This window comes from Asaia sp. As-1742 (genome assembly GCF_011753235.1).
GTDB classification, from domain to species: Bacteria; Pseudomonadota; Alphaproteobacteria; order Acetobacterales; family Acetobacteraceae; genus Asaia; species Asaia bogorensis_B.
The window spans coordinates 519045-621607 of the sequence record NZ_VWWA01000001.1 but is presented as its reverse complement, the minus strand read 5'-3'; the positions used below and the strand labels follow the sequence as shown (position 1 = coordinate 621607).

General features: G+C 60.2%; 93 protein-coding genes, 3 tRNA genes and 2 pseudogenes (1 of these 98 only partly in view). 55 read left to right on the top strand and 43 right to left on the bottom strand.

The window, feature by feature from the left end:
- Positions 1-280: 280 nt before the first annotated feature.
- Positions 281-2698: a TonB-dependent receptor domain-containing protein gene (locus F3J08_RS02665; RefSeq protein WP_166928335.1), complete on the bottom strand. Its 2418-nt coding sequence runs from the start codon at positions 2696-2698 to the stop codon at positions 281-283.
- 1230 nt (positions 2699-3928) lie between these two features.
- Positions 3929-4002, bottom strand: a tRNA-Gln gene (locus F3J08_RS02660).
- A gap of 202 nt (positions 4003-4204) precedes the next feature.
- Between F3J08_RS02660 and F3J08_RS02655 the strand changes: the two genes are divergently transcribed.
- Both F3J08_RS02655 and F3J08_RS02650 read left to right on the top strand, forming a co-directional pair.
- Positions 4205-5344 carry a Ppx/GppA phosphatase family protein gene (locus tag F3J08_RS02655; protein WP_122040040.1) on the top strand — a complete coding sequence of 380 codons (1140 nt, stop codon included), beginning with the start codon at positions 4205-4207 and terminating at the stop codon, positions 5342-5344.
- The gene (locus tag F3J08_RS02650) at positions 5341-6138 is read left to right on the top strand and encodes an RlmE family RNA methyltransferase (RefSeq protein ID WP_122040039.1); all 798 of its coding nucleotides are present in this window, start codon (positions 5341-5343) and stop codon (positions 6136-6138) included. The genes F3J08_RS02655 and F3J08_RS02650 overlap by 4 nt, the downstream gene beginning before the upstream one ends.
- A 10-nt stretch (positions 6139-6148) precedes the next feature.
- Here F3J08_RS02650 and F3J08_RS02645 read toward each other — a convergent pair whose 3' ends face one another.
- On the bottom strand, positions 6149-7084 hold the full coding sequence (locus F3J08_RS02645) for an ROK family protein (protein WP_023978692.1): 936 nt from the start codon (positions 7082-7084) through the stop codon (positions 6149-6151).
- A gap of 145 nt (positions 7085-7229) precedes the next feature.
- Here F3J08_RS02645 and F3J08_RS02640 point away from each other — a divergent pair, with 145 nt between their 5' ends.
- The 9 genes from F3J08_RS02640 to F3J08_RS02600 all read left to right on the top strand — a co-directional run bounded on the left by F3J08_RS02640 (position 7230) and on the right by F3J08_RS02600 (position 15144).
- Positions 7230-7499, top strand: coding sequence for a sulfurtransferase TusA family protein (locus tag F3J08_RS02640; protein ID WP_062164745.1), 270 nt, complete (start codon positions 7230-7232; stop codon positions 7497-7499).
- A 121-nt stretch (positions 7500-7620) separates the two neighbouring features.
- A complete protein-coding gene (locus F3J08_RS02635; RefSeq protein WP_023978694.1) occupies positions 7621-7881 on the top strand; it encodes an exodeoxyribonuclease VII small subunit in 261 nt (86 codons plus the stop codon).
- A complete protein-coding gene (locus tag F3J08_RS02630; RefSeq protein ID WP_166928294.1) occupies positions 7878-8798 on the top strand; it encodes a polyprenyl synthetase family protein in 921 nt (306 codons plus the stop codon). The genes F3J08_RS02635 and F3J08_RS02630 overlap by 4 nt, the downstream gene beginning before the upstream one ends.
- A gap of 4 nt (positions 8799-8802) precedes the next feature.
- Complete coding sequence (dxs, locus tag F3J08_RS02625; protein ID WP_166928293.1) at positions 8803-10797, top strand: 1-deoxy-D-xylulose-5-phosphate synthase; 1995 nt, start codon at positions 8803-8805, stop codon at positions 10795-10797.
- Positions 10797-11534, top strand: a complete 738-nt coding sequence (locus F3J08_RS02620) for a TlyA family RNA methyltransferase (protein ID WP_166928292.1) — start codon at positions 10797-10799, stop codon at positions 11532-11534. Before dxs ends, F3J08_RS02620 begins: the two co-directional genes overlap by 1 nt.
- Before the next feature lie 112 nt (positions 11535-11646).
- Positions 11647-12840 carry a 23S rRNA (adenine(2503)-C(2))-methyltransferase RlmN gene (gene rlmN, locus F3J08_RS02615; protein WP_122040034.1) on the top strand — a complete coding sequence of 398 codons (1194 nt, stop codon included), beginning with the start codon at positions 11647-11649 and terminating at the stop codon, positions 12838-12840.
- A gap of 96 nt (positions 12841-12936) precedes the next feature.
- Positions 12937-14166, top strand: a complete 1230-nt coding sequence (locus F3J08_RS02610) for an argininosuccinate synthase (protein WP_023978699.1) — start codon at positions 12937-12939, stop codon at positions 14164-14166.
- Between the two features lie 23 nt (positions 14167-14189).
- Positions 14190-14678 carry an FKBP-type peptidyl-prolyl cis-trans isomerase gene (locus F3J08_RS02605; protein WP_062164749.1) on the top strand — a complete coding sequence of 163 codons (489 nt, stop codon included), beginning with the start codon at positions 14190-14192 and terminating at the stop codon, positions 14676-14678.
- A gap of 10 nt (positions 14679-14688) precedes the next feature.
- On the top strand, positions 14689-15144 hold the full coding sequence (locus tag F3J08_RS02600) for a cytochrome c (protein WP_166928291.1): 456 nt from the start codon (positions 14689-14691) through the stop codon (positions 15142-15144).
- A gap of 84 nt (positions 15145-15228) precedes the next feature.
- Here F3J08_RS02600 and F3J08_RS02595 read toward each other — a convergent pair.
- A pseudogene (locus F3J08_RS02595) lies at positions 15229-15759 on the bottom strand (thymidine kinase).
- A gap of 124 nt (positions 15760-15883) precedes the next feature.
- On the opposite strand from F3J08_RS02595, the gene trpS reads away from it, so the two are divergent.
- Both trpS and F3J08_RS02585 read left to right on the top strand, forming a co-directional pair.
- A complete protein-coding gene (gene trpS / locus F3J08_RS02590; RefSeq protein ID WP_122040113.1) occupies positions 15884-16879 on the top strand; it encodes a tryptophan--tRNA ligase in 996 nt (331 codons plus the stop codon).
- A 61-nt stretch (positions 16880-16940) separates the two neighbouring features.
- On the top strand, positions 16941-17357 hold the full coding sequence (locus F3J08_RS02585; protein WP_023978704.1) for a secondary thiamine-phosphate synthase enzyme YjbQ: 417 nt from the start codon (positions 16941-16943) through the stop codon (positions 17355-17357).
- 43 nt (positions 17358-17400) lie between these two features.
- Here the strand turns inward: F3J08_RS02585 and F3J08_RS02580 are convergent, their stop codons facing one another.
- Genes F3J08_RS02580 through F3J08_RS02570 form a run of 3 tightly spaced genes read right to left on the bottom strand, consistent with a single transcriptional unit; the run spans position 17401 to position 20152 of the window.
- The gene (locus tag F3J08_RS02580; protein ID WP_166928290.1) at positions 17401-18180 is read right to left on the bottom strand and encodes a ribonuclease T2 family protein; all 780 of its coding nucleotides are present in this window, start codon (positions 18178-18180) and stop codon (positions 17401-17403) included.
- Positions 18177-19034, bottom strand: coding sequence for an S-formylglutathione hydrolase (gene fghA, locus F3J08_RS02575; RefSeq protein WP_166928289.1), 858 nt, complete (start codon positions 19032-19034; stop codon positions 18177-18179). Before fghA ends, F3J08_RS02580 begins: the two co-directional genes overlap by 4 nt.
- A complete protein-coding gene (locus F3J08_RS02570) occupies positions 19031-20152 on the bottom strand; it encodes an S-(hydroxymethyl)glutathione dehydrogenase/class III alcohol dehydrogenase (RefSeq protein ID WP_122050010.1) in 1122 nt (373 codons plus the stop codon). The genes fghA and F3J08_RS02570 overlap by 4 nt, the downstream gene beginning before the upstream one ends.
- Before the next feature lie 132 nt (positions 20153-20284).
- Here F3J08_RS02570 and F3J08_RS02565 point away from each other — a divergent pair, with 132 nt between their 5' ends.
- The 6 genes from F3J08_RS02565 to F3J08_RS02540 all read left to right on the top strand — a co-directional run bounded on the left by F3J08_RS02565 (position 20285) and on the right by F3J08_RS02540 (position 25256).
- Positions 20285-21160 carry a bestrophin family protein gene (locus F3J08_RS02565; protein ID WP_023978708.1) on the top strand — a complete coding sequence of 292 codons (876 nt, stop codon included), beginning with the start codon at positions 20285-20287 and terminating at the stop codon, positions 21158-21160.
- A gap of 98 nt (positions 21161-21258) precedes the next feature.
- Complete coding sequence (locus F3J08_RS02560; RefSeq protein WP_023978709.1) at positions 21259-21849, top strand: CarD family transcriptional regulator; 591 nt, start codon at positions 21259-21261, stop codon at positions 21847-21849.
- Between the two features lie 99 nt (positions 21850-21948).
- Positions 21949-22749 carry a glucose 1-dehydrogenase gene (locus F3J08_RS02555; protein ID WP_166928288.1) on the top strand — a complete coding sequence of 267 codons (801 nt, stop codon included), beginning with the start codon at positions 21949-21951 and terminating at the stop codon, positions 22747-22749.
- Between the two features lie 20 nt (positions 22750-22769).
- Entirely contained in the window at positions 22770-23132 is a 363-nt protein-coding gene (locus F3J08_RS02550) for a response regulator (RefSeq protein WP_062164756.1), read from the top strand.
- An 86-nt stretch (positions 23133-23218) separates the two neighbouring features.
- A complete protein-coding gene (locus F3J08_RS02545) occupies positions 23219-24640 on the top strand; it encodes a tetratricopeptide repeat protein (protein WP_166928287.1) in 1422 nt (473 codons plus the stop codon).
- On the top strand, positions 24630-25256 hold the full coding sequence (locus F3J08_RS02540; RefSeq protein WP_166928286.1) for a nucleoside/nucleotide kinase family protein: 627 nt from the start codon (positions 24630-24632) through the stop codon (positions 25254-25256). Before F3J08_RS02545 ends, F3J08_RS02540 begins: the two co-directional genes overlap by 11 nt.
- A 60-nt stretch (positions 25257-25316) precedes the next feature.
- On the opposite strand, the gene F3J08_RS02535 is transcribed toward F3J08_RS02540, so the two are convergent.
- Both F3J08_RS02535 and F3J08_RS02530 read right to left on the bottom strand, forming a co-directional pair.
- Positions 25317-29552 (bottom strand): translocation/assembly module TamB domain-containing protein, encoded by a 4236-nt coding sequence (locus F3J08_RS02535; RefSeq protein ID WP_166928285.1) that lies wholly within the window; start codon positions 29550-29552, stop codon positions 25317-25319.
- Positions 29552-31651 carry an autotransporter assembly complex family protein gene (locus F3J08_RS02530; RefSeq protein ID WP_166928284.1) on the bottom strand — a complete coding sequence of 700 codons (2100 nt, stop codon included), beginning with the start codon at positions 31649-31651 and terminating at the stop codon, positions 29552-29554. The genes F3J08_RS02535 and F3J08_RS02530 overlap by 1 nt, the downstream gene beginning before the upstream one ends.
- Before the next feature lie 339 nt (positions 31652-31990).
- Between F3J08_RS02530 and F3J08_RS02525 the strand changes: the two genes are divergently transcribed.
- The 11 genes from F3J08_RS02525 to F3J08_RS02475 all read left to right on the top strand — a co-directional run bounded on the left by F3J08_RS02525 (position 31991) and on the right by F3J08_RS02475 (position 45494).
- Positions 31991-32953 carry a 1-acyl-sn-glycerol-3-phosphate acyltransferase gene (locus F3J08_RS02525; RefSeq protein WP_240149068.1) on the top strand — a complete coding sequence of 321 codons (963 nt, stop codon included), beginning with the start codon at positions 31991-31993 and terminating at the stop codon, positions 32951-32953.
- Between the two features lie 286 nt (positions 32954-33239).
- Positions 33240-34622, top strand: coding sequence for a tRNA (N6-isopentenyl adenosine(37)-C2)-methylthiotransferase MiaB (gene miaB, locus F3J08_RS02520; protein ID WP_370458654.1), 1383 nt, complete (start codon positions 33240-33242; stop codon positions 34620-34622).
- A 113-nt stretch (positions 34623-34735) separates the two neighbouring features.
- On the top strand, positions 34736-35800 hold the full coding sequence (locus tag F3J08_RS02515; RefSeq protein ID WP_162922312.1) for a PhoH family protein: 1065 nt from the start codon (positions 34736-34738) through the stop codon (positions 35798-35800).
- Entirely contained in the window at positions 35784-36311 is a 528-nt protein-coding gene (ybeY, locus tag F3J08_RS02510) for an rRNA maturation RNase YbeY (RefSeq protein ID WP_122040023.1), read from the top strand. The genes F3J08_RS02515 and ybeY overlap by 17 nt, the downstream gene beginning before the upstream one ends.
- Positions 36308-37228 carry a hemolysin family protein gene (locus F3J08_RS02505; RefSeq protein WP_122050073.1) on the top strand — a complete coding sequence of 307 codons (921 nt, stop codon included), beginning with the start codon at positions 36308-36310 and terminating at the stop codon, positions 37226-37228. The genes ybeY and F3J08_RS02505 overlap by 4 nt, the downstream gene beginning before the upstream one ends.
- Positions 37229-37341: 113 nt before the next feature.
- Positions 37342-37944 carry a thioredoxin domain-containing protein gene (locus tag F3J08_RS02500; RefSeq protein WP_023978721.1) on the top strand — a complete coding sequence of 201 codons (603 nt, stop codon included), beginning with the start codon at positions 37342-37344 and terminating at the stop codon, positions 37942-37944.
- Between the two features lie 23 nt (positions 37945-37967).
- The gene (locus F3J08_RS02495; RefSeq protein ID WP_166928283.1) at positions 37968-42485 is read left to right on the top strand and encodes an AAA family ATPase; all 4518 of its coding nucleotides are present in this window, start codon (positions 37968-37970) and stop codon (positions 42483-42485) included.
- Positions 42486-42608: 123 nt separating this feature from the next.
- Entirely contained in the window at positions 42609-43295 is a 687-nt protein-coding gene (locus tag F3J08_RS02490) for a metallophosphoesterase (protein WP_122040020.1), read from the top strand.
- Positions 43288-43590 (top strand): chorismate mutase, encoded by a 303-nt coding sequence (locus tag F3J08_RS02485; RefSeq protein ID WP_122040019.1) that lies wholly within the window; start codon positions 43288-43290, stop codon positions 43588-43590. The genes F3J08_RS02490 and F3J08_RS02485 overlap by 8 nt, the downstream gene beginning before the upstream one ends.
- 14 nt (positions 43591-43604) lie before the next feature.
- On the top strand, positions 43605-44120 hold the full coding sequence (locus tag F3J08_RS02480) for a histidine phosphatase family protein (protein ID WP_166928282.1): 516 nt from the start codon (positions 43605-43607) through the stop codon (positions 44118-44120).
- 57 nt (positions 44121-44177) lie between these two features.
- Positions 44178-45494: a citrate synthase gene (locus F3J08_RS02475; protein ID WP_122040017.1), complete on the top strand. Its 1317-nt coding sequence runs from the start codon at positions 44178-44180 to the stop codon at positions 45492-45494.
- Between the two features lie 209 nt (positions 45495-45703).
- Here F3J08_RS02475 and F3J08_RS02470 read toward each other — a convergent pair whose 3' ends face one another.
- A complete protein-coding gene (locus tag F3J08_RS02470) occupies positions 45704-45940 on the bottom strand; it encodes a hypothetical protein (protein WP_023978727.1) in 237 nt (78 codons plus the stop codon).
- A gap of 175 nt (positions 45941-46115) precedes the next feature.
- On the opposite strand from F3J08_RS02470, the gene F3J08_RS02465 reads away from it, so the two are divergent.
- Together F3J08_RS02465 and murI are read left to right on the top strand one after the other, a co-directional pair.
- Positions 46116-46868 (top strand): orotate phosphoribosyltransferase, encoded by a 753-nt coding sequence (locus F3J08_RS02465; RefSeq protein WP_023978728.1) that lies wholly within the window; start codon positions 46116-46118, stop codon positions 46866-46868.
- Position 46869: 1 nt separating this feature from the next.
- Positions 46870-47697: a glutamate racemase gene (murI, locus tag F3J08_RS02460; protein WP_240149067.1), complete on the top strand. Its 828-nt coding sequence runs from the start codon at positions 46870-46872 to the stop codon at positions 47695-47697.
- A 101-nt stretch (positions 47698-47798) separates the two neighbouring features.
- Here murI and F3J08_RS02455 read toward each other — a convergent pair whose 3' ends face one another.
- Complete coding sequence (locus F3J08_RS02455; protein ID WP_166928332.1) at positions 47799-48836, bottom strand: polyprenyl synthetase family protein; 1038 nt, start codon at positions 48834-48836, stop codon at positions 47799-47801.
- A 185-nt stretch (positions 48837-49021) separates the two neighbouring features.
- On the opposite strand from F3J08_RS02455, the gene F3J08_RS02450 reads away from it, so the two are divergent.
- The 4 genes and pseudogenes from F3J08_RS02450 to F3J08_RS02435 all read left to right on the top strand — a co-directional run bounded on the left by F3J08_RS02450 (position 49022) and on the right by F3J08_RS02435 (position 52532).
- Positions 49022-49843 carry a tRNA1(Val) (adenine(37)-N6)-methyltransferase gene (locus F3J08_RS02450; RefSeq protein ID WP_166928280.1) on the top strand — a complete coding sequence of 274 codons (822 nt, stop codon included), beginning with the start codon at positions 49022-49024 and terminating at the stop codon, positions 49841-49843.
- Between the two features lie 71 nt (positions 49844-49914).
- Positions 49915-50669: pseudogene (locus F3J08_RS02445) on the top strand (IS5 family transposase); the annotation flags it as partial.
- 407 nt (positions 50670-51076) lie between these two features.
- Positions 51077-51706, top strand: coding sequence for a hypothetical protein (locus F3J08_RS02440; RefSeq protein ID WP_166928279.1), 630 nt, complete (start codon positions 51077-51079; stop codon positions 51704-51706).
- 316 nt (positions 51707-52022) lie between these two features.
- Complete coding sequence (locus F3J08_RS02435; protein WP_166928278.1) at positions 52023-52532, top strand: hypothetical protein; 510 nt, start codon at positions 52023-52025, stop codon at positions 52530-52532.
- A 786-nt stretch (positions 52533-53318) separates the two neighbouring features.
- Here the strand turns inward: F3J08_RS02435 and F3J08_RS02430 are convergent.
- Genes F3J08_RS02430 through F3J08_RS02420 form a run of 3 tightly spaced genes read right to left on the bottom strand, consistent with a single transcriptional unit; the run spans position 53319 to position 57018 of the window.
- A complete protein-coding gene (locus F3J08_RS02430; RefSeq protein ID WP_062164769.1) occupies positions 53319-54344 on the bottom strand; it encodes a ribonucleotide-diphosphate reductase subunit beta in 1026 nt (341 codons plus the stop codon).
- Positions 54341-55174, bottom strand: coding sequence for an META domain-containing protein (locus tag F3J08_RS02425; protein ID WP_166928277.1), 834 nt, complete (start codon positions 55172-55174; stop codon positions 54341-54343). The genes F3J08_RS02430 and F3J08_RS02425 overlap by 4 nt, the downstream gene beginning before the upstream one ends.
- Positions 55165-57018, bottom strand: coding sequence for a ribonucleoside-diphosphate reductase subunit alpha (locus tag F3J08_RS02420; protein ID WP_205206672.1), 1854 nt, complete (start codon positions 57016-57018; stop codon positions 55165-55167). Before F3J08_RS02420 ends, F3J08_RS02425 begins: the two co-directional genes overlap by 10 nt.
- Positions 57019-57424: 406 nt before the next feature.
- On the opposite strand from F3J08_RS02420, the gene F3J08_RS02415 reads away from it, so the two are divergent.
- On the top strand, positions 57425-57853 hold the full coding sequence (locus tag F3J08_RS02415) for an OsmC family protein (RefSeq protein WP_166928275.1): 429 nt from the start codon (positions 57425-57427) through the stop codon (positions 57851-57853).
- A 230-nt stretch (positions 57854-58083) separates the two neighbouring features.
- On the opposite strand, the gene aroC is transcribed toward F3J08_RS02415, so the two are convergent.
- The gene (gene aroC / locus F3J08_RS02410; protein WP_166928274.1) at positions 58084-59184 is read right to left on the bottom strand and encodes a chorismate synthase; all 1101 of its coding nucleotides are present in this window, start codon (positions 59182-59184) and stop codon (positions 58084-58086) included.
- A gap of 1 nt (position 59185) precedes the next feature.
- The gene (gene fabI / locus F3J08_RS02405; protein ID WP_122040009.1) at positions 59186-60028 is read right to left on the bottom strand and encodes an enoyl-ACP reductase FabI; all 843 of its coding nucleotides are present in this window, start codon (positions 60026-60028) and stop codon (positions 59186-59188) included.
- A gap of 142 nt (positions 60029-60170) precedes the next feature.
- Between fabI and pdxH the strand changes: the two genes are divergently transcribed.
- The 6 genes from pdxH to F3J08_RS02375 all read left to right on the top strand — a co-directional run bounded on the left by pdxH (position 60171) and on the right by F3J08_RS02375 (position 66284).
- Positions 60171-60782, top strand: a complete 612-nt coding sequence (pdxH, locus tag F3J08_RS02400; protein WP_166928273.1) for a pyridoxamine 5'-phosphate oxidase — start codon at positions 60171-60173, stop codon at positions 60780-60782.
- A 75-nt stretch (positions 60783-60857) separates the two neighbouring features.
- Positions 60858-61745: a universal stress protein gene (locus F3J08_RS02395; RefSeq protein WP_166928272.1), complete on the top strand. Its 888-nt coding sequence runs from the start codon at positions 60858-60860 to the stop codon at positions 61743-61745.
- 71 nt (positions 61746-61816) lie between these two features.
- Entirely contained in the window at positions 61817-63811 is a 1995-nt protein-coding gene (locus tag F3J08_RS02390) for a glycosyltransferase N-terminal domain-containing protein (RefSeq protein ID WP_166928271.1), read from the top strand.
- Complete coding sequence (gene lpxK, locus F3J08_RS02385; RefSeq protein WP_166928331.1) at positions 63808-64794, top strand: tetraacyldisaccharide 4'-kinase; 987 nt, start codon at positions 63808-63810, stop codon at positions 64792-64794. Before F3J08_RS02390 ends, lpxK begins: the two co-directional genes overlap by 4 nt.
- Before the next feature lie 9 nt (positions 64795-64803).
- Positions 64804-65730, top strand: a complete 927-nt coding sequence (locus F3J08_RS02380) for a lauroyl acyltransferase (protein WP_166928270.1) — start codon at positions 64804-64806, stop codon at positions 65728-65730.
- Between the two features lie 182 nt (positions 65731-65912).
- Positions 65913-66284, top strand: a complete 372-nt coding sequence (locus F3J08_RS02375; protein WP_205206629.1) for a hypothetical protein — start codon at positions 65913-65915, stop codon at positions 66282-66284.
- Between the two features lie 147 nt (positions 66285-66431).
- On the opposite strand, the gene F3J08_RS02370 is transcribed toward F3J08_RS02375, so the two are convergent.
- The gene (locus F3J08_RS02370; protein ID WP_240149066.1) at positions 66432-67841 is read right to left on the bottom strand and encodes a penicillin-binding protein activator; all 1410 of its coding nucleotides are present in this window, start codon (positions 67839-67841) and stop codon (positions 66432-66434) included.
- On the opposite strand from F3J08_RS02370, the gene rsmI reads away from it, so the two are divergent.
- On the top strand, positions 67826-68770 hold the full coding sequence (rsmI, locus tag F3J08_RS02365) for a 16S rRNA (cytidine(1402)-2'-O)-methyltransferase (RefSeq protein WP_166928269.1): 945 nt from the start codon (positions 67826-67828) through the stop codon (positions 68768-68770). The two genes, F3J08_RS02370 and rsmI, sit on opposite strands and share 16 nt — an antisense overlap.
- A 127-nt stretch (positions 68771-68897) precedes the next feature.
- On the opposite strand, the gene F3J08_RS02360 is transcribed toward rsmI, so the two are convergent.
- The 3 genes from F3J08_RS02360 to F3J08_RS02350 are packed head-to-tail and all read right to left on the bottom strand — an operon-like array spanning position 68898 to position 71725.
- Positions 68898-69560: an outer membrane lipoprotein carrier protein LolA gene (locus F3J08_RS02360; protein ID WP_166928268.1), complete on the bottom strand. Its 663-nt coding sequence runs from the start codon at positions 69558-69560 to the stop codon at positions 68898-68900.
- 1 nt (position 69561) lies between these two features.
- On the bottom strand, positions 69562-70944 hold the full coding sequence (locus F3J08_RS02355) for a glutamate--cysteine ligase (protein WP_166928267.1): 1383 nt from the start codon (positions 70942-70944) through the stop codon (positions 69562-69564).
- 58 nt (positions 70945-71002) lie between these two features.
- On the bottom strand, positions 71003-71725 hold the full coding sequence (locus F3J08_RS02350; protein ID WP_166928266.1) for a 16S rRNA (uracil(1498)-N(3))-methyltransferase: 723 nt from the start codon (positions 71723-71725) through the stop codon (positions 71003-71005).
- A gap of 75 nt (positions 71726-71800) precedes the next feature.
- Here F3J08_RS02350 and ubiA point away from each other — a divergent pair, with 75 nt between their 5' ends.
- The gene (gene ubiA, locus F3J08_RS02345; RefSeq protein ID WP_166928265.1) at positions 71801-72721 is read left to right on the top strand and encodes a 4-hydroxybenzoate octaprenyltransferase; all 921 of its coding nucleotides are present in this window, start codon (positions 71801-71803) and stop codon (positions 72719-72721) included.
- Positions 72718-73368 carry a 50S ribosomal protein L11 methyltransferase gene (locus F3J08_RS02340; RefSeq protein ID WP_166928264.1) on the top strand — a complete coding sequence of 217 codons (651 nt, stop codon included), beginning with the start codon at positions 72718-72720 and terminating at the stop codon, positions 73366-73368. The genes ubiA and F3J08_RS02340 overlap by 4 nt, the downstream gene beginning before the upstream one ends.
- Positions 73369-73383: 15 nt before the next feature.
- Here F3J08_RS02340 and F3J08_RS02335 read toward each other — a convergent pair whose 3' ends face one another.
- Both F3J08_RS02335 and F3J08_RS02330 read right to left on the bottom strand, forming a co-directional pair.
- Positions 73384-74781 (bottom strand): MFS transporter, encoded by a 1398-nt coding sequence (locus F3J08_RS02335; protein ID WP_166928263.1) that lies wholly within the window; start codon positions 74779-74781, stop codon positions 73384-73386.
- Between the two features lie 3 nt (positions 74782-74784).
- Positions 74785-75534 carry a dienelactone hydrolase family protein gene (locus F3J08_RS02330; RefSeq protein ID WP_166928262.1) on the bottom strand — a complete coding sequence of 250 codons (750 nt, stop codon included), beginning with the start codon at positions 75532-75534 and terminating at the stop codon, positions 74785-74787.
- 298 nt (positions 75535-75832) lie between these two features.
- Between F3J08_RS02330 and F3J08_RS02325 the strand changes: the two genes are divergently transcribed.
- The gene (locus tag F3J08_RS02325; protein ID WP_166928261.1) at positions 75833-77173 is read left to right on the top strand and encodes a gluconate:H+ symporter; all 1341 of its coding nucleotides are present in this window, start codon (positions 75833-75835) and stop codon (positions 77171-77173) included.
- Positions 77174-77239: 66 nt separating this feature from the next.
- Here the strand turns inward: F3J08_RS02325 and F3J08_RS02320 are convergent, their stop codons facing one another.
- The 4 genes from F3J08_RS02320 to F3J08_RS02305 are packed head-to-tail and all read right to left on the bottom strand — an operon-like array spanning position 77240 to position 81320.
- Positions 77240-77830, bottom strand: coding sequence for an isochorismatase family cysteine hydrolase (locus tag F3J08_RS02320; protein ID WP_166928260.1), 591 nt, complete (start codon positions 77828-77830; stop codon positions 77240-77242).
- Complete coding sequence (der, locus tag F3J08_RS02315) at positions 77827-79233, bottom strand: ribosome biogenesis GTPase Der (protein WP_166928259.1); 1407 nt, start codon at positions 79231-79233, stop codon at positions 77827-77829. Before der ends, F3J08_RS02320 begins: the two co-directional genes overlap by 4 nt.
- 3 nt (positions 79234-79236) lie before the next feature.
- Positions 79237-80622, bottom strand: coding sequence for a PQQ-binding-like beta-propeller repeat protein (locus F3J08_RS02310; RefSeq protein WP_240149065.1), 1386 nt, complete (start codon positions 80620-80622; stop codon positions 79237-79239).
- Between the two features lie 5 nt (positions 80623-80627).
- On the bottom strand, positions 80628-81320 hold the full coding sequence (locus tag F3J08_RS02305; RefSeq protein WP_166928257.1) for a tetratricopeptide repeat protein: 693 nt from the start codon (positions 81318-81320) through the stop codon (positions 80628-80630).
- 148 nt (positions 81321-81468) lie between these two features.
- On the opposite strand from F3J08_RS02305, the gene bla reads away from it, so the two are divergent.
- A complete protein-coding gene (gene bla, locus F3J08_RS02300) occupies positions 81469-82425 on the top strand; it encodes a class A beta-lactamase (RefSeq protein ID WP_240149064.1) in 957 nt (318 codons plus the stop codon).
- Between the two features lie 87 nt (positions 82426-82512).
- On the opposite strand, the gene F3J08_RS02295 is transcribed toward bla, so the two are convergent.
- The 9 genes from F3J08_RS02295 to F3J08_RS02255 form a co-directional block, all read right to left on the bottom strand.
- The gene (locus F3J08_RS02295) at positions 82513-82899 is read right to left on the bottom strand and encodes a hypothetical protein (RefSeq protein ID WP_122039992.1); all 387 of its coding nucleotides are present in this window, start codon (positions 82897-82899) and stop codon (positions 82513-82515) included.
- Positions 82900-82947: 48 nt separating this feature from the next.
- A complete protein-coding gene (locus tag F3J08_RS02290; protein ID WP_166928256.1) occupies positions 82948-84267 on the bottom strand; it encodes a dihydroorotase in 1320 nt (439 codons plus the stop codon).
- Positions 84268-84306: 39 nt separating this feature from the next.
- Positions 84307-86046, bottom strand: a complete 1740-nt coding sequence (gene asnB / locus F3J08_RS02285) for an asparagine synthase (glutamine-hydrolyzing) (protein WP_166928255.1) — start codon at positions 86044-86046, stop codon at positions 84307-84309.
- A gap of 3 nt (positions 86047-86049) precedes the next feature.
- Positions 86050-87138 (bottom strand): glycosyltransferase, encoded by a 1089-nt coding sequence (locus F3J08_RS02280; protein ID WP_370458653.1) that lies wholly within the window; start codon positions 87136-87138, stop codon positions 86050-86052.
- A gap of 43 nt (positions 87139-87181) precedes the next feature.
- A complete protein-coding gene (locus F3J08_RS02275) occupies positions 87182-88123 on the bottom strand; it encodes a glycosyltransferase family 9 protein (protein ID WP_166928254.1) in 942 nt (313 codons plus the stop codon).
- Positions 88120-88797: a DNA polymerase III subunit epsilon gene (dnaQ, locus tag F3J08_RS02270; protein WP_166928253.1), complete on the bottom strand. Its 678-nt coding sequence runs from the start codon at positions 88795-88797 to the stop codon at positions 88120-88122. Before dnaQ ends, F3J08_RS02275 begins: the two co-directional genes overlap by 4 nt.
- Entirely contained in the window at positions 88794-89381 is a 588-nt protein-coding gene (gene coaE / locus F3J08_RS02265) for a dephospho-CoA kinase (RefSeq protein ID WP_166928327.1), read from the bottom strand. Before coaE ends, dnaQ begins: the two co-directional genes overlap by 4 nt.
- 97 nt (positions 89382-89478) lie before the next feature.
- Positions 89479-90345 (bottom strand): shikimate dehydrogenase, encoded by an 867-nt coding sequence (locus F3J08_RS02260; protein ID WP_166928326.1) that lies wholly within the window; start codon positions 90343-90345, stop codon positions 89479-89481.
- 2 nt (positions 90346-90347) lie between these two features.
- Positions 90348-91121 carry an N-formylglutamate amidohydrolase gene (locus F3J08_RS02255; RefSeq protein ID WP_166928252.1) on the bottom strand — a complete coding sequence of 258 codons (774 nt, stop codon included), beginning with the start codon at positions 91119-91121 and terminating at the stop codon, positions 90348-90350.
- Positions 91122-91181: 60 nt separating this feature from the next.
- Between F3J08_RS02255 and argH the strand changes: the two genes are divergently transcribed.
- Positions 91182-92642: an argininosuccinate lyase gene (gene argH / locus F3J08_RS02250; RefSeq protein WP_166928251.1), complete on the top strand. Its 1461-nt coding sequence runs from the start codon at positions 91182-91184 to the stop codon at positions 92640-92642.
- Entirely contained in the window at positions 92639-92776 is a 138-nt protein-coding gene (locus F3J08_RS02245; RefSeq protein ID WP_166928250.1) for a hypothetical protein, read from the top strand. The genes argH and F3J08_RS02245 overlap by 4 nt, the downstream gene beginning before the upstream one ends.
- On the opposite strand, the gene gluQRS is transcribed toward F3J08_RS02245, so the two are convergent.
- Positions 92761-93618: a tRNA glutamyl-Q(34) synthetase GluQRS gene (gene gluQRS / locus F3J08_RS02240; protein ID WP_166928249.1), complete on the bottom strand. Its 858-nt coding sequence runs from the start codon at positions 93616-93618 to the stop codon at positions 92761-92763. The two genes, F3J08_RS02245 and gluQRS, sit on opposite strands and share 16 nt — an antisense overlap.
- 138 nt (positions 93619-93756) lie before the next feature.
- Between gluQRS and F3J08_RS02235 the strand changes: the two genes are divergently transcribed.
- Positions 93757-94320 carry an HNH endonuclease gene (locus F3J08_RS02235; protein ID WP_023978366.1) on the top strand — a complete coding sequence of 188 codons (564 nt, stop codon included), beginning with the start codon at positions 93757-93759 and terminating at the stop codon, positions 94318-94320.
- A gap of 27 nt (positions 94321-94347) precedes the next feature.
- Here F3J08_RS02235 and F3J08_RS02230 read toward each other — a convergent pair whose 3' ends face one another.
- The 3 genes from F3J08_RS02230 to guaA form a co-directional block, all read right to left on the bottom strand.
- The gene (locus F3J08_RS02230) at positions 94348-94698 is read right to left on the bottom strand and encodes an ArsC family reductase (protein WP_370458648.1); all 351 of its coding nucleotides are present in this window, start codon (positions 94696-94698) and stop codon (positions 94348-94350) included.
- Positions 94699-94828: 130 nt separating this feature from the next.
- Complete coding sequence (locus tag F3J08_RS02225) at positions 94829-96829, bottom strand: DUF2075 domain-containing protein (protein WP_240149062.1); 2001 nt, start codon at positions 96827-96829, stop codon at positions 94829-94831.
- Between the two features lie 120 nt (positions 96830-96949).
- Positions 96950-98545 (bottom strand): glutamine-hydrolyzing GMP synthase, encoded by a 1596-nt coding sequence (gene guaA / locus F3J08_RS02220; protein WP_166928247.1) that lies wholly within the window; start codon positions 98543-98545, stop codon positions 96950-96952.
- A 133-nt stretch (positions 98546-98678) separates the two neighbouring features.
- On the opposite strand from guaA, the gene F3J08_RS02215 reads away from it, so the two are divergent.
- From F3J08_RS02215 to F3J08_RS02205, 3 genes are all read left to right on the top strand, one after another.
- Entirely contained in the window at positions 98679-99080 is a 402-nt protein-coding gene (locus F3J08_RS02215) for a hypothetical protein (protein WP_166928246.1), read from the top strand.
- A gap of 64 nt (positions 99081-99144) precedes the next feature.
- Positions 99145-99221: transfer RNA gene (locus tag F3J08_RS02210), tRNA-Arg, on the top strand.
- A gap of 32 nt (positions 99222-99253) precedes the next feature.
- A tRNA-Arg gene (locus F3J08_RS02205) sits at positions 99254-99330 on the top strand.
- A 14-nt stretch (positions 99331-99344) separates the two neighbouring features.
- Here F3J08_RS02205 and F3J08_RS02200 read toward each other — a convergent pair.
- The 4 genes from F3J08_RS02200 to F3J08_RS02185 form a co-directional block, all read right to left on the bottom strand.
- On the bottom strand, positions 99345-100151 hold the full coding sequence (locus F3J08_RS02200) for an SDR family NAD(P)-dependent oxidoreductase (RefSeq protein WP_166928245.1): 807 nt from the start codon (positions 100149-100151) through the stop codon (positions 99345-99347).
- Positions 100152-100253: 102 nt separating this feature from the next.
- Positions 100254-100658 carry a response regulator gene (locus tag F3J08_RS02195; protein ID WP_166928244.1) on the bottom strand — a complete coding sequence of 135 codons (405 nt, stop codon included), beginning with the start codon at positions 100656-100658 and terminating at the stop codon, positions 100254-100256.
- 80 nt (positions 100659-100738) lie between these two features.
- Positions 100739-101464, bottom strand: coding sequence for a serine protease (locus F3J08_RS02190; protein WP_166928243.1), 726 nt, complete (start codon positions 101462-101464; stop codon positions 100739-100741).
- Positions 101465-101491: 27 nt separating this feature from the next.
- The gene (locus F3J08_RS02185) at positions 101492-101989 is read right to left on the bottom strand and encodes a cytidine deaminase (RefSeq protein WP_370458647.1); all 498 of its coding nucleotides are present in this window, start codon (positions 101987-101989) and stop codon (positions 101492-101494) included.
- Positions 101990-102011: 22 nt separating this feature from the next.
- Between F3J08_RS02185 and lysA the strand changes: the two genes are divergently transcribed.
- A protein-coding gene (lysA, locus tag F3J08_RS02180) for a diaminopimelate decarboxylase (RefSeq protein ID WP_231944547.1) crosses the window boundary here: on the top strand, positions 102012-102563 show its 5' portion. It continues 750 nt past the right edge of the window; 552 of the gene's 1302 nt are visible here — the first part of the coding sequence; it begins with the start codon at positions 102012-102014; its stop codon lies off the right edge, out of view.

Sequence of the window (102563 nt, the reverse complement as noted above, 5' to 3'; positions counted from 1 at the left end):
AAAGCGCCGCCAACATATCCCTTCCATAACCTATTCAATTTTCAAAGAACCCTACCTAACCTACTGATCTTACTCAGTCTTTCAGGCAGTCACCGCGGCGTGTTCCGCTGCGGTGAACGGGCTTTTAGACCCCACACCCACACCCGTCAACACATAATTTCAGAAAAATGACAGCAGGCGAGAAAAAACTTCCCATCCGGTCGGATTTTCATCTGCTGGGCCTTCCGTGAGAAAGGGGGGCCGAAGCCCCCTCCCCTGCCGTGCAACAGTGTGACTCGGATCAGAAATCGACGCTTGCCGTACCACCCACGAAGAAAGGTGACGCGACGTAGTAAGTTGTGCTTCCGGCAGACAATTTGTGCCCATACACCCCGGTCGTTGCCTTGCCGTTCGCGGCAGTGCCATTCACGAAGCCAAGATAGTGGTTGTTCGTGATGTTCTGCAGGTTGAGCTGCAGGACCGGGTTCTTCATGAAGCCGAAATTGTGGAAGCGATATCCGGCATGGACGTTCATCGTCACGTAGCTCGGGATCGACGTATCGTTGTTGAACGTCGCATACTGCTTGCCGACATATTTGAGGTTGAAGCCGCTGAACAGGTGTCCATCGTCATAGTCGAGGTTAAACGCCACCTGTTGCTTCGGCGTCTGGGGCGCAAACTTGCCCTTGCTGAACACGTAGTCGCCGCTGCTGCCAGCCGCGACATTGCTGTCCGTCCGGGCGTTGATGTACTCGGCCGAGACATAGGGACGCAGATGATAAAGGATCGGGCGCGTACCGATTTCGAAATCAACGCCATCGGCGTACGATCCACCACCGTTGATGCTCTGCGAGTAGTAGGACCCGTTGGGCAGCACCACCGTCTGGGTGTAGAGACGGTTGGTGAAATTGTAGTGGAAATAGGTCAGCGTGCTGTTGAACAGGCTTCCCTGATAACGGACACCAGCTTCTTCCGAAATCGAGATTTCCGGCTTCTGGTTCGGGTTCGCCTTCGTGCTGTAACCCACGCCCTTGGTGTAGGTGCCAGCGTCATAGAGCGATGTGTTCATCGGGATGCGGAAATTGGTCGTCCCGGAAGCAAAAAGCTGGAACTGGTCATTCAGCTTGTAGCGAATGGACGCGGCTGGCAGAGGCTCATTCCAGCTTCCGTTGATATAGGGACCTGTCGACGTGTCCGGCAGATAGTTCTGCCCCTGGCGGGTGATCATTGCATATTTCAGGCCGCCCTCAATGGTGAGGCGATTGTTCAGCAATGAGAGCGAGTCATCGATGAAGAGCGTGTGGATGCGCGTCTGCGTCAGCGTGTCACGATATTGAGCGGTCGTACCGTTGGAAAGCACAAGGTTCGGGCCGCCACCATATTCATCCAGCGGCGCGCCGGTCGCGGGATCGACAAGACTATAAGGCGCCGTCTGGATCTGCTTCGAATACTCGAACCAGTAACCAATCATCAGACGGTTGGCCCCGGTATGCAGAGCCAGCTTTGTGACGGCACCCGGGCGATAAGTCTGTGTGTTGGATGGGTTATAAAGGAGCAGGCTCTTTGTGTTCGATGGATTGTATGGACCGATCGAGCCGCTCAGAGACTGCGAGCCATATTGCTGGCTCGTCAGGCTCTCATTATAGGCACCGCCGCCATTGCCATTGCCATACCAGAAATACGGTGTTTCCGTCAGCGTCAGGTTATCCGTCAGCGTAAACGTGGACGGCGCGCTTGCATAGATGTTCGTGAACGGGTTCTGATGCAGCTTGTAGTAATTGGCGCTCGGGCTTTTGGGATTCCATTTGGAATCATACGTGTAGGATGTGCCGTATTCCTGCCAGTTCGCGAGACTCATGGACGGAAAAAGCGTGCTGTCGCTTTGATTGCCGACAATAGCCAGCGCGATACGATTGCCCTGCCCCCATTCGTTCACCCATTTGGTCTCGCCGTGCAGCTTCTTCTGTGCACCGGGACCACGCCATGAATCCTCATGAGCAGCCGAAAATGAGATATAGCCCTTGAGATGCGTATTCCCGATACGGCCAGTATCCACGCGGCCAAAGATGCGGCGGGCATTATAGCTGCCATAAGTACCGTCGAGATGACCGCTGAATTTTTCAGTCGGGTCCAGCAGGTACATATTTACAGCGCCGCCCGAAGCGCTGATGTGGGGGCTGTCGAGATCTGCCGAGCCCTGCTCCACATTGATCGTGCGCAAATTCTCTGAGTCGACGATTTCCTGAGGATAGACAGCATAGTTGCCGATATCGTTGATTGGGAAACCTTCGAGCGTGAAGCCGATCTGGCTGGCATTCAGTCCACGCAGCGTCAGGTTGCCGCCGTTAAGACCAAGAGGATCGACCGAGGTGGTATTAACGCCTGGCAGCGAGGCGATGAGCTGCATCGGGTTAAGACCGGGCGTCTGCTTCGAAATGAACTCCTGCGTGACGGTCGAACGCGATTTTGCAGCGTCCTCATGCACCATGAGGCCACCACCGGCAGATGTGTGACGGCTTGCCCGTACCTGAACCGTTTCACTGCGCGCCGCATCCGCAGGAGATGTCGAGCCCATCATGGATGGCCCTGAGTCCGCGCTTTGCGCAGCTTTGGACGAGGCGGTCTTGCGACCGGCCTGGCTCTGCTCTGCCTGAGCGGCAGAGACACTCAGCGCGAGGACGGACGTCGCACATAAAAAATAACGGGCGTTAAAGCGCATCATACTTCCCGGGAGATATGCTGGATTATTAACGAACATAGATCGTTACGTTAATGTTCCTATCACAAGGCATCGCGCTCGCGGGATGAAAATTTGATGACGATACGAAATATTAAGATCGTTTTATTCTGGTTACATAAGGTATCATTGCGATACAGCAGCAGGGTCATGAGACGAGATATAACACCAGGAGGACAGGTTCTCTGGTATTAACGATGCATAAATTGATATTGACGAATGTATAATTGTTATGATTTCTTATCTTATTGATAAACGGATGCAATCATAGGGCTGTAATTCCGAAAATTCGGCCACATGGGAATATTGTTTAACAAACAACGCCGCCCCCACTGGACCGCCCGCCATCCATATTCCTGATCGTGAAACCATCCCTGGTTTGTCTCTACGCCACCCCTCAGAAGACAATTGGTGCCGGCGACCAAGACCCATGTCTCTGTCGGGGCAACTTACGGCTCCGGGGAATTCTATGTGTAGGCTAACCGCCGAGCTTCACTTCAGCGCGAAGGGCACTGGAGACAAGGAGAGCCCTCCCCTGGCGAAAGGACAAATGCGGCTATTGAACCTCTCTGACAGCATTCATGGCGTCACGTTACAGGGTAGATTCGGCGAAGGCTCGAAAGGGCTGATCGGGGGTTTCCCCCATGCAGCCTCGGCGCTGCGATACGCACCGGGCCGAATAGACCACCGTGATAGAAACGATATTTGGCCATCGCGCCGCATTATCTGTCCGGGCCACCACGTTTATCTTGAGAGAGCATGCCTCTATCGGTGACACCCGGCCCGCCGCCTGGGGTGAGCCCTGATGAATGCAACAGGGAGAGAGGGTCGACCCAGCACGGTCGCGCAACATTATGGTTTGGCCATGGATGCTATTCCACGGACCCGGTCGATCTCGCTGCGGGCCTCAACGGATCAGGCAAAGGCCCGGGTCAGGTAACAGCGTGGTCAGCTCGCCCTCAGTTTCACTGGGCACTGTTCCCCGAGTCACATAGCGACAAGGCACAGGTTTCAATGTGTCTCCCAGACTGACAGGAGGCATTGGGGGACGATTACGTATACCGTATTCGCTTGGACTTAGCCTCCGAGGGGGAACCAGAGGCAGGCGATAGAGCCACGTTACTTCTCGCGAGAGGCGTCTTCCCTGTTCGGAACAGGTCAGGGCGTGGATGATGTAATCCGCGATCTCAGAGAATGGACCCGAAGGGAAAATGGCTGGGGGACCTGGATTCGAACCAGGGCTGACCGGGTCAGAGCCGGTAGTTCTACCGCTAAACTATCCCCCAGCAGTTGAGCTGTAGCTCAGTGCCTTGCGGTGGCGGTCAGATAGCATCCACCCCACAGGGCCGCAACCCCCCTTTTCAGATTTTTTTCCATAAATCGACCTATGTCCCATCACAAAATCCTTGCTGTGCTGTGCCAGCGCTATCACATTGTTTTTTACACAAGATTTCCGGTGCATCGCACCATCACAAAAAGGGGACGATCATGGGCTACCGCCAAAGCGATGCTGCTTCCCCCTCGATCGGGGGGCACGCCCCCAGGCATTTTGCCGCCCTCGATCTCGGCACCAACAATTGCCGCCTCATGATCGCCCGGCGGAGCGGGCATGGTGTGCAGGTGCTTGACCGCCAGAATCGCATGGTCTGCCTCGGCGAGGGGCTGGTTGAAACCGGCGAACTGAGTTCGCGTGCCATGGACCGCGCCATTCGTACCCTCGACAGCTACGCCGCGCGCATGGATGGCCTCCCCTCGCTTCAGGTGCGTGCCGTTGCAACAGAAGCGTGCCGACGCGCTCTCAATCGCGACAGCTTTCTCTCGCGCGTCCGCTCCGAAACCGGCCTATCTCTGGAAATCATCTCCCCCAGGGAGGAAGTGGAACTTGCTGTCGAGGGATGCCGGACCTTGCTGCACCGCGATCCCGAAGGGGGGCGGCGGGCTATTCTTTTTGATATTGGCGGCGGTTCGACAGAAGTTGCATGGCTGAGATTGCACCCCGAAACGCATGAGCACGAGGTTGTCGGTCTTGTCAGCCTGCCCTTTGGGGTGGTGACCCTCTCTGAGCAGTTCGGGCATAGGCGCGGTGAGCAGGGCGGCAAAAACTCCGCCAACCTGTACGAAGATATGGTTCGCCTCGTACAGGAACCTCTTACGGCGTTTGAACGTGTTCACCAGATCGGACAGGAAATGCGCCGTGGTGCCGTGCAGATGCTGGGCACGAGCGGCACGGTGACGACCTTGGCCAGTGTCGCGCAGAACCTGGCGCGCTACAGCCGACATGCTGTGGATGGCTTCACGCTCACGGCAGAAGCCGCCCATGACGCCATTGGGCTTGTGCGGCAGGCTGCGTCGGGCCAACAGGAATCGCCGCCCGGCCTCACTCCTGACCGTCAGCATTTCATGTTGCCTGGCTGTGCAATTTTCGACGCCATCCATCGTGTCTGGCCATCACGCGAGATCATCGTTGCTGATCGCGGCCTTCGCGACGGGATGGTGGCCCGCATGGCGTCGCAGTCGCGCCGCACGCGCGTTCATGCTCAGGGTATGCGCCAACGCGCGCCCTCCCATGACAGGCACGCGAATTATCGTGGCCATCATGCACCGTCTTCCTTTATGGGACGCGCATGAGCAAAGATAATGACAAGCGCGGCCGTCAGGGCGGCAAGGTGCAGGAGCGCCGTATTCCGGGCAAGGCCCTCAAGAGTTCAGCCGCGCCCGGTGAGTCAGACAGCGCATTGGATGGCAGCTCTGTCCAGACGGCGCGTAACAAGACAATCATGCTTCGCACGGCACGTGGGCGCTCCACGGCGCAACAACGTTGGCTGAACCGCCAGCTCAACGACCCGTATGTGGCTGCAGCGCGCAAGCAGGGTTGGCGTTCGCGTGCAGCGTTCAAGCTGATTGAAATCGATGACCGGCTCAAGCTGATCAAGCCCGGGATGAAAATTATCGACCTTGGCGCTGCCCCGGGAGGCTGGACTCAGGTTGCGGTCAAGCGCGGTGCCAGCGCTGTTGTGGGTGTGGATCTGCTGCCGGTCGATCCAGTCAGTGACGCCACGATTATAGAAGGCGACTTTACAGATCCCGATATGCCAGCCCGTCTGATCGAATTGCTGGGCGGTCCTGCCGATCTGGTGTTGTCCGACATGGCACCTAACACCACAGGCCATGCGCCGACGGATCACCTACGCATCATGGGACTGGCGGAAGGTGCGCTTGATTTTGCGATGCAGGTTCTGGCGGTTGGCGGCGGATTCGTCGCCAAAGTGTTTCAGGGCGGATCCGAGCGGCAGATGCTCGAGCCCATGAAACTGGCCTTTTCAAGTGTGCGTCACCTCAAACCCCCTGCGTCGCGCAAGGAGTCGAGTGAGCTCTATGTTGTGGCGACCGGGTTCCGCCCCGATCGCCTCAAGCAGGACTGAGAGGCGCCCCTTACTCAGTCACGTCCCACAGCCAGGCGGCACCGCGCACGCCTGAGCTGTCACCGTGCTTGTTGCGCACGATGGGGGTGGTGCACGTCGGGGTGATCACATGACGTGCCAGCAAGGGCGGCACACGTTCATAGATGCTGTCGAGGTTGGACACGCCACCGCCGAGCACAATAATGTCAGGATCGAGGAAGTTGATCGCAAGAGCACAGGCGCGCGAGAAGCGGTCCATATAACGATCGAGCGCCCCGATCGCAGCGATATCACCATTTGCGGCGGCTTCCTCGATCCCTGCCGTGTTGTGGTGCCCTACGCCCTTCCAGTCCTTCGCCAGTTCCGGTCCGCAAAGATAGCGCTCAAGACAGCCCTCATTGCCGCAGAAGCACTTCGGCAGGGGGAATTCTTCCAGACGCACCCAGGGAAGTGGTGTGTGCCCCCACTCGCCCGCGATGCTGTGCCGACCGCCAATGACCTTGCCATCGACAACAATACCAGCGCCCATACCGGTGCCGATGATGATGCCGAACACCGTACGGTTCCCTGCGCCAGCGCCGTCTGCGGCCTCCGACAGGGCGAAGCAGTTCGCATCGTTCTCAACGCGAACCGAGCGATTGAGGGCACGATCGAGGTCGATACCGAAAGGCTGGTTGTTCAGCCAGGTCGCATTGGCGTTCTTGATAAGGCCAGTCTCGGGCGAGATGGAGCCCGGAATACCGATCCCAAGTGTCGAGGTGAGCTGGCCCGGCGCCGCAAGATGCGAGGCCACGCTGCCAAGGCGCTGATCGACGCTGGCGACGAGATCGCGCACAGCGATCACGGCATCCTCATAAATTCCCGGGTTCGGTACGCGTTCGCGCAGTTGCAGATCGCCAGCGCGATCAAGAACTGCGATTTCGATTTTTGTGCCACCGAAATCGATGCCGAGGCGATAATCAGCCATCTCATGCCTTACTGATGTTGCTTCTGAAAACTGCGGCGCATGTTGCGGACGAATACGGTCCGAGTAAAGATCTATTGGTCAAACAGAGCAGTCAAACAGCGCCCGATCTTGAAACACACATGGCGCTGCGCGCATAGTCCTGAAAATGACAGCTTCGCCTTCAGAAACCCTGCTCGACGTTCGTGGGATGGCCTGCCCCCTGCCGGTGCTCCGTGCCCATCGCAGCCTCAAGACCCTCTCGCCGGGTGCAAAGCTGCGCGTTCTGGCCACGGACAGGGCGAGCGTCGCTGATTTTCAGGCATTCTGTCGCGAGACCGGCCACGCGCTGGTAGCGTTTTCGGAAGATGGCGAGACACTCTCCTTTGTGATTCGTCGCAAATCGGACACAGCTGTGTCCTTGCCTGTCACGGAATAATCATACTCTCTCCACCCTTGGGCTTGGAGAATGGAGTGCGACAGGTTATCCCTCCATCCCAATGGCCGTCATATGCTGACGGCATTTTTCCGAAACAGCGGAGCGGGACGGCAGTTACGGCATGGACGCACAGCTATCACAGCTCTCTTTCGAGGATGCCCTGTCAGAACTCGACAGGATTGTACGCGGCCTCGAAAGCGGTCAGATGAAACTCGAGGACGCGATAAGCGCCTATGAGCGAGGTGCTGCCCTGCGCCGCCATTGTGAAACAAAACTCTCGGAAGCCGAAATGCGCGTTCGGGCCATCACACAGCGTGATGGTACGACAGGCACAACGCCGCTTGCCGAGTTCGACGAGAATTCTGGCGGAAAAGCCCCATGACGACCACCTCATCACCCTCAAATGCATCGCCCGAGACCCTTGCGGCCTCACTCGGCACGGCAGCGCGCGCAATCGAAAGCACCATTGATCGCCTTCTTCCCATGGTTGACGGCGACGAATCGGTCCTGATTGAGGCCATGCGCTACGCAGCCCTTGGCGGTGGCAAGCGACTGCGCGGTTATCTCGTGATAGAGATTGCCGGCATTTTCGGGGCCGAGCCCGAGGGCGCCCTTCGTGTCGCGGCCTCGGTCGAAATGCTTCACGCCTACAGTCTGGTTCATGATGACCTGCCTGCCATGGATGATGATGATCTGCGCCGTGGGCAGCCCTCAACGCACAAGAAGTTTGACGAGGCGATTGCCATCCTGGCTGGCGACGCCCTTCAGACCTCTGCCTTCGAGATCCTGGCGGATGAGGCTACCCATCCCGATCCTTCCGTGCGTATCGCCCTAGTGACCGCATTGGCGCAGGCATCGGGTGCGGCGGGCATGGTCGGCGGTCAGGTGGTCGATATCCGTGGCGAAGGCAAATCGCTGCCGCTTGATCAGGTGCGACGCCTTCACGCCATGAAAACCGGCGCGCTGATCCGCTACGCCGCCGAGGCCGGTGCCATTCTCGGTGGCGCAACGCGCGTTCAGCGCGACGCCATCATCGCCTATGGTCGTGATATCGGCACCGCCTTTCAGGTGGCCGATGACGTGCTCGACACCACGGCCAGCGCCGAGGAACTCGGCAAGACGGCCGGCAAGGATGAAGCTTCCGGCAAATCCACCTATGTCTCCCTTCTCGGCATTGACGGCGCACGTGCGGAAGCCGCGCGCCTTGTCGAGCAGGCCACACAGGCCCTGACTTCTTTCGGGACCGAAGCAGCCGCGCTCAGAGCCCTGGCACACTACATCGTCGAGCGCAGGAATTAAGAGAATGAGCGATACCACCAAACCGAACCAAGCCTCGTCGATCCCGACCATGGGTCGTTTTCCTCATCTCGACCGGGTCGTCGTTCCCGCCGATCTGAGAAACTTCTCGACCGACCAGCTGAAGCAACTGGCTGAAGAGCTGCGCTCCGAGACGGTTGATGCGGTGTCCACCACGGGCGGGCATCTTGGCGCCTCCCTTGGCGTGGTCGAGCTGACCGTAGCCATGCACGCCGTGTTCAACACGCCTGATGACAGGATCATCTGGGATGTCGGCCATCAGGCCTACCCGCACAAGATCCTGACCGGGCGCCGCGACCGTATCCGCACGCTGCGCCAGCCAGAGGGGCTCTCGGGCTTCACGCGTCGCTCGGAAAGCGAGTACGACCCGTTCGGTGCTGCCCATTCCTCCACGTCCATCTCTGCCGGTCTCGGCATGGCCGTGGCGCATCATCTGCGTGCCAATGATGATCCGTCCTATGAAGAGCGCAATGTGATAGCGGTCATTGGCGACGGGTCGATTTCGGCTGGCATGGCCTATGAGGCGATGAACAATGCCGCCGTGGCCGGTCCGGGCGCCAAACGCCTGATCGTCATTCTCAACGACAACGAGATGTCCATCGCGCCGCCGGTCGGCTCGATGTCCAACTATCTCTCCCGTCTGATGACCTCACGTCAGTTCCTGAGCCTTCGCGATCTGGCTGGCAAGCTGGCCAAGCGCCTGCCTGCCGGGCTGGAACGCACCGCCAAGCGTGCTGACGAACTGACGCGCGGCCTGATCACGGGCGGCACGCTGTTCGAGGAACTTGGCTTCTATTATGTCGGTCCGGTTGACGGTCATGACCTCAACCAGCTGGTGCCGATCCTGCGCAATCTTCGCGACAGCGATGAAGGCCCGGTCCTGCTGCATGTCATCACCGAGAAGGGACGCGGCTACAAGCCGGCTGAATCCGCAGGCGATAAATATCACGCTGTCAGCAAGTTCAATGTGATCACGGGTGAGCAGAAGAAGGCTCCCGCCGGTCCTCCGAGCTACACCTCCGTCATGGCACGCGAATTGCTGCGTCATGCAGAGATGGATGAGCGCATCACGGCCATTACTGCGGCAATGCCATCGGGTACGGGTCTGGACAAGTTTGCCCAGAAGCATCCCGAGCGCTTCTTCGATGTCGGTATTGCTGAACAGCATGCCGTAACCTTTGCTGCCGGCATGGCTTCAGAAGGGCTGCGTCCTTTCTGCGCCATCTATTCCACCTTCCTGCAGCGCGCCTATGACCAGGTGGTGCATGATGTGGATCTGCAGAACCTCCCGGTTCGTTTTGCCATCGACCGTGCCGGTCTTGTCGGTGCCGACGGTGCCACCCATGCTGGCTCATTCGACCTGAACTATCTGTGCTGCCTGCCGAACATGGTGGTGATGGCCCCGAGTGACGAGGTCGAACTGACGCATATGACCGCCACGGCCTGCGTGTACGATGCGGGTCCGATTGCGTTCCGTTACCCCCGTGGTGGTGGCACGGGTCTGGACCTGCCGGAGAAGGGCGAGGTTCTCGAGATCGGTCGTGGCCGCATCGTCCGTGAAGCGGTTCGTCAGCCGGGCAACAAATCCGGCGTCGCCATTCTCTCGCTGGGCACGCGCCTGACCGAATCGCTCAAGGCCGCCGATCACCTTGCTGCGCAGGGCGTTGCCGTGACCGTTGCCGATGCCCGCTTTGCCAAACCGATCGACACAGCACTGGTCGAGCGTCTGGCCCGTGAGCACGATGTCCTGATCACGATCGAGGAAGGTGCAGCAGGCGGTTTCAGCAGCCTCGTGGTCCGTCATCTGGCTGAGACGGCCCTTCTCGATCAGGTCAGGTTCCGCCCCATGGCGCTGCCTGACACCTATATCGATCATAACCTGCCGGATGTGCAGTACGACGAAGCCGGGCTCAATGCACCGCAAATCGTCGATACGGCACTTGCCGCGCTCGGTGCACAGAACGCCCAGCAGACGGCCTGATGGCCAAGAAGCGGGCAGACGTCCTGCTGGTCGAGCGCGGCCTCGTCGAGAGCCGCGCCCGCGCACAGGCGTTGATCATGGCGGGACTTGTGTTCACCAAGGACCGCCGCATTGCCAAGGCGGGCGACATGCTCGCCGAGGATACCGCGCTTGACCTCAAGGGGCAGGATCACCCCTGGGTCTCGCGCGGCGGTCTCAAGCTGGACCATGCGCTCAGCCATTTCGGGCTCGATCCTGCAGGGGCAACAGCGGTGGATGTCGGTGCTTCCACAGGGGGTTTTACCGATGTGCTGCTGACCAAGGGAGCCACAAAAGTCTATGCCGTCGATGTCGGCCATGGTCAGATTGCATGGAAGCTGCGGTCTGACCCGCGCGTTGTGGTCATGGAAAAGACCAATGCCCGGACGCTGGATGAGACGATCATCCCCGACCCGATTTCCATTGTTGTCTGTGATGCAAGCTTCATCGGACTACGCATCGTGTTGCCCCCTGCCCTCGCTCTCTGTCAGCCGGGTGGATGGGCAGTGGCCCTGATCAAACCGCAATTCGAAGCCGGACGCTCCGAGATCGGCGCAAAGGGCGTCGTGCGTGACGCCGCTGTGCGTGAGCGTGTTTGCGCTGAAATCCGTGCCTGGTGGGAAGAACTCGAAGGTTGGGAGGTTCTTGGCATTGAACCAAGCCCCATCACTGGCCCCGAGGGAAACCGCGAATTCCTGATCGCCGCCCGACGCGTTTGAAGAGTCGGGCGCACTGCATCTGAACGTCGCGAGAGGGTCAGCCCAGAAGCGCCCCGTGCCTTGCAGCGGTTTTGCTTGCGTTCCCGGTGCCTATTCGTGATAGAGCACCCCCATGTCCGACATCTCGACCACACTCGACCTGAATGAGCAGGAGCGCGCGCGCATCCTTGCCAAATCCGCGCTTTTTGCACCGCCCCCGGCTGTCCTGCCCGACGGGCGGCGTGACCTCGTTGGTCTGTCCCGCGAAGAGCTGATTGCCGAGATGGCGGAATTCGGTGAAAAACCGTTCCGGGCCAAGCAGCTCTGGCATTGGATCTATCATCAGGGTGCCACCGATTTCGCCCGTATGAGCAGCATCGCAAAGCCACTTCAGGCCAAGCTTGCAGAGCGTTATGTCGTTGGCCGCCCTGCGACGAGCCTGGAACAGACCTCCAGCGACGACACACGCAAATTCCTGTTCCGTTTCCGCGATGGGCAGGAAGCCGAGACCGTCTATATACCGGACCGTCGCGAGGACCGCGGCGCAGTCTGCATCTCGTCTCAGGTGGGCTGCACTCTTTCATGCACATTCTGCCATACCGGCACCCAGAAGCTGGTACGCAATCTGGGTGCGGCGGAGATCGTGTCGCAGTTCATGGCCGCCCGCGATTCCTATGGCGAATGGCCCAGCCCCAAGGGCGAGACACCGCGCCTGCTCTCCACCATCGTTCTGATGGGCATGGGCGAACCGCTCTATAATTACGACAACGTGGCCAAGGCGATGCGTATCGTGATGGATGGCGAGGGGATCGCCCTGTCACGTCGCCGCATCACGCTCTCGACGTCGGGCGTGGTTCCGATGATGGATCGCTGCGGTGAGGAACTCGCCGTCAACCTCGCGATCTCGCTGCATGCGGTAACGAACGATCTGCGTGACAAGATCGTACCGCTCAATCGCAAGTATCCGATTGAGGAGCTGATGGCGGCGTGTCGACGCTACCCTGCCGCGTCGAACTCCCGACGTATCACCTTCGAATACATCATGCTACGCGGCATCAATGACAGTGAGGCCGATGCCCGTGAGCTGGTGCGGCTGATCAAGGGCCTGCCCGCGAAGGTGAATCTGATCCCCTTCAATCCATGGCCGGGGTCGGAATTCAAACCATCGACGCGTGAGCAGTTGCAGAAATTTGCCGCCATCGTGATGGATGCCGGATTTGCTGCGCCAATTCGTATGCCACGCGGGCGCGATATCCTGGCAGCCTGTGGTCAGCTCAAGACCGAAAGCGAAAGACTGCGCCGTAGCACGACCGCCGAAGCAGAATAACCCGGTGCTGGTCAGCCTGTCAGGCTGGCCAGTGCGCGAGGCGAGTGATAAGAATGACTCTGTATTTGTCATTCTATCAGAGGGAAGCCTGGCCTCATGACTGCCCGGGACGTCAAAAAAGTTGTTCTCGCCTACTCGGGCGGGCTGGATACTTCCGTCATTCTGCGCTGGCTGCAGAAGGAATATGGCTGCGAGGTGGTCACCTTCACCGCCGATCTCGGTCAGGGTGAAGAGCTGGAACCGGCACGCCGCAAGGCCGAGATGTTCGGCGTCAAGGACATCTTTGTCGAAGACCTGCGCGAAACCTTCGTCAAGGATTTCGTGTTCCCGATGTTCCGCGCCAATGCGCTGTATGAGGGGCAGTACCTGCTGGGTACGTCGATCGCGCGTCCGCTTATCGCACAGCGCCAGATCGAGATCGCCAAGATGGTCGGTGCCGATGCCGTGGCCCATGGCGCGACCGGCAAGGGCAATGATCAGGTTCGCTTCGAGCTTGGCTATTATGCGCTGCAGCCCGACATCAAGGTCATTGCGCCGTGGCGTGAGTGGAACCTGACCTCGCGCACCAAGCTGCTGGCTTTTGCCGAGGAAAACCAGATTCCGGTCACCAAGGACAAGCGCGGCGAGGCGCCTTTTTCGGTCGATGCCAACCTGCTCCACTCGTCTTCCGAGGGCAAGATCCTCGAAGATCCCGCAGTTGCTCCCGATGAAATCGTTTTCCAGCGCACCATCTCGCCCGAAAACGCGCCCGATGTCGCAACTGAAATCGCCATCGATTTCTTTGAAGGTGATCCGGTTGCACTCAATGGCGTCACGCTTTCCCCCGCCGAACTGCTGACGCGTCTCAACAAGCTTGGTCATGACAACGGCATTGGCCGTCTGGACCTTGTCGAGAACCGTTTCGTCGGCATGAAGTCGCGTGGCATCTACGAAACGCCGGGCGGTACGATCCTGCTTACGGCGCATCGCAGCATCGAATCCATCACGCTCGACCGCGAGGCCATGCACCTCAAGGACAGCCTGATGCCGCGCTATGCCGAGATCATCTATAACGGCTTCTGGTTCTCGCCCGAGCGGCACATGCTGCAGGCACTGATCGACACCAGCCAGAAATCGGTCACGGGCCGCGTGCGGCTGAAGCTCTACAAGGGCAACGTGATCTGCGTCGGTCGTGAAAGCCCGAACAGCCTGTATGACACCCGCGTTGTCACCTTCGAGGATGACGAAGGGGCCTATAACCAGATCGACGCTCAGGGCTTCATCAAGCTCAATGCGCTGCGCCTGCGTCTGGGTGGCCAGATTGGCCGCACCGGCGGCCAGCCCTGATCGCCAGCGCCGAGAGGTACACCATGCGTATATCCCGCTCCATCAAGACCCTCGTTGCCGGGGCGTCCTTCCTCGCTCTCGCAGCCTGCGGCGGCCCGAAAGAGGAGCCGGAGCTGACGCCCGAGCAGTTCATGGCCAAGGTCCGCGCGGAGCCGGGGGTCAAAACCCTGCCCGACGGTCTGGCCTATAAGGTGCTGAAATCCGGCCCCAAGGACGGCGAACAGCCGTCCAAGGGTCGCCAGATGATGCTGATCTATGAAGGCCGCCTGCCCGATGGCGGAATCTTCGATAGTTCGGAGCAGCATGGCAACGGTGCCTATATGCAGATGCCTCTCGACGGCCTCGTGAAGGGCTGGATGGAAGCCCTTCCGATGATGCATGTGGGCGATACCTGGATGCTCTATGTCCCGCCCGAGCTGGGCTACGGCAAGCGTTCCATGGGCATCATCCCGCCCAACAGCCCACTCGTGTTCAAGATCCAGCTTCTGGGTCTGGGCGGTCAGGAACAGTAAGGGTCTGACCATGCGCGCCCCCCTCGCTCTTGCGCTTGTCGCCGCTCTCGCTTTGACAGCCTGCGGCAAGAAAAGCGCGGGGCAGAAGATCTACGGTCCCAATTGCGGCATCTGTCACCATGGCGGCAACGGCCTGCCCGGTGAAGTACCCCCATTGGCCGGGCGTCTTGACCTGATTGCCAAGACACCGGAGGGGCGCGACTATCTGGCGCGTGTCATGCTGAACGGCCTCGATGGCCCCATCGAAGCCAATGGCGGTCACTATAATTTCTCCATGCCAAGCTTCCGCAGGCTGAGCGATGAGCAGCTTTCGCTCATCCTCAACTGGTTGATCTCGCGTGGCGCGACACATCCCGCACCTCAGATCACGCCCGATGTCATCGCGGCGGCCAGAAAAGAAGAAATCGGCTCCAATCGCGTCCATGCCATGCGGCAGGCCCTTTCGGCCAAGGGACAAATTCCCTGATCCAAGGCTAGGCAAAAAGGGGCTCTTTGTCTTAACGAGCCTCCTACCCTGCCTTTACGGTAGCGTCGTGTGGGCGACAAACGCTCAGGGTGGCGCCCAGTGGCTTTCGCAACGGGCTTCGTAAAGATCGTCATCGCCCGTCTCGAGTACATACGCGGTCTGGCGCTTCTTGGCTGTCCAGTACGCCGGCGCCCCGCAAACATGGCAACGCGCCTGCAGCAGGACATATCGATCGGCCATGGCACGCAGCCGGGCCATGACATCGAACTCTTAACGCATGAAATCAGTGTCGAGGCCTGACACACTGACATGAATTCCCTGTTCCAGCGTCCGGTTGATATCGGCCACGACGTCACCCGCATAATGCGGCGCGATCATGAAATGCCCCTCATCAAGCAGGATATGCTCGTATTCTGTGGCGTCATCCGGCCATGCCCTTACCGATCGTGCGGGGCGGCTCAATCCCACACGACTATGGATAGCGGCACCTGAGCGCGTATCGAAGGCAGGGGCGAGACACAGTGTAGATCGGACATCCGGGTGCTCCTGCAACAGATGGGCAGATTTTCCCGCAAACATCGGGCCTGCATAGACTGTCAGAATTCCCCGTACCAAAAATCTTCTCCCGCAGCTCGATGCGCAGGGCCAAACGCGCATTGGCGAGGCATTACAGGCATTTGCATGGGCTGGGCAATCTTTCCACTTGACCGCTATGGCAGCACATTCGACAACACTGCCCATGCAACGTGTATTCTCCGGCATTCAGCCGACCGGCGTCCCCCAGCTTGGCAATTACCTTGGCGCAATCCGCAACTGGGTCCGGTTGCAGGACGATCATGACTGCGTTTTCTGCCTTGTCGATATGCACGCCCTGACCGTGTTCCGCGAACCCGCACAACTCCGTCAGGACAGCCTGGCTCAGGCCGCCTGCCTGATTGCCTCAGGCATCGATCCGCAGAAACACGTGCTCTACAATCAGTCTGCCGTCAGCGCGCATGCGCGTCTCGGCTGGATTTTCAACTGCGTGGTTCGCCTTGGCTGGCTGAACCGCATGACGCAGTTCAAGGAAAAAGCAGGCAAGGACCGTGAGCAGCATTCTGCCGGCCTGTTCGTTTACCCTGCCCTCATGGCGGCGGACATCCATGCCTTTCACGCCACACGCGTACCCGTTGGCGAAGACCAGAAGCAGCATCTCGAAATCGCAAACGACATCGCAGCCAAGTTCAATCATGACTACGGGGTCGATTTCTTCCCCACGATCGAGCCGCTCATCCCCCCTTCCGCCGCACGCGTCATGAGCCTGCGCGACGGCACCAAGAAGATGTCCAAATCGGATCCCTCCGCGCAATCACGGATCGAACTGACGGATACGGCTGATGAGATCGCGCTGAAGATCCGCAAGGCGAAATCGGACACGGAACCCCTGCCCTCGGAAAATGCCGGTCTCGCCGAGCGCCCCGAGGCACGCAATCTCGTCACCATTTTTGCCGCCATGTCCGATTTGAGTAATGACGACGTTCTGGCGCGCTTTGGCGGCCAGGGCTTTGGTCCTTTCAAATCAGCGCTAGCCGAATTGCTGGTGGAAAAGCTCGCACCCGTCGCCAACGAAACCCGCCGTTTGCTTGAAGATAGCGCGCATCTCGAACAGATCCTGCGTGAAGGCGCGGCGCGAGCCAACGCGATTGCCGAGCCGATCGTGACTGAGGCGGAACGCCTCGTGGGTTATCTGCGCTAGAACTGCCAGCAACATGCAGGGAGCCGGTGCAGACCAACGCGCTCCGTAGGAGGTCCATCTCATGAAGCAGGCATTTCACCGTCTGTCGGTACGCACCCGCGGCAAGGGCCTCACCATGATCACCGCCCCGATACTCGATTGGGTATCTGAGAGCGGAATAACGGACGGGCTCCTCACCCTGTGGTGCCGGCATACCTCGGCATCGCTCATCGTGCAGGAAAATGCTGATCCGACGGTGCAACAGGACATCAACAGCTATTTTGAGGATCTGGTGCCCGAAAGCCGGGCCTATCGTCACGATTACGAAGGCGCTGACGATATGCCAGCCCATATCCGCTCCGTACTGACCAATGTTCAACTCACGATCCCGGTCATGGGCGGTCGGCCGGTGCTGGGCACATGGCAGGGTATCTATCTTTTCGAGCACCGCCGCGCGTCACACGGACGCGAGATCGTGCTGCATCTTCTCGGTGACTGAAACCTGACCAGCATGCGCCAGACATGCCGGTCAGACAAGGCTTCTACCAGCGTTTGACCCAGAATTCTGCCGGGCAGTTATCCTGGTTTTGCGGCGATGTCAGATAGCTTTCTGCCGCAGGGAAGCGATGCATCTTGCCGGGTGCCAGCGTGAACCAGAGCTGCGTCAAAACAACGCGACCTTCTCGATCGGTCTCGCATCGCAGCTGCAGGGCGCGCGGCAGAGTGGTCTGGCTCGCTGTTGTGAAAAACGCCATGAGGTCGTCATGACGCACTCGCAACCCGGCGCGTTCGGCAAGATAGTAACCCATCGGTGACTGCGCGAAACGTTCACGCAAGGCACTCGCCTTGGCGAAGAACGGACCCGCAGAATAGCCAAAACACGCCCCGTGCTTGACCCACTCATGTGTGATCAGCGAAGGCTGGGTGTGCGGCATGATCTGGCTCAGCGTCGCGCTCATGGCGTTATCGAGCAAGGGAGCCTGAGCATCGGGCTCGAGCAGGCTGCACCCGTCACGCCACCAATGCTCAACCGGAATATCCTGCGCCTCCAGCGAATGGGGCTCGGACGCCCACAGACCGTGAAGCCCGATCAGGGGCTGGCGTGGCTGATCGGCGCTGCATCCTTTGCCGACAGTGCAAAAGCCGGGCTGCCACGTCAGAGCCAGCGTGTTGTGATCGAAGTCAGCATGACGCGTCGGGGTCAGAGCGGTCGGCCAGGGTGCGGGTCCGGTGCTGCATCCACCGAGCGCCGTCACACCCAGTGCGAGGCATGAGAGAGGTCGCCATAACGCGCCAAGGCTCGCGGAAATTGACTTGATCATCGGGAGGAAGCTCCAAGCAGGCGCGCATGATGGGCCACATGGTCACGAATAACAGTCTGGATGAACCAGTATGAGTGATCGTATCCCTCATGATAGCGCAACGTGAGCGGCTGCCCTGCCGCTGCCGCCGCATTTTCGATCAGATCAGGCCGCAGCTCCTGTGCGAGAAAAGGGTCTGCGACCCCCTGATCGATCAGTATGCTGGCAGGATGGACGCGACCCGCCTCAAGCAGCGAGACTGCATCCCATTGCGCCCAGATGTCATGATCACTGCCAAGATAAGCCGTGAATGCTTTCTCACCCCAGGGGACGACCGAGGGATGCACAATCGGAGCGAGCGCGCTGATCGAGCGCCACTGATCAGGATTGCGCAGCCCATGCACCAGAGCACCATGCCCACCCATCGAATGACCCATGATGCCGAAAGACGTGCCATCGAGTGTGAACAGTCGCTTCAGCAGCGCAGGAAGCTCTGAGTCGATATAGCTGCCCATGCGGTAATGCTGGTTCCAGGGCGCAATCAGCGCGTCCAGATAGAAGCCTGCCCCGGTGCCGAGATCATAGCTTTCCTCCTCGCCCGCAATGCCTGCACCGCGCGGCGAGGTATCGGGGGCCACCAGCATCAGCCCATGCTCTGCGGCATGGGCAATGATTGTCGATTTCTGCAGGAACGTCTCATGCGTGCAAGTGAGCCCTGCAAGCAGGAAGAGCACCGGAACGACCTCACCACGCAGCGCCTGCGCGGGCTGGAAAACGCTGAATTGCGCATCCAGACCCAGAACTTCGGATCGGTGCCGCCAGCAAGTCACGCTGCCGCCGTGACAGAGCTGATCGGTAATTTTTTCCGGCTTCAAGCGTCGAATTCCACGACGGAGCGGATCGACTTGCCCTGACTCATCAGCTCGAAGCCATAATTGATCTCGGACAGCTTGAGATGCTGCGTGATCAGCGAGTCGATATTGATGCGCCCTTCCATATACATGTCGACGATTCTGGGCACATCGGTGCGCCCCCTTGCCCCGCCGAAAGCTGAGCCGATCCAGCGCCGTCCCGTCACCAGCTGAAACGGACGCGTGCTGATTTCCTGACCGGACCCGGCCACACCGATCACGCAGGAAACACCCCACCCGCGATGGGCACATTCGAGCGCCTGGCGCATCAGCTTCACATTACCCACACACTCGAATGTGTAATCCGCGCCTCCGCCAGTCAGTTCGACCAGATGGCCCACAAGATCGCCATTGGGGCCAAGATCGGCAGGGTTGACGAAATGCGTCATGCCGAACTCACGCGCGATGGTGGCACGCTCGGGGTTGAGATCGACACCGATGATCTGCCGGGCACCGACCATGCGGGCCCCCTGCACGACATTTAGCCCGATCCCCCCCAGACCAAACACCACAACAGTCGACTCTGCCTCGACCTTGGCCGTGAACAACACAGCGCCAATCCCTGTCGTCACGCCGCATCCGATATAGCAGATCTTGTCCAGCGGCGCGTCGCTACGCACCTTGGCCAGAGCGATCTCGGGCAGCACGGTGAAATTGGCAAAAGTCGAGCAGCCCATATAGTGATGGACCGGCTGCCCCTTGTACGAAAAGCGCGTCGTGCCGTCAGGCATCAGCCCCTTGCCCTGTGTGCCGCGTATCGAGGTGCAAAGATTGGTCTTGCGCGACAGGCAGGACGGGCAGTTCCGGCACTCGGGCGTGTAGAGCGGAATGACATGATCGCCCGGCTTGAGCGAGGTCACGCCAGCGCCGACCTCGCGCACAATGCCCGCCCCTTCATGACCGAGGATGGCAGGAAACAGACCTTCCGGATCATCACCGGACAAGGTGAACTTGTCCGTATGGCACAGGCCTGTTGCCTTGATCTCGACCAGAACCTCGCCCGCGCGCGGTCCCTCAAGCTGTACCGTGTCGATCTCCAGTTTCCGACCGGCCTCGAGTGCAAGTGCGGCAATCACATCCATCTTATCAAATCTCCGATCACAGGCTGTTCACGATACGTCACAGAACAGATTACGTTTTAACGAGTTTTATCGGGGGCGTCCTGTCTAAGATATCGCCCTAGCCCAACAGCAGCTTTTGAGGACCAAGACACCTTGATCGTCGACAAGAATTACGGCCTTTGGATCCTGTTACGTGAGACAGCGGTCCCCCTTGGTATTCTAGCCTTGTGGGATTTCGTCGTCGTTATTCTCTATCAGGTCTATCATCAGGAATGGATGGAGCAACCTGCACTTCCCATCTCGCTGATGGGCTCGGCACTGGCCCTCTTTCTGGGTGTCCGGAACAATGCCGCCTATGCCCGCTGGTGGGAAGGCCGGTCACTCTGGGGCCTGATCACGAATAACTGCCGCTCCTTTGCCCGAGAGGCCGCGACGCTGCTGGGTGGCCGCCCTGACCTTGCACGCGCCATGGCCGCTTATCCCTATCTGCTGCGTACAGCGCTTTCCAATCTGGAGCAGGGTCCGGAAGCCCGACGTCTGCTTACGCCAGAGATGTATGAGCGCATCATGGCGCGAAACAACAAGCCCAACGCGCTGCTCTATGAAATCGGTCTCGGTGTGGCTGAGGAAGTCGCGCTCAAGAACATCGACGGTGCCGTGCATGGTACGGTTGATCGTATCCTGTCCGATCTCGCCAATGCCCAGGGTGGGCTGGAGCGCATCAAGAACACGCCGCTGCCCATACAATATTCCGTCCTGCCGCTGCTGGTGGTGCATGTTTTCTGCATCGTGCTGCCGCTTTCGGCCGTACAGTCGCTCGGCTGGATCACGCCGCTGGGTTCGAGCCTCGTGGGCTTCCTGTTCCAGGCGCTGGACAAGAGCGGTCGCGACCTTCAGGAACCGTTCGTTCCCAGCAAGCACGCCCTACCCATGCTGACCATGTCGCGCAATATCGAGATCGACCTGTTGCAACCCATCGGCGACGATGTCGGCAAGCCCATTCCACCCAGCCGTGGTGTGCAGCCCTGATCGCTTTTGATACCTTGCCCGCCTGGCGGATGCACGCCGGGCAACAGCCTGTCAGAGGCACAAGACAAACTGTGGAATTTCTGATATAGGCCTGTGCCATGAGCACGTTCAAAACCCCTCCCAAGGGAGGCATGACAGACGCGATGGCGCGTAGCGCCGCCGCGCTGACCGCAACACAGGCCGACTCTCATGCCGGAGACGACGATCCCTTCCAGGAAGGGGATTCCATTGTCTACGCCGCACATGGTGTCGGTCGCGTCGATCGCATCGGTGTCGATGAAATTGCCGGAACGAAGCTGGAAATCATCCAGATCTCGTTCCCCGGCAACCAGATGACACTGCGCATTCCTCTCTCGAAGGCCCGCAAATCGGGACTGCGCAAGATCGTCACGCGCGATATTGTCGAGAAGGCGATGTCGATCATCAAGGGCAAGCCGCACGTCAGCAAGGGCATGTGGGCACGTCGTGCCGTTGCCTATCAGGAAAAGATCAACTCGGGCGATCTGATCCAGATTGCCGAAGTGCTTCGCGACCTGCGCCGCAATGTCGACAGCCTCGATGGCAGCTTCAGTGAGCGCAAGCTGTTCGAAGCGGCACAGGAACGCTTTGTGAGCGAAGTGGCCGTCCTCGAAAACAAGGACCCGACGGCCGTTCTTCAGGCTTTGACGGAGACCATGAAAGCCGCCTGAAGTTTCAGGCATCCTTTCGCCCCCGGTTGCGTTTTACTCCCCAGTCTGACCTGCCAGCCCTCCGGGGCTGGCTTTTCTCATGGAAGAGGAGCGCACCGCGTGGCCGAAGAGACGAGCAAACGTTTTGCCCACAAGAAGATCCTGATCACAGGAGCCTCACAGGGTATCGGCGAGGATGCAGCCATGCATTTCGCTCGTGAAGGCGCACAAGTCGCCATCAATGGCCGCAAAGCGGAAAAGCTGCAGCCTCTGCTGGAAAAACTCCCGAAACCGGTTAATGGCAATCATCTCATCGTCGCCGGCGACATGTCGGTCGAGGAAGATGTCGATCGTGTGATGAAGGAAACGCTTGAAGGCTTCGGTGGTCTCGACGTGCTGATCTGCAACGCTGGTATGCAGATCGAATGTCCGTCGGAGGAGATTGCCCTCAGGGACTTCAACATGGTGATGGCCGTCAACGTCACAGGCGTTGTCCTTTGTGCCCGCGCCGCGCTGAAATACTGGCGTGAGAACGACGTCCCCGGCAATATCATCGTCAATAGTTCGGTGCATCAGCAGATCCCCAAGCCGCACTATCTCGGGTACTCGGCCAGCAAAGGCGCGGTTGGTAACATCGTGCGCACGCTGGCGCTCGAATATGGCCGCTACAATATCCGCGTCAACGCTGTTGCCCCCGGTGCCATCGTAACCCCCATCAATGATGCCTGGGTGAAGGATCCGGAGAAATACGAGGCAACGGCCAAACATATTCCGATGAAGCGTCCGGGTGAGTGTCGCGAAATCTCCGATGCGATGGCCTTCCTTGCCTCCAAGGAATCAAGCTATATTACGGGGCAGACCCTGTTCGTTGACGGTGGGCTGACGCTCTATGCCGATTTCGAACAGAACTGGTCGTCCTGAATCGTTCGAGATCCACGCTTATGTCACTTCCTCCTACCATCCTTGTCGTCGAAGATGATTTCCTGATCAGATCCTGCCTGATCGAATTCCTTGAGGACAGCGATGTACATGTTCTGGAAGCCGATACCTGCGAATCGGCGCGACGGTTGATCGATAGCGATCAGCCGCTCGACGTGATGATCATGGATATCTCCCTGCCGGATGGCAGCGGGGCTGATCTCGGGCAGGAAAGCCGCGTCAAGCGGCCAGACCTGCCCATCATCTACACAACCGGCCACGGTGTGCAGGTCGACCGGAACTCTCGCCTCGACCGTGTCATGACCAAGCCATACCAGCTGGATGCCATACTGAGCGTGGTTCAGGAACTCGTTCCGGAGTCCTGACCGTGCCCTCCCGGACAGCCCACGCACCAGCCCAAGGCGGGGAGACCCAGCAGGCTTTCCTATCGGAGGCCTTTCGGCGGCAGGATATGGCGCAATGTCTTGCACTCCTGAAAAGAATGGTGCCGGGACAAGGAGCCCACCCTCTCGAGGGCCTTCTACGGCTGGCCGAGGCGCTGGACCGACGCGGTGATCTCCTGATGCTCGTTGAAACTGCGAGCAAGAGCGCGCCTGACGATTGCCGCCTGCTCGAACTCAGTGGCACATTGCTCATGCAAAGAGGCGCGCTGGCTGAGGCTGTTGCCCACCTCGAACTGGCCGTATCGCGTCGCCCCTGTCATCTACCTGCCTTGAGCCTGCTGGCGACGGCGCTCAATCAGGCCGGGCGGTTCGATGAGGCCCGGGCCGTACTCGACAAGATCTACACTCTGGACCCTGCCGATCCAAGCTCGCTTTCCAACATCGCCTATCTCATGTCTGCGGCTGGAGACATGAACGAGGCGCTCAACCTGTACCGGCAAGCCATCCAGATCCAGCCCAATCACCCCCAGATGCGGCTGAATTACTCCATCGCCCTGCTCAAGGCCGGATATTTCCAGCAGGGATGGACCGAGCATGAATGGCGGTTCCAGCTTCCCGGCCATACCTCCCTGCCCATGGCGCGCCTCTTGCCCAACATCACCCCTTCGCTGGACCTCCGAGGCAAAAAGGTGCTGGTGACCCATGAGGAGGGATATGGCGATACGTTCATGTATCTGCGCTACATCCCGCTCCTTGCCGAACGTGGGGCGATCATACGCGTCTGGGGGGCCGATATCATGGCGGATCTATGCCGCCGTGTCGCCGGGGTCGATAGCGTCCAGGTGGGCGGAGATATCCCGCCATATGACTACCATTGCCCGTTCATCAGCCTGCCGCGTGCTTTCGCAGCCAGCAAAACGCCATTTGGTATCACACCGCCCTACATCACGGCCGATCCAGCGAAATCGGCCCGCTTTGGCACGCGTCTCGCGCAGGACAGGAAATTGCGGGTGGGCATTGTCTGGGCCGGCGCACCCCGCCGGGATCAGACCGAAGCCTATATGCTCGACCAGCGCCGTTCGATGCCGCTCTCGGCACTGGCTCCGCTTTTCTCTCTCGATGGGGTCAGCTTCTACAGTCTTCAGAAAGGTGACGCGGCGGCACAACTCGCCTCGATGCCCAACCCCGTTATTGACCTGATGCCCGCAATCGAGAGCATGGATGACACGGCAGCCCTGATCGACAACGTCGATATCGTGGTTTCAGTCGACACCTCGATGGTCCATCTTGCAGGTGCCATGAACAAACCCGTCCTGCTGATGGACCGGATCAATCCGTGCTGGCGCTGGATGACCGACCGTGAGGACAGCCCGTGGTATCCCTCCCTGCGCATCGTTCGCCAGACAGCAGCGTGGGAATGGCAGGACGTCGTCTCCCGGGTGAGGAACATGATCTCACAATACGCCGAACGGAAAATCCATGACGCATGATTATCAGGCCGCCAAAGCGCGCGTATCCCGGCTCCTGACATGGCCGGGGCGGGTGATTCTGGGGCTGGCTGGCGCACCGGGGGGCGGAAAATCCACCCTCGCAGCCCAGCTTGCTACCGATTTCGCTGATCAGGCCATGGTCGTACCGATGGATGGCTTCCATCTGGCCAATTGCGAATTGGCGCGCCTCGGCCGGGCTGGCCGAAAAGGTGCTCCTGATACTTTCGATGCAACCGGCTTTGTGAGCCTGTTGTCGCGCATACGTCATCAGGAAGATCAGATCGTCTATGCGCCTTTTTTCGATCGTGCGATCGAGGAGCCGATCGCGGGCGCTATTCCGGTTCTGCCCAATGTGAAACTGGTTATCGTGGAGGGAAACTATCTTCTCTGCGATGGCCTCTGGAGCCCGGTCCGCGCCTGTCTGGACGAGAGCTGGTTTGTGGCGACCGACGAGGCGCAGCGCAATCTATGGCTTGAGGCGCGGCACATTCAGTTCGGGCGCACACCGGAAGAAGCCAGGGCGTGGATTGCAAGCACCGATGCCCCCAATGCGCAGATCATCCTCGCGACGCGCGACAAGGCGGATTGGATCTACGTGCCAGCACTCACAAGTTAGCGCCATTAGTGGCTGCCCGGTTGTCGCCTCCTCTAGCGCCAACCGGGACGTAACATCGGCTCAGTAGTCAAAACCATAGCTGAGCCCGACACTCGAACCGGGATCATTCTCCGGCGTGGTAAAGCCGGTGATCTGTCCTCCCGTGCCAACCGTCGTGTTCAGCTTGAGCCTCTTGGTCAGATCCACCTGAACCTGCGCCTGCGTCCCCGAGCCGCTCGTCGCCTGCTTGGCCCCGACATAAACGCCTTTCATGACGTATTTTCCGGCCTCAAGGCTGGCACCGCCATTATTCACCCCGCTACCACCGCCGACCGCCAGACGGTCGAGCCCCAGAAACCCGCGAACCTTATCGAGCGGATCGAAGCTCGATCCACCGCTGATCTGGGCTACCGCCGCCGCCAAACTGGCCAACTGAGTGGGTGAGAGCGAGGCCGTCGAGCTGCCGAAAAGCAGCATGGCCAATACCTGATCCCGCGGGAGCGATGGCTGCGATGTAAAGTCGATCTTGGGCGCGCTCGCATAGCCCCCCACCACAAGGCTTGCCACGGTACCCTGCACATTGCGATCGGCCCGGAAATCGAGCGATGGATCCAGCTTGTGATCCACGCCCGAGCCATCGAAGGCCACACGCCCCTTGGTGAAGTTGAGGTTGACGCCTGCAAGGTTGAAAAAGCCACGCTTGAGATCAAATCCGCCAGAGATATCCGGCGCGGTACTTACACCCCCGACATGAAGCTTGCCCGACATCTCCGCATCGAGACCATGCCCCCGCACGAAGAAGCTGCCGGGTGAGATCACGTTCAGATCCAGCCCAATGATCATGGCCCGTGTCGTGGCTTCGCGCTTTTCGCCGGGGCGTATCACCGTAAGCTGCGGCACCGAGGCGGGCATTGAATTGGGAATATTCACAATCACGGAGGGCAAACGAATGGTGCCATCGACATCGAGGCGCGTAGAGAGCTGACCGTGGGCCCTGACATCCGTATCGATTACGGCGGTCAGCAAATCACTTGTGATTGGCTGAGCCTTCTGGGCAATGACCTTGATATCAAGCGGCAATCCGGGACGGAGCACCCCGACACTTCCTGACAGGGCGATGGTGCCCTTGCCTGCATGCGCCAGAACATCCTGCAACGTAAGCGTATCATTGGCGGCAATGATTGCGCCGTTGATATCTGTCAGGCGCACGCCCTGCCCGTAATGGGCAAAATTGATCGCCTCGAGGGTGACCCGGCCTGTCGCGGAGGGAGACGACACCGCACCTCCAAGGGCCAGATCAATCCTTGACGTGCCGCTCAGGGCCATACCCTGTGCACCCAGCACGGCATTGGCAACCGCCAGATCCACCGCGCCATTGACCTTCAGATCAAGATTTCCTGCCCCACCTGTCGGCACGCTCCCCGCCACACGCAGACTGATGCGACGCCCGGCGTCAGCCTGCGCATTGATTTGCGCCCGCTGTCCAGAGAGGGTCGCATTGGCCTGCATGTTCAGCGCGGGCAGCGATTCAGCAGGCCCACTGCGCATATGAAGGCCGGACAAGGTCACGCCAACCGTTCCGGCAGGACGTGACAGGTCACCACTGAGATCCGCCTGCGCGGCAAGAGTACCGGATGCATCCAGTGTCGGCATAAAGGGCTTGGCGAGCGCCGGCGTGACACGGGCCACACGCAGATGCACGTCCAGACGTGGTTTGATCGTACCGGACAGATCGAGTGTCGCGGGCGCGACGCCGGGCGGTGCTACAGCGACTTGCAGACGATCCACGCCGGTCTTTTCACCGAAACTGATGGTACTCACACCGGCGCTTCGAAGGGTCTCCCCCTTGAGGAGCGCAGACAGACGATCAATCCGGACGATCTTGCCAGGGAGATCGAGCAGGAGGGCTGTATCCAGCGTCGCAGGTGCCCCCAGCACATGGTCGAAGCTGCCTTTCGCGGCTAGCGCCAAAGCATCGAGCGTACCCCGTGCCGACAAGGTAGCCCCACCCCTCATTTCCTGGAAGGCAACACTGCTCACAGCAAGCCTAAGGTCCATATCCGGCTTGTCGACGGGATTACGCACCGTGCCAGCCAGATCGAGCGTCCCGATGCGGGCCGGATCCGCCTGCACGCCCCCCTTGAGCGACACGGTCAGAACAGGAGGCGTTTCGGGCGTCGGATCGCTCGTCTTGAGGTCGAGCACGAGCCGCCCCCCGAGTTTTCTTCCGGCCAGCGCGGAGAAATCATTGAGATTGCCCGCCGTGACAGCCAGATTGCCGAGCGGCAGTTTGGCCCCGGCGGGCAATGTCAGATGCCCCTTGCCGGAGAGACTGGCCCAGTCGAGCGCCGTCAGATCGAGTTCTACCTCTTCGTCCTTGTGGCGGGCAAAACCTGCGTCGATCGCAAGCTTTCGGCCATCGAGCTTGCCATCGGCATGCAATGTCCCTTCCGGCGCGGAGGGGAGATGGAGCAAGGCAAGGTCGAGGGTCAGCGGGCCGGAAGGGACAGCGCTGGCACCGATCTCTCCCTTGAGCTGCAACTTGGCCGCAAGATCATCCAGCGGGCCTTCACTATGCGCCGTCAAGGCCACATGGCCATGCATCTGCGGTGCCGCCGCCTTGAGGTCAGGCAGGGCCAGCAAAAGCTCATTGACGATAGAAGGCTGCGCACCGAGCGTCATCGAGCCTTCGTCATGAAGATGAAGGGCGCGACCATCGACAGTGAGCGCCTCTATCCTGACCTGACGTGCGGCTTTTGGCCCGGAGACCATCGTGGCATCGAGCCCAAGCGATGTGTCGGCACCTAGCAGCGCCACAAGCTGCTTCATCCCTCCTGTAATCGCGAGCTTGTCACGCAGCGCGATATGAGAATTGCCATTGGGCCTGTAGGTGTAGTCGAGATGAGCAACATTGTGCCCGGCCAGGTCGAGCTTGCCGATGGCGGCCAGCGGTTTGAGATCGGGCAACACGAGATCGAGCGCACCGGCAATATCGGGTTTCAGCATGCCTGTTGTGCTGATCTGGAACAGCGGATGCGTGACCGTAAGCGAGAATGGCTGCGTCGCCTTCTCCGGTGCCGCATCGAGAACCGCGTCAATCGGGGCTTGCGCTAGCAACCCAGCTGGAACACCCGGCGCCCGGACGCCGTCCGCGTGCGCATTGAGCCTTATCCTTGCCGCCTTAGGCCCCTGCCCTTCATCGCCAGCAAAACGCAGGGCCAGATGATTGACGCCTGCCCCGGCAGCGGTCAATGCGTCGATGTCGAGTGTGCCATCCCCGGATGGCGCAAGCAGATCTCCGCGCAGATGGGCCTTGAGGGCTATGCTGGACCACGCAACACCTGCCACAGGCTTCATGGCGGGCGTGGAGGCAGAAAGCCCAAGGGTACCGACATGATGAGCGAGGTCGAGATTGCCCTGCGCATCGGCCCGCACGGCACCGGCTTGCAGAGCCAGTCTGAGATCATTCGCCCGGACAGGTCCGTCGAGGTCGAGCGTGAGTGTCAGAGGGTCAAGTTCCTCGAGCTTCGCAGCCTGCGCAACAAGACCATGCGCGCCGTCCTGAACCCTAAGATGCAGGTTGATCGCATCGCGTGGTGTCGCCAGCGATACCGCTAAGCTCGCCGGACGATCCAGACGTCTGATATCGAGCCCCAGATCGGCCTTCGGCAATTTGCCGATCTGTAGCCCGTCGAGCACGGGTGCGAGATCTGCCAGCGTCAGATGGCCCTGTGCCGAGGCGCTAAGCGGGAAACCTGCCAGAGACTTGCCCAGATCAATACGGCCGATATCGAGCCGGGCAAGCGCGATACCAAGGTGAAGACTGGAGGGTTCGTTCGAGGCGGGCGCTGGAGCAGGTGCGGACGGGTCCGATACGGGCAGACGCTCGAAGCGCAGGGAAGCAGCCTGCAGGAGCGATGCGCGCACCGTCATATGGATAAGCGCAAGTGGCGACCAGTTGAGCCGCGCTTCATCGATAGTCAGATAGGGGCCGAGATGATCATGGAGTGTGATCCGCCTGATATGCAGGCGCGATGGAATGAAGCCACCCACCCCCTGCAACTCGACCATACCACCGGTCAGGCTCGCGGTCTGACGCTCGATGACGCGCTGACCGTAAGGAATATTGACGAAAACCAGTATGACCACGAGAGCAATCGTGACCAGCGCTACGGGCACACCAACCACCAGCCCAGCCACCCACAGCAGGATGCGCCGCGCGCGCGACTTGCGGGGTCTGGTGTTTTGTGCCCTATCCGCTTCAGGCGAGCCCGTAGCGGTCACTTGCGAGGCCCTGCGTCGGGGAAAGCGGATCATCAGAACGTCTCCCCGAGACCGATATAGAGTTCCCACTTGTCACCATGGGGCGGACGATTGGCTGGCAGGGCGACATCGAGACGCACAGGGCCAATCGGGGTGTAGTAGCGGACACCCGCACCGTAACCGACCCTGAGGGTCCCCTGGAATGGACGGCTTCCGACACCAACCTGACCGGCATCGACAAACGCGGCGGCTCCAAAGCTCTTGAGAATACGCTGCCGATATTCCACCGTCCCGGCATCAAGGGAGGTTCCGCCAATGCCGTATTTACCGTTTTGCGGCCCGACACCCTGATAACGGAAGCCACGCACGGTAGCGGGGCCGCCAGCATAGAGGCGTTGATCAGGCGGGATTTGATAGGTCGATGCGCCCTGCACCGAACCGACAATTCCACGCACGGCGATAACCGAACGCCCCGGCGCCGTCAGCCCGATCCGGTTCAGGTCGAAATAGGTCGATGCGCCGGCACTCATGATCGTGAAGAACGCGCTGCCGCTCTCGAGCGATTCGGAGGGCGTGATATTGACGTTGGCCCGAATACCGTGCGTGGCAGGATCGATAGGATTGGCAAGCTCGGTCGAATCATAATTGGCGCCCAGCGGCAGCTGCACGATCAGGTAATCGGTCGAAACGCCAAACTGCTTTATGTTCTCCTGCTCTGCCAGAACGCTGCCCGACACGTTCCAGTACCGGCTGAGCTTTCTGATCAGCCCTCCACGCACCAGCAACGCGGTCTGATGATAGGAATAAAGGAGCTGACGGATGCCTTCGACACGCAGGCTGAGATTCTGGTCCCGCCGCATGAAATCCGGCTTGAGGAAGTCGGCATAGACGTCGTAGCCGAGCCCCTGCTGGGCACTTCCACCCAGTCCCGTGACGAGTGCCGTCAGTCGCAAACGCTCTGCCGCACCCAGCAGATTGTGATGTGTCCAGCTCGCGCCGACACGCCCACCGAGGTCGGTTGAGTACCCTACCTGCGCAGATACCGTATGACGTCGCGATTCTTGCAGCGTAAAACGGAGCGGCATGGCCTGTGACACACCCGGTGTCGCCTTACCGCGAGCCAATGCCACCAGTGGTGGTGCATCGTGAACACCGACGGAAGAGAATATCCCGACACTGGCCAGATCCTGACGGGCCTCTTCGATCTTGCTGGGCTGATAAAGCTGCCCCTCGCCAATCAACAGACGACGGCGCAGGAATGCTTCTCTCGTGTGCTTCTGCCCCTCGAAGCTGATGGGACCAATATCGACCACCGGCCCCATACCGACCGCGAACTCAAGATCCAGCGTGTGCGTGGCAGGCCTGAGATAAGCCAGTGGCGTCGCGACACTCGCCTGGGCATAACCTTCTTCTAGCAAGGCATGTTGCAACGCAGACTGGGCTGAAAGAATGTCGGCGGCGACGGCCTTCTGGCCGACCTCGAGGCCAAATGCCTTGCGTTCCTCAGTACTCAGCGTGACCGGGGCAGGTATCACGTTGTCCGTTGAGCCCGTCGGGCCAGATAGTGCCGGCTTAGCGGTCGCCCCTGTAGCTTGCTGCTCGCTCTGTGACATCGCAGCAGCCTTGTGATCGCTCCCTGCATTTCCCGGCTTGTCGGCGCCGGACGCTGGAGCGTGTTGCCCCTGCGCAGCGGCCGGTCCTGCATCATGTGGCAATCCGTCATTGAGCGGACCGCTGACAAACGTGATCTTGCCGATATGAAATTGTGGCCCGGTCTCGGGTTTGATCGTGATACGCAACCTGTCTGCGCCATGCTGCGCCGCAAGGCGATCCGGCAGTGCGGGATTACGACCATCGATGATCTGCCCATCAGGTAACTTGACGCTGATAACGACCGTGCCTGCGTAAAAACCACGGCTTTCCAGCGCGGTCTGCACACGATCATAGTCGCCACGGATACGCCCCGCGAGGGCATAGGGATCGACCGCTTTCGTTTTTTGCAGCGAGACAAGAGAGGAGGCCGCCCGTACCATCGGATCAAGATCCGCATCGCTCGATGGTGCAATATCAACCTGATAAGCCGTATCAGGCTCGCCACCTTTGCCTTTTTTCTCACCCGCGTGGGCAGCAAGAGCACTGCCCGGCTGCCACATGGCGGCGCAGACACTCACAGAAAAGACAAAAAACAGGCCAGAAGCACGCTCAGGCCGTAACTGCCTAGCCCTCGTTCCAGAGTAGCCAGAAAAGCGTGGGACGCGGTAAAACGACAGCAATAGAACTCCTGCTGCAGGCTAAAATCCTGAAGTCGATGACAGAAAACCGTGTCAGGATCATGTCACGGGTAAGCCGGCAAGAAAAGGCGCGATGCCGTTCAAAGCCTATGTGGAACGTCACCTTCCTGAGCGCCTGCCCGAACGTTTCGTTCAATCTTAATAAATTCGATCCCGGATGGCTGTTGTCCGACTTGGCCGTTTCACGCTAGATATCGGTTAATGACAGACGCGATCACGCGCCGCCGTCCTGCTAGCGACGCTTCCGGCCCCGACTCCTGGACCGCCCCGCTCGAACCCGCCCTCCCCACGGAGCGTGCATCGGGGAACGGTATGATTTGCCGGCTCCGGGCGATACGTCGCATGGGTCTGTCCTGCCTGTGGACACTCGTTGCAAGCGTTCCACAGCGCATCCTCCTCAAGCGTCAGGGGGCGGCCAAGATCGTTTTTGCACGGTTTTACTGGGCAACCATCTGCCGTATCCTGGGCATGCATGTTCGTGTTGTCGGTGAACCCGCCGGAACGATACGCGACAGTATCGCCGTGAAGAACGGCGAGCGTCCGGTCATCTTCGTTGCGAACCATTCCTCGTGGCTTGATATCGCTGTGGCCGGCGGCATTCTTCCCACTGTTTTCGTCGCCAAACAGCAGATTGCCGACTGGCCGGTGATCGGCACCCTCGCGCGTCTTGGCCGCACGATCTTTGTCAGCCGCCAGCGCAACAACACCGGTCGCGAATTGCAGGCGATGACCGACCGACTCAATAACGGTGACAATCTGATCCTGTTTCCGGAGGGCACCTCAACTGACGGCACGCATGTGCTGCCTTTCATGTCCTCTTTTTTCGCCATCGCGAAGCCAAGTCGGGTCGATACCGCCCTGCCAACCCCGCCTTCCGTCATGATCCAGCCCGTCTCGATCGTCTATGACCAGCTTAACGGTCTGCCTATAGGCCGCGCCCGACGCACGGCCCTGGCCTGGTACGGCGATATGGATCTGGCCCCTCATATCTGGTCTGTTACGCAATGGCGCTCCCTGGGCGCCACTGTGATCCTGCACCCCCCTGTCGATCCGGCGGATTATCCAAGCCGCAAGGAGCTCTCGACTGCGGTTCAGGAGATCGTGGCGCAAGGCGTGGCGCAATTGCACCACAATCCCGAACACCCGGAGCCGGTGCAACACTGAAAGTGGCCGCTCTCCCCGTGAGATCCTCTTGCGGCGGCGAGCGCGGCGCGGCCGGCATACCCGCCCTGCATTGCGGCGTCATACGGCGCATGAATATTAGCCATGCATTTACTGCTGCCTTGCGCTACAAAGCGCCAAGGACATATCGAAATGATCAGCTGCACGTAATAGGCAGCACCCGGACAAAGGCTCTTGGTGCGCTTGCCGCGTTGCTGACACAAGCGGACCACAGGGCCAAAGGTTAGGATACGTGAACGTCGAGACTTTAACCGACAGCACTCTTCCCGTGCAGAACGACAGCCAGACCAACGCGCGTGGACTGCATGTCATCACCTGGGGCTGTCAGATGAATGTCTATGACAGCGCGCGTATGACCGACGTGCTCGCGCCGCTCGGCTTCAAGCCGGTGACCACGCCGGAACAGGCAGAGATGGTCATTCTCAACACGTGCCATATCCGCGAGCGCGCTGCCGAGAAGGTGTTCTCCGAGCTGGGCCGCCTGCGCAAGATCAGTGAAGAGCGCGAGACCGCCGGACTCAGCCGCTCGATCATCGCCGTTGCTGGTTGCGTAGCCCAGGCAGAAGGCGAAGAGATTCTTGCTCGTGCGCCCTATGTCGATATCGTTCTCGGCCCGCAGACCTATCATCGCCTGCCCGAGATGGTGGCGCGTGCCGCCCGTGCTGGCGGTGCCGTGATCGATACGGATTTCCCGGTCGAAATGAAGTTCGACTTCCTGCCACAGGATTCTGCTCCTCAGGTGGAAGGAAACCTGACAGCCTTCCTGACCATTCAGGAAGGCTGCGACAAGTTCTGCTCCTTCTGTGTCGTGCCCTATACGCGCGGCGCTGAAACAAGCCGTTCCCTCCCTTCTGTGCTGGCCGAGGCGCGCCGTATGGTGGAGAGCGGCGTTCGGGAGATCACGCTGCTCGGGCAGAACGTCAATGCCTATCACGGCGATGATGGCGAAGGTGGCACGGCCGATCTGCCACGCCTTGCGAAAGCCCTGGCGGCACTGCCCGGCCTTGAACGCATACGGTACATGACGTCGCATCCGCGCGACATGGACCAGTCCCTGATTGATGCGCATCGTGACAACCCTGCGCTCATGCCCTTCCTTCACCTGCCCGTGCAGTCCGGGTCGGATCGTATCCTGAAGGCCATGAACCGCGGTCATACGGGCGACGAGTACCGCGCGCTGATTGCGCGGCTGCGTGAAGCCTGTCCCGATCTCGCTCTTTCCTCCGATTTCATCGTCGGCCATCCGGGAGAGACGGAAGAGGATTTCGAGGCGACAATGCAGCTCGTGCGCGATATTGGTTTCGCACAGGCATTTTCGTTCAAGTACTCGCCGCGCCCCGGCACGCCTGCAGCCGGCCAGCCCTTCCAGATCGAAGAGTCCGTCAAGGACGAGCGTCTGCAACGTCTGCAGGCCCTGCTGCGTGAGCAGCAGGACGCCTTCAACGCCGATATGGTCGGCCGGACACTGCCGGTGCTCTTTACCGGGCGCGGCCGCAAACCCGGACAGATCACCGGGCGTTCACCCTATCTGCAACCGGTTCATGTCGAAGGGACCGATGACCTGATCGGTCAGACCGTGCCGGTTGTGATAACCCAGCGTCTTACCAATTCGCTGGCTGGTATACTCTTACGGGAGAGAGTCTGCGCTTGAGCCACCCCACGGCACCCCAGTCGCATCCCGGATACGGGACCAATGACCGTAACTCCAGGCGGCACCTCCCGCCTGAAACCCCTCCTCACGAACAGGGACACCGCACCTCGGCGCTGCGTTTCGGAGATAACATTCTCCTTCAGCAGCTTCTAGGCGATCACGACCGCCATCTCATCAGGCTCGAACAGGGTTTCGATGTGCGCCTGACGTGCCGCGGCAACAAGATTGCCATCACGGGTGAAGCGGCTTCTGTCGCTCGCGCTCAGGCCGCTATTACCGCGCTCTATAACCAGCTTGAGCATGGCGGCAAGATCGACGGCCCCGTGGTTGACAGCGTCATTCGCCTGTCTGCCCTGCCGCGGCCAACCCGCGCGGCGGAGCCCCGAAACGCGCCCCGCCAGAACGAGGCGTCTGCCGCCGAACTGCCACGCACCGAGACCGAAGGCCCAGCGCCCTTCCTCGACCTGCCGGCCATCAAGACCAAACGCGGGGCCATTGCGCCGCGTTCGCGCGGGCAGGCCGCCTATATGCAGATGCTGGCCAAGACCGAACTGACTTTCGGGATCGGGCCGGCCGGTACCGGCAAGACCTATCTGGCCGTGGCACAGGGTGTTGCCATGCTTCAGGCCGGTCAGGTGGACCGGATCATCCTCTCCCGCCCTGCCGTCGAGGCTGGCGAGCGTCTGGGCTTCCTGCCCGGCGACCTGCGCGAGAAGATCGACCCCTACCTGCGCCCGCTCTATGATGCGCTCAATGACATGCTGCCGGGTGATCAGGTCGCCCGCCGGATGGCCAATGGCGAAATCGAGGTGGCACCGCTTGCCTTCATGCGCGGCCGAACCCTCGCCCATGCCTTTGTCATTCTTGACGAGGCCCAGAACACCACCCCGGCCCAGATGAAGATGTTCCTGACCCGTATGGGTCAGGGCGCTCGCATGGTCATTACCGGTGATCTTAGCCAGATCGATCTGCCTTCTGGCGTCGCATCCGGTCTGCGTGAAGCGGTCGAGACCCTTGAAGGCTTGCCGGGAATTGGTATTACCCGTTTCGAGTCCGCCGATGTCGTGCGTCACCCGCTGGTGGCACGTATCGTGGACGCTTATGATCAACGAGTGGCTGCGGCACGGGACTATTCCCGAGGCAGGTCGCGCCGGGAATACAATGGAACCTCGAAGTAGTCTGACCCCATCCGCCGAAGAGCCGTCCTCTATCACGAGGGCGGCCCTTCGTTCACGTCTCGATCTGATCGTGGCCGATCGCCGCTGGCGTGCCAGCGTGCCCAATCTGGAAGCGCTCGTTGCCCGCTGCCTTGAGGCAAGCTGGCCGTGGCTTGACCGCGACCGTGTTCCGGCCTTCCTTCTTGCAGGTGACCACGCCATCAAGGCGCTCAACGCGACGTTCCGTGACAAGAACAAGCCGACCAATGTCCTCACCTTCGAGGAGAACGGTGCGTTTGGCGATGGCGATATAGCCCTTGCCTACGAGACCGTCCGTCGCGAAGCCAACGCGAGCGGCAAGAAATTTCCGCATCACTTTGCGCATCTCGTCGTTCATGGCCTGCTGCACCTCGCAGGTCACGACCATCACCGCCCCGATGAGGCGCGGCTGATGGAGATGACGGAATCCCGCATTCTGGCCCGCCTCGGTGTTCCCAATCCCTGGCGCATGGGCGGGGGGCGCGGCGCATGAGTGAGAGCGACGACCATCGCCAGAGGCCGGCCAAGGGATTGTTCGGCATCTTCAATCGCAAGGGGCGCGAACAAGGGCTGCGACTTTCGATTGCGGCTCTTGTGGAAGAGGCAGCTGCCCCCCACCCCGAAGCGGGCACCCGTCCGGAGCTGGATCGACAGGAACGTGCACTCATTACCAATGTGCTGCATCTGCGCGAAAAAACCGCCGATGACGTCATGGTGCCCCGTGCCGATATCGTTTCGATGTCAGCGGATATCACGTTGGACGAAGCGCTGGATTTCATGCGCCGTGAAAACCATTCACGCGTGCCGGTCTATCGCGAGCATCTCGACAACGTCATCGGGATGATTCACGTCAAGGACCTCATTGCCTATATCGGCACCTCGGAGGCGTTCGATATCGAGCCCCTTCTGCGCCAGCCCTTGCTGGTAGCGCCACAGATTCCTGTGCTTGATCTGCTGTTGCAGATGCGTCAGCGACGCACCCACCTGGCGCTCGTCATCGACGAATATGGCGGCGTGGATGGGCTGGTCACCATCGAGGACCTTGTGGAAACCATCGTGGGTGACATCTCCGACGAGCATGACGAGCCAGTCTCGGCCATGATTTCCGAGCGTGCCGATGGGTCCTTCGACCTTGATGCCAGATTGCCGGTGGATGAACTCGAAGGCTTCATGGGGCCGGTGCTGACCGAAGCGGAACGTGAGGCGGAAATCGAAACCGTCGGTGGTCTCGTCTTCCGCCTTGCCGGGCATGTGCCGATACGCGGTGAGGTGTTTACCCATGAAAGCGGCCTTGTCTTTCGTGTGACCGATGCTGATGCACGCCATATCCGGGCGCTCCGGATGCGCGTGCCGCCCGATTGGGTCCGTAGCGACAATCCAACGCCCCACCACGGCGACGAGAAACGCTGAACCCCCACCCTCTCCCGCCTCATGTTGTCCGGCGCGGCGTCGCGCGGGACACTTGACGCGGAGAGGGCTTCCGGTCTTCAAAACTCCGGTATCATTCACGGGGAGAGTTCTTCATGTCTTTGTACCGGCGCAGTTTCCTGGCAGCCATGCCCGCCCTCGCCCTCATGCCGAAGGCCCGCGCAGAGGATGCCCGACTGACCCCGCGCACCCTTGGCAACCCCAAGGCGCCCGTCACGGTCAATGAGTGGTTCTCCCTCACCTGCACCCATTGTGCCCATTTCGAGATGACGGTTTTTCAGGATGTTAAGAAAAACCTGATCGATACCGGCAAGGTGTTTTACGTCTACCACGATTTCCCGCTCGATCAGATTGCCCTGCTCGGGGCGATGGTAGCGCGTTCGCTGCCTGTCGATCGCTATGTGCCGTTCGTTAATTCGATGCTCTCGAGCCAGGATCGCTGGGCTTTTGCACGGGACGTGAACCCCAAGCAGCAGATCCAGCAGATGGCTGCACTCGCAGGCATTTCGGCTGAGCAATTTGCGAAGATTGACGCCGATGATACATTCCGTCAGGCACTGGTCGCCCAGCAGGATGCCGATCAGGCGAAATACAATATCGGCGGCACGCCCTTCTTTATGTTCAACAAACAGCCCTATAATCAGGAGCTTCTGACCTATGAGGCCTTCGAGGCCGAGGTCAAGAAAGCCGGCGGCTAAACAGAGGACCCCGCTTTTCGCGTATGTCAGCCAAGATCACGCGCCTGCGGATAGCGGGTTTCAAGAGTTTTGCCGATCCAGCCACAATCGACATCCTGCCTGGCCTCACCGGTATTGTGGGGCCAAATGGTTGTGGCAAATCCAACGTCGTTGAGGCCCTGCGCTGGGCGATGGGCGAGAGTTCCGCCCGTGCCCTGCGCGGCGGTGAACTGGATGACCTGATTTTTGCAGGGACGAGCGCACGTTCGGCCCGCAGCCTCGCCGAGGTGACGCTGTGGCTGGATGAGGCACAGGGTCTCGCCCCACCCCCATTCAGCGATACGGACGGTCTCGAGATCACCCGGCGAGCCGAACGCGGATCGGGCAGCGAATTTCGTCTCAACGGGCGCGCCCTGCGTGCGCGTGACATCACCACGATGTTTGCCGATCTCTCTTCAGGGGCTCGCAGCTCCTCCATTGTCAGCCAGAACCGTGTCAGCGCGCTCATCAGCGCCAAGCCCGAGGAAAGACGGTCGCTCCTTGAAGAGGCTGCGGGCATCACAGGCCTTCATGCGAGGCGCCACGATGCTGAAATCAAGCTCCGCCAGGCTGAAGGCAATATGGAGCGCTCGGAGGACCTTCGTCAGCAGATCGAGACGCGGCTGGCCACACTCGATGCGCAATCGGTTCAGGCAAGAGCCTATCGCAGCCTTTCCGAAGCCATACGTGCGGATGAACTGACCCTCTCCTGGCTCGTACACCGCCGGGCCGCCTTGCTGGTCGAGCGCACACGCGAGCAGCTTGAGGCTGCGGAAAAATCCCGTGACGATTCGGCGCGCGCTGCGGAAGAGGCTGGGCAGCAGGGCGCAGCAGGACATGAACGCCTGCTCGCCCTGCGCGACCATACCGACGCCCTGCGTACCACCCGCGACAGGCTGCGCGTCATCAGCGAATCGACCCGCGAGGCCGTGGCGCAGGCTCAGGCGCGCCACGAGCAGACGGCACAGCGCCACGAGCAGATGGAAGCCGATCACCATCTGGCCCTGAAACGACTGGAGGAACTCACGCAGCGCGAGGCGCTGCTGAATGAGGAAGAGCAACGGCTCGCCATCACCTTGGGCGAGCTGCCCGATACGCTTGTCACCCTTCGCGAGGCCGCTCAGGAAAGCGCCGAACTCCTGTCCCGCCTCGAGCAGACAAGACTGGCCCTGACTGACAAGCTGACCACACGGCGCATGACCGCTCAGGCCCTCACACTGGAGCATGAAGCTGCCGCAAAGGCCGTTGAAGCCCTGACGGGTGAGTCGGCAACGCTCGCGAAGGCGATAGCCGAACTCCGGGACGAGCTTCCCGATGAGACGGCGCTAGAGCAACTTACCCGGCGACTGGATGAGCAGCGTCAGGAGAGAACCGCGCTCGACCAGCAAATCCAGCAGCAGGCGCAGCTCAGGCAGGAACAACTCGTCAACACCTCCAAAGCCGAACAGGATCTGGCCCGAATCGAGAGGGAAGCCCGCGAAAATCGCGAGATGCTTGCGCGGTTAACGGCGCGGGCAAGCAACCTCAACCAGCAGATCGCAGTGCACCAGAATGAACTGGAAGCCCTCGAAGCCGCCCGGCTCGATGCGGATGCGTTGGATGCGCTCGATACCAGGGCCGCCACGCTGATGACGGCACGGGATGTTGCCAGAGCGAAAGCGGAAGAGAGCCGCTCCGCCCTGGCGCAGATCGAGCAACAGCTCAGCGCCCAGCAGGCCGAGGCGCGCAGCATCGCCCGACAGCGGGAGCTGCTCGAGAAAGACCGCGATCAGGCCCGCCAGAGTCTTGAACGGCTGAATCAGTCCCTCGAGACCCTTATCGCCCGGCGGGAGGCTCTCGGCAGCGATATGCCCGACGATGCCGTCATCAGTCACGCCGTCGGAGCCCGGGAGGCCGCGCAACGCACACTGTCGTCCCTGATTGTCGAAATCGAGACGATAAGCCAGGCGCGGCGCGATACACAGCAGGCGCGGGACGAGGCCGAGAATGCCCTCCGCTTGGCCAGCGCCGAGCATCTCGCCCTCGTGGCAAGACGTGATGCCTTGCAGGCCAACACGCCCGACGATGCCCTGCCAGACCCTGCGCTGGCGCAAATGGAAATTCCCGCAGGGCTCGAGCGCGCCGTTGCTGCGGCCCTCGGGCAAACGCTCGAGGCTTCGCTGGATACACTCCAGAGTCGCGCATGGCAGGCGCTTCCGCCGTTGACCCCGGCACAGTTCGGGGCTGGTTGCAGATCGCTCTCGGCCCTGATCAAGGCGCCTGAAGCGCTCCGCCGCTGCCTCGATCATGTCGGCCTGATTGATAGCAAGCAGGATCCTGAAGCACTCCAGACGCGTCTCCTCCCCGGTCAGTGCCTCGTCACAAGCGAGGGTGCCCTGTGGCGCTGGGATGGCTATCGGGAAGCGGCCAACCTGCCCTCGACCGCCCTCAGCCGGGTCGAGCATCTGGCCGCGCTTCGGGATCTGGATACCCGGATTGCCGCCGCGGAGGCTGCCATTCCTGCCCTGCGGGCAACGCTTGGCTCCTTCAATGATCAGGATGCCGATCACGCGGCAAAGCTGACAGCCCTTCGCGAGACAGTACAACGCGAGGAAAAAAACCTGAGTGCCCTGAAACAGGCCGAGACCGACCTGCTCGATCGTCGGGACCGGCTCGCCGGGCAGATTGCCCAGATCGATCAGAACAGCACCGAGACCACAATCCAGCGGGACGAAACCCACGACCGCCTGACCAACGCCGTGGCAGGCCTTGAGGCTCTGGGCGATGAAGCGAAACTGCACGAGGCCCTGCACGTCCTGAATGGCGACGTTTCCAGACAGCGCAGCGTGACCGAGGCCGCTATTACCGCCGCGAGCCAGATCGAGACCGACTACACGACCGCCCAGCAGGATGCGACAAGGCAGCGCCTGCAGAACGATTCCTGCATCGCCAAGCTCGCCACGATCGGCGCCGTGCTGAAGCAGGCGCGTGCTGATCATGATGACGTGGCCGGTCAGCGTCAGGCGCTCTCGCAAAACGATCACGACGCCGCACTGGCCTCTGCCCGCACGGTGCTTGAACAGTGCAAGAGTGCTCTTGTTACAGGTGATCGGGAACGCGCTGCGCTGAAAACAAGGCTTGAGGCCCTCGGCCGTGATATCGGCCATTCCAGCCGCGAACTTCAGACGCGCCGTGACCTCAAACTCAGCCTGAACAGCCGCCTTGCGGCCCTGACCCCACGTCAGAACACCGTCAAGGATCAGCTTGCGCGGGCAACGCAAGCACAGGAAGCTCTGGCTCCGATACCGGATCTCGCGCCTTTTGAGGCAGAGCTCAGCTCGGCGCTGGCCGCCGAGGCCGATCAGCGCGAACGCGACCTTGCCGCCAGAACGCAGGTGCAGGAGGCCCAGTCACGGCTGGATCAGGCAACGCAGGAGAAGTACGCCATCGCGCTCAGGCTTGGTGAAACGCGCGCGCAGGGCGAGACGCTGCGCGACGATTGTTCCCGGCTCGAGGAGCGTCTGACGCTCAGCATGGAAGAAATTTCCCGTAGTGCGGCTGAGAGAACCGCGCAGGATGAGGCGCTACAAACCCATCATTCCGCCTTGCAAAACGCCGAGCAGGCGCACGAACAGGCCGCTATTGCGCTGACAGACCTCGATAAGGCTTTGCAGGATCTGGCTTACAGCCAGCGTGAAGAGGAGCAACGCGGAGCACAGGCCCGCGAAAATGCCATCCGGTTGCAGGAGCGCCTGGCCCAGGCACTGGCGCAGCATGAGAAACTAGCCGAAACACCGCTTGTCGAGCCAGAATCACCTCCGGATATCCCCCTCACCGAGGCAAGCGAAACGACGATCAAGCGGCGGCTCGCCCGCGCCCAGAAAGACCGCGAGGCCCTCGGGCCGGTTAACCTTCTGGCCGAGCAGGAATACACGCAGGCCAAAGAGCAATCCGACCATCTGACACGCGAGCATGAGGAGCTGACATCCGCCATCCAGCGCCTGCGTGGGTCAATCAATGCCCTTAAGAAAGAAGGGCGCGAGCGCCTTCAGGCAGTCTTTGTCGAGGTAGACCGCCATTTCCAGTCGCTTTTCAGCCGTATGTTCAATGGCGGCAAGGCGCATCTGGGTCTCGTCGGCAGTGATGATCCTCTCGAAGCGGGGCTCGAAATCTTTGCGCAGCCGCCGGGCAAGAAGCTGTCCACCCTCTCACTGCTTTCAGGTGGCGAGCAGGCGCTGACGGCGCTATCGCTGATATTTGCTACCTTCCGGTGTCAGCCGTCACCGCTTTGTATCCTCGATGAGGTGGATGCGCCACTTGACGATGCCAATGTCGAGCGCCTCTGCGGTCTGCTCAAGGACATGGCCGAAGAAGCCCAGACACGCTTCCTGATCGTGACCCACCACCAGTTGACCATGGCCCATATGGACAGGCTGTTCGGCGTGACCATGCAGGAACGCGGTGTCAGTCAGGTGCTTTCGGTCGATCTGTCACTAGCCGCCGCTTTTGCAGAAAGCGGCAACACAGCGGTGGCATCACGATAACGTTCGGTTATAACCATGTCTTTATTGTGTTTTTCGCCAAATGCGCCCCATACTGGCGGTTTAGTTATGTGAAATCACTGAAAGGCTCCGAAGATTAACGTCTCTCCCCCCCCTCCTCCCGACTTGTCCAGGCTGAGTGCCGGGCGCGGCATACGCGTGGTGGGAGACGTGCATGGAGACCTGACCGCTTTTGAACATGCTGTCGCCACCGACCGGTTCATCATCCAGCTGGGCGATCTGGTCGATCATGGTCCCGACAGCGCAGGCACGCTCAGGCTCATGCTCGATCTGATCGATGATGAGCGCGGCTTGTTCATCCTCGGCAATCATGATCGCAAGCTGGGCCGTGCGCTTGAAGGACGCAGGCTGCGCCGTGATCCCCCTCTGGAGGAGACACTGCATCAACTGTCCGGGCCTGTTCAGGCCGGGTTGCGGGAACGCGCCTATGAGGCGATCGCTGCCGCACCCGCATGGATCGTCCATGACACGCTTATCTTTGTGCATGGCGGCTTCCATACCGACATGCTTGTGGAAGCCCCGCCTCCCGCCCTTGGGAGCATGAGTTCCCTGCTGTCGCGCGCGCTCTTTGGCGAGACCACGGGAAGAATGCAGCCCGATGGCTATCCCGAGCGACGCCTGCGCTGGATCGACCATATTCCCGCAGGGCATGTCGTCTATTGTGGCCATGACCGACGCTCGACCGACGGACGACCCTGGATACGCGACGGGCGTAACGGGGGGCGTGCGATATTTACCGACCTTGGCGCCGGCAAAGGCGGCCATCTTGCCTGGATTGATCTGGATGTCTGAAATCGAAACCCGTGCCCTTCTTGAGCAGCATCGCCAAAGCATCGACAATATTGATGCCGCCCTGATCCACATGCTGGCAGAACGCTTCCGTCAGACACAGGCAGTTGGCGAACTCAAGGCCCGTGCAGGCCTCCCCGCCGCGGATCCCTCCCGTGAAGCGAGACAGATCGAGCGCCTGCGCCAGCTTGCCTTGTCGGCGCGCCTCGATCCGGACTTCGCGGAAAAGTTCCTTGCTTTCATCATCAAGGAGGTGATCCGTCATCACGACTCAATCGCCGGGCGTAGCCCGCGCTGAATGGCGGAGCCTGCATGACTTCTCATCATCTTATTCTTGTCAGGCACGCCAGCGCCTCACCCGAAATACCGGGCGGGAGCGATCGTCAACGCGTTCTTACCGCCGAAGGTGAACAGGAGGCCCGTAGCCTTGCTCACAGGATTGCAGCGCTGGAGATCCCGCTGGACCGGGCCAATTTGTGGCACAGCACGGCATCACGTACGACGCAGACCGCGGCTGCCATTGCTGACTCCCTCCCTGATACCTGTGTCTCTCTCGGTCTGGATGCCCTGTATGATCTCGACCTCTATGGCTTCCTTGAGCTGCTGCGTGAAACGCCCCGGACGGTCGGGACATTGATCATCGTGGGTCACAACCCTGCGATAGCTCAGACATGCCGCCATCTTGCGAGCGACGCTATTGATGGGCCGATCGCTCGCGAATTGATGAAATCGTATGAGCCCGGCACCGCAACATTGTTCACAGTAGCCTCGGACTGGGCTGGGTTGTCTCCCAACACCGCCGGGCTCAATGCCGTCATTCACCCCTGAAGCTCATCACCCATATGTTGATTGCCCCTGTCCGGCACAATTCGTAAGGCGTTTCTTATGGCTGAACACGATACCAACGGACCCATCTCCGCAACGGCGGCCCTCAGCATAGGCGAGCGCTCTGCCGAATTCCCCATCATGAAGGGTACGATGGGCCCCGACGTGATGGATATCCGCAAACTCACCGCCGAGACCGGAATGTTTTCGTTCGATCCCGGCTATGGCGAGACGGCTTCCTGCCGTAGCGCTGTCACCTTCATCGATGGTGATGAGGGCGTGTTGCTGCACCGGGGCTATCCCATCGAGCAGCTCGCCACCGAGGCCAGTTTCACTGAAACAGCCTATCTCCTCGTCTATGGCGAACTCCCGAACCGGGCGGATTACGACCGTTTCCAGCACGATCTCAAGGAGCAAGCGCTTCTGCATGAGCAGATCCGCAACTTCTTCAACGGTTTCCGCCGCGATGCTCATCCGATGGCCATCCTGTGCGGAACCGTGGCTGCGCTTTCAGCCTTTTACCCCGACGCCGTGGATATCTCACACGAAGCCTCGCGTGACCTTTCCACCCGCCGTCTGATCGCCAAGGTACCAACCATCGCTGCCTGGGCCTATAAATACACGGTCGGTGAACCATTCGTTTACCCTGACAACAGCCTGACCTTCTCGGAAAACTTCCTGAAGATGCTGTTTGCCAAGCCGAATGCCGAGTACAAGGTCAACCCGGTTCTGGCCCGCGCCATCGACCGCATCCTGATCCTGCATGCCGATCACGAACAGAACGCCTCAACCTCGACGGTGCGCCTCGTGGGCTCGACCGGCTCGAACCCGTTTGCCTGTATCGCAGCCGGTATCGCCGCGCTCTGGGGGCCTGCGCATGGCGGGGCCAATGAGGCCGTTCTGGGCATGCTTTCCCAGATCGGATCTAAGGAAAACATCCCGGCCTTCATCACTCAGGTGAAGAACCGTGAGAGCGGCGTAAGGCTGATGGGCTTCGGCCACCGCGTGTACAAGAACTTCGATCCACGTGCGAAGATCATGGAGCAGACCTATCACGAGGTCGTGGCAGAGCTTGGTCTCAAGCACGATCCGATGTTCGATCTTGCTGCCGAACTCGAACGTATCGCCGTCAACGATCCCTATTTCGTGCAGCGCCGCCTCTACCCGAATGTCGATTTCTATTCAGGGCTGATACTGAAGGCGATGGGTATCCCGACCTCGATGTTCACCGTGCTTTTCGCAGTGGCCCGTACCGTGGGCTGGGTCAGTCAGTGGCGTGAAATGATCGAGGAGCCCGGTCAGCGTATCGGACGGCCACGCCAACTCTATATCGGACAAACCCGTCGCGATTACGTACCACTTTGCCGACGAAGCTGAATTCATTCAGGTGAAAAGGGAGAAAACCGGAGTAATGCTCCGGTTTTTTTTCCAAGCGCCCGACCAGTTGCAGGACAAAAATCTTTTATAGCGCCTCCCCTTCCAGAGAGGTGATGTTCGCGATCCTCGCGGATCACTCAGACCGCCGGAAAGCAGAGGCTGTCACCCAGCACTCCGCTCAGCTAGTACCTGCCCGGATATTTCAGCCGTCAGCAATCACAGCCCGGCGTCGCGCCCTTGTCCTGACGCACGATGTGATGATCAATCCATTCCGACACCAGACGGCGCGCCTCATTGATGGACGCTTCGGGATGATGAATACGGTAAAGGGTCGTGCATGCGGTGAAAGCCTGGATGTCAGGCTGACCCACTTCCCGCAACTCTTCATACGCCGTGATGACGGCGCGTTCGCACTTTCGGGAAATGCGGTTGAGATCAACAGTCACGCAAACAGATCCTAGTTAAGAATTATTATCAATTGCTGCATTGTAAATCTTTTCCGATGGTAAATGCAAGCGTAGCCTATCGCACTCACGGGAGCGTTTTCTCTGCTTATTTGTCTTACTTTTCTCGCGAAGGCCGGATAATCCTGCACGGCTAAAGATCATGGAGTGACAAGAGATGGCTCTCAGCAACGAGATCAACGGTGGTGCGGTTCGCCAGACCCAGTGGGACAGGGATGCAGCCCTGACCACAGCGCGCATCCTTCTGGAAATCAAGGCGATCAATTTCCGCCCTGACGAGCCCTACACCCTGACCTCAGGCTGGAAATCGCCGGTCTATATCGATTGCCGCAAGATCATCTTCTTCCCGCGCGCACGCGCCAAGATTGTCGAACTTGCTGTCGAGAAGATCGGCCGCCACATCGGCTATGAGAGCATCGAGTGCGTTGTCGGCGGTGAAACCGCCGGTATCCCCTTTGCTGCCTGGATCGCCGACCGGATGATGGCGCCGATGGCCTATGTCCGCAAAAAGCCCAAGGGCTTTGGCCGCAACGCGCAGATCGAGGGCGACGTCCCGGAATCGATGCGCACCCTACTGGTCGAAGACCTCACCACGGACGGCGCGTCCAAGGTCCGCTTTGCCAATGCCCTGCGTTCGGCGGGTGCCATTGTCGATCACACCTTTGTCGTCTTCTTTTACGGTGTGTTCCCCGGCGCACAGAAGACGCTTGCCGACATGAATGTCTCGCTTCATTCGCTCTGCACCTGGTGGGATGTGCTTGAGGCCTGCTCCGGCGCGAATTATTTCTCCGAGAGCGACATTCATGAGGTGCGTCGCTTCCTTGAGGATCCCTGCGGCTGGTCCAAGGCACATGGCGGTGTCGGCAGCGCCGAGGAAGCTGCAGCCCTCAAGGCCAAGGCGGAAGGCTGACTTGCCCACCGATCCGGGTCGCGTTCTGGCTTTTGACTCGGGCATAGGCGGTCTTGCGGTGGTGCAGGCTCTGCGCACCACCCTGCCGCCCGGCACCCTGATCGACTATCTGGCCGATAACGCGCTTTTTCCTTACGGCGAACAGGACGATGCCGTCCTCGTCACGCGCATCCTAGCGCTCATGGAAGAGCGTATTGCCCGACTTCACCCCGATGTCGTGCTGATTGCATGCAATACCGCCAGCACCATCGCCCTCGACGCCCTGCGCGCTCGTTTCGATGTGCCCTTCGTGGGCTGCGTGCCCCCCGTCCGCTGGGCGGCACGCGTCAGTCAGACACGGGTTTTCGGCCTGTTGGCCACACGAGGCACGGCACGTCGCCCCTATCTGCGTAGCCTGCGCGACACGTTCGCCGCCGATTGCGAGATGATCGTGCACGGGGCCCGTACCCTTGCCGATCTGGCGGAACAGGCCTTCCTGGGCCGTCCGATCGATGACAATCTGGTAGCCCAGGAACTGCGGCATCTGTTCGAGGCGCCCAATGGCGCCCGGATTGATACAATCGGACTGGGCTGCACCCATTACACGTTCCTAAGCAATGCTTTCCTGCGCCTGTGCCCACCGGACATCAACTGGCTCGACCCCGCTTTTGCGGTCGCCCGACAGGTCAATCACGTGCTTGAAATGCGGGTGTCAGATCGTTCGGCCAGCGCCGCGCCAGAATCGCTCTGCCTGACTGGCCCAGCCGCGGATGAACAGGCCCTGAGGCGCGCCATTGCTCGCTTGGGGTATCAGGATATCACGGTTCTGGACGCAACCCCCGTATCCTGAACAGGGGCGCTCTGGACCGACTTCGCGGCCGAGCGGATGAGGCGCGACCTGCCTGACAACAGGTAACAACGGGAAAGCTCTCTGCTCCCCCGTCTCTTCAGTCAGTTGGCGCGGCTGACCGTATAGGAGGCTGCGTCGATCATGAGCTGCCGGATCGGGCTGTCAGGGAAAGACGACAGGGCTTCGATAGCCGCATCTGCATAAAGCTGCGCCCGATCCAGCGTCGTCTGGATGGCCCCCGTTTTCTCGATAAGGGCGAGCGCGTGCGGCAGATCCTCATCGGTCTGCTCACCGGTTTCGATCACACGCAGCCAGAACGCACGATCAGCCTCGTCGCCAGCCTGGAAAGCCGTCAGCACAGGCAGGGTAATCTTGCCCTCACGCATGTCATCGCCGACGGTCTTGCCCAGCACCTGCTGGTCGGCCGCATAATCGAGCGCGTCATCGACAAGCTGGAACGCCATGCCCAGATTGGTGCCATAGGCCTCGAGCGCATTCTCGTCGCTCTCCGGGCGTGCGGCCACCACGGCGCCTACCCGGCATGCGGCAGCAAACAACGCAGCCGTCTTGCCGTGAATGACCTCCAGATATTTCTCGATCGGTGTGGACAGATCGTTCTGTGTCGCCATCTGCAACACCTCGCCTTCGGCAATCGTAGCCGAGGCGGCCGAAAGAATGGCCATGACCTTGAGGGAGCCATCGGCGGTCATCAGCTGGAACGAACGAGCAAACAGGAAATCGCCTACCAGCACCGAGGCCTTGTTGCCGAACACGGCATTGGCGGAGGCAAGGCCACGGCGCAACGTGCTTTCATCCACCACGTCGTCATGCAGCAATGTGGCCGTATGGATGAACTCGACACAGGCGGCCAGCCCGACATGACGCTGGTTCTCGGGCGAGGGCTCATAGCCACACAGACGCGCCGATGCGAGGGTGAGCAACGGGCGCAGCCTCTTGCCACCAGCGGCGACCAGATGGGCGCCCAATTGGGGGATAAGCGGGACCGGGCTTTGCATACGCGCGACAATCTCGCGGTTGCAGGCCTCCATGTCATCCTTGAGAAAGTCGGAAAGGGCGTTAAGGGCTGAGCGCTCGCCATTGACGGGCACGGCTGCACTGTTGTTTTGCTCGGCCTTCATATCGGCCAGGCTGTCGGCACCACCCAAGGCAACTCTCCACTTCCTACTTGGCCACTGACGACCCTGATGCAGTATAAGGCACGAGCCGACACCCCGCACGGCGTAACAGGACACCGAGACAGAAACCGGATTTCATGCATGAGCCATTCAGACCGGAGAACCGGCCCTCTGACAGTCAAATCCATATGAGCGGCAGGACGGCCCCGGTCAACCCGGCAACCCTCAAAGCTGATGCTGCCGCAATCAATACAATCGAAACGATGCCCGGTTATCTGCTCGACCAACGTGTGCAGTATCACCAGTTCACAAAGGGTTATCGCACCGGCATAGAACCAGTACTCATGGCCGCCTTCGTGCCCGCCCGACGTGGCCAGAGCATTCTCGAGGCTGGATGCGGCGCAGGGGCCGGCCTGCTTTGCCTCATGACGCGGTGTCCTGAGACCAGCGGCGCAGGTATCGAGGCCGATGGGGCTACTGCCGGACTCGCCATAAAGAACATGGAGGCCAATGGTCTGGGCGCCCGCGTCTCGATCATTCAGGGCAGCCTGCCCGACATCCCCCCTACCCTGCGACAGATAACGCCGGGGGCCAATGGCCGCTTCCACCACGCCATGGCCAATCCTCCATGGCACCCTGCCGATCATACCGGGGCCGATGATGCTCGACGCCGCCTGGCAATGACCATGCCAGAAGGAGGCTGGAGCACATGGATCGACGCGCTGTCAAAATGGGTTCTTCCTGGCGGCAGCCTCACACTCGCTCTGCCGGCCTTTGTTATTGACACAGCCTGTGAGGCCATGCGTCAGGCTGGGTTCGGAAGCCTGACTCTTTGTCCGCTCTGGCCCAAACAGGGACGGGCAGCGAAGATCGTCCTCTTACGCGGGATATGGGGGGGCAAGGGCGCGTTCCGTCTTCTTCCTGGCCTCGTGCTTCACCGACCGGAGGGCGGCTACACGGACGAGTGTGAGGCGGTTCTGCGCAACGTCAACCCAATCACTGTTCCATGAGGCGAGTTAAGGCTCATGACCCATTGATTTGATTGCGGAAATCTAATTCAGGCTCTGCGAGGAGACTGAAGATGATCGATCTGTTTTGGCTGACGGACGAACAGATGGATCATCTGCGGCCCTTTTTCCTCAAGAGCCACGGCTAACCCTGCGTTGCTGACCGTCGCGTGTTAATCGGCATCATAATCGTAAACCGTGATGGCTTGCGCTGGCGTGATGCGCCTCGGGAATACAGCCCATATAAAACGTTGTACAATCGGTGGAAGCGCTGGGGTGCTATGGGACTCTTCGCCCAGATGACGGACGGTCTGGCTACCGGAAAAGCAGAGCCCCAGACCATCATGATCAATGCGACCTATCTCGAAGCGTACCGTACGGCTCCAGGCCTGCAGTTGAGAAAGGGGATCTGGGCTGCCTGATTGGACGGACAAAAGGTGGCATGACTACGAAGCTGCATGCGATTACCGATAGAACGTACGACCGTTGAGCTTTTTTTAAGACTGCGGGGCAGATCAGTAGATATATTGGTGCTGCTGCTCCGCTGCACAGTCTCCCTATGGCACATTGGATGCTGACGGACCGAGGCCACGATGCTGACTGGTTTCGGGATGCGCTGGAAAAGAAAGGGTTCAGGCTCCGCATTCCGGGGCGGAGATCCCGCGAAAAACCAGTCAACTGCGACAAGCGGAAATATAACAGACACAACAGCATCGAAATCACGTTCGGCCGCCCCAAGGACTGGCGGCGTGTCGCAACACGCTACGACAGACGCCCGAATGTCTTCTTCCCAGCCATCTGTCTCGCTGCAACCGTCATGTTCTGGCTATGGGTCCTGAGCCGAGCGTGGTCAGTCTGTACCATGGCTAGAAGGACCGCATCACTCCGCGGGATAGTACATGTCGCATGGCAATCATCCGTCGGCGCTTCCGAGGAGATAGGCGTCTTCGATCTCCCGTGTGCCCGGACAAAATGAATCATCGTACCCGCTAAGGCGGTAATCAAGCCCCCATTTAACCAATGTCAGTGTTTGAAATGCGCAGATAAGACTGCTGCGCCTACTGTCCGACTATCGGATAAGCCAATCAGCCATATCACCAGCATGGAATTTCTGACTTGAGGAGATAGGTCATTCCACATGCTTTGTTGCATACAACCATTTGGAGGCACGAGACCCGCCATGTTAAATCGAGTTTAGGGTTTTCATATAAATGAAATATTTGAGATCGGCCAGAAATGATCCTATTCGAAGGAAAAGAGATTGTAGTTCATAGGAACGAATATCATGGGGATTATATAGTTATTACTTTCTGTCCCGCTGGTATTTCTCAACACGCGATCTCAGGCTTTTTCGCTGAGACGCCCCTGAACAAGTCGAGAATTCCAGCGATCGGCGTAACTATGAAGCGTGATTACTGGTTCATTTCGGAGGAGGAGAACGAGTGGCTTCCTGTGATACAGAGAGAGATCTCGGGTATCAGTAAAGTCATCGTAGTCGGATGTTCAATGGGGGGGCATGCGGCCATACGTCTCGCTGACTCTCTCAATGCAGACGTAGTCCTAGCAATGTCTCCAAAATGGTCATTAGACCGGAACGAATGCGACCATATCGAAGACAGATATGAGAAAGAAAATTTTCGGGACGCCATGCTTGGCATGGGGCTACGTCAGCAGGAAGTAAAGGCACGCATCATCGTTATATACGATCCTCACAACGAAGTTGATTCGCATCATGCTGCAATGATCGCCAAGCACGTTGATCGAGTCAGCGAGGCAAAACTATTTCATGTAGGACACGGGATTGTAGATTTTATTTCAGGAACAAACAACACGAAAAAAAATCATCAATGCCAGTCTGACATGTGATATTCCCCGTATTGTCAAAGTAATATCGGATATAAAGCGTTCGCACCCTGCCACTATCCGACTTATTCTCGAAAAATACATAGAGAAAAAGCCATTACTTTGCTACAGATTGTTGCAAACAATACGTCAACGCAGCGATAGCTATCTTGCCGTGGTCAAAGACAGCAAGATCGCCGGGCGCTTATCATATCACTTGAGACGCCGAAATCACAGGGACGAATCATATATGGTATTAAAGTGGCTCGACTCCTGTACATTACCCCCGGCTGTGGGCCGAAAACGTGACTACATGTTTCGGAATCAGAGTCGTTGTAATTTGCTCTCTTTCCACGGCCTTATGCTTGTCTACGATGTTAAGAATAAATGCCTAAAAGGGCAGCATCTGATATTTCCGGAATCAGGATGTATACCTGTACACATCACGATCGATGCAGGTGATCTCTATCTAAAATCATGTTTTGACGGATCTGAGTATTTTCTCGTCATACGAGACGGAAATGTTGATCTTGATAAGTGCTACGATAGATCTTCTGTTTTTCGTCTTGTCGAAAGCCGCTCAGAAGCATGGATGGCACACTTCAATGCGGGCATAGATGAACGTGGTTATGTCGTCGCGAGCCGACTTGGCTTCGTCGTAGTCTTCCCGGGAGGAGATGTATGGCTGGATTGTAAAAGCGATCAAACATTTGAGTCCGTCGTATTGATTCCCGCGCCCGAAACGAACGGACATACCCAGATTGGTCAATGCCATATCCAGGCAGGAAGCCAGACCGTTTCGACCCAACTGCACTCCCTCCTTTCCGCCCCGGCACGGCACGGCGGCTGACAGTTACAAGTCCAAATGCCAGTCCAACAGGGCGCGAGGCCGAGGCAACTGAGCGCTCCCTAGTTAGCAGGCACCTATCTGAAGCATGACTCAGTAAAAGACATGTAAGTGACCGAGGGCTGAGCCGGCTTTTAGGTCACAGGCCTCGCAGACGCTGCGGGGATAAAATTGGATGTTTGCATAGCCGGAGTCGGGAAAATATCTCCCCTCAATAATAACACTTAAAAAAGCCAAAAGTCGATCCCGATAATCGTTTTCTTATTGTACATATTTTTTGCATATCAGCGTGAGTGCGGGGCTAATACTCTTGGACCTCCCAATTCCAGACATGGCGTCTTTACGGAATTCGATAATAACCATAAATTTATGGTTATGGGCAGCGATTCCCCTGCTCGGGCATTCCCACCGCGTCAGGGATAAAAGGCCTAGGCCTATAATCTTTTGCTAACGACCCAAACTGGAAAACGGGTCCGTTTACCCTGTGCAGGCCATATACCCCTACGCGATCGATTTTTCCCCAATGAGATCATTTTGATCGAGCACAGCCAAAATGTTCCCCGCGTAGTCAGGTGTCCGTAATTCCCTGTGGCCGAACTGCCGATGGCATTAAACCGTGTCGAAGTATGCAATAACACTACCATCGTCCAGAAGCTCGGTACTCCATGATGGGGGCTTCAGGTTATCCGTGCTCCGGGTCAGGTACACGATGATATATTGGGACGTTTATGGGCGTCGCAGCGAGTTTAAGACGTGCTGTGGTGGGGGGAGTTACCCCCACCGAAACCGTCAGGAAGCGAAAACGTCCGCTTCGAAAGCTTCTTCCCAGGATCCCGACGTCGAAGCACGGGAGTATTCCGTCGAACGGTTTTCGAAGAAATTGGCGTGTTCCACCGCATTCAGCATGTCATCGAGCCAGGGCAGCGGGTTCTCTTCGATGCCATAGAAGGGATCGAGACCAAGCTGCGTCATGCGACGATCGGCGATAAAGCGAATATAACGCTTCACCTGATCAGCGCTCAGGCCTTCGACATCGCCCATCTCGAAAGCGAGATCGATGAAGGCATCCTCATGCTCAACCGTCGTCGCACAGATCTCGGCGAGTTCGGCGCGGAAATCCTCTGTCCAGATCTCGCGGTTTTCACGCACGAAGGTGCGGAACAGGCGGATCATGGACAGGCAGTGCAGCGTTTCATCGCGCACCGACCAGGAAACGATCTGCCCCATCCCCTTGAGCTTGTTGAAGCGGGGGAAGTTCAGCAGGATCGCGAAGGAGGCAAAAAGCTGCAGCCCTTCCATGAAAGCGCCGAACGCTGCCATGGTCTTCGCGATTTCACGCTTGTTGTTGATGTTGAAGGACTGCATGAAATCATACTTGTCCTTCATCTCCTTGTACTTCAGGAATGCCGAATACTCTGTTTCCGGCATACCGATCGTATCAAGAAGATGCGAGTAGGCAGCGATATGAATCGTTTCGATATTCGAGAACGATGACAGCATCATCAGCACTTCGGTCGGTTTGAAGACCTGGCTGTAATACTTCATATACGCCGAGTTCACCTCGACGTCGGCCTGCGTGAAAAACCGGAAGATCTGCGTGACAAGATGGCGCTCGCCCTCGCTCAGTGTGCGATGCCAATCCTTCACGTCATCGGCCAGAGGCACCTCCTCAGGCAGCCAGTGAACACGCTGCTGGATCAGCCATGCGTCATAAGCCCAGGGGTAGCGGAAAGGCTTATAGACCGGGTTGGCGGTCATCAGGTCAAAATGCTGTTCTTCGGCGAGCGGCGCGCCGGCGTTCTGTGTCTCGCTCATGGGCTCTTCCTGCTCCGTTCTGTCTGCGGGCCGGAATCGGTCCGGCCCTGATTTTCCTGCAATGTCAGCGCAGCCACGCCGTGATCGTCACTCAGGATCAGGCGATCGCCTTCCCTGCGCCAAGCACGGACGCTCTGCATGGCCTTGAACACGGCATCTTCCTGCGTCATGCGCACACCCGGGCAGGCCATGCGTGTTCCCGCCGTCGGGCCAAAGGTGAAATGGGTCGCGTCGGCAACCACATGCCCCATCATCCGGTTGCATCCGCCTGTGCCAGACAGCGCACCATCGGCACGTATGACCATGAAGGCAGGCGCTGCAGGATCAACCTTCTGCGTGCCAATTTCCGTGATCGCCCACGCATCGGCAACGGGCTGGGGCACAGGCTGGCTGATGGACTCGACTGTCACCGTCGTGTCAGACGGCACAGCGCCCGCTTCCATATTGGCGGTCTTGCTTATGGCAATCAGCTTGCCATTCTGGCGTATGGCAGCGTGCAGCGTATAACGGTGTCCGGCCGTCAGGTGCTGCGCATCGTAATGTAGCGCGTAGCCATAGGGCGACTTGCCAACCGGCGTGAACTCTGTCCTGCCAAGCGTCACCGAGGGAGCATCGGCCAGGCTCACATCATCCAGCCGCACCGTGATCATCGCGCCTTTCGGTATGATCATCCCGGCAGGTGTAACGACCACCCCCTTCACGACGGTCTGTTTCACCTCGGACGCAGGGGTCGGAGCTTCCGCCGCAATAGCACACCAGTTACCAGCGGAGCCTGCTGTGAGTGTGCCTGTCAGCAGCGCCACCGCACAAAGCGAATGCTTCACTGACATGACAGACATTCCTCATAGCTCGTCGTCGCTGCGGGCTTCTTGGCAGCCTCGGCCGCGTCGCTGCTGTAGTCCTCGTCCTCGAGAATATTGTTCTTGAGCGCCATATCACTGACCGCGTCAGCGCGCTGGATCGAGAGCGAACGGCAGTAATAAAGCGACTTCACGCCACGCTTCCATGCAAGGAAATGGATCTGATGCAGGTCGCGCTTGTGAATATTGGCAGGCAGGAACACGTTGATGGATTGCGCCTGACAGATGAACCCGGCGCGATCAGCCGCATGTTCGATCACCCAGCGCTGATCCAGCTCGAATGCCGTCTTGTAAACATCCTTTTCATCCTGCGTCAGGAAGTCGAGATGCTGCACAGAACCCTTGTTCAGGGTGATCGATGACCAAACCGCATCGTTGTTATACCCCTTCTGCTCCAGCAACTTGAGCAAATGGCGGTTGCGCACGGTGAACGAGCCCGAGAGGGTTTTCTGCAAAAACACATTGGCCGAGATCGGCTCGATACCGGGGCTGGCATTGCCTGCGATGATCGAGATCGAAGCTGTGGGGGCAATCGCCATCTTGTTCGAGAAACGCTCCATAATGCCGTATTCCTCGGCATCGGGGCATGGCCCGAGCAGCTCGGCAAGATGCTTGGAGGCCGCGTCGGCCTGCACCTTGATGTGCTGGAAGATGCGCTTGTTCCACACACGCGCCATCACGCTCTCGAACGGGATGCTGCGCGCCTGCAGGAAGGAATGGAAGCCCATGACCCCAAGCCCGACCGAACGCTCGCGCATGGCGGCGTAGCGGGCGCGCTCCATGTCATCGGGCGCGCGGTCAATGAAATCCTGCAACACGCGATCAAGGAAGAGCATGACGTCTTCAATGAATTGCGGGTTGTCCTTCCACTCATCCCATGTCTCGAGATTGAGCGAGGAGAGGCAGCATACGGCGGTACGGTTCTTGCCGTGGTGATCGAGCCCGGTGGGCAGCGTGATTTCCGCGCAGAGATTGGAGGTCTTGACCTCAAGCCCGGCAAGCTTGTGATGCTCGGGGCGCGCCTTGTTCACATGATCGGAATAGATGATGTAGGGCTCACCCTGCTCCATGCGGGCCGTAAGGATACGGATCCAGAGCTGACGTGCCGGAATGCTGCGGATGACAGACATGTCCTTGGGCGAGCGCAGGCCCCATTCCTCATCTTTCTCCACGGCGCGCATGAAGTCGTCGGTGAGCAGCACACCGTGATGCAGATTGAGGGCCTTGCGGTTAGGGTCACCACCGGTCGGGCGGCGCATCTCGACGAATTCCTCGATCTCGGGATGCCAGACGGGCAGATAGACCGCCGCCGAACCGCGACGCAGCGAGCCCTGCGAAATGGCAAGTGTGAGGCTGTCCATGACGCGAATGAACGGAATGACACCCGAGGTCTTGCCGTTCTTGCCGACATTCTCGCCGATCGAGCGCAGGTTACCCCAGTAAGAGCCAATGCCGCCACCCTTGGAGGCCAGCCAGACATTCTCGTTCCAGAGGTCCACAATGCCACGCAGGCTGTCATCGGCCTCGTTCAGGAAGCACGAGATCGGCAAACCACGTGACGTTCCCCCGTTGGACAGAACCGGGGTCGCGGGCATGAACCAGTGTTGTGAAATGTAGTCATAAAGGCGCTGTGCATGGGCGGCATCGGCACCGTAATACGAGGCGACACGACCAAAAAGGTCCTGATAGTGCTCACCCGGCAGCAGATAGCGGTTATCGAGCGTCGCCCGGCCGAAATCCGTCAGAAGCGAATCACGCGACCGATTGACCCGGACAGGGTGATGGCCCTCAAGCTGAACGACATCATCGAACATATCCGGCTCGGCTTCGATCTCCTGGGGAGCGCGGTCACAGGGCTCAGGCAGAACATCAGCCGTCGCTGAAACAGGCTCACGGATCGTGTCGTCTAGCAGGCTCACGGGCCATCTCCCCAGGATCAAATCGAGTTTGGTATCGCAATTTCCGAGTGTCCTCTTGGCGCAAGTCGCGCCTGCCAGACAAGCAATATATCGGGTTAAATTTTGCCCTCGGCACTACATATGGTGTTGACAGGGGCAGAAGCCCTTGGAGAACATGGAGTTCCCCCAAGCCGCTTTTTTTACGGTACGCTCCCGGCGTTGCGATGATGTCACAGCGTTACAGGTGAACAATTCCCCGGCCCCTGCGTTGGCTGAACAACCGGAGGCTTCTGCGTCCGGAATCCAGCAGGAGGACTTGCACATGACGATCAAGAAAACTGCCAGCGCCCAGTGGAGCGGTGGCCTGAAGGACGGCAAGGGTACGATCTCGACGCAGAGCGGTGCGCTCTCCAGCCAGCCCTATGGCTTCAACACGCGATTCGAGGACAAGCCCGGCACGAACCCGGAGGAACTGATCGGTGCGGCGCATGCCGGCTGCTTCACCATGGCACTCTCCATGATCCTCGGCGATGCCGGCCTCACGGCAACGTCGCTCGAAACCAAGGCAACTGTCTCGCTCGACAAGACCGAGGGCGGTTTCGAAATTTCTGCCATCCATCTCGACCTCAAGGGCACCGTCCCCGGCGCCGATCAGGCAAAGTTTGAAGAGCTCGCCACGAAGGCCAAGAATGGCTGTCCCGTCTCGCAGCTTTTCAAGGCTGATATCACCCTGTCTGCCACGCTGGTCTGAACCGTCGGGCTGGCGACTGCCAGCCTGACACCCCCTCCCTCGAGCTCCGATACGTGCGCGTGGTTCGCGACAACGCTTGGGTGAGCCCGGAGGTGCGCCGGAGCAGTGATGGCGGATCGTGGAACGCCTCACCTCATTCGGCTGAGTGTTCGATCGACCTGCCATCGGACTCGATCTACCCCACGTGTGGGGTTAAGCCCCGGCGTACAGCATCCGCTGGAGAGTGACCCCTAATCGCGGGCGCGATGCCAGCTGTTCTGAGCATGGTCACGCAGGATGTGGTCTACGAGCAGACAAGCCAGCATAGCCTCGGCTACGGGCACCGCGCGAATACCGATGCACGGGTCATGGCGGCCCTTTGTCATGACATCGATATTCTCACCCTGACGGTTGACCGAGGGTACCGGCACCAGAATTGAACTGGTCGGCTTGATCGCGAAACGTGCGGTGATAGGCTGGCCAGTCGAGATGCCGCCCAGAATACCGCCCGCCCGGTTTCCTTCGAAATGAAGCGCGCCATCACGCATGCGCATCGGATCGGCGTTCTCCTCACCCCGCAACGCCGCAACGCCCATGCCCTCGCCAATCTCGACTGCTTTCACGCCGTTGATGCCCATGAGGGCGGAGGCGATGTCGGCGTCCAGCTTGCCATAGAGCGGCGCACCAAGGCCCGCCGGGAAGTTCTCAGCAACAACTTCAACCAGCGCGCCGATGGACGATCCTTCCTTGCGCACGCTGGAAAGCAGACCCTCCCATTCGACCGCCGTAACCGGGTCAGGACAGAACAGGGGATTGCGATTCACTTCATTCCAGTCCCACCGCGCCCTGTCGATCGCAAGGCCGCCAATCTGCACCAATGCGGCGCGTATGGTCGCCATCTCGCCCAGCAGGGTCTCGATCACACGCCGCGCAACACCGCCCGCCGCGACACGACAGGCTGTCTCTCGGGCCGATGAGCGTCCGCCCCCACGATAATCCCTGTGACCGTATTTCAGGTCGTAGGTAACGTCGGCATGGCCGGGGCGATAGCGCGATGCGATATCCGAATAGTCTTTCGAGCGCTGATCCGTATTCTCGATCATGAGCGCAATCGGCGTGCCGGTCGTCCTGCCCTCGAACACGCCGGAGAGGATACGGACCTGATCCGCCTCCTGGCGCTGGGTGGTGAATTTGGACTGTCCGGGCCTGCGTCGATCCAGCCAGGGCTGGATGTCACCCTCGTTCAGGGTGATACCGGGCGGGCAGCCATCGACGACGCAGCCAATGGCCGGCCCGTGGCTCTCGCCCCAGGTCGTGACACGAAACAGCGTCCCGAAGCTGTTATCCGACATATCAGCCTTCTGAGGATGCGACAGCGATATCGGGCGCGGTCGGATTCTTCATACCCACCACATGATAGCCGCAATCGACGTGATGTATCTCGCCTGTTGTGCCCGATGAGAGGTCAGAAAGGAAATAGAGGCCCGAACCCCCTACATCCTTGAGCGACACATTGCGCTCCATCGGCGCATTAAGCTGGTTCCAGCGCAGAATGTAGCGGAAATCGCCGATGCCATTGGCGGCCAATGTCATGATCGGCCCGGCAGAGATCGCATTCACGCGGATGTTGTCCTTGCCAAGATCCGCGGCCATGTAACGAACCGAAGCTTCGAGCGCCGCCTTGGCCACGCCCATCACATTATAATGAGGCATGACACGTTCCGCGCCCAGATAGGACAGGGTCAGGAGTGAACCGCCATCGGTCATCAGGGCCGCAGCCCGGCGCGCAACCGCTGTGAAGGAGAAGCAGGAAATATCCATCGCCTTCAGAAAGGCATCGCGAGGCGTATCGACATAGCGCCCGCGCAGAAACTGCTTGTCTGCCCAGCCAATGGCGTGAACCACGAAATCGATCTTGCCCCATGCCTTTTCGATCTCATCGAAAGCACGGTCGATATCGGCATCGTCACTGACATCACAGGGAATAACCAGAGACGCGCCAACGCTTTCAGCAAGCGGTTTGACGCGCTTGCCCAGTGCCTCGCCCTGATAGGTGAAAGCGAGCTCAGCCCCCTGTGCGGCGCAGGCAGAGGCGATGGCCCAGGCGATGGAGCGGTCATTGGCGACGCCCATCACAAGGCCGCGCTTGCCCGCCATCAGCGTCCCTGTGGGGAGATCGAACGAAGCGGTGGACATGAGGCAGATCCCGGTTAATGTCAGAGAAAGAAATAAGAATGTTCCGCTACGTCGCACATGCCTGCCGCGCAAACAAGTGTGGAGATGGCACGTTAGGCGTGGCAACGAGAACGCATCGAAATGACACAGGAGAAACCCTGTCATGACTGATAACACCACCCTCCCCCTTATCCCGCTCGACGCAGACCCCTTTGTTCTCTTTGCCGAGTGGATGAAGGAAGCCGAGGCCAGCGAGCCAAATGACCCCAATGCCATGGCGCTCGCCACCGCATCACCCGAGGGTATTCCCTCCGTCCGCATGATCCTCCTCAAGGGCGCGGATGAGCGGGGTTTTGTGTTCTATACCAACCTCGAGAGCCGCAAGGGTGGTGAGCTGCTGAGCAATCCAAATGCGGCACTGCTCTTTCACTGGAAATCCCTCCGCCGTCAGATCCGCATCGAGGGTCCGGTCGAGCCTGTGAGTGCAGAGGAGGCCGATCGTTACTTCGCCAGCCGCAGCCGCAATTCCCGTATTGGTGCCATCGCCTCCGACCAGTCGCGGCCGCTCGCCGAGCGCGCTGATTTTGAGAAACGCATAGAGGTGGTGACAGCGCGTTTCGAAGGGAGGGAGCCCGAGCGCCCCGCAAACTGGTCTGGGTTCCGCCTTGTACCCCGACAGATCGAGTTCTGGCAGGACCGCCCCTATCGCATGCACGACCGCGCCACGTGGACGCGCGAGGAAAATGACTGGGCTGTGACCCGGCTTTATCCCTGACCCGACCTTTTGCGGGCGGATCAGCAGGGCTCCGCCCATCCCGCCCAGAAACATTCCTATGCAGTGAGATTACCCATGGCCAACGACGTCAGAAACATCCTCGTCCCGCTCAATGGCGCAGGCAATATCGATGCCGTTCTACGTGTCGGCCTGCTTCATGCACGCGCCTTCAATGCCCACCTCTCAACCGTACTTGTGGGTGACGATCCTAACGAGATGGCAGCGCTCACAGGCGAGGGCCTCTCGAGTGCGATGATCAACGAGATGATGGAGGCGGCCGAGCATGAGGCGCATCGCCGCATGCTTCAGGTTCGGCTCAAATTTGATGCGTTCATTCGCGACAATGACATCGAGCCCAAGCAGGGTTTTCTCGAGAACGACCCCCTCGCCCATTCGCGACTGAGCGCCTCCCTCGAATTTCTGACGGGATCGGAACACGAGGCCGTGACCTGGCGGGCACGCCTGTCGGACCTCACCCTTATGCCGCATCTTGGGCCTAACGATAACGCCCGTGCCTCGGAAGTCCTGCATGCGGTGCTTTATGATAGCGGCTGCCCGCTGGTTATCGCCCCTCCGACGCCACCTGTCAGTTCGGGCAAGCGCCTGTGTATTGCCTGGAATGGCACTGCGGAAGCGGCCTCAGCCCTGCGCGGGGCTCTCCCTTATGCCAAACAGGCCGAGGCCGTGCAGATCCTCACCAGCGTCGATTATCATCGGCGCGGGCCCGAAGCAGATACCGTGCAGGATTATCTCAAGCTGCACGGCGTGAATGCCGAGATCAGGAATTTCAAGGGAATCGAGCGTGATGTCGGCGCGGGTATCCTTGCCGCCTGCGCGGATTTTAGCGCCGACATGCTCACGATGGGGGCCTATTCACACTCCAGGTTGCGCCAGATGATCATGGGTGGCGCCACCCGTCACGTGCTTGAACACGCAGGCATAACCGTTCTCATGAGCCGTTGAGGCGTGATTTTTGCCATACCGCACCGGACATGCTACCGGCGCGGTATGGGTGACTTCCTTTCAGGCGCCGAATGAACCGTCTTGAGCCAGAGCTCCAGACCGAATGCCAGACCAGGCATCCGGGCCGCTCAAGCGCCGAGCGCCTCCTTCTGACACTGGCACGCACCTATCTGGGCTTCACCCAGGCCACCATACGCTGGTGTTTCAGCGGTGCGCCGGAATCCCTCCCATCCCTGCTTCAAAGTCCTGATCGACCAGTCGATGGCTGCATAACGGCCTGCTGGCACCGCTCCCTGCTCTTTCTGCCAGCCATGTGTCGCTGGGGACATCGCCAAAACCCTGCCCTCAATTTTGGGGTCATGATCAGCCGCAACCGCGATGGACGTTTCATCAACGACCTTGTGGCCCCTTGGGGGATTACCGGGGTCGAAGGGTCAAGTGATCGTCAGGGCAAGAACAAGGGGGGCAGTCGCGCCCTGCGCGAATCTGTCAGGGCGATCAAGAATGGTGCCGTCTTTGCCATAACGCCGGACGGCCCACGCGGCCCCGCCGAAAAGGTTCAGCCCGGTACCCCGGCTCTGATGCGATTGTCTGGCAGCCCCCTGATTCCCATCGGCGGGGCCTGCACTTCGCTTCGCCTGCCGAGTTGGGATGGGCTGCGTGTCCCCTTGCCATTCGGACGCGGTTACATGCTCTACGGTGCCCCCCGAAAGGGAGACGCTACCCCCGAGGCAATCGAGAGAGATCTGAAAGACCTTTCCGCAAGGGCTGAGCACTATCTCTCTGCCGGCCGTCTTACCCTGCCCGACCATCTCTGGCATTTGCTGGGCCTGGCTCTGACGCCGGGTTTGCGAGCGATGATGCTCATTCGCCTCAGGCGCGGCAAGGAGCGACGTGAACGCCTCCCCGAGCGACGAGGACGGACGAATCTGGCGCGTCCGGCCGGACAGGTTCTGTGGCTCCATGCCGCGAGCGTTGGGGAAACCCACTCCATCCTCCCCCTGATCGAGACGCTGGCAACGCGCAACCCGAACTGGCACTTCCTTCTTACCAGCGCCACGATCGGCGGCGCTGATATTGTCGCCCACTATCTTGCCCAGGCCGCACACAGGGATGCGCGCATCATTCATCAGTTCATCCCCTATGACACGCCTTTGTGGACGCGACGCTTTCTCGATCACTGGCAACCCGCGGCATTACTGCTGACCGATAGCGAACTCTGGCCGGGCCTGATCCTGTCCTGCACACGCCGCGCCATTCCTGTGGGTGTGCTTAATGGTCGCCTTTCGGAAAAGTCGCGGCAGCGCTGGCACAAGGCAAGCCGCATAGCCCCGCCCCTGTTTCGCCGTCTGGCTTTTGTGGCTGCGCGAGGCGAGGAGGACGGCAGGCATTTCCGTGCCCTTGGGGTGAAGGATGTCGTGTGCCTGGGTGACCTCAAGCAGGATGCGCCCCCGCCGCCAGTAGACCCCATCGAGCTGAACAGGATTGAACGCATGATCGCGGGGCGTCCGGTCTTCCTCGCGGCATCGACCCACCCCGGTGAGGACGAAATTATCCTGCGCGCGGCCCGCCTGGCGCAGGGGCAGTTTCCTGATCTCTTGACGATCATCGCGCCCAGACATCCGATACGAGGTGCAGACATTGCCACGCTCACCTCCCCGGCGGCACCGCGACGCAGCACGGGCGCCGAGCCCACTGCACATGATGCGTTCTGGATTGCCGACACGCTCGGCGAGCTGGGATTGTTCTACCGCCTGGCTGACTGCGCGTTCATTGGCAATTCCCTGACGGCCCCTGGTGGAGGGCATAACCCGTTTGAAGGGGCGAGGCTCGATGTGCCACTCGCAACCGGGCCTTACCATGACAATTTTCATCCCGCCTTCAGGCAACTGCAGGGGCTCGTTGCGACTATACATGACGATACGCAACTTGCTGACTGGATAGTAGAGGTGTTGACCGATCCCTTGTCGTGGAAAGACCGCGCCTGCCGCGCAAAAGAGACCATCGGGTCGGGACATGAAGTGGCGCTCAGGCTGGCCGAAAAGATCGAGACACTGTGCGCCTGAAACTCTCCCCCCCGGCATTCTGGCAGAAAACAGTGCCCGGTTGGCAGGCTCGCGCTCTCAAGCCGGTATCGCTCGTTTTCGATACCGTAGGCTTCGTCAGGGCATCACGCGCACGCCCCGCTACGGCGAGTTTGCCAGTTCTTTGCTGTGGCAACCTCAGCGTGGGTGGCACTGGCAAGACCATACTCGTGCGGGATCTGGCGGCGCGGCTCGTCGCTCGGGATGAGCGCCCGCACATCTTGAGCCGCGGTTACGGCGGAAGGCTGAAAGGCCCGCTGCGTGTTGATGTCCATCACCACACCGCGCAGGACGTGGGTGACGAGCCCTTCATGCTGGCGCAGGATTTTCCTGTCTGGATTGGTGGCAACCGAGCCGAAACCGCTCGGCTCGCCACGGAAGCTGGCGCGACATGCCTTGTCATGGATGACGGCCTGCAAAACACGACTCTGCGCCAGACCATGCGGCTCGTCACCGTGGACGGAGCGGTCGGGCTGGGTAACGGTCAGACCCTCCCTGCCGGCCCACTTCGCGAGCCTGTCAGCCGAGGGCTTATGCGCGCCGATGGCGTCATCATCATCGGGCGCGATGATGTCAATCTCTCGACCCTGCTGCCCCCCTCGATTACCGCTCTGACAGCACGGCTTATTCCATCTGCCGCCATAAGGCGGCTACAGGGCAAGCAAATTATCGCCTTCGCCGGGATAGGCCGCCCCTCGAAATTCTTCGATATGCTCCGCGAGGCCGGAGCCCCCCCTATGCGCAGCATCGCCTTCGATGATCATCACGCCTATACTGAGCGCGACTGCCGACGCCTGTCAGTTCTCGCCCGTCAACCGCGGACCGCCCTCGTGACCACACGCAAGGACTGGGTCAAATTGCCCGTCTGGCTGCGAGACGATGTCAGCGTGATCGATGTCGAACTTCTCTGGGCCGATCCGGAAGCTCCCGAGCGCCTGCTGGACCAGCTATTCGCAACTGTGTAGAGCCGCCTCATGAGCGACACTCCCGCGATCACATTCCTTCACCGTGCCGAATACGTGGTGGCCCGCCTTGCCCTCGCAGCGCTGTCCGCCCTGCCTGCCGCAATGGCGTCCAATTTCGCGGGATGGGTGGCGCGAACCATCGGGCCGCGCCTGCCTGTCTCCCGCGTGGCCGACAATAACCTGTCACTGGCTCTTCCCCGCCTCACGGCTGAGGAACGCGCCACTGTCATCGTAGATGTGTGGGACAATCTGGGACGCACGTTGGGGGAGTTTCCCCACTTGCCCCGATTGCAGCAGAACACTCCCTCCGGCCCCGGATGGAGCATCAGCAATGCCGAGGCGCTGGAGATCGTGCGGGCCACAGGCAGGCCTGTCATCTTTTTCTCGGGTCATATCGGCAACTGGGAAATGTTACCGCCAGTCGTCGCGCGGCACGGCCTCCCATTCGCCTCGTTCTATCGCGCAGCGGGGAATCCACTTATCAACCGACTCATCATCGCCCTGCGTTCACGCGCGATGGGGGTCGAGACACCGATGTTCGCTAAGGGCGCAAAAGGCGCCCGTCTGGCGCTGCGTCATCTCGCCCAGGGGCATCATCTCGGTATTCTGGGTGATCAGAAAATGAATGACGGCATCGAATGTCGCTTTTTCAATCTGCCTGCCATGACAGCCTCCGCAGCTGCGGCCTTTGCCGTGAAATACGACTGCCCGATCGTCACAGGTCGTATCGTCCGGCTTGGCCCCGCCAGATTACATCTGGAAGTTGGTCCCGTCCTGTATCCGGATCTCGAGGCGCGCCGTACCGATGAGATTGGCAGCCTCACGCAGAGGCTCAACGACCAGCTGGAACGATGGATTACAGAGAAGCCTGGGAGCTGGCTCTGGCTCCATCGTCGCTGGCCGAAAGAGTTGTATACAAGAAAATGGCGTAATTAACGGTCCAGACAGTCCGAAAGTTTCTTTTTTACCATCTGAACATAGGTGAAACGAAGCATTGCTTTTGTGCAACACCCAGCCATCACGATGACGGAAAACGTCATACAAACGCAATTTTACGTTGAGACCGTCCGCTTTTGCCGTTTAGCCTCAGTGTTGCACCAGAAATGAGGACGCAACGTATGGCCCAGACGCTGCCGTTTCCCAAGAACGAAACTCCAGCACCTCTCAGCAATGTGATTCCGCTGCGCTTCAATGTGCTGCCTCGTCATCGCGAGTATCTCTCGCAATGGCTGCAGGCAGGCCTCGCGATGGGGCTCTGCGACGCGGATATCGAGACGGAATGTCTGGATGGACGTAGCGAAGCTGTCGCCCACATCCTGATCTGGGTTCGCGAAAATGCTGACCCCGCTTATATGATCAAGCCACGCGGGCTGCGCTGGGTTCTAATCGACCATATCCGCGACCACGAACTTGGGGTTTTCCCGAGCCTCGAACTCGCCCTCAATACAGTTCGCCCGGTTCTGCCACTTAAATCCATCGCCGCCGCCTGAGCCTCATCAACTCGCGCCAGTAAGACGAAGCGTAGCCCATCACGACACTCAGGCCTGACCCGAGCGTTTTGAAAGCGTCCTGCCATTGTTGCGGGACGAGCCGGGCCGCCAGCGTCGCATTCGACGCGGCAGAGACCCGGCATAGACCTAGCGGGTCAGACGCCTCGGTGCGGCCGACGCCATCTTGGCCCCACCCCCTGGCAGAATTTCAAACAGAGCGAGGCCGCGTGCCACGGTGCCATCGCCTCTCAGCACGAACGTCCCATCGGCACCAGCGAATCCGTCCGGGCGCAGCAGCGAACCCTCGGTGAAACCGTCGGGCCGCTGGCTCAGCACAGCCGCCATCGTTGCTGTATCATAGGCAACATTCGCGAGCACTGACGGGGCATAGCCATAGCGCGCACGATAACGCTGCGCAAAATCGTTGCGGAAGGACGGATCAGGCGCGGCAAACCAGCCGCCACGCAGAGCACCGAGCTTAGCAGCAAACGCGTTCCAAAGCGCCGGCCCCAGGATACGGGTCTGCCGTGTATCGATCGCAGCCTGCTTGAGGCCATCAATCACATTGGCAAGTTGCAGCCCCGTATCCCCCAGAAGCAAGGCATCAAACGGCGGGGGAGCGAGTACAGGTTTCGCCGGGACCGAGGCAGCCGTGTCAGCGGGGGTCGTGGCAGGGGCGGAGCCCGTCGCTCCAGGTGCCGTACCCTTCGCAGGATCGGCTGCATTGCCGCCAGAAGCAGGCACGGGCGATGCCTCGCTACCCAAAGGATTGACGGCGTCCGGCTCGGCTGGGGCAGCAGCGGCTGCCTGTTTCGAGGCCTCGTCCTGCCGCGATTGCCAGTCAGACAGTGTCTTGAGTCCTGAGGTGATCGATTCGGCAGTACCATTATGAAAAGCGATATTCGGCTGTGCCAGTCCATGCGCGGCACAGGCCGTGCCCAGCGCATCGGCAAGGGCGTGGCCAAGCGCCGTGTCAGGAAGATAAGCGGCGAAGTTCTTGCGCCCTTCGGCGCTTGCGGCCTCAACCAGGCGATTGACCTGCTGCTCGACCGTCACACCCATCACCCATACGCCCGGCCTGGCCTGAACCTGATCACTCGTATAGGCAAATTCGGGGATACCTGCCGGCTGGACAAGCGACGCGACAGCGCTCGTCTGTGGGGCAGTCAGCGGCCCGAGGATCACGCGGTCGCCCTGATCGATAGCAGCACGTGCTGCGGTCTCGGCTGTCTGACCGGGCGCGTCAGTATCCCGTATGTCGAGCGTAACCCCGTGCCCTTCAGGAACGGCGATATGGGCAGCATTGGCCATCTGCTGACCAAGCTTGCCGAAACGACCACTCAGCGGCAGCAACATGCCAATCTTCTTGTTGCCAGTAGCGTCCTGAGTTGCCCCCTCCCCAATCTTGGCGACAGGTGGCGGCGTCTCGGGGCCGCTACAGGCAACAAGGGCAAGGGCCGCGACTCCGGCGAGAGCGGAAACCTTGCATGCAGAGGCCGACCTGAGCGATGTGAAGGAAACCACGCGCTGACGGGGACCGAATGTCCGACCTACCATCTTCCACCCATACTCCTGATGACGATTCGAACCCTGAGGGTTCGTCGTCTGCTTATGACACTTCCGGGAATTCCGCGACCCTGCCGCCCGGGAGCCTGACACTTGTAGCGACCCCGATCGGCAATCTGGGCGACATGAGCCTGCGCGCTGTTGCCACCCTTAGAGCTGCGGATGTGATCCTGTGCGAGGATACCCGGGTAACAGCCAAACTGCTGAAAGTGTATAACGTTTCCACCCCGACACAAATTCTGCACGATCACAACGAGCAGGACCGGGTGCCTGCCTTACTTGCCAGAATGGCGGAGGGAGCGCGTCTTGCGCTTGTTTCCGACGCAGGCACGCCAATTGTATCGGATCCCGGGTACCGGCTTGCTCGTGCGGCGATAGCGGCTGGGCTGCCCGTGAGCGCGGCGCCGGGGGCCAATGCTGCAACGCTAGCGCTCACGCTTTCGGGCCTGCCGCCCCATCCCTATCTGTTCAGTGGCTTTGCCAGCCCGCGCTCATCGGCCCGCCGCAGCCAGTTTGCGGTGCTTCGCGCCGCCGAGCAGGCGGGTTTCACGGCAACGCTTATCTGGTATGAGGCGCCCCACCGCCTGCTGGACATGCTGGATGATCTGATTGCTGTTTTCGGCCCCGAGCGTGAGGCGGCCGTGGCGCGCGAACTGACCAAGAAGTTTGAGGAGATTCGTCGCGGATCGCTCACGGAGATCCGCGAGCACTTCTCCGTTACAGCGCCGCGTGGAGAGATAACCGTGCTGGTCGGCCCACCGGGCGATGAGGCAGCGGATACCGAGCAGGATCTGGACGCCCGTCTCGTCGAGGCTCTCAAGACCCATTCCGTGAAGGACGCGGCGGCTCTGGTCGCCGGGGCGGTCGATCTGCCCAAGCGCGTAGTCTATGCCCGTGCGCTGGAGATTGGCAAAAGCTGATCAGCGACCAAACGCGAGGAAGGCTCTAGGTCGCGGCCACCTTGCGCAGGTGCGGACATCCTGCAGGCTCAAGTATACCCGCCGAAGCGCAGAGGACGACGTACCCCCGCGCTTCAGGGCGATCGTGTCAGTCCTGATCTTTCGGCAGTGCGAAAAGCGTCGCCGGGTTGCCGGGATTGGAAACGACGTTGAACAGGTCGATCTGTGTCTCGCGTCCTTGCGCATCCTTGACCACCCATGATTTCAACGTCAGGGGGGAGTCGTTGAAAATGAGTGTCAGGCTTCCCTCTGATGGTGTCGCAGTGCGAACCAGGGTGACCTGCACCAGCCCATGATCGTGCTGGAAGGCGGTCACCGTCACATCGCCAGACAAGCGCAGATCGGGCCGTAGCAACAGGCCGAGTGGTGTCCGATCGAGCGGGAGCGTCGTGACCTGTCCGAGTTCCCGATCCTGATAGACAACCTTGCCGTCATTGGCGATGAGCAGTAGCGGGCTTGGCTTATCGTAATCGAAACGCATCTTCCCAGGCCGGTCCAGCCAGGCCTGCCCTGTGGAGCGAGTGCCATCGGGCGCAATCTGCTGAAACCGTGCCTTGATCGTATGGATGGCGTTCAGTGCGTCTTGCACACGGGCGATCCAGCCAGCATCGGTGGGCTTGAGAACCGCAGCCTGAGGCGTTGCAGCAGCGCCTTGGGCCCGAGCCGTGCCTGGGGTAATGGCCAGGATGCCACCGAGAAATCCGCCCACAAGCAAGGCACGCATGGAAAATCGTCGCTGAATCGCGCTCATTTCAGATCGCCGCTTCTTCAAAAACGTGACGTACATCGCCCTGCCAGGCTCCCTTGAAACGCTCCACCCAGTGCTCGGCCTGTGTCGGCCCGCCATCAGCAATGATATGGAGCGGGGCAAGACAAACCTCCTCACCCAGACCACGCGCACGCAGCCCCTGCTCTGCCAGCGCAATGACGCGCCTGGCGAGCGCGCGTAGGCCGCCGGGGAAATTCGCGTCCATCGCCTTGCGCGGCACTTCGGCACGCAAGGCGCGATAGACCGACCAATCCTGCTCACGAACCAGTGCCTCGGCAGCGACCAGAGTGGCCGGATCATAGAGTAGCCCCACCCAAAGCGCCGACTGAGCCAGCATCATTGCCGGGCTACCCGCATCGGCACCGCGCATTTCAAGAAACTGCTTGAGGCGCACATCAGGGAAAACCGTCGTCAGGTGATCCTCGAAATCACCCATCGTCGGGGTGAATCCTGCGAGCGCAGGGGGCGCCTTACCTTCCAGCCAAGCGCGGAACGACGCCCCCGCAACATCGCGTATCTCGCCATCGCGCATGATGAAATACATGGGGACATCAAGAACCCAGTCCACATACTGCTCGAAGCCAAAATGGTCGTCGAAGCAACAGGCTGGCATGCCCGAACGCGCGTTGTCTGTGTCGGTCCAGACCTGCGCACGGTTCGACAACAAACCGTTCAGCTTTCCCTCATAGAAGGGAGAATTCGCAAAGAGCGCCGTTGCGAGCGGCTGCAGCGCAAGGGAAACGCGCATCTTGCGAGCCATGTCCTCCTCAGAGCCGAAATCGAGATTGACCTGAACCGTGCAGGTGCGGGTCATCATATCCAGCCCGAGTGTACCGACTTTCGGCATGTAGCGTCGCATGATCGCATAACGGCTCTTGGGCATGATCGGCATGGCATCACGGGTCCAGAGCGGCTGAAAACCCAGGGGGGCGAAGCCCAGACCAAGCGCCTTGGCCGGTTCTCTGATCGCGTCGAAATGCGCCTGCATCTCATCGCGTGTCTCGTGCAGCGTCGCGACGGGACGTCCTGACAGTTCGAATTGCCCCGCAGGCTCTAGCGAGAGGGATTCGCCTTTATGAGCGCCCTGCCCCTTGAGCCCTATGAGCTTGTCATGATCGGTGATGGCCTGCCAGTCACGCCCATCAGCCATGACTGCCTCAAGAAGCGATTCGATACCCGCTGGCGTATAGGCAGGTGCCGAATAGGCTACGCGGCCCGAATGATCGCCCGGCAGAACAAAGCCGAATTTCTCGTGCTCGGTACCGATGCGCCATGACTCCTGTGGCTTGGCCCCATCCGCCAGAAGTGCAACGAGCTGCGCCTTGCTCTCGATGGGCGCGTTATTCAGGTCACCGGGATTGGACATGGGCGGTACTGGAGCCTCAAAGGGAGATTTCTGGAAAAAGAAACTGTCGAGTTTCGTCCTATATGGACCGTGATGCGCGAAACGCCAACTGGGCAAGCCCGGCAATCACTGCCGTATCCGCCCTAAGGATCAGATTTCCCAGCGAAACCGGCCTGATCGCGCTATGCGTATTCAGCAGGCGGCGCTCGCTCTCCGAGAATCCACCCTCCGGCCCGATCAGCAGGCCATAATGCGACGGTACCGGCTCAACGCCCGGACACTGCTGTCGTTCCAGTGCTGCGTAGAGCGGGTAGGACTGGGGCCATTCATCAAGCAGCTGGGCCAGTGGCCGCAGCGGTTCGATGGCTGGAATATCAAGCCGTTCGCACTGTTCCGCAGCCTCTATCGCAATGGCGCGAAATCTCTCGGCGTTGATGCGGTGCGTATTGGTGCGTTCCGTGATCACAGGGGCGAAACGTTTGACACCCATCTCGGTCCCCATGCGCAGCACAAGATCGGTGGCGTCGCGCTTGAGCGGGGCAAACACCAGAACCGGCCCCGGCACCTCCACCGCAGGACGACTGAGCGTGCTCAGGACAGCCTGCCCCCGGTCCTTGCGCTGGATCTCGAGGCGCGCTGTCCATTCGCCAGCCCCTTCACCGAATACGCAGAGGGCGTCTCCTTCGTTCAGGCGCAGCACGGCGATGAGATAACGCATCTGACCCGGATCGAGCGCGATTGCTGTGCCCGCCCCCATGCCGGGAAGGAGCTGATCCAAATAGAGCCGGGGGGCGTCCTGCATGTCTGCCTCGTGATGCGTGATTGACGTTCCCTGTTCATAGACGCAATGAACCCTCATGACGACATGGAGACCTCAATGACGCGCGAGACCGTGCCCCATACCGACATTCGCGCTCATGGCTGGATCGCCCGTATGCCGCGTGCATGGCGGCCCTACTTGCTGCTGGCCCGCCTCGACCGCCCTGTCGGCACGTGGCTCCTCCTCTTGCCCGGCATCTGGGGGATCGCGCTCGCCGAGGGCGCGACATTCTCCCGCCGTGCCGTGCTGATCGCCCTTTTCGCCATTGGCTCCCTCGCCATGCGGTCAGCGGGTTGTGTCGTCAATGACATCTGGGACCGCAAGATCGACGCCCAGGTTGCCCGTACCGCAGGCCGCCCTCTTGCCAGCGGCGCCGTCTCGGTGCTTCAGGCCCTCTGGCTGCTGGCAGTCCTGCTCGTCATTGGCGCGCTGGTGCTGTTCCAGCTTCCCGCAATCTGCTGGGCGCTCGCGCCGCTTGCCCTGCTTCTGGTCGGTCTCTACCCGGCAGCCAAACGCGTAACGTGGTGGCCGCAGCTCGTCATGGGGTTCACCTTCGGTTTCGGCGCCCCCATGGGGTACGCCGCCGCCGCAGGGCGGGTCGATTGGGTCTGTGCCCTGCTCTACGCCGGCACGATCCTGTGGCAGCTTGGCTTTGACACCATCTATGGCTTTCAGGACATGGATGACGATGCCCGTATCGGGGTGCGTTCAACCTCGCGTCTCTGGGCAACGCAGGCGCGGCCTTTCATCGCTGCCTGCTACACAGGGGCGGCCCTCCTCCTGTCGGCAGCCATCGCACTGGCTGGGCTGCACTGGAGTGTCTGGCCTCTCGCACTCCTGTCCAGCCTCATGCTGGTCAGCCAGATCGTTCGTCTGGATATCCGCAACCCGGCGCTGTGCCTGATGCTGTTTCGTCAGAATGTCCCGTTCGGCATGGTTCTGGCCGCGGCACTGATCTGCGGGCGGGTGCTGTCGTGAGAGAAGCCGAAAACTTCATTGCCAGTCAGACAGTCATCGAAACCGCGCCCCTCGTCCCGGAGCTGAGGCTGTATCTGGCCACTGAAATCACCCCGATCTGGCAGGCGACAGAAGCCCACTTGGCCGAGATGAACATAGAGCCGCCTTTCTGGGCCTTTGCGTGGCCGGGCAGCCAACTTCTCGCCCGTTTCATCCTCGACAATCCAGCTCTTGTGCAGGATCGCATCGTGCTGGATTTCGCCTGTGGGGGTGGTCTGGCGGGCATCGCGGCAGCACGATCCGGCGCTGCAGAGGTGCTGGCCAATGATATCGACCCCCTCGCCCTCCAAGCCGCACAACTTAATGCCGCGCTGAATGGCGTTGGCCTCACCCCGCTGGAAGGCTCCATCATCGGCACATTGCCCAAGGCAGACCTGCTTCTTTGCGGAGATGTCTGCTACAACCAGCAGATGGCCGACCAGATCATTCCGTGGCTGCGTTACTGTGCGACCCATATGGAGGTCTGGATGGCTGACCCAGGCCGCCCCTATGCGCCGAAAGAGGGTATCGAGACGCTGAGCGTGATGCAGCTGCCCACGACGATGGAGCTGGAGGGCAGAACAGAGCGTGAAACACGCCTGTGCCGAATTCTGCCCCTACCAGCCTGACTGACTTCAGCCCGGTCAGGCCTTCGCCTTGAGTGACCGCGCCAAGCTCATTACAGCGCCAACCCAGGCAATCAGCATGGCGCAGAGCAGGCACAGCGTCGAGGCATGGGTGCTGAAGCGAAACACGCTTGCAACCAGTAGCGCGCCAAGCGTCTGCCCGCCCAACCTTGCGACCGACACGAGTCCGCTTGCGCTTCCCTCACGCCCACGTGGAGCCGCCAGCATCATGACACGGTTATTGGGGGGCTGAAACATGCCGAACCCAGATCCCGCCAGCCAGGTGCGCCAGATAATGTCCAGATTTGAGGCATCTGGCGGCAGAAGCCAGAGCAACGCAAACCCGCATCCGGTCACGGCAAGGCCAAGGCTGGAGAGCAGAACCGCAGGGACCCGATCGGTCCAGCGGCCTATGAGGAACGACATGGTAGCCACGCCTACCGCCCAGGGCGTGATCAGAAACCCGGTGACTGTCGCCGGGCGCTGGAACACCGTCTCAAGCGTGAAGGGCATGGCAATGATGAAGAAATTCGACGCGACAAACCCCGTCATGCCGACGATGAACGCAATCAGGAACGACGGCACACCCAGCAGATCGACCGGTACTACAGGCTCGTCTTTGCCGCGTTGATAGCGCAGAAGCGCTGCCCAGCAGAGAACACCTGCCCCGGACAGAAGCAATGCGCCCCAGAGCCCGCCATGCACCGCGTCATCAACGCCAATTACGGTGAAAGTAAAGGCACAGATGGTCAGCACCACGGCAGGCATATCGACCGCCTTTTCCGAGCGTGGCGTGACTGGCAGCGCGAAGCTGGCCAGCGCCAGGGCCGCCAGCCCAAGGGGCACATTGATCCAGAAAATCCACGGCCAATCGGCAACCGACATGACCAGAGAACCGACGGTAGGACCGAGCGCCACGCCGGTTCCGATAATCAGGCCGTTCAGGGCCAGCCCTTTGCCAAGCGCTGCCTTGGGGTAGATGAACCGTATGAGCGCAATGGCAACGCTCATGATGCTTGCCCCGCCAACACCCTGCAGAGCCCGCGCAAGGGCAAGCTCAAGCAGGCTGTGCGACAGGGCACAGAAAATGGAGGCGACAAGAAAGATCGCGATGCCCAGCCGGCACATGCGCGCAAAGCCTATACGCGCCCCGATCGATGCCAGGGGAAGCAGCATCGACAGCGACGCAAGCTGATACGCGTTGATGACCCAGATGGACTGGGATGAGGCGATATGCAGGTCATGCGCAATGCTCGGCAGCGCGACATTGGCCACCGCGTAATCAAGCACCGAAAGCAGCACGGCCAGCGCGACTGCCAGCATCGCCCTGGCGCGCTCGACACCATACAGCCCGTCAGGCTGCCCGGTGCCATCCCTGTCGTTATGCGAAATTCCGCCCTGTCGCGCCGCTTTCATGACTCAGGGCTGAGCCATGAACACGCGCTGATAGAGCCCGTTGGTCCAGCTCATGCCCTGAAGGAACAGCGTTGCATCGAAACGGGGTGCGCCATCGCGCAGGAAGGCATGCTGGCCATCGACCTCATGCCATTCCAGCGCCGTACCGGCCTGCTCGAGCGCATCGCGAATCTGGCGACGCCCCTCATAGGGCACATGCGGATCATGACGGCCCCATACCATCATGATCTCGCCGCGTATCTCGGCAGCGCGGGCCAGCGTACCATCATGGCGCTCGCCACCCAGCGTGCCGGTATGCAGATCGGTAGCATAGAAACAGGCTGTCGCTTCGATGTCCGGCAGCAGCGCTGCACGGAAGGCAAGGTGACCGCCCAGACAGACACCAAACGCACCAAAGCGCCCGCTGCACGCCTCATGCCCGCGCAACCATGCAACAAGCGCCACATTGTCACTGTCAAACTGTCCGATGGGCTTGGTGTATTTCAGGTCGTTCCCGCGATCTGTGCCCGGCTTGTCATAGGCCAGCACACAGCCGGGGGCCTCGTATTCGTGATAGACTTCCGGAACCGCTACCAGATAGCCCTGCCCTGCAATCATCGCGGCGAGGCGCTCGATAGGCGCGGTCACCTGATAGATTTCCGAGAACAGCAGAATGGCAGGGAAACGTCCCGCTCGTGTCGGACGGAAGAGCTGGACGCGCATCTCGCCCGTGGGTGTCTGGATATCGGCTGTTTCGTCGCTTCGGATCAGCATGGGGTTGCCCTCTCAGGATCTTATGGAGTCGTAAGCGCCACTGGCGAGTCTGTTTCGTGCATAGAACCTCATGCCCGCCAAGACCATGCCCGCAGCGTCAAAGCCTGACGGGTGATGCGACTCGTGTGCTGACTATGCAGATCAGCGGCCTGCCACGAGAAAACTTTGGATCGATCCATAATCAGGGGCGTATCGGAACAGGCGGGATCAGGCTTGTAAGATTTCTGCCCAATATGTGAACACGCAGCGACCTGATGACACGTTGACAGAAACCCCGTTAGCCCCGCGTGATCACGTCATGTCTGCGCTTTTTGCCATCTCCCTTGCCTCCGCCGCGATCCTCGCGATCGTCGTTCTCATTGCCTTCTTCAGGCTCAACCCGTTTATCGTGCTGTTTACGACGTCGCTGGCGCTTGCGCTTGCGGCGGGGATGCCAGCCGACAAGGTCGTGAAATCTTTCGAGGAGGGCGCAGGCCACGTGCTTGGCCATGTCGGCACGGTGATCGCGCTTGGCACGATGCTGGGCAAGATGCTGGCAGAGTCGGGCGGCGCGGACCGCATTGCCCTGACCATCTCCAACCGGGCCGGGCGCTCGCGCGTGGACTGGGCCATGATGATCATCGGTCTGCTGATCGGCCTACCGGTATTCTTCGAGGTCGGCTTCGTCCTGCTTATCCCCCTCGCCTTCGTGCTGGCTGCCCGCACCGATACACCGTTGCTGCGTGTTGCACTTCCCATGGGGGCCGCGCTGTCAGTCACCCATGCCATGATCCCGCCGCATCCGGCCACGCTGCTGGCGCTCTCGGCCTATCATGCCAATACGGGCCATACGATTTTCCTCGGTATCCTGATCGGCACGCCCATCGCCATCATCGCCGGCCCTCTCTTTGCCCGCTTCATAGCCCCCCGCGTTCCCCTGACCGAGGCCAACCCGCTGGCAGAGCAGTTCGTGAACCGCGAGCCGCCCAAGAACATGCCCGGCTTTGCCATCACCGTTTTCACCATCCTCTCCCCGGTGGTGCTCATGCTGGTGGCTTCGATTGCCGATCGTGTCTCGGCACCGGGAACGACGCTGAATACGGCCCTGCATTTCATCGGCAATACCGATATCGCCCTCGTGCTGGCCGTCATTCTTTCCTTTTACGTTCTGGGTCTCGCTCGCGGCTTCTCCCGCGAGACAATCCTGCGTTTCACCAATGAATGTCTTGGCCCGACCGCACTCATCATGCTGCTCGTTGGCGCAGGCGGCGGCTTTGGCCGCGAACTGGTCGATAGCGGTGTCTCGAAGGTCATCACCGACACAGCGCTTGACTTCAATGTGCCGATTCTCGTTCTGGGCTGGCTGCTGGCGGTCATCGTGCGTGTAGCCTGCGGCTCGGCAACGGTCGCCATGAGCACCGCCTCCAGCATCGCTGGCCCAATCCTGCTCAAGAGCCACGGCGTCTCACCCGAACTCATGGTTCTGGTCACGGGCGCAGGCTCGGTGGCTTTTGGCCCCATGAACGATGCCGGATTCTGGCAGATCAAGGAATATCTCGGCCTGACCGTGCCGCAGACCATCAAGACCTGGTGCGTCATCGAGACGCTGATCGCGTTCCTCGGCCTTGGTTTCTGCCTGCTGGCGTCGCTGTTCATATAAAAAAAGCGCGGGACATTGATCCCGCGCTTCTTGCTTCTGCGCCGACAGGCGCATCCTGTGAGAGCGTCAGAGCGTATCCAGAAAGGCCTCTGACGTCATAGGGCGGGAGAACATCGGGTAGGTGTACTGGATGGCTGCCTCATGCTGCGCTTGTGAAAGCGTGGCGGTGCAATCGGTCAGGGTCACCACATCATAGCCCAGTTCGTAAGCCGTGCGCATAGTGGACTCTACACAGCAATCGGTCAGGAAACCACCGAGCGCGACACGCGTGATCCCGTTATGCCGCAGCACAAAATCAAGATTGGTGCTGGCAAAACTGCACAAGCCACGCTTGCCTGAAATGACGATATCATCACTCTCAGGCAACAGCGCATCGATAATCCGAGCGCCCCATTCCCCTTTCTGGAAAGCCTGCGTCGCCTTGACGCCCGCCAGAATTCCGTAGGGCTCGCTGGCAAGCTCCGGATAGCCCTTTGCGAACTCGATGGGCACCCAGACAATCTTCACGCCCTTGGCACGCGCTGCTTTGACGAGAGCGATTGTGCGATCGATCATGCCTGTGCGGGCGATCTCGGCCTTCACGCCGTCATGCAGCGCTCCGCCCTCGGAGACGAAATCGTTCTGGAATTCGATCAGCACAAGGGCGGTCTGGCTCATGACTTGTTCTCCGCATAGGGGTTCTTGGTGCCCCTCAACTGCAAACGGATCGGCGTACCCGGCAAATGGAACGTTTCGCGCAGCCCGTTCACCAGATAGCGCTTATAGGCATCCGGCAGCAGCTCTGCGCGCGTACCGAACAGGATGAACGTCGGCGGGCGCGACTTGGCCTGCGTCATGTAGCGCAGCTTGAGACGACGCCCGTCAACCAGAGGCGGCTGATGACGTTCGAGCGCGGCCTCGAACCAGCGGTTGAGCTCGCCGGTCGTCACGCGGCTGTTCCAGACTTCATGAGCCCGACGAACAGCGGGTAGAAGCTTGTTTACCCCAGCACCCGTCAGGGCCGAGAAGGTAACCACCGGGATACCGCGCATCTGGGCCAGCGAGGTCTCGATACGGTCAGCAATCGCCTGACGCGTGGCCGCACGGTCCTCGACTGCATCCCACTTGTTCAGAGCGAGAACACAGGCGCGCCCTTCGCGCTCGATGAGACGGGCAATCTGCAGATCCTGCTCATGCACACCCAGCGTGGCATCGAGCGTCAGCACAACCACCTCGGCCATTTTCAGCGCCTCGATGGACGCCGAAACCGACATACGCTCCAGATCCTGCTCGATGCGCGCCTTGCGACGCAGCCCGGCCGTATCGACAAGCTGGATCGGCCCAACCTCGTCATGCAGCGACACCGAGATTGAGTCGCGCGTCAGACCCGGCTCCGGCCCGGTGATCATGCGCTCTTCACCCAGCAGGCAGTTCAGAAGCGTTGACTTACCGGCATTGGGGCGGCCCACAATGGCAAGACGCAGCGGGCCCGCTGGCCGTTCCTCGATCTCCTCGCCATCCTCGTCAAGCACCTTGGCACGCGAACGCGGCTTTTCACGCACACGCTCACCTTCGGGCAGGCGATCGGCAATTTCGCCCATCAAATGCGCAATACCCTCGCCGTGTTCGGCAGAGAGCGCCAGTGGCGTCCCGAGACCCAGAGAATAGGCCTCGAGCACTTCGTTACCAGCCGCCGCACCCTCTGCCTTGTTGGCGAGGAGCAGCACTTTCTTGTTCTGCTTGCGCAGCCAGGCAGCAAAATGCTTGTCGGCCGGCGTCACACCGGCGCGGGCATCGATGCAGAACAGCACGAGATCTGCCTGCGCCACGGCCGATTCCGAGGACGCGCGCATACGACCAAACAGTGTGTCCGGCGCAGCCTCTTCAAGACCTGCCGTATCGATCAGGCGCACCTTGCGCCCACGCAGCAACGCCTCTCCTTCCTTGCGATCGCGTGTCACGCCCGGCATGTCAGACACAATGGCCTGACGCCGCCCTACCAGCCGGTTGAAGAGAGTCGATTTACCGACATTGGGACGCCCGGCGATGACAACGAGCGGAGGAAAAGAAGAGTCAGTCACGGATCAACCATATGCATTCAGGTTACCATCGGTCGACAGCACAAGAACCTTGCCGTCGCAGATGATGGGTTCAACCAGGGTAGGTTTTTTTGTTTTCAGGGGTGCGTCAGCCTTGCCCGTGACCGCGTCGATCACCTGGAAGCCGTTTTCCTCGAGAGAGGAAACACACACAAGCTTTCCATCGGCCATGACGGGGCCAAACCACGTCACGGCATATTTCTGCTTGGTCTCGTTCTTGAAACGGCGCAGATCGTGAATCCAGCGCACATGGCCGGACAGACGATCAAGACAGGCAAGCTGCTGATCCGATGAGATCAGATACAGCCAGTCACCCACAATAAGCGGCGTATTCTGCCCGCTGGCCTCACGCTCCCAGAGGCGGCGGCCCGAGCGCATATCGATGGCGACCAGAACCTTGGAGAGCGAAACCGCATAGGCTGTGCCGTCCTTGACCACGGGTGCGCCACGCACACAGGCCAGATCAAGCATGGCGCCGCGACCGTTCGAGCCGCCAAGGCTGTCGCTCCAGACAAGCTCACCGGACTCCGCACGAAGCGCCACAAGGTCGCCACTGCCAAAACCGGCCACGACGACGCCGTTATATACCGCCGGGGCGGATTGCCCGAACATGACCGTATCGGCCTCGGTGGCCTGATAGGTCCAGATCTGCTCGCCCGTCTCGGCGTTCAGCGCAAAGAGCCGCTCATCGATCGTGCCGAAGAACAAGCGTCCATCGACGATGGTCGGTGCCGAACGCCCCGGCACAACCGTTTCAGCACGCCATTTGACCTTGCCGGTCTCGGCAGCCACCGCGATGACCTGCCCGACACCGTCGACGATATAGAGCGTGTCACCGGCAAGGCCCAGGCCGCCACCGATATCGCTCGAACGTGCCTTGTTGCCCTTGGGAATGAATGTCCAGAGCGGGCTCATGGCAGGCCAGTTCCAGGCTCTCACTGTCCCGACACCATCGCGGGTGTAGATGCGACCTGCGTCAATGACGGGTGGCGACTGGATGGCGCCGCGGCCATTGGGGCCAAGGGCTACGAAATGCAGAAAAGCAGGTTCGGAAATGCCGTGACCGATCGAACGCGACCAGGCGAGCTGCGGGCCGGCCCAGTTGGTGTTCAGCGAGAGATGGTCCGGCACGCGCCCGACCAGCGGCCACGCAGTGATGGGCTGGGCCGGGGGCAGAACGATCGGCGTATGGTCCTCTTCATCCACAACCAGACCTGCACCGGTCGACAGCACATCGTAGCGCTTGCCCGCAAGGATCTGCTTGGGGTCGTCCTTGAAGATGCCGCAACCACTCAGCATGGCCGTGGTGGCAAGGGTCGAACCGAGAAAGAAGCGTCGCCCCGGCTGGCGCGGAGATGTCTTGTTCGTCATGGGCATCAACCGGCTCCGCCGAAGGTTTGAAGTAGAATGGAAGCGCGCTGGCGAACACCGTCCGGCGCATCGGGTGACTGCGCGAGCCCCATGAGCAGGCTGCGCGCCTCGTCATGCTGCTTGGCTGTGGCATCCGCCCGCAAATCGAGCGCCGCAAGGCCTTCCTGGGCGAAGGCACGCCAGGGACCAGCGCTGGCGGCCAGCACCTCGAACCCCTTCCGGGTCTCGGTCGGGTTCGCGTCATCGATATGGCTGTTGAGCAGAAGCAGACGGGCCAGATCACGGAGCGAGGCATTCTCGTCCTTGTCGTCAATCACACCCTGCCAGGCCTTACGCGCGCCATCGACATCGCCAGCCTGAGCCCTGAGCTGGGCCAGCCTGATGGCCGCAAAGCCACGTGTAGCGCCGGGGGCCTTGCTGGCGAGGTCAGCCAGGACGGCCTGATTGGCCTTTTCGGACTGGCTGCTTGCGGCCGCATCGGGCTGGGGCGCCTGAAGCGCCTCCATAGCCGTATAATAGCGGCCCGAGGCCTCTGCCTGTGCCTGATGGTGGCGATGGATTTGCCATTGCCATCCGCCTACACCGATCAGTGCGACAAGCGCCACACCGACCGCAACACCTCCAAAACGCCGGGCGGTTGCGCGCATTTCAGCTGCACGCATCTCCGCCTGGGCCTGACTGAAAAACTCGTCTGCCACCGTGATCCTCTTGCGACACTATCGCCCCAACCATACAGACGCCTGCACCCTGCGGCAAATTGCTTTGTCATTGCAGACATGCATCGGACAAACTTCAGCCACAACCGCGCGTCAGAACAGCGTTTTACATTGAATCAGAAAGTCCTTCATGCGCCCAGATCCCGTTGCCCCACTGGCGAGACGACGCCTGCTTGTCGGCCTTCCCCTTCTCGGGATCGCCGCCCGATCAGCACTCTCCCACAAGGCCCTGGCTCAAGCGGCTCTGACCCAATCGGCCCCCGTTCTCTCTCCCGCAACCCATCAGGCCCTGTCCGACATCGCTACGCGCTACGAGAAGATCTCGGGCGGGCGCCTTGGCGTCCACATCTTCTGTCCCGAGAACGGTACAGCGCTCTCATGGCGAGGCGAAGAACGTTTTCGTATGTGCAGCAGCTTCAAGGCGTCGCTCGCCGCCTGTGTGCTTGCACGCTGCGACCGGGACGAGGACGATCTGACGCGACGCATCGCTTTCCGCGAGAGCGACTTCAAGGAGCCGTTCTGGGCCCCGGTGGCTAACCGGAACCGCGATGCCGGCAGTCTCAGCCTCGCGGCGCTCTGCGCCGGGGCGGTGACGATGAGCGATAATATCTGTGCCAACATGCTGCTGCGTCATATCGGCGGGCCAGCAGCCCTGACGCGCTTCTGGCGAGATAGCGGCGATGAAATCACCCGCCTCGACGCCTATGAGCCGGAGCTGAACCGCCCCTCTGCCAACCCAGATGACAACACGACCAGCCCCGTCGCGATGGCACGGACGCTGCATCGTCTGATCCATGGGACATTGCTTCATCCCAATTCTGCAGCACTGCTGCGCAGCTGGATGATCAACTGCACCACCGGTACTCAGAGACTGCGCGCCGGGCTGCCTGCGCATTGGGTGGTGGGCGACAAGACGGGAAATAACGGCAAGGATATTGCCGCCGACATCGCCTTCGCATCGCCGGACAAGAACGCCGGAAAGTCCGTCATCATCGCCACCTACACCGCGGGCGGCACGCCGGACGAGACACAGTTTCGCCGCGTCTTTCATGACATTGGCGCCCTCGCCCCGGCATTGCTGGGTTGAAACCTGCGCCGTTCAGAAGGGGCGGAACGAAAAAGGGGACGGGCTTGCACCCATCCCCTTCTACTCTAAGCCCGAACAGCGCGGGTCTTACTTCTTCGCGAGCTTCTTGCCAGCGGCCGTCAGTTCAGCCGAGATATGGCTGAAATTCGCAGCGATACGCTGCTGAACGCCTGTGCTGACGGCATGCACCTTTGCGATACGTTCGCGCGCATCCTCGCTGATGGCCTGCTCTTCTTTCTGTGACGCACTGGCAACACAGCTGTTATAGGCGCGCGCCTCTTTTTCATAAGCCTGGAACTTGTCCACGCTCGCATTGTAATGCGCGGTATCGGTCGCCGTGATGGAGGGGGCACTCGGCTCCTGACCGCATTTGGCACGAGGATCGGCCTTTGCGACAGTGGGGAGCGACCCGATTACAGTAACCGAGGCCAGAGCGATCGAGGCAAGAAGCGAAGGTAAAGCGATAGGTTTCATGATCGTGCGATCTGCTGATGTGAAGTGAAAGACGCTATTGCGCAGGAATTACGGCGCAAATCGGGCCAGACGACCGATTGGTGCCGAGGTAATTTCATCATCACGCATGACGATATGCCCACGCACGATCGTCCCGACAGGCCAGCCCGTGACCTGTTTGCCGTCGAAAGGCGTCCAGCCAACGGGGCTCGCAATCCAGTCGTTACGGATTTCGCGTCGGGCCTTCATGTCCACGAGCGTGAAATCAGCGTCGAACCCGACGGCCATGCGTCCCTTGGTCTGCAAGCCATAGATACGGGCCGGCCCCGTCGCCATCAGATCGACCAAACGCGGCAGAGACAGGCGACCTGCATTCACGTGATCGAGCATGACGGGCACAATCGTCTGAACACCGGTCAGACCGGCAGGGCATTGCGGCCAGGGCTTTTCCTTGGCCTCGCGCGGGTGCGGCGCATGATCTGACGACACGACATCCACTCGCCCGTCACGAAGGGCGGCCCAGCAGGCGTCATAATGGCGCTGGTCGCGAATAGGCGGGTTCATGACGGCATAGGCACCGAGCGTCTCGTAACATTCCGGTCCTACCTGCGTCAGGTGATTGACCAGAACCTCCACACTCACATGGGAACGATGGGCAGCAAGCCAGTCCAGTTCCTCAGCGGTCGAGGTATGCAGGATATGGACCGGTCGGCCCGTCTTGCGGGCAAGTGCCGTGATCCGTCGTGTGCCGAGAAAGGCACATTCTTCATCGCGCCAGATCATGTGGTTTACATGAGGCATTCCTGTCTCGAACAGGGGCTTGCGCGCTTGCAGGCGGTATTCATCCTCGGAATGAAAGGCCACGCGACGGTGCCCGCTACGCAACACAGCCTCGATGCCCTCATCATCCTCGATCATCAGATCGCCCGTGGATGACCCTGCAAAAACCTTGATGGCGCAAACGCCTTCCTCCTGCTCCAACGCGACCAGTTCAGGCGTATTGGCGCGGGTTGCCCCTACGTAAAGCCCCATATCGATCAGGGCGTTCTCCGCCACGGTCAGGCGCTTGTCGGCAATCGTGGCGGCGGAGGTGATGGAAGGCGACGTGTTGGGCATATCGAACACCATCGTCACGCCGCCAAGCGCCGCAGCGCGGGTGCCAGTTGCGATGGATTCGATTGCGGCATTGCCGGGGTCACGCAGATGCACATGCGCATCGATCAGGCCAGGCAGCACATGCAACCCGGTCGCATCGATCTCCTCCGCAGCGTCGTCCCGCGCCGTCACGGCCAGGCTCGCAATGCGCCCGTCTTTCACGCCCAGATCGGCCTTGGCCTCACCCCAGGGGAAGACGCAGATCCCGCCTCTGATGATCAGATCGTAATGCATGGGTTTCTCCTATTGCGGGTGATGGAAATCAGGGAAAGATCAGGCGGCGAGCGTGTCGAACACATCGCCATGGCAGGGGATTTGCTCAATATGAATCCGGTACCACAGGGCATAGAACAGCAACGCCCAGGCAGCATGACGCTCGCGCCGCCCCTCTGCGCGGTCGAAAATCCGACGAATGTCCTGCGCCTCCAGCACGCCCTTGAACGCTTGCGCCTTAGCCACCAAAGGCCCGAGACGGGCGGAACGGGCGCCAATCCACTGCCCGACCGGCACCGTGAACCCCTGCTTGGGCGCAAAAGGCGACGACCCAGGTACATTCTTCTCTACCCAGCGTCGTAACAGATATTTGCCGTGGCTGCCCTTCACCTTGAGATGATCGGGCAAGGACCAGGCCAGTGCGCTCATGACCGGATCGAGCAAGGGGGTCCTGCCCTCGATGGCATGGGCCATGAGGCAACGATCGAGCTTGACCAGCAGGTCATTCGGCAGCCATTCATCCAGATCGAGGCCCTGTACAGATCGCAGACGCGTCTGCTCAAAGGGTGGCGTGAAGTCCTTCTTCCACTGCCCCCCCGTAGGCAGACGGCAGAGCCCGTCCATAATGCCGCGCCGCCAGGGCAGACGCCCGCCCCGCCACCAGGGGCGCATGGCGCGGCGATAGCGGCCATAGCCGCCAAAGAGCTCATCACCCCCCTCACCGCTCAGTATGACGGTCACATCCTTGCGCGCCTCACGCGCCAGAAACCAGCTGGGGATTACGGCATAATCTGCCACCGGATCATCCAGGTAAGCCACGATTTCAGGCAGATGGCGCCAGACCGTGCTTTCGCTAATGGTCAGCACATGGTGCTCGGCGCCCAGCACACGGGCGGTCTCCGCCGCCTGCGCACTCTCATCGACCGAGCCGGTGTCGAAACGCGCGGTCCACGCCAGAGGCGCCCCGCGGCCAAGGCGCGTCATGGCCGCAAGAACCGCCGTGCTGTCTATGCCGCCAGAGAGAAACATGCCGAAAGGCACATCGGCCCGCTCATGCGCCTGCACACTATCCATAAGGGCATGATCGAGGCGTGAGAGCGCCATCTCCTCGCCCAAATCCCGGTTGATCGTGCCATGACGGGCGGGCAGTTTGCTGGCGTGATCCAGTGCGCCATTAACGAAACGCAGGGTTTCGCCGGGCAGGACGCGCTTGATGCCGGGATAGATCGTCTCACGCCCCGCAACGAACTGCACCTGAAGCAACTGGTCGCGGGCGGCGTCGCGCACGCCGCGCGTGACGAGCCCGGTTGCGAGTAATGCCTGCGCCTCAGAGGCAAAGATCACCCCCTGCTCGATCTCGGCGTAATAGAGCGGCTTGATACCGAACGGATCACGACTGAGAGCCATAACTGTATCTGGCCCAGTCTCGTCCAGCAGCGCTATGGCGTACATGCCGCGCAGCTCGAACGTATAGGCGGTATCGCAATCGGGCCAGAGAAACAGGGGCGATTCACAGTCGCTGCCCGTCTTGAATGGCGCATCGGCAAGCGTCGCGCGCAGGGCCGGATCGTTGTAGATCTCGCCATTGGCAACCAGCGCAATCGGCCCCTGAATTAGAGGTTGCGCGCCCCCTTCCAGGTCGACAATCGAAAGACGGCGATGAACAAGCGCCGCTGATCCTGTCTCATGGAATCCCTCGCCATCAGGACCGCGGTGACGCAGCGCCTGAGCCATGATCTGAAGGATTGCCGGGTCAGGCGCATACCCGGGACGACATGCCACGCCAGCGATACCACACATGGCCTAACGCTCCCCGCTATGCCGCGAGGCCAGCGCATGCAGGAAATCATCCCAACGCGCCAGCACGACCGGGGCGGCAAACTCGCGTTCAAAACGTGCCCTGCCATTGACGCATAGCGATGCCGCCAGCGCAGGCGTTTCAAGTATCGTAGCAATTTCCCGCGCAAAGGCCTCGGGATCTTCGGTGGGCGCAAGCAGCCCGTCCTGCGTTCCGGCCAGAACCTCCTCCGGCCCCTGTATCGCGCTCGCCACGACAGGACGCGCCGCCGATAGCGCCTCGATCACCACATTGCCCAGAGGTTCGATTCGCGACGGACAAACCAGCAGGTCGCACGCCTTCAGCCAAGGGCCGCTGTCCTGCACCCAGCCGGGCATATGCACGCGGTCAGACACGCCCTCACCACGCGCAAGACCGGTAAGGGCTTCGCGCTCCGGCCCCTCACCCGCAATGACGAGATGGACGCCGGGTAACCGCTTCATGGCGCGTATCAGAATATCGAAGGCCTTGTTGCGATGCAGCCTGCCCAGAGCCAGAATGAACGGTCGCCCCTCTGGCACGCAATCGGGGCGCTGTGGCTTCACATGGGCCAGATCATTGGCGAAATTGGGCAGATAATGCACCCGCCCTGCATCCCAGCCCTGGGCGACCATCCATCGTGTCAGCCCGTGGGTATTGCCCACGAGGTCGGAGCATTTCCGGTAATTGGCAAGGTCGTAATAGCCGCCCAGCCTTCCCGCGACAGGCCACGGCCCTGCCGGCATCATACGGGCGGCGCGGCTCATCCAGGCGATGGTTACGTCAGGCTGAAACCGTGTGAGGGAGCGACGCAGGCGCCAGGGCGTCAGCAGATCGAGCCGCCCACCGAAACGCATGGCCTCAGTGGTGACGTGTCGAGCACCCAGCCGCGCTTCGCGCGCAGGATCACGACGAAGGATCGCCCTGACATCATGACCGGCCTCATGCTGGGCCATGCACAGGCGTTCATAGAAAAGTTCGGCACCGCCACTACGCGCACCCGCCATGACGTGAGCGATGCGCAGAGGGGTGAAATGTCGCTCCGACAGGCTCATATCGCTCTCCCGCCCGCGCATCGCCTGACTGACAGACGCCGATCCTGCACCCGCACCAATCGTCTCAACCGTCATGATGCGCCTCTCCCTCTCCCGCCAGCAGGGTCTCGATTTCGGCCAGAACGGTCGCGACAGCCAGCCCAGCGATTGGGGCCTTGCCCTCCGGGCCGGGTGCCGCCACGAAATGTGCCTTCCTGCCCGTCGGCGCATATTCCGAGGCGCGACTGGGGCCGAAGAGACCAAGTGTTGGCGTACCGGCCGCCGCCGATAGATGCATCAGCCCCGAATCATTGCCGACAAACAGGGCGCAGCGGCGCAGCAAGGCACCTACGAGGCCGAGGCTCCCTTCTCCGCCAAGATCAATGGCGCCTCTCCCCTTTTCTAGGCCGGATGCCGCAAGCGCCTCGATGACAGGTTGTGCGAGTGCCTTCTCTGCCTCGCCGGGGCCATAGAAAATGACAGGGGTCAGCCCTCGTGCCTGCATGGCCCGACCGACCTCGATGAAGTGCGGGGCGGGCCAGATCTTGCCTTCCCAGTTGGCGGTCGGCGCGAGGGCGCAATAACGCCTTGTCGCCGGCAGAATTTCGGCAGCAAGATCCACCTGTTCCGGACGACACCAGATTTCGGGCATGAGCGTCTTCCTGCCCCGAAACAACGCTGCCAGATGGCCGATACGCGCGCCCGGCCGACGGCCACCGCGCAGGATACGGCGATGCAATGTCGGCAGGAAAAGCGAGACGCCCGAACCGCGCAGATCGACAATCCGGGTCCAGAACGTGCCCACACAGCCCCACCACAGGCCAAGCCAATGCAGGTCGTAGCGCTTCTTGCTGACCACGATCACCCGATCGACCGAGGGGCACGGCTCGAAATAGCTCGCTGCGACAGGCCCGCAGGCCACGGTGATGCGGGCATCCGGGTGAAGGCGGCGCAGTTCGGCCAGCACACCGGAGGAGATGACGGCATCACCCAGACGGTTGGCCGTGATGAACAAGATGCGTTTCATTGCAGCCAGATCGGCTCTTTCAATCCCGCTATGAAGGCTTCATGAGCCGCTTTCGTCGCCTCATCCGGCGGGGACATGGGTCGGGGTCTGCGATCGGGGTTGCCGCGATAGGTGGCAACTCCACCGCCACTCCCTGATACCGCGAGACCCAGCCCGCGCTGGCGACCGCCCATCAGCTCCAGATAGACCTCGGAAAGCAGCTTGCAGTCGAGCAGCGCATTATGGGTTGTACGTGCTGACAGATCGATGTCATGACGACGACACAACGCATCAAGCGAGTTGGGCAGACCGGGATAGCGTTTCTTGGCCATCTCGAGTGTATCGATCATACGCGCACGATCGAGGGGCGCCTTGCCGCATGCCTTGAGTTCGGCATTGATGAAGCCGAAATCGAACGGCGCGTTGTGGGCAATCATCTCATCATTGCCGATGAAGGCCAGAAAACCGTCCACAATTTCGGCAAATTTCGGTTTGTCGAGCAGGTCGTCGAGCGTGAAGCCATGCACACGGCTGGCCTCGGGCGGCACGTCACGCTCGGGGTTGATCAGCACATGGAACGCCTCCCCGGTCGGGAGATCGTCAATCAGTTCGAGCGCTGCGATTTCGATCACGCGATCGCCGGTCGCCGGGTCGAGCCCTGTGGTTTCCGTATCGAAAAGGATGGACCTTTTCATGCTGCGTTCTCCAGGGTTCTCATCATGCGTTTCATCTGCTGCGCGGTATGGCCGCGCGAGAGGCCATTACGCAACAGCAGATCGGCGCGCCGATTGCGTTCGTTATCGCTCATCTGACGTGACAGCAATGCACGCGCCTGGGCCTCGCTCATTGAGCGTCGGCGCATGATCCGATGCAGGCGCACAGGCAACGGCGCCGTCACCACAACGACCCGATCGCAGTCACGATCGGCTCCGGTTTCAAAAAGAAGCGGAATATCCAGCACACAAAACCGCATTCCGCGCCGGCGCATCTGCCGCAGGAAATCCTGCCTCGCCCTGCGAACGAGCGGGTGGATAATCGCCTCGAGGGCTGCAATGCGCTCCGGATGCCCGATGACGGTCTGGCGCAAGGCTGCGCGATCGACCGCCCCTTCTTTCACCGTTTCCGGCCAGAGCCAGGCAAGGGCCGGAACGGCCGCGCCATTTTTCGCCTGAAGGGCGTGGACAGCGCGATCCGCATCGAAAACCGGCCATCCAGCCCTACGAAGAAATCGCGCGACCGTGCTCTTGCCTGCTCCCATACCGCCCGTCAGGCCGATCACGACGGTACCTGCACGTTGAGGCCGCCAGTCCTTGCGAGGGCGAACAACCCCGATGCGCGCTTTCGAATTCAATACGGCACCCCTGACGCAGCCCTGCTCAATCGATCGTCTCGATCAGACGTGCCCGCAGCGTATCGTCCACCTGCGGCTCGTGACCGAACCACGCAGCAAAACCCGGCCGTGCCTGATTGATCAGCATGCCAAGCCCATCGACCCCCTGGAGTCCGCGAGCACGCGCCGCAGCCAGAAGGGGCGTTTCGAGCGGCATATAGACGATATCGGACACCACCAGATCGGACGACGCCAAAGCAAGTGTTGCGGCCCAGTCGTGAGTTTCCTGCCCTGCCATACCCAGCGACGTGGTGTTGGTGAGATGCCCGAAAGAGGCGAGAGCTTCGGGCCATTCCTGCCACTCCAGAACGGTACCGCCCCCCAATGCCTCGACCAGCGACTGGGCACGGCTGCGGGTACGATTGGCAATGGCCAGGTCGCATCCCGCATCGAGCAGTGCCGCACAAACGGCCCGCGAGGCCCCTCCGGCGCCAAGCACCAGTGTCTTGCGCGGCAGGGTGATCCCTGCCTGATCGAGCGAGTCCAGATATCCCGTGCCGTCGGTGCAATCGCCGAGGATGGTGCCATCGGGTGAAAAGACCAGCGTATTCACGGCCCCTGCCCGTCTGGCCTGATGCGTGTGCCTGCCAGCCAGACTGTAAGCGGCTTCCTTATGCGGGATCGTGACATTGAGGCCTGCAAAGCCAAGCGCCTGCAATGCGTGTACCCCGGTCTCGAAGCGCTCCGGCGCCAACGGCAGACGCAGGTAAAGACCGTCGATTCCGTAAGCCGCGCACCAGTAATTATGCAGGATGGGCGAGCGCGTATAGGCGAGCGGCCATCCCGTTACAGCCGCCAGAATAGGCTGGCCCTGCGGAAAAAGCGCCGCAAGTTCAGCCTTCGCATCTGCCAGGTTCAGTGCGCCGTCGAGATGGCGTTCCAGTAGAGCGGCAACAGCCGCGCCAGTCTCTGTGCCCAAGATATCTGTCCTGCCTCGTTTTCAATCAGATCCTGACGGATCTCTATCTCCAGATAGGGCAAACCGCCCTGCTCTGCATGATACGGCACGGTATAATCCGATGTCGCGGTCAGGACATAGGGTTCATTATCCCCCACGCACAGATCCCCCTCCTGCCGCAGCAGATCGAGCATGATCCGTGCCGAGCGCGTATCCCGATGATGCAGTATCCCCACATGCCACGGACGATCCGTCCCGTTCATGCGCGGCGTGAAGCTGTGCAGGGCGATCAGGGCCACGGGCGTTTGCCGCTGGCGTAGCAGTGCCGCGATCTGGTCGTGATAGGGATGAAGTATTTCGCGCTCACGACGCGTCCGACATGCCGCGCTCAGCGCCACGTTCGCGCCTATGGTTGTGTGGTCCGACACTGCCGGAATGGATGTCGGATGACCGGGTGCGCGATTGCTGTCGATCACGAGACGGGAATAGACCTGCTCGACCAGATCAGCGCCGAGCAGCGCCTGCAACTGCACACCAACCCCGTGGATACCGATATCCCAAGCGATATGTCGCCCCCAATCGGTCTCCTCCACCCCAAGACGCCCCAGCGCTCTGGGTACCTCACGCCCTGCGTGGTCGCTCACGAGAATGAACGGCGATGCACCCGTGGCTTTCGTTACCCGGTAGGGCAGCGGATCTTCAGGGCCGAGAAGAGGGGGAAGCTCGCTCATGAATTGCGCGCACCTTGCTGACTGACTAGGTTAGCCCACCTTGACCACAATCCCCATGCCATGGACAACCCCGTGACCGAGACCAAGCCCCAGCCATCGAGCGATACTCCCACCCAGACCGAAGCGCGTCTGGCCAACCCGCAATGGGGCGGGCGCTTTGCGGCCGGTCCGGCTGCCATCATGGCCGACATCAATGCGTCCATCGATTTCGATCGCAAGCTGTGGCGTCAGGATATTCGCGGCTCGCTGGCTCACGCTGCCATGCTCGCCCGCGTGGGTCTGCTGACGGCGGCCGAGGAACAGGAGATCCGCGACGGGCTTCACGGCATTGCCCGTGATATCGAAGCCGGGAATTTTCCTTTCTCGCAGGATCTTGAAGATATTCACATGAATATCGAGGCACGCCTGTCCGATCGTATCGGCGAGGCTGGCAAGCGCCTGCATACAGCGCGCTCACGCAATGACCAGGTTGCCACCGATTTCCGCCTGTGGGTGCGCGACGCCATTGACGGAATAAGCGGGCAGGTCACCGCGCTCATGCGCTCTCTGGCGACACGGGCACTGGAACATGCTGCTGACGCCATGCCGGGCTTCACCCACCTGCAGGTCGCCCAGCCTGTCACCTTCGGGCACCATCTGCTGGCCTATGTCGAGATGCTTTCGCGTGATCGCGACCGCCTGCGCGACGCCCGCGCACGTCTTAACGAATGTCCGCTCGGCTCTGCGGCGCTTGCTGGCACGTCCTTCCCAATCGACCGGCGCTTCACAGCAGCTCAGCTCGGCTTTGACCGCCCCACAGCCAACTCGCTCGATTCGGTGTCCGATCGCGATTTCGCGCTCGAATATCTTTCAGCTCTGTCGCTGCTCGGTATGCATCTGTCGCGCCTGTCGGAAGAGCTGGTGCTGTGGTGCTCGGCACCGTTCAGCTTCGTACGGCTTTCAGACGGCTTCACCACCGGCTCCTCCATCATGCCGCAAAAGAAAAACCCTGATGCCGCCGAGCTGGTGCGCGCCAAGGTCGGGCGCATCACGGGTGATTTCATGGGCCTGCTGATGGTGATGAAGGGCCTGCCTCTGGCCTATGCCAAGGACACGCAGGAGGACAAGGAGCCGGTATTCGATGCTACCGAGGCCGCAACCCTGTCTCTTGCCGCCATGGATGGCATGATACGTGACATGACCGCCAACACAGACAAGATGCGCGCCCTCGCCGGTGCCGGTTTCGCGACCGCGACCGACCTTGCGGACTGGCTGGTGCGCGTGCCGCGTCTGCCCTTCCGCACGGCGCATCATGTCACGGGCCGGCTTGTCGGTATGGCCGAAGCCAAGGGCTGCGATCTGGCTGATCTCACGCTGGAGGAAATGCAGAGCGTCGAGCCGCAGATTGATGCCAGCATTTTCGATGTACTGACCGTCGAATCCTCACTCGCCTCGCGCACCAGTGAGGGTGGCACGGCGCCGGAGAACGTCGCCCGCGCAGCAGGGCTCTGGCTGTCGCGCCTTGAGGAGAACGCAGCATGACCCGCTCGACCCGAATTCTCGGCCTGGCCCTGGCAGGCGCGCTCATGCTCACCGGCTGCGGCAAGAAGGGCGCGCCCCACGCCCCCGGCCCGGCCAGCAAGATCACCTACCCGCATAACTACCCGCCGGAGTAATCCGCCCTACCGTTGAAGGGCGTCCGGGCAATGGATGAGCGCGCCAGAGCAATAATGGCAGCCGCGCTCATCCCCTTCTCCCGCAAGGCACGCAGGCTCTCGGCACCATCCCGCTTGGACAGCTTGCGCCCGGTTTCATCGCAGATCAGCCCGTGATGAGCATAAAGCGGGGCCACAAAACCAAGCAATTCCTGCAATACACGATGCACCGAGGTCGCCTCGTAAAGATCCGCGCCTCGTGTGACGCAGTTAATGCCCTGACGGGCATCGTCGCAGGTGACGCAAAGATGGTATGAAACGCCATTATCGCGTCGCCCCAACACAACATCCCCAAAGTCCTGCGCCCGCCCTTCGACGCGTTGCGCGCCTTCCTGCCAGGAGGGGATACACCCGAGCCGCTTCAATGCTGCGTTCATATCGAGACGCCAGACATGCGGCTGATCCGGCACAATCTGGCCATAACGACCACGGCAATGACCGCCATAGACGGCGCTCCCATCCGGCGCGATGCCCTTCGCACCCGCCTGCATTTCGGCCCTTGAGCAGGTGCAGGCATAAACCAGCCCCTGTTCGCGCAATCTATCCAGCATGGACCGGTAGTAAGGCAGATGGGCTGACTGGCATATGACAGGCTCCGCGCTTTCGAACCCCAGCCACTCAAGATCGTCCAGAAGTGCCTGCGTGAAGGCAGGCAGGCAGCGCTGCGGGTCGATATCCTCAATGCGGATCAGGAATGTTCCGTCATGCCCTGCCATATCCCGCGCATGACAAGCCGAGGCAACGTGACCCAGATGCAGAAAACCCGTCGGGCTCGGTGCAAAACGTGTGCGAAATCCTGTCATCAAACCTTCGCTTGCCCTGCTCACGGAAAGCTGAAATAGTCAGATCCATAAGACAGACGGCGCGTATCTATAGGCGCTGGTTTCCCGTCGCGCTTGAGATAATCCGATCGTGCCGCCCTGTAAAAGAGGATGCGATCGATGCTTGCCAGCGCCCAGCATTTCCCCGCCCTTGTTCTGAATGCGGATTTTCGTCCGCTTTCATACTTCCCGCTATCGCTATGGTCCTGGCAGGAAAGCGTCAAGGCGGTGTTTCTCGACCGGGTTTCGGTCCTGAGTGAATACGACGATATCGAGGTCCATTCGCCGAGCTGCGTCATGCGCGTGCCCAGCGTTATTGCGCTGAAGGAATATATCCCCACAGCGCGACGACCGGCTTTTACGCGGTTCAACGTTTTCCTGCGTGACAACTTCTCCTGCCAGTACTGCCACGACCGATTACCCACGCATGAGCTGACCTTTGATCACGTTATCCCTCGTGCCAAAGGCGGCCGCACCACCTGGGAAAACGTCGTAACGGCGTGCAGCCCCTGCAATCTGATCAAAGGATCGAAACTTCCCGCCGAGATCGGCATGCACCCGCGCATCAGGCCTGTGCAGCCCTCGACACGGCGCCTGCAGGAGAATGGCCGCAGCTTTCCGCCAAACTACCTGCATGAAAGCTGGCGTGACTATCTGTACTGGGACAGCGAGCTGGAGGGCTGAGTTTCGCCCTCCCTATCCGCTTCCCCCTCAGGGCTTGGGCGCAAAAACTGCCGCATAGAGCTCGGGCTTGAACCCAAGCGTCACCGCTCCGTCACGCACCAGAACAGGGCGCTTGATAACGGTTGGATGCGCGAGCATCTGCGCCATAGCCTGAGCTTCCGTGCTGATCTGCTTGTCCGCCTCAGGCAGCTTGCGGAATGTCATCCCCGATTTATTGAGCAGTTTCTCCCACCCGACAGCGCCAACCCAAGACGCCAGTTCCTCAGCGCTCAGCCCATCCTTGCGCAGATCATGGTAGCGATAGGCAACACCCTCGGCATCCAGCCAGCGCCGCGCCTTGCGCACAGTGTCACAAGTCGTGATTCCATAGATAGTCACCCTTTGCTCCAATTACCCCTCCTCGTAAATGTCTATACCCAAATCTGGGCAGTATCATACCATGGATGGCGGCGCTTACCGGTAGCGTTCGACATTATCGCAAAGCCGATGATCGCCTTCTTTTCGCCCCTCAGGAGTACGGATCAAATCCACAGCCAAGCAAAAATTCGTAGACCTCGTCATAGGCGTGCTCCGGCCTGGTGACATCCTCTGGGGACCCTTTAGGAACAAAGACGATCATGCCTTGACGTGCTCTGGTGAGGAGAACCCGGTAGGCATTCGCCACGTAGCGCTGTCTCGCAGAATCATTAACCCGCTGCCAACGAGTCCCTTTGAACTGGAAGCTCGTCCATGCGTGGCCTTCCCGGCGATAATTGAGGTCCCAGCAAACGCAAGTCCAATCCAGCTCTAGCCCTTGGGTCTCAAATTCTGTGCCCACGTCCTCGAGCGCATCTGAAGATCGGACATCATCATGCGGCCCAAGAAACCAATGTTGCGGCTCAATCTTCGCTTTTACAAATAGCCCACAGGGTCGAAGTCTCACAGCGTTTGACGACGCCAGCAAACCGCTTCGCTCCTGCCCCCGACGCTTAGCGCGGAGCCAACGCCGCGCAGCCTCTAAATCACGGGTCACCAAAAGCGGAAAACGAGTAAGCCCTTGTCTCACCTGCCGTGCACGCGCCGCCTCCCCGGCGACGACATACGATATGAATTCTGATAGCCGCTCAGCGCGGAAGGATCGGATAGACGTCGATAAATGCAAAGGAGCAGCCAGCTCCCGATTAGGCAAAACGCTTTCATAGGTGAGTTCTGGGGAGAGATGGACCCGCCAATGGGGGAAAATCCCCTCAAGCGCGCGCAGCCACTCATCGATGCCTGCTTCGCCCGTATTGATCTCTTGCCCGTTACCAATGAGGCAAACCACTACGCACCAATCTGGATGCCGATCCATGACCGAAAGGAGGAACGCAGGCTCTGACATTGAGAACCCCGGCTGCCCTCGCTTCTGTTGCATAAACTTTGATGTTTGCTCGACGTCCCAAGCGCGCTGCGCCTCATCAAACACGACGACCTTTTCGGCAGGCGGTGAAACACAATTCAAGGCCTCGTCGCGGAAATGATGGATGTTCTGAATGAAAGTCTCGGCGCGACGGCGCTCCCGGACTTTGCTGCTATCCTCGTTTTTTTCTTTCGCTGCTTTCACTGCGTCAACCGTCAGGGCTTCCCGTAACACCTCGACTAATGGGCCGTTGCCTGACAGGAACACGGCATGTTCCTCAGCATGAGCGCGTTGACGATCGGTGGCTAGGTTAAGACCGGCCAATGTCTTGCCTGATCCTGGTACCCCCGTGATGAAACAGATCATTTTGCGATGCTCGCGCTTCGCGTTTTCGATCACGCGCGCAACGTATTGAGCAGTCTGCGTCAGGTTTTCCGCGCCGGCTTCCGAACGCGATATGCTGTGGACCGAATGACCATGATATAGCGCCTGCGCGGCTTCAATAATCGTCGGTGTCGGCTGATAGCGACCAGCTTCCCATCTCACTGGGTCGATAGCAGGGGTTGTGTTTAGGTTGGAAATTTCTCGGATAGCCCGTTCGAGATCATTCTCGCCTAACGCGATGGGTTTCATCAGGCCGTCATCATCGAACCGATACTCAGGTGTCGAGGGTGCTTGCCACGATGTTGCTACCGCAATGGGAATGACGGGGAGAGTATGGCTCGTTTCATGAAAGTTTTTAAGATCCAGCGCGTAGCCGTAAACTTGATCAAGATCCCCGCGGCTTAGATATTTCGCGCCGATCTTATATTCGATCACGAATACGATGCCATGGAGCAACAAAACCAAATCGGCCCGCCGCCCCATCCGAGGGATGAGAAATTCCATAAAGGCGTGGGCCTTCGGAAACGCCTGAAGCACTCTCCGGAGATGTCCGATTTGATAGACCCAAGCTCCGCGTTGTGTCTGCTCAACGCTGAACGGCAATTCCGATGCCAGCCGACCAAGCAATGCCTCGTCGGACGCCGCATCAAGCTCGGTTTTGTCGAGAGATAGGTAAGCGCGTGCCATAAATGCCCCAAGGCGATCAGCTATCGAGTAGTCGAGTTGAAAAGCCTGTTCTCGAGCCAAGCATCGTGCAAACAGAACTGCATGTGCCGAGGCCTAGCCTAATGTAAAAGAAGCGCCCCATCTGAACAGGGCGCTCCTTTCAATTTCGTCGGATCAGCGTGGTACCAAGATCGTACGGGATCACTCCCACTCGATCGTGCCTGGCGGCTTCGAGGTAATGTCGTAGGTGACGCGGTTGATGCCACGCACTTCGTTGACGATGCGGCCCGCAACACGGTTCAGGAAGCCGAAATCGAAGGGGTAGACCTCAGCCGTCATGCCGTCCGTGCTGGTTACGGCGCGCAGGGCACAGGCCTGGTCGTAGGTGCGGCCGTCACCCATCACACCCACGGTGCGGACCGGAAGCAGCACAGCAAAGGCCTGCCATATGGCGTCATAAAGCCCGGCATTGCGGATTTCTTCGAGATAGATCGAGTCCACCTTGCGCAGCAGATCGAGCTTTTCGCGATCGATTGCGCCCGGAATACGGATCGCAAGGCCCGGCCCAGGGAAGGGATGACGCCCGACAATGGCTTCTGGAATACCGAGTTCGCGACCCAGGGCGCGCACTTCGTCCTTAAACAACTCGCGCAGAGGCTCGACCAGCTTCATGTTCATGCGGTCAGGCAGACCGCCGACATTATGATGCGACTTGATCGTGACCGAAGGGCCGCCGGTGAAGCTGACGGACTCAATCACATCCGGATAAAGCGTGCCTTGCGCAAGGAACTGTGCGCCGCCCAGCTTGGTGGCCTCTTCCTCGAACACCTCGATAAACAGACGCCCGATGGCCTTGCGCTTCACCTCCGGGTCCGTCACGCCAGCCAGGGCGTTCAGGAAGAGATCAGACGCATCGCGATGAACAAGGCTGATGTTGAAACGGCCACGGAAAGTCTTGACCACTTCATCTGCTTCGCCCGCGCGCAAAATGCCCGGATCGACGAAAATGCAGGTGAGCTGATCGCCGATGGCATCATGAATCAGCTTCGCCGCCACGGAGGAGTCAACACCGCCTGACAGACCGCAGATCACACGACCGGAACCTACCTGCTCGCGAATACGGGCGATTTCGAGGTCACGGAAGCCGGCCATGGTCCAGGTGCCCTTACAACCGGCAACCTCATGCGTGAAGTTCTTGATAAGCGCGGCACCATGCGGGGTGTGCACCACTTCCGGGTGGAACTGCACACCATACAGGCGACGCCCCTCATCGGCGATGATGGCAAACGGTGCCCCTTCCGACCACGCGACAGCGCGGAAACCGGGCGGAAGCGCCGTGACGCGATCACCGTGGCTCATCCAGACCTGCTCACGATGGCCGCGCGACCAGGCACCACGGAACAGGGCACAATCTTCGGCAATCTCGATGTGAGCCCGACCGAATTCACGGTGCTCATGGGTTTCGACCTTGCCACCGAGGCGCGCGCACATGGCCTGCTGGCCATAGCAGATACCCAGCACGGGAACGTTGAGGTCAAACACGACATCGGGGATCTGCGGTGCATTGTCGTCATGAACGCTGGCCGGGCTGCCTGAGAGGATGATGCCACGCGGGTGGAAACCGCGGATCTTCTCTTCTGTCGCGGTGAAAGGCCAGATTTCGCAATAGACGCCACTCTCACGCACGCGGCGGGCAATGAGCTGCGTGACCTGACTGCCGAAATCGAGGATCAGGATACGATCTTCATGAAGCTGCAGGTCAAGGTTATCGGCGTTTTGCGGGGCGGTGTCGGTCATGGCGCTCTTTCAACACGTCGTGCATGGGCAAGTTCTGTGGGCATCGTATAGGATGTTCGTCGTGCATCGTCATCCCAAACGACGCGTTATGCCCGCCTAAATGTCACCATTCCTTCATTCAGACGAGACCGATATGTCGTATTCCCGCTTTCGCCCCCTGCCCTGCGTGGCGCTCCTTGGTGTGATCGGGGCGCTTTCGGCCTGCTCCTCCCCCCAGCCTCCCAGCAAGGACCCTGTCGGCCTCTGGACCGGAGCGCTCGTCACCGATGAAGGCAGCTGCCCTACGAACACGGATTCGACCTTACAGATTGGCAGCAGGGCCATCAGCTTCACGCCGGGCGATAACGCGCTCGTTCTGAAGGGTGTGCGTGGGGCGGACCCGCACCACTACCATGCGCAGCTTGACCTCAAGGACGCACAGGGCAAGCCGTACAGCATCGTGTTCGACGGGTATCCGGTCGGCAATGCCATCGGGGGCATCTATGGTGCGCCAACATGCCGCGCCCATATCGTCATGACCCGTCCAAATCATTGATTGAAAAAAATTCTTTTTCCCTCTTGCGGGGTTTGGAAACTCGCAGTAGAACCCGCCCCACGACGCACCCGTAGCTCAATTGGATAGAGCACCAGACTACGAATCTGGGGGTTAGAGGTTCGAGTCCTTTCGGGTGCGCCAGTATACATCGTGATCAGTCAAATGATCACTTCGCACCCGTAGCTCAATTGGATAGAGCACCAGACTACGAATCTGGGGGTTAGAGGTTCGAGTCCTTTCGGGTGCGCCATACTCCAATAAAAATCAACGCCCACCGGAAACCGTCAATACGGTTCCTGTGATATAACGTGCCTGATCCGATGCCAGGAAAAATACTGCATCGGCGATATCACTCGGCTCGGCAATCATTCCCATCGGCACAATCGCACTTGCTCGCCTGCGCATCTCATCCGTGACGTGAGCGGTACGGGTCATGCCAGGCGCCACCGCGACTACCCGAAGCCCGTCGGCTGCCACCTCATCTGATAGCCCCTTGGTCAAACTTTCGATTGCCCCCTTGCTCGTCGCAAGCGGGACATGCCCCGGCACGCCCCCGAGGCGCGCTGCGATAGATGAGATATTGATGATGACCCCACCTTTGCCACCAGCCTTGGTGGACATATGACGCACGGCTTCCGCACTTACGAGCATTGTGCCCAGGATGTTGGTATCAATGACATCTTCAATCTCGGGAGGCATCGTGTCCGTCAGTGCAGCGGCACGGCCAGCAATACCCGCATTATTGACGACAACACTGATCGGACCCATCAACTCGATGGTGCGGCAAAAAACACTGGCAATCGCTTTGGAGCAGCGTATGTCGAGCTGCATCGCCAATACCGAGCATCCCGCGCGAACGAGGACTTGCGCCAGGTCTCGCGCGGCGGAGTGGTCGTGCGCGTAGGTAAAGGCAACATGACGCCCGGCAAAGGCAAAGCGCTGGACGATCGCCCGACCAATTCCACGTGAGCCGCCTGTCACGAGCACAGCCCCTGGAGGAGTGCCGGGCTCACGAGAGCCATTCCAGATGGAGTCCGGAGGAGCCGGATCCACCTGTTCGAGATTTTTCATTCTGAGGTCCCGTTATTATTTTTATTGGTCGGGATTGTCTTGCTGGCGCAGAAATGAACGGATTTTTCTCCGCTCAGAAATTTCGTAGTGGTGATGCTGGCCTTAATGCACCAACTGCGCCAATGCCGCGCAAACATCGCTTTCAAGGAAAGGCTTGGAAACAAAGAGGCTGCGCGGCGGCAACGCAAAGCTCCCCGGTGCCTTGCGACCCGAGGTCAGGACGAATGCGACATCGGGGCGTGTACGGGAAAGGTGATGACCAAGTTCCAAGCCCGTCATCGTGCTAGGCATCTCAAAATCCGAGAAAACAGCGCGGATCTGGGGATTTTTACGCAGAACCACAAGCGCCTCGTCAGCGTCTTCGGCTGCAATAACGGTGTAACCCGCCTGCTCAATCATCTCCGAGACATAGAGACGCAGCAATACCTGGTCCTCAACGACCAGAACGGTCGGGGCTGCGACGCCCTGCGTAGCGTTGATGGATTCCAGGGATGAACTCGCGAACATGATGGCTACGTCTCCTGAGAGAGCTTTGAGCCATAACAACGTAAGTGGAGGCGTTTGGTTTTGAGCCCCCCTATCGCGTTCTACCTAACGGTTTTGTTAACAATCAGTTCGTTAGCGAAACCTGCTGCCGTACCACCCTGCCCTTCGTGTGCCGTGACATCAATCCCGGCGATCGCCCAGATTGCCCCCTTACGGACCAGAAGTGGCGCGCCACTTGCACCATGAGTCGCCGCACAATCATGGTCCACCAATTGCCCCCGCACACGAATCACATGGCAATCCATATCACCTGTCGCAAGTTCCATACGGTCCTGCTGGTACCCGGCCAGCATGGCTGCCTGACCGGGTACCGCCGCCACGATCGGCAACAGATCCTGCGACTTCATGAGAGGCTGATCCAGTATGACCGTCGCATGATCAGCCTGACTGGTGCGCAGCGGGTGGAACGGATCATAGGTCGAGGGAATGATGAATTTTACCCCTCGCGCCGTGCCCCGCCATGCCCCCGTGTCATAACCAAGCATGAAGTGCACACTTGAAGGCTGTATGAAATTGGCAGCTTCATCGCGCCACAGGCAATGAGCCGCCGTCATGATGACAGAGGGCGCGACAAGAAATCCGGAACATTTCACGCCGAGTTCAGTCTGCACGCGCCCCAGAATACGCCAGGGCGGCCGGTTGACATCAACAACATGTCGTGTGCCAGACCCCACACCCACCAGTGAGGGCTTCTCGGCAATCGCCGCTAAGGCCGCCTCAGGCACGACGAAAGCCAGCACCGCAAGAGCGATGCTCTTATATCTCATAACGAGCCCCCCGCCCTATCAAGACCGTCATGACGCCGTTCCGTCTGACACCTCGTCACCATTCTGGACGAGATGATTGGGACCGAAAGACCATGGGAGCAGGGCTTCAAGCGTTGTCTCGAGCAAGAGCACGCCCTCTGTGTTGACGATCTTGATGTCCAGATCCGGCGCGCCGAATTCCCGCAATCTCTGGCGACAGCCTCCGCATGGGGTGCAGGGCGCTTCACCCGACCCGACAATCACGATCTCGTCGATCCGGCGCCCACCGGCCATGACCATTGCGGCAATCGCCCCCGCCTCCGCACAACTTCCCTGGGGATAGGCTGCGTTTTCCACATTACACCCGGCATGGATCACCCCATCACAGCGCAGCGCAGCGCCGACATGGAAGCGCGAATAGGGTGCATAGGCTCGCTTGCGCGCGGCCAGGGCCGCCTCGATCAGGTCCCTACTCATCAAATATCCTTCTCCCTTGCATAATCGCAGCTTGGAAGCCGCAGATTGCCCTTGTAGTCTGTCATTCATGACACGCCACGACCCTGATATCATGAACCTTCTCGCCTCTCGCCCCTCGTTGCATATGGATGGGCAGGATGGTCTGCTGTTTGAGGGGGTTCCCCTCCAGACAATAGCAAGCGCGGTTGGCACACCATGCTGGGTCACGGGCGCAGGGACGCTCAGACGGCGTACCCGCAATCTCAGGAAAGCCTTCACTGAGCGTGGCATCGACATATCGCTGCATTATGCGCTCAAGGCGAATGACCATCTCGCGACCCTGACCGTTCTGCATCAGGAGGGTTGTGGCGCCGATGTCGTGAGCGGTGGCGAGTTGCGCCGCGCTCTTGCCGCCGGAATCAGCCCGTCGCAGATCGTGTTCTCAGGTGTCGGCAAGACAGATGCCGAGCTCATGCTCGCCCTGCAGGAAGATATCGGCCAGATCAATGTGGAGAGCGTGGAGGAGCTACGGCGCCTTTCGCACCTTGCCCGCGCCTCCAGCCTCACGGCCCGGGTGGCCCTGCGCGTCAACCCGCATATCGATGCGGAAACCCACGACAAAATCAGCACGGGGCGACTGGGCGACAAGTTCGGAATCGACTGG

What these genes read in the sequence shown, in the direction of transcription:
- dnaQ (WP_166928253.1), bottom strand. Translation starts at nt 88,797, where the DNA reads ATGAAAAGGTCCATCCTTTTCGATACGGAAACCACAGGGCTCGACCCG.
- F3J08_RS02455 (WP_166928332.1), bottom strand. Translation starts at nt 48,836, where the DNA reads ATGAAGGCCGAGCAAAACAACAGTGCAGCCGTGCCCGTCAATGGCGAG.
- F3J08_RS02235 (WP_023978366.1), top strand. Translation starts at nt 93,757, where the DNA reads ATGCTTGCCAGCGCCCAGCATTTCCCCGCCCTTGTTCTGAATGCGGAT.
- F3J08_RS02600 (WP_166928291.1), top strand. Translation starts at nt 14,689, where the DNA reads ATGCGCGCCCCCCTCGCTCTTGCGCTTGTCGCCGCTCTCGCTTTGACA.
- F3J08_RS02610 (WP_023978699.1), top strand. Translation starts at nt 12,937, where the DNA reads ATGACTGCCCGGGACGTCAAAAAAGTTGTTCTCGCCTACTCGGGCGGG.
- F3J08_RS02550 (WP_062164756.1), top strand. Translation starts at nt 22,770, where the DNA reads ATGTCACTTCCTCCTACCATCCTTGTCGTCGAAGATGATTTCCTGATC.
- F3J08_RS02535 (WP_166928285.1), bottom strand. Translation starts at nt 29,552, where the DNA reads ATGATCCGCTTTCCCCGACGCAGGGCCTCGCAAGTGACCGCTACGGGC.
- asnB (WP_166928255.1), bottom strand. Translation starts at nt 86,046, where the DNA reads ATGTGTGGTATCGCTGGCGTGGCATGTCGTCCCGGGTATGCGCCTGAC.
- F3J08_RS02360 (WP_166928268.1), bottom strand. Translation starts at nt 69,560, where the DNA reads ATGAGCGCGATTCAGCGACGATTTTCCATGCGTGCCTTGCTTGTGGGC.
- F3J08_RS02605 (WP_062164749.1), top strand. Translation starts at nt 14,190, where the DNA reads ATGCGTATATCCCGCTCCATCAAGACCCTCGTTGCCGGGGCGTCCTTC.
- F3J08_RS02375 (WP_205206629.1), top strand. Translation starts at nt 65,913, where the DNA reads ATGGCCCAGACGCTGCCGTTTCCCAAGAACGAAACTCCAGCACCTCTC.
- F3J08_RS02480 (WP_166928282.1), top strand. Translation starts at nt 43,605, where the DNA reads ATGACTTCTCATCATCTTATTCTTGTCAGGCACGCCAGCGCCTCACCC.
- F3J08_RS02370 (WP_240149066.1), bottom strand. Translation starts at nt 67,841, where the DNA reads ATGGTAGGTCGGACATTCGGTCCCCGTCAGCGCGTGGTTTCCTTCACA.
- F3J08_RS02310 (WP_240149065.1), bottom strand. Translation starts at nt 80,622, where the DNA reads ATGACGAACAAGACATCTCCGCGCCAGCCGGGGCGACGCTTCTTTCTC.
- F3J08_RS02255 (WP_166928252.1), bottom strand. Translation starts at nt 91,121, where the DNA reads ATGAGCGAGCTTCCCCCTCTTCTCGGCCCTGAAGATCCGCTGCCCTAC.
- F3J08_RS02465 (WP_023978728.1), top strand. Translation starts at nt 46,116, where the DNA reads ATGGCTCTCAGCAACGAGATCAACGGTGGTGCGGTTCGCCAGACCCAG.
- F3J08_RS02390 (WP_166928271.1), top strand. Translation starts at nt 61,817, where the DNA reads ATGAACCGTCTTGAGCCAGAGCTCCAGACCGAATGCCAGACCAGGCAT.
- F3J08_RS02440 (WP_166928279.1), top strand. Translation starts at nt 51,077, where the DNA reads ATGATCCTATTCGAAGGAAAAGAGATTGTAGTTCATAGGAACGAATAT.
- aroC (WP_166928274.1), bottom strand. Translation starts at nt 59,184, where the DNA reads ATGTCGGATAACAGCTTCGGGACGCTGTTTCGTGTCACGACCTGGGGC.
- F3J08_RS02540 (WP_166928286.1), top strand. Translation starts at nt 24,630, where the DNA reads ATGACGCATGATTATCAGGCCGCCAAAGCGCGCGTATCCCGGCTCCTG.
- F3J08_RS02355 (WP_166928267.1), bottom strand. Translation starts at nt 70,944, where the DNA reads ATGTCCAATCCCGGTGACCTGAATAACGCGCCCATCGAGAGCAAGGCG.
- F3J08_RS02655 (WP_122040040.1), top strand. Translation starts at nt 4,205, where the DNA reads ATGGGCTACCGCCAAAGCGATGCTGCTTCCCCCTCGATCGGGGGGCAC.
- F3J08_RS02350 (WP_166928266.1), bottom strand. Translation starts at nt 71,725, where the DNA reads ATGCAGGACGCCCCCCGGCTCTATTTGGATCAGCTCCTTCCCGGCATG.
- F3J08_RS02320 (WP_166928260.1), bottom strand. Translation starts at nt 77,830, where the DNA reads ATGAGCCAGACCGCCCTTGTGCTGATCGAATTCCAGAACGATTTCGTC.
- F3J08_RS02485 (WP_122040019.1), top strand. Translation starts at nt 43,288, where the DNA reads ATGTCTGAAATCGAAACCCGTGCCCTTCTTGAGCAGCATCGCCAAAGC.
- F3J08_RS02495 (WP_166928283.1), top strand. Translation starts at nt 37,968, where the DNA reads ATGTCAGCCAAGATCACGCGCCTGCGGATAGCGGGTTTCAAGAGTTTT.
- F3J08_RS02500 (WP_023978721.1), top strand. Translation starts at nt 37,342, where the DNA reads ATGTCTTTGTACCGGCGCAGTTTCCTGGCAGCCATGCCCGCCCTCGCC.
- F3J08_RS02185 (WP_370458647.1), bottom strand. Translation starts at nt 101,989, where the DNA reads ATGAATGACAGACTACAAGGGCAATCTGCGGCTTCCAAGCTGCGATTA.
- F3J08_RS02580 (WP_166928290.1), bottom strand. Translation starts at nt 18,180, where the DNA reads ATGATCAAGTCAATTTCCGCGAGCCTTGGCGCGTTATGGCGACCTCTC.
- F3J08_RS02290 (WP_166928256.1), bottom strand. Translation starts at nt 84,267, where the DNA reads ATGCATTACGATCTGATCATCAGAGGCGGGATCTGCGTCTTCCCCTGG.
- gluQRS (WP_166928249.1), bottom strand. Translation starts at nt 93,618, where the DNA reads ATGACAGGATTTCGCACACGTTTTGCACCGAGCCCGACGGGTTTTCTG.
- F3J08_RS02650 (WP_122040039.1), top strand. Translation starts at nt 5,341, where the DNA reads ATGAGCAAAGATAATGACAAGCGCGGCCGTCAGGGCGGCAAGGTGCAG.
- F3J08_RS02420 (WP_205206672.1), bottom strand. Translation starts at nt 57,018, where the DNA reads ATGTTCGATGATGTCGTTCAGCTTGAGGGCCATCACCCTGTCCGGGTC.
- F3J08_RS02475 (WP_122040017.1), top strand. Translation starts at nt 44,178, where the DNA reads ATGGCTGAACACGATACCAACGGACCCATCTCCGCAACGGCGGCCCTC.
- F3J08_RS02415 (WP_166928275.1), top strand. Translation starts at nt 57,425, where the DNA reads ATGACGATCAAGAAAACTGCCAGCGCCCAGTGGAGCGGTGGCCTGAAG.
- rsmI (WP_166928269.1), top strand. Translation starts at nt 67,826, where the DNA reads ATGTCCGACCTACCATCTTCCACCCATACTCCTGATGACGATTCGAAC.
- dxs (WP_166928293.1), top strand. Translation starts at nt 8,803, where the DNA reads ATGAGCGATACCACCAAACCGAACCAAGCCTCGTCGATCCCGACCATG.
- trpS (WP_122040113.1), top strand. Translation starts at nt 15,884, where the DNA reads ATGCAACGTGTATTCTCCGGCATTCAGCCGACCGGCGTCCCCCAGCTT.
- ubiA (WP_166928265.1), top strand. Translation starts at nt 71,801, where the DNA reads ATGACGCGCGAGACCGTGCCCCATACCGACATTCGCGCTCATGGCTGG.
- F3J08_RS02505 (WP_122050073.1), top strand. Translation starts at nt 36,308, where the DNA reads ATGAGTGAGAGCGACGACCATCGCCAGAGGCCGGCCAAGGGATTGTTC.
- F3J08_RS02430 (WP_062164769.1), bottom strand. Translation starts at nt 54,344, where the DNA reads ATGAGCGAGACACAGAACGCCGGCGCGCCGCTCGCCGAAGAACAGCAT.
- F3J08_RS02395 (WP_166928272.1), top strand. Translation starts at nt 60,858, where the DNA reads ATGGCCAACGACGTCAGAAACATCCTCGTCCCGCTCAATGGCGCAGGC.
- F3J08_RS02525 (WP_240149068.1), top strand. Translation starts at nt 31,991, where the DNA reads ATGACAGACGCGATCACGCGCCGCCGTCCTGCTAGCGACGCTTCCGGC.
- F3J08_RS02335 (WP_166928263.1), bottom strand. Translation starts at nt 74,781, where the DNA reads ATGAAAGCGGCGCGACAGGGCGGAATTTCGCATAACGACAGGGATGGC.
- F3J08_RS02295 (WP_122039992.1), bottom strand. Translation starts at nt 82,899, where the DNA reads ATGAAACCTATCGCTTTACCTTCGCTTCTTGCCTCGATCGCTCTGGCC.
- F3J08_RS02425 (WP_166928277.1), bottom strand. Translation starts at nt 55,174, where the DNA reads ATGTCAGTGAAGCATTCGCTTTGTGCGGTGGCGCTGCTGACAGGCACA.
- F3J08_RS02330 (WP_166928262.1), bottom strand. Translation starts at nt 75,534, where the DNA reads ATGCTGATCCGAAGCGACGAAACAGCCGATATCCAGACACCCACGGGC.
- rlmN (WP_122040034.1), top strand. Translation starts at nt 11,647, where the DNA reads ATGTCCGACATCTCGACCACACTCGACCTGAATGAGCAGGAGCGCGCG.
- ybeY (WP_122040023.1), top strand. Translation starts at nt 35,784, where the DNA reads ATGGAACCTCGAAGTAGTCTGACCCCATCCGCCGAAGAGCCGTCCTCT.
- F3J08_RS02450 (WP_166928280.1), top strand. Translation starts at nt 49,022, where the DNA reads ATGAGCGGCAGGACGGCCCCGGTCAACCCGGCAACCCTCAAAGCTGAT.
- bla (WP_240149064.1), top strand. Translation starts at nt 81,469, where the DNA reads ATGCGCCCAGATCCCGTTGCCCCACTGGCGAGACGACGCCTGCTTGTC.
- F3J08_RS02585 (WP_023978704.1), top strand. Translation starts at nt 16,941, where the DNA reads ATGAAGCAGGCATTTCACCGTCTGTCGGTACGCACCCGCGGCAAGGGC.
- F3J08_RS02280 (WP_370458653.1), bottom strand. Translation starts at nt 87,138, where the DNA reads ATGCGCGGGCGGGAGAGCGATATGAGCCTGTCGGAGCGACATTTCACC.
- F3J08_RS02215 (WP_166928246.1), top strand. Translation starts at nt 98,679, where the DNA reads ATGTCGTATTCCCGCTTTCGCCCCCTGCCCTGCGTGGCGCTCCTTGGT.
- F3J08_RS02630 (WP_166928294.1), top strand. Translation starts at nt 7,878, where the DNA reads ATGACGACCACCTCATCACCCTCAAATGCATCGCCCGAGACCCTTGCG.
- guaA (WP_166928247.1), bottom strand. Translation starts at nt 98,545, where the DNA reads ATGACCGACACCGCCCCGCAAAACGCCGATAACCTTGACCTGCAGCTT.
- F3J08_RS02560 (WP_023978709.1), top strand. Translation starts at nt 21,259, where the DNA reads ATGAGCACGTTCAAAACCCCTCCCAAGGGAGGCATGACAGACGCGATG.
- argH (WP_166928251.1), top strand. Translation starts at nt 91,182, where the DNA reads ATGGACAACCCCGTGACCGAGACCAAGCCCCAGCCATCGAGCGATACT.
- F3J08_RS02190 (WP_166928243.1), bottom strand. Translation starts at nt 101,464, where the DNA reads ATGAGATATAAGAGCATCGCTCTTGCGGTGCTGGCTTTCGTCGTGCCT.
- F3J08_RS02275 (WP_166928254.1), bottom strand. Translation starts at nt 88,123, where the DNA reads ATGAAACGCATCTTGTTCATCACGGCCAACCGTCTGGGTGATGCCGTC.
- F3J08_RS02640 (WP_062164745.1), top strand. Translation starts at nt 7,230, where the DNA reads ATGACAGCTTCGCCTTCAGAAACCCTGCTCGACGTTCGTGGGATGGCC.
- F3J08_RS02620 (WP_166928292.1), top strand. Translation starts at nt 10,797, where the DNA reads ATGGCCAAGAAGCGGGCAGACGTCCTGCTGGTCGAGCGCGGCCTCGTC.
- F3J08_RS02380 (WP_166928270.1), top strand. Translation starts at nt 64,804, where the DNA reads ATGAGCGACACTCCCGCGATCACATTCCTTCACCGTGCCGAATACGTG.
- F3J08_RS02245 (WP_166928250.1), top strand. Translation starts at nt 92,639, where the DNA reads ATGACCCGCTCGACCCGAATTCTCGGCCTGGCCCTGGCAGGCGCGCTC.
- F3J08_RS02665 (WP_166928335.1), bottom strand. Translation starts at nt 2,698, where the DNA reads ATGCGCTTTAACGCCCGTTATTTTTTATGTGCGACGTCCGTCCTCGCG.
- F3J08_RS02200 (WP_166928245.1), bottom strand. Translation starts at nt 100,151, where the DNA reads ATGAAAAATCTCGAACAGGTGGATCCGGCTCCTCCGGACTCCATCTGG.
- F3J08_RS02325 (WP_166928261.1), top strand. Translation starts at nt 75,833, where the DNA reads ATGTCTGCGCTTTTTGCCATCTCCCTTGCCTCCGCCGCGATCCTCGCG.
- F3J08_RS02530 (WP_166928284.1), bottom strand. Translation starts at nt 31,651, where the DNA reads ATGTGGCAGCCGGGCAGTGCTCTTGCTGCCCACGCGGGTGAGAAAAAA.
- fabI (WP_122040009.1), bottom strand. Translation starts at nt 60,028, where the DNA reads ATGTCCACCGCTTCGTTCGATCTCCCCACAGGGACGCTGATGGCGGGC.
- F3J08_RS02635 (WP_023978694.1), top strand. Translation starts at nt 7,621, where the DNA reads ATGGACGCACAGCTATCACAGCTCTCTTTCGAGGATGCCCTGTCAGAA.
- F3J08_RS02645 (WP_023978692.1), bottom strand. Translation starts at nt 7,084, where the DNA reads ATGGCTGATTATCGCCTCGGCATCGATTTCGGTGGCACAAAAATCGAA.
- F3J08_RS02545 (WP_166928287.1), top strand. Translation starts at nt 23,219, where the DNA reads ATGGCGCAATGTCTTGCACTCCTGAAAAGAATGGTGCCGGGACAAGGA.
- pdxH (WP_166928273.1), top strand. Translation starts at nt 60,171, where the DNA reads ATGACTGATAACACCACCCTCCCCCTTATCCCGCTCGACGCAGACCCC.
- F3J08_RS02570 (WP_122050010.1), bottom strand. Translation starts at nt 20,152, where the DNA reads ATGGATGTGATTGCCGCACTTGCACTCGAGGCCGGTCGGAAACTGGAG.
- F3J08_RS02195 (WP_166928244.1), bottom strand. Translation starts at nt 100,658, where the DNA reads ATGTTCGCGAGTTCATCCCTGGAATCCATCAACGCTACGCAGGGCGTC.